The 113,845-nt window shown below is 62.3% G+C and carries 110 protein-coding genes, 1 tRNA gene and 4 pseudogenes (1 of these 115 cut by a window edge); 66 read left to right on the top strand and 49 right to left on the bottom strand.

Annotation, left to right across the window (positions count from 1 at the left end; all coding sequences use genetic code 11):
• Positions 1-508, bottom strand: partial view of a LysR substrate-binding domain-containing protein gene (locus FQV27_RS15430; RefSeq protein ID WP_147100229.1) — the 5' portion only. 416 nt of this gene lie to the left of the window's left edge; 508 of the gene's 924 nt are visible here — the first part of the coding sequence; it begins with the start codon at positions 506-508; its stop codon lies beyond the left edge, outside the window.
• Positions 509-598: 90 nt separating this feature from the next.
• Between FQV27_RS15430 and FQV27_RS15425 the strand changes: the two genes are divergently transcribed.
• The 3 genes and pseudogenes from FQV27_RS15425 to FQV27_RS15415 form a co-directional block, all read left to right on the top strand.
• Positions 599-2,332, top strand: a complete 1,734-nt coding sequence (locus FQV27_RS15425) for an FAD-dependent oxidoreductase (RefSeq protein WP_147100227.1) — start codon at positions 599-601, stop codon at positions 2,330-2,332.
• Positions 2,322-3,128: a sugar phosphate isomerase/epimerase family protein gene (locus FQV27_RS15420; protein WP_147100224.1), complete on the top strand. Its 807-nt coding sequence runs from the start codon at positions 2,322-2,324 to the stop codon at positions 3,126-3,128. Before FQV27_RS15425 ends, FQV27_RS15420 begins: the two co-directional genes overlap by 11 nt.
• A gap of 532 nt (positions 3,129-3,660) precedes the next feature.
• Positions 3,661-3,849: pseudogene (locus tag FQV27_RS15415) on the top strand (integrase core domain-containing protein); the annotation flags it as partial.
• Between the two features lie 584 nt (positions 3,850-4,433).
• Here FQV27_RS15415 and FQV27_RS15410 read toward each other — a convergent pair.
• Together FQV27_RS15410 and FQV27_RS15405 are read right to left on the bottom strand one after the other, a co-directional pair.
• Positions 4,434-4,937: a DUF3237 family protein gene (locus tag FQV27_RS15410; protein WP_147100219.1), complete on the bottom strand. Its 504-nt coding sequence runs from the start codon at positions 4,935-4,937 to the stop codon at positions 4,434-4,436.
• Between the two features lie 3 nt (positions 4,938-4,940).
• Positions 4,941-5,897 carry a LysR family transcriptional regulator gene (locus tag FQV27_RS15405; protein ID WP_147100217.1) on the bottom strand — a complete coding sequence of 319 codons (957 nt, stop codon included), beginning with the start codon at positions 5,895-5,897 and terminating at the stop codon, positions 4,941-4,943.
• 98 nt (positions 5,898-5,995) lie between these two features.
• Here FQV27_RS15405 and FQV27_RS15400 point away from each other — a divergent pair, with 98 nt between their 5' ends.
• The 12 genes and pseudogenes from FQV27_RS15400 to FQV27_RS19040 all read left to right on the top strand — a co-directional run.
• Positions 5,996-7,003 (top strand): Bug family tripartite tricarboxylate transporter substrate binding protein, encoded by a 1,008-nt coding sequence (locus FQV27_RS15400; protein WP_147100215.1) that lies wholly within the window; start codon positions 5,996-5,998, stop codon positions 7,001-7,003.
• Between the two features lie 86 nt (positions 7,004-7,089).
• Positions 7,090-7,929, top strand: coding sequence for an MBL fold metallo-hydrolase (locus tag FQV27_RS15395; protein WP_147100213.1), 840 nt, complete (start codon positions 7,090-7,092; stop codon positions 7,927-7,929).
• Positions 7,926-8,834: an alpha/beta hydrolase gene (locus FQV27_RS15390; RefSeq protein WP_147100211.1), complete on the top strand. Its 909-nt coding sequence runs from the start codon at positions 7,926-7,928 to the stop codon at positions 8,832-8,834. Before FQV27_RS15395 ends, FQV27_RS15390 begins: the two co-directional genes overlap by 4 nt.
• A gap of 20 nt (positions 8,835-8,854) precedes the next feature.
• Positions 8,855-9,808 (top strand): Bug family tripartite tricarboxylate transporter substrate binding protein, encoded by a 954-nt coding sequence (locus FQV27_RS15385; RefSeq protein ID WP_147100209.1) that lies wholly within the window; start codon positions 8,855-8,857, stop codon positions 9,806-9,808.
• A 34-nt stretch (positions 9,809-9,842) separates the two neighbouring features.
• A complete protein-coding gene (locus FQV27_RS15380) occupies positions 9,843-10,289 on the top strand; it encodes a tripartite tricarboxylate transporter TctB family protein (RefSeq protein ID WP_186827324.1) in 447 nt (148 codons plus the stop codon).
• Positions 10,290-10,299: 10 nt separating this feature from the next.
• Positions 10,300-11,790, top strand: a complete 1,491-nt coding sequence (locus FQV27_RS15375; RefSeq protein WP_147100205.1) for a tripartite tricarboxylate transporter permease — start codon at positions 10,300-10,302, stop codon at positions 11,788-11,790.
• 573 nt (positions 11,791-12,363) lie between these two features.
• The gene (locus FQV27_RS15370) at positions 12,364-15,114 is read left to right on the top strand and encodes a hypothetical protein (protein ID WP_147100203.1); all 2,751 of its coding nucleotides are present in this window, start codon (positions 12,364-12,366) and stop codon (positions 15,112-15,114) included.
• 633 nt (positions 15,115-15,747) lie between these two features.
• The gene (locus FQV27_RS15365) at positions 15,748-16,029 is read left to right on the top strand and encodes a hypothetical protein (protein WP_147100201.1); all 282 of its coding nucleotides are present in this window, start codon (positions 15,748-15,750) and stop codon (positions 16,027-16,029) included.
• A gap of 128 nt (positions 16,030-16,157) precedes the next feature.
• Entirely contained in the window at positions 16,158-16,373 is a 216-nt protein-coding gene (locus FQV27_RS15360; RefSeq protein ID WP_147100198.1) for a helix-turn-helix domain-containing protein, read from the top strand.
• Positions 16,374-16,548: 175 nt separating this feature from the next.
• On the top strand, positions 16,549-18,099 hold the full coding sequence (gene istA / locus FQV27_RS15355; RefSeq protein ID WP_186827323.1) for an IS21 family transposase: 1,551 nt from the start codon (positions 16,549-16,551) through the stop codon (positions 18,097-18,099).
• A pseudogene (locus tag FQV27_RS19350) lies at positions 18,096-18,422 on the top strand (ATP-binding protein); the annotation flags it as partial. The gene istA and the pseudogene FQV27_RS19350, both read left to right, overlap by 4 nt.
• Positions 18,423-18,448: 26 nt before the next feature.
• Positions 18,449-18,826 (top strand): annotated as a pseudogene (locus tag FQV27_RS19040) (ATP-binding protein); the annotation flags it as partial.
• 878 nt (positions 18,827-19,704) lie between these two features.
• Here the strand turns inward: FQV27_RS19040 and FQV27_RS15335 are convergent.
• The 7 genes from FQV27_RS15335 to FQV27_RS15305 form a co-directional block, all read right to left on the bottom strand.
• The gene (locus FQV27_RS15335; RefSeq protein ID WP_147100191.1) at positions 19,705-21,462 is read right to left on the bottom strand and encodes a hypothetical protein; all 1,758 of its coding nucleotides are present in this window, start codon (positions 21,460-21,462) and stop codon (positions 19,705-19,707) included.
• 87 nt (positions 21,463-21,549) lie between these two features.
• Positions 21,550-22,023 (bottom strand): hypothetical protein, encoded by a 474-nt coding sequence (locus tag FQV27_RS15330; RefSeq protein WP_147100188.1) that lies wholly within the window; start codon positions 22,021-22,023, stop codon positions 21,550-21,552.
• A 73-nt stretch (positions 22,024-22,096) separates the two neighbouring features.
• Entirely contained in the window at positions 22,097-23,221 is a 1,125-nt protein-coding gene (locus tag FQV27_RS15325) for a WD40 repeat domain-containing protein (protein ID WP_147100186.1), read from the bottom strand.
• Positions 23,222-23,418: 197 nt separating this feature from the next.
• Positions 23,419-24,498, bottom strand: a complete 1,080-nt coding sequence (locus tag FQV27_RS15320) for a WD40 repeat domain-containing protein (protein ID WP_147100184.1) — start codon at positions 24,496-24,498, stop codon at positions 23,419-23,421.
• Between the two features lie 294 nt (positions 24,499-24,792).
• On the bottom strand, positions 24,793-25,284 hold the full coding sequence (locus tag FQV27_RS15315) for a hypothetical protein (protein ID WP_147100182.1): 492 nt from the start codon (positions 25,282-25,284) through the stop codon (positions 24,793-24,795).
• 81 nt (positions 25,285-25,365) lie between these two features.
• Entirely contained in the window at positions 25,366-25,845 is a 480-nt protein-coding gene (locus FQV27_RS15310; protein WP_147100180.1) for a hypothetical protein, read from the bottom strand.
• 510 nt (positions 25,846-26,355) lie between these two features.
• A complete protein-coding gene (locus FQV27_RS15305; protein WP_186827322.1) occupies positions 26,356-27,258 on the bottom strand; it encodes an NAD(P)-dependent oxidoreductase in 903 nt (300 codons plus the stop codon).
• A 103-nt stretch (positions 27,259-27,361) separates the two neighbouring features.
• On the opposite strand from FQV27_RS15305, the gene FQV27_RS15300 reads away from it, so the two are divergent.
• Positions 27,362-27,967, top strand: a complete 606-nt coding sequence (locus tag FQV27_RS15300; protein WP_147100176.1) for a TetR/AcrR family transcriptional regulator — start codon at positions 27,362-27,364, stop codon at positions 27,965-27,967.
• Between the two features lie 243 nt (positions 27,968-28,210).
• Here the strand turns inward: FQV27_RS15300 and FQV27_RS15295 are convergent, their stop codons facing one another.
• On the bottom strand, positions 28,211-29,596 hold the full coding sequence (locus tag FQV27_RS15295) for a transposase (RefSeq protein WP_147100173.1): 1,386 nt from the start codon (positions 29,594-29,596) through the stop codon (positions 28,211-28,213).
• A 228-nt stretch (positions 29,597-29,824) separates the two neighbouring features.
• Between FQV27_RS15295 and FQV27_RS15290 the strand changes: the two genes are divergently transcribed.
• Positions 29,825-31,087 (top strand): tyrosine-type recombinase/integrase, encoded by a 1,263-nt coding sequence (locus FQV27_RS15290; RefSeq protein ID WP_147100171.1) that lies wholly within the window; start codon positions 29,825-29,827, stop codon positions 31,085-31,087.
• Between the two features lie 42 nt (positions 31,088-31,129).
• On the opposite strand, the gene FQV27_RS18910 is transcribed toward FQV27_RS15290, so the two are convergent.
• The gene (locus tag FQV27_RS18910; RefSeq protein WP_186827321.1) at positions 31,130-31,726 is read right to left on the bottom strand and encodes a hypothetical protein; all 597 of its coding nucleotides are present in this window, start codon (positions 31,724-31,726) and stop codon (positions 31,130-31,132) included.
• Between the two features lie 467 nt (positions 31,727-32,193).
• Here FQV27_RS18910 and FQV27_RS15275 point away from each other — a divergent pair, with 467 nt between their 5' ends.
• The 4 genes from FQV27_RS15275 to FQV27_RS15260 are packed head-to-tail and all read left to right on the top strand — an operon-like array spanning position 32,194 to position 34,112.
• Entirely contained in the window at positions 32,194-32,454 is a 261-nt protein-coding gene (locus FQV27_RS15275; RefSeq protein WP_147100165.1) for a transcriptional regulator, read from the top strand.
• On the top strand, positions 32,451-32,720 hold the full coding sequence (locus tag FQV27_RS15270) for a hypothetical protein (protein ID WP_246133128.1): 270 nt from the start codon (positions 32,451-32,453) through the stop codon (positions 32,718-32,720). The genes FQV27_RS15275 and FQV27_RS15270 overlap by 4 nt, the downstream gene beginning before the upstream one ends.
• Entirely contained in the window at positions 32,717-33,115 is a 399-nt protein-coding gene (locus FQV27_RS15265; RefSeq protein WP_147100163.1) for a VRR-NUC domain-containing protein, read from the top strand. Before FQV27_RS15270 ends, FQV27_RS15265 begins: the two co-directional genes overlap by 4 nt.
• Before the next feature lie 58 nt (positions 33,116-33,173).
• Complete coding sequence (locus FQV27_RS15260; RefSeq protein WP_342779893.1) at positions 33,174-34,112, top strand: helix-turn-helix domain-containing protein; 939 nt, start codon at positions 33,174-33,176, stop codon at positions 34,110-34,112.
• Here FQV27_RS15260 and FQV27_RS15255 read toward each other — a convergent pair.
• The 4 genes from FQV27_RS15255 to FQV27_RS15240 form a co-directional block, all read right to left on the bottom strand.
• A complete protein-coding gene (locus FQV27_RS15255; RefSeq protein WP_147100161.1) occupies positions 34,022-34,873 on the bottom strand; it encodes a transposase in 852 nt (283 codons plus the stop codon). The two genes, FQV27_RS15260 and FQV27_RS15255, sit on opposite strands and share 91 nt — an antisense overlap.
• A 99-nt stretch (positions 34,874-34,972) precedes the next feature.
• Positions 34,973-36,418 (bottom strand): aldehyde dehydrogenase, encoded by a 1,446-nt coding sequence (locus tag FQV27_RS15250; protein WP_147100159.1) that lies wholly within the window; start codon positions 36,416-36,418, stop codon positions 34,973-34,975.
• Positions 36,419-36,466: 48 nt separating this feature from the next.
• Positions 36,467-38,461: a thiamine pyrophosphate-binding protein gene (locus tag FQV27_RS15245; protein WP_147100157.1), complete on the bottom strand. Its 1,995-nt coding sequence runs from the start codon at positions 38,459-38,461 to the stop codon at positions 36,467-36,469.
• A gap of 58 nt (positions 38,462-38,519) precedes the next feature.
• Positions 38,520-39,200 (bottom strand): TetR/AcrR family transcriptional regulator, encoded by a 681-nt coding sequence (locus tag FQV27_RS15240; RefSeq protein ID WP_147100155.1) that lies wholly within the window; start codon positions 39,198-39,200, stop codon positions 38,520-38,522.
• Positions 39,201-39,351: 151 nt separating this feature from the next.
• On the opposite strand from FQV27_RS15240, the gene FQV27_RS15235 reads away from it, so the two are divergent.
• The 4 genes from FQV27_RS15235 (at position 39,352) to FQV27_RS15220 (ending at position 42,798) form a co-directional block, all read left to right on the top strand.
• Positions 39,352-39,867, top strand: a complete 516-nt coding sequence (locus tag FQV27_RS15235; RefSeq protein ID WP_147100153.1) for a TRAP transporter small permease subunit — start codon at positions 39,352-39,354, stop codon at positions 39,865-39,867.
• Positions 39,864-41,165, top strand: a complete 1,302-nt coding sequence (locus FQV27_RS15230) for a TRAP transporter large permease (RefSeq protein ID WP_147100151.1) — start codon at positions 39,864-39,866, stop codon at positions 41,163-41,165. The genes FQV27_RS15235 and FQV27_RS15230 overlap by 4 nt, the downstream gene beginning before the upstream one ends.
• Before the next feature lie 32 nt (positions 41,166-41,197).
• Positions 41,198-42,229 (top strand): TRAP transporter substrate-binding protein DctP, encoded by a 1,032-nt coding sequence (dctP, locus tag FQV27_RS15225; RefSeq protein WP_147100149.1) that lies wholly within the window; start codon positions 41,198-41,200, stop codon positions 42,227-42,229.
• Positions 42,230-42,342: 113 nt separating this feature from the next.
• Positions 42,343-42,798 (top strand): GlcG/HbpS family heme-binding protein, encoded by a 456-nt coding sequence (locus FQV27_RS15220; RefSeq protein WP_147100146.1) that lies wholly within the window; start codon positions 42,343-42,345, stop codon positions 42,796-42,798.
• Positions 42,799-42,849: 51 nt separating this feature from the next.
• On the opposite strand, the gene FQV27_RS15215 is transcribed toward FQV27_RS15220, so the two are convergent.
• From FQV27_RS15215 to FQV27_RS15125, 19 genes are all read right to left on the bottom strand, one after another.
• Positions 42,850-43,809 carry an amidohydrolase family protein gene (locus tag FQV27_RS15215; protein ID WP_147100144.1) on the bottom strand — a complete coding sequence of 320 codons (960 nt, stop codon included), beginning with the start codon at positions 43,807-43,809 and terminating at the stop codon, positions 42,850-42,852.
• Positions 43,810-43,820: 11 nt separating this feature from the next.
• Positions 43,821-44,990, bottom strand: coding sequence for a M24 family metallopeptidase (locus FQV27_RS15210; protein WP_147100142.1), 1,170 nt, complete (start codon positions 44,988-44,990; stop codon positions 43,821-43,823).
• Positions 44,987-45,937: a D-2-hydroxyacid dehydrogenase gene (locus FQV27_RS15205; RefSeq protein ID WP_147100140.1), complete on the bottom strand. Its 951-nt coding sequence runs from the start codon at positions 45,935-45,937 to the stop codon at positions 44,987-44,989. The genes FQV27_RS15210 and FQV27_RS15205 overlap by 4 nt, the downstream gene beginning before the upstream one ends.
• Before the next feature lie 8 nt (positions 45,938-45,945).
• Complete coding sequence (locus FQV27_RS15200) at positions 45,946-47,244, bottom strand: TRAP transporter large permease (RefSeq protein WP_222611710.1); 1,299 nt, start codon at positions 47,242-47,244, stop codon at positions 45,946-45,948.
• On the bottom strand, positions 47,241-47,765 hold the full coding sequence (locus tag FQV27_RS15195) for a TRAP transporter small permease (protein WP_147100138.1): 525 nt from the start codon (positions 47,763-47,765) through the stop codon (positions 47,241-47,243). The genes FQV27_RS15200 and FQV27_RS15195 overlap by 4 nt, the downstream gene beginning before the upstream one ends.
• Positions 47,766-47,816: 51 nt before the next feature.
• Positions 47,817-48,809 carry a TRAP transporter substrate-binding protein gene (locus FQV27_RS15190; protein ID WP_147100136.1) on the bottom strand — a complete coding sequence of 331 codons (993 nt, stop codon included), beginning with the start codon at positions 48,807-48,809 and terminating at the stop codon, positions 47,817-47,819.
• Positions 48,810-48,856: 47 nt separating this feature from the next.
• Positions 48,857-49,789: a 3,5-dioxohexanoate:acetyl-CoA acetone transferase gene (gene kce, locus FQV27_RS15185; protein ID WP_147100134.1), complete on the bottom strand. Its 933-nt coding sequence runs from the start codon at positions 49,787-49,789 to the stop codon at positions 48,857-48,859.
• Between the two features lie 2 nt (positions 49,790-49,791).
• A complete protein-coding gene (locus tag FQV27_RS15180) occupies positions 49,792-50,811 on the bottom strand; it encodes a branched-chain amino acid ABC transporter permease (RefSeq protein ID WP_147100132.1) in 1,020 nt (339 codons plus the stop codon).
• Complete coding sequence (locus FQV27_RS15175; RefSeq protein ID WP_147100130.1) at positions 50,808-51,671, bottom strand: branched-chain amino acid ABC transporter permease; 864 nt, start codon at positions 51,669-51,671, stop codon at positions 50,808-50,810. The genes FQV27_RS15180 and FQV27_RS15175 overlap by 4 nt, the downstream gene beginning before the upstream one ends.
• A 2-nt stretch (positions 51,672-51,673) precedes the next feature.
• Positions 51,674-52,378 (bottom strand): ABC transporter ATP-binding protein, encoded by a 705-nt coding sequence (locus FQV27_RS15170; protein ID WP_147100128.1) that lies wholly within the window; start codon positions 52,376-52,378, stop codon positions 51,674-51,676.
• A complete protein-coding gene (locus FQV27_RS15165) occupies positions 52,371-53,099 on the bottom strand; it encodes an ABC transporter ATP-binding protein (RefSeq protein WP_147100126.1) in 729 nt (242 codons plus the stop codon). Before FQV27_RS15165 ends, FQV27_RS15170 begins: the two co-directional genes overlap by 8 nt.
• Positions 53,100-53,103: 4 nt before the next feature.
• Positions 53,104-54,375 (bottom strand): ABC transporter substrate-binding protein, encoded by a 1,272-nt coding sequence (locus tag FQV27_RS15160; protein WP_147100124.1) that lies wholly within the window; start codon positions 54,373-54,375, stop codon positions 53,104-53,106.
• Positions 54,376-54,432: 57 nt separating this feature from the next.
• On the bottom strand, positions 54,433-55,359 hold the full coding sequence (locus tag FQV27_RS15155) for a 3-hydroxyacyl-CoA dehydrogenase family protein (protein ID WP_147100122.1): 927 nt from the start codon (positions 55,357-55,359) through the stop codon (positions 54,433-54,435).
• Between the two features lie 4 nt (positions 55,360-55,363).
• The gene (locus FQV27_RS15150) at positions 55,364-56,158 is read right to left on the bottom strand and encodes an SDR family NAD(P)-dependent oxidoreductase (protein WP_147100119.1); all 795 of its coding nucleotides are present in this window, start codon (positions 56,156-56,158) and stop codon (positions 55,364-55,366) included.
• Positions 56,158-56,505: a cupin domain-containing protein gene (locus tag FQV27_RS15145; RefSeq protein WP_147100117.1), complete on the bottom strand. Its 348-nt coding sequence runs from the start codon at positions 56,503-56,505 to the stop codon at positions 56,158-56,160. The genes FQV27_RS15150 and FQV27_RS15145 overlap by 1 nt, the downstream gene beginning before the upstream one ends.
• A 24-nt stretch (positions 56,506-56,529) precedes the next feature.
• On the bottom strand, positions 56,530-57,516 hold the full coding sequence (locus tag FQV27_RS15140; protein ID WP_147100115.1) for an MBL fold metallo-hydrolase: 987 nt from the start codon (positions 57,514-57,516) through the stop codon (positions 56,530-56,532).
• A 112-nt stretch (positions 57,517-57,628) separates the two neighbouring features.
• Positions 57,629-58,078 (bottom strand): MBL fold metallo-hydrolase, encoded by a 450-nt coding sequence (locus tag FQV27_RS15135; RefSeq protein ID WP_222611709.1) that lies wholly within the window; start codon positions 58,076-58,078, stop codon positions 57,629-57,631.
• Between the two features lie 27 nt (positions 58,079-58,105).
• Complete coding sequence (locus FQV27_RS15130; protein WP_186827320.1) at positions 58,106-59,056, bottom strand: alpha/beta hydrolase; 951 nt, start codon at positions 59,054-59,056, stop codon at positions 58,106-58,108.
• A gap of 74 nt (positions 59,057-59,130) precedes the next feature.
• On the bottom strand, positions 59,131-59,967 hold the full coding sequence (locus tag FQV27_RS15125) for a cyclase family protein (protein ID WP_147100111.1): 837 nt from the start codon (positions 59,965-59,967) through the stop codon (positions 59,131-59,133).
• Positions 59,968-60,196: 229 nt separating this feature from the next.
• Between FQV27_RS15125 and FQV27_RS15120 the strand changes: the two genes are divergently transcribed.
• From FQV27_RS15120 to FQV27_RS15095, 6 genes are all read left to right on the top strand, one after another.
• A complete protein-coding gene (locus tag FQV27_RS15120; protein WP_147100109.1) occupies positions 60,197-60,970 on the top strand; it encodes an IclR family transcriptional regulator in 774 nt (257 codons plus the stop codon).
• A 42-nt stretch (positions 60,971-61,012) separates the two neighbouring features.
• A complete protein-coding gene (locus FQV27_RS15115) occupies positions 61,013-61,921 on the top strand; it encodes a LysR family transcriptional regulator (RefSeq protein WP_147100108.1) in 909 nt (302 codons plus the stop codon).
• Between the two features lie 136 nt (positions 61,922-62,057).
• Positions 62,058-63,095 carry a cupin domain-containing protein gene (locus FQV27_RS15110; protein ID WP_186827319.1) on the top strand — a complete coding sequence of 346 codons (1,038 nt, stop codon included), beginning with the start codon at positions 62,058-62,060 and terminating at the stop codon, positions 63,093-63,095.
• Positions 63,092-64,039: an alpha/beta hydrolase gene (locus tag FQV27_RS15105; protein WP_147100104.1), complete on the top strand. Its 948-nt coding sequence runs from the start codon at positions 63,092-63,094 to the stop codon at positions 64,037-64,039. Before FQV27_RS15110 ends, FQV27_RS15105 begins: the two co-directional genes overlap by 4 nt.
• A 114-nt stretch (positions 64,040-64,153) precedes the next feature.
• Positions 64,154-65,305, top strand: a complete 1,152-nt coding sequence (locus tag FQV27_RS15100; protein WP_147100102.1) for an MFS transporter — start codon at positions 64,154-64,156, stop codon at positions 65,303-65,305.
• A 114-nt stretch (positions 65,306-65,419) separates the two neighbouring features.
• Positions 65,420-66,565: a sulfatase-like hydrolase/transferase gene (locus tag FQV27_RS15095; protein ID WP_147100100.1), complete on the top strand. Its 1,146-nt coding sequence runs from the start codon at positions 65,420-65,422 to the stop codon at positions 66,563-66,565.
• A 567-nt stretch (positions 66,566-67,132) separates the two neighbouring features.
• On the opposite strand, the gene FQV27_RS15090 is transcribed toward FQV27_RS15095, so the two are convergent.
• Genes FQV27_RS15090 through FQV27_RS15080 form a run of 3 tightly spaced genes read right to left on the bottom strand, consistent with a single transcriptional unit; the run spans position 67,133 to position 72,790 of the window.
• Positions 67,133-70,216 (bottom strand): efflux RND transporter permease subunit, encoded by a 3,084-nt coding sequence (locus FQV27_RS15090; RefSeq protein ID WP_147100099.1) that lies wholly within the window; start codon positions 70,214-70,216, stop codon positions 67,133-67,135.
• Positions 70,213-71,403 carry an efflux RND transporter periplasmic adaptor subunit gene (locus tag FQV27_RS15085; protein ID WP_147100096.1) on the bottom strand — a complete coding sequence of 397 codons (1,191 nt, stop codon included), beginning with the start codon at positions 71,401-71,403 and terminating at the stop codon, positions 70,213-70,215. Before FQV27_RS15085 ends, FQV27_RS15090 begins: the two co-directional genes overlap by 4 nt.
• Before the next feature lies 1 nt (position 71,404).
• Entirely contained in the window at positions 71,405-72,790 is a 1,386-nt protein-coding gene (locus FQV27_RS15080) for an efflux transporter outer membrane subunit (RefSeq protein ID WP_147100094.1), read from the bottom strand.
• A 136-nt stretch (positions 72,791-72,926) separates the two neighbouring features.
• Between FQV27_RS15080 and FQV27_RS15075 the strand changes: the two genes are divergently transcribed.
• The 4 genes from FQV27_RS15075 to FQV27_RS15060 all read left to right on the top strand — a co-directional run bounded on the left by FQV27_RS15075 (position 72,927) and on the right by FQV27_RS15060 (position 76,992).
• Positions 72,927-73,613 carry a response regulator transcription factor gene (locus FQV27_RS15075; RefSeq protein WP_222611708.1) on the top strand — a complete coding sequence of 229 codons (687 nt, stop codon included), beginning with the start codon at positions 72,927-72,929 and terminating at the stop codon, positions 73,611-73,613.
• 4 nt (positions 73,614-73,617) lie between these two features.
• Complete coding sequence (locus FQV27_RS15070) at positions 73,618-74,844, top strand: sensor histidine kinase (protein WP_186827318.1); 1,227 nt, start codon at positions 73,618-73,620, stop codon at positions 74,842-74,844.
• 67 nt (positions 74,845-74,911) lie between these two features.
• A complete protein-coding gene (locus tag FQV27_RS15065) occupies positions 74,912-75,535 on the top strand; it encodes a TetR/AcrR family transcriptional regulator (protein WP_342779892.1) in 624 nt (207 codons plus the stop codon).
• Between the two features lie 185 nt (positions 75,536-75,720).
• Positions 75,721-76,992: a tyrosine-type recombinase/integrase gene (locus FQV27_RS15060; RefSeq protein ID WP_147100088.1), complete on the top strand. Its 1,272-nt coding sequence runs from the start codon at positions 75,721-75,723 to the stop codon at positions 76,990-76,992.
• Between the two features lie 27 nt (positions 76,993-77,019).
• Here the strand turns inward: FQV27_RS15060 and FQV27_RS15055 are convergent, their stop codons facing one another.
• On the bottom strand, positions 77,020-77,616 hold the full coding sequence (locus FQV27_RS15055; protein WP_101459780.1) for a hypothetical protein: 597 nt from the start codon (positions 77,614-77,616) through the stop codon (positions 77,020-77,022).
• Positions 77,617-78,087: 471 nt separating this feature from the next.
• Between FQV27_RS15055 and FQV27_RS15050 the strand changes: the two genes are divergently transcribed.
• From FQV27_RS15050 to FQV27_RS19180, 8 genes and pseudogenes are all read left to right on the top strand, one after another.
• Complete coding sequence (locus FQV27_RS15050; protein WP_101461915.1) at positions 78,088-78,348, top strand: helix-turn-helix transcriptional regulator; 261 nt, start codon at positions 78,088-78,090, stop codon at positions 78,346-78,348.
• The gene (locus FQV27_RS15045) at positions 78,345-78,614 is read left to right on the top strand and encodes a hypothetical protein (protein ID WP_246133126.1); all 270 of its coding nucleotides are present in this window, start codon (positions 78,345-78,347) and stop codon (positions 78,612-78,614) included. The genes FQV27_RS15050 and FQV27_RS15045 overlap by 4 nt, the downstream gene beginning before the upstream one ends.
• The gene (locus tag FQV27_RS15040; RefSeq protein WP_147100086.1) at positions 78,611-79,009 is read left to right on the top strand and encodes a VRR-NUC domain-containing protein; all 399 of its coding nucleotides are present in this window, start codon (positions 78,611-78,613) and stop codon (positions 79,007-79,009) included. Before FQV27_RS15045 ends, FQV27_RS15040 begins: the two co-directional genes overlap by 4 nt.
• On the top strand, positions 79,006-80,016 hold the full coding sequence (locus tag FQV27_RS15035) for a helix-turn-helix domain-containing protein (protein ID WP_147100084.1): 1,011 nt from the start codon (positions 79,006-79,008) through the stop codon (positions 80,014-80,016). The genes FQV27_RS15040 and FQV27_RS15035 overlap by 4 nt, the downstream gene beginning before the upstream one ends.
• Positions 80,013-80,708, top strand: coding sequence for a hypothetical protein (locus tag FQV27_RS15030; RefSeq protein WP_147100082.1), 696 nt, complete (start codon positions 80,013-80,015; stop codon positions 80,706-80,708). The genes FQV27_RS15035 and FQV27_RS15030 overlap by 4 nt, the downstream gene beginning before the upstream one ends.
• A gap of 382 nt (positions 80,709-81,090) precedes the next feature.
• Positions 81,091-82,344, top strand: a complete 1,254-nt coding sequence (locus FQV27_RS15025) for a site-specific DNA-methyltransferase (RefSeq protein WP_147100348.1) — start codon at positions 81,091-81,093, stop codon at positions 82,342-82,344.
• Positions 82,345-82,348: 4 nt separating this feature from the next.
• Positions 82,349-82,858 (top strand): annotated as a pseudogene (locus FQV27_RS19185) (DNA cytosine methyltransferase); the annotation flags it as partial.
• Between the two features lie 202 nt (positions 82,859-83,060).
• Positions 83,061-83,543: a hypothetical protein gene (locus FQV27_RS19180; protein ID WP_246133132.1), complete on the top strand. Its 483-nt coding sequence runs from the start codon at positions 83,061-83,063 to the stop codon at positions 83,541-83,543.
• Between the two features lie 70 nt (positions 83,544-83,613).
• Here the strand turns inward: FQV27_RS19180 and FQV27_RS15015 are convergent, their stop codons facing one another.
• From FQV27_RS15015 to FQV27_RS15000, 4 genes are all read right to left on the bottom strand, one after another.
• The gene (locus FQV27_RS15015) at positions 83,614-84,648 is read right to left on the bottom strand and encodes a PIN domain-containing protein (protein WP_147100078.1); all 1,035 of its coding nucleotides are present in this window, start codon (positions 84,646-84,648) and stop codon (positions 83,614-83,616) included.
• Positions 84,649-84,732: 84 nt separating this feature from the next.
• On the bottom strand, positions 84,733-85,281 hold the full coding sequence (locus FQV27_RS15010; protein ID WP_147100076.1) for a DUF3489 domain-containing protein: 549 nt from the start codon (positions 85,279-85,281) through the stop codon (positions 84,733-84,735).
• A gap of 97 nt (positions 85,282-85,378) precedes the next feature.
• Positions 85,379-85,606 (bottom strand): hypothetical protein, encoded by a 228-nt coding sequence (locus FQV27_RS15005; RefSeq protein ID WP_186827317.1) that lies wholly within the window; start codon positions 85,604-85,606, stop codon positions 85,379-85,381.
• 14 nt (positions 85,607-85,620) lie between these two features.
• Positions 85,621-85,809, bottom strand: coding sequence for a DUF6900 domain-containing protein (locus FQV27_RS15000; RefSeq protein ID WP_147100072.1), 189 nt, complete (start codon positions 85,807-85,809; stop codon positions 85,621-85,623).
• 120 nt (positions 85,810-85,929) lie between these two features.
• Between FQV27_RS15000 and FQV27_RS14995 the strand changes: the two genes are divergently transcribed.
• The 9 genes from FQV27_RS14995 (at position 85,930) to FQV27_RS14955 (ending at position 94,196) form a co-directional block, all read left to right on the top strand.
• Positions 85,930-86,523, top strand: coding sequence for a hypothetical protein (locus FQV27_RS14995; protein ID WP_147100070.1), 594 nt, complete (start codon positions 85,930-85,932; stop codon positions 86,521-86,523).
• A complete protein-coding gene (locus FQV27_RS14990; RefSeq protein ID WP_147100068.1) occupies positions 86,471-88,534 on the top strand; it encodes a phage terminase large subunit family protein in 2,064 nt (687 codons plus the stop codon). The genes FQV27_RS14995 and FQV27_RS14990 overlap by 53 nt, the downstream gene beginning before the upstream one ends.
• A gap of 3 nt (positions 88,535-88,537) precedes the next feature.
• A complete protein-coding gene (locus tag FQV27_RS14985) occupies positions 88,538-88,750 on the top strand; it encodes a phage head-tail joining protein (protein WP_147100066.1) in 213 nt (70 codons plus the stop codon).
• 3 nt (positions 88,751-88,753) lie between these two features.
• Entirely contained in the window at positions 88,754-90,265 is a 1,512-nt protein-coding gene (locus FQV27_RS14980) for a phage portal protein (protein WP_147100064.1), read from the top strand.
• Positions 90,265-91,650, top strand: coding sequence for a S49 family peptidase (locus tag FQV27_RS14975; protein ID WP_147100062.1), 1,386 nt, complete (start codon positions 90,265-90,267; stop codon positions 91,648-91,650). Before FQV27_RS14980 ends, FQV27_RS14975 begins: the two co-directional genes overlap by 1 nt.
• Before the next feature lie 26 nt (positions 91,651-91,676).
• The gene (locus FQV27_RS14970) at positions 91,677-92,057 is read left to right on the top strand and encodes a head decoration protein (protein ID WP_147100060.1); all 381 of its coding nucleotides are present in this window, start codon (positions 91,677-91,679) and stop codon (positions 92,055-92,057) included.
• A gap of 173 nt (positions 92,058-92,230) precedes the next feature.
• Positions 92,231-93,253, top strand: coding sequence for a major capsid protein (locus FQV27_RS14965; RefSeq protein WP_147100058.1), 1,023 nt, complete (start codon positions 92,231-92,233; stop codon positions 93,251-93,253).
• Entirely contained in the window at positions 93,253-93,567 is a 315-nt protein-coding gene (locus tag FQV27_RS14960) for a head-tail joining protein (protein WP_147100055.1), read from the top strand. Before FQV27_RS14965 ends, FQV27_RS14960 begins: the two co-directional genes overlap by 1 nt.
• A complete protein-coding gene (locus tag FQV27_RS14955) occupies positions 93,564-94,196 on the top strand; it encodes a DUF6441 family protein (protein WP_147100052.1) in 633 nt (210 codons plus the stop codon). Before FQV27_RS14960 ends, FQV27_RS14955 begins: the two co-directional genes overlap by 4 nt.
• 27 nt (positions 94,197-94,223) lie before the next feature.
• Here the strand turns inward: FQV27_RS14955 and FQV27_RS14950 are convergent, their stop codons facing one another.
• Positions 94,224-94,919, bottom strand: a complete 696-nt coding sequence (locus tag FQV27_RS14950) for a hypothetical protein (protein WP_147100050.1) — start codon at positions 94,917-94,919, stop codon at positions 94,224-94,226.
• Positions 94,920-95,005: 86 nt separating this feature from the next.
• Between FQV27_RS14950 and FQV27_RS14945 the strand changes: the two genes are divergently transcribed.
• From FQV27_RS14945 to FQV27_RS19305, 14 genes are all read left to right on the top strand, one after another.
• Positions 95,006-95,425: an acyl-CoA transferase gene (locus FQV27_RS14945; RefSeq protein ID WP_147100047.1), complete on the top strand. Its 420-nt coding sequence runs from the start codon at positions 95,006-95,008 to the stop codon at positions 95,423-95,425.
• 27 nt (positions 95,426-95,452) lie between these two features.
• Positions 95,453-96,391 carry a phage tail tube protein gene (locus FQV27_RS14940; RefSeq protein ID WP_147100045.1) on the top strand — a complete coding sequence of 313 codons (939 nt, stop codon included), beginning with the start codon at positions 95,453-95,455 and terminating at the stop codon, positions 96,389-96,391.
• The gene (locus tag FQV27_RS14935; RefSeq protein WP_147100043.1) at positions 96,391-96,840 is read left to right on the top strand and encodes a hypothetical protein; all 450 of its coding nucleotides are present in this window, start codon (positions 96,391-96,393) and stop codon (positions 96,838-96,840) included. Before FQV27_RS14940 ends, FQV27_RS14935 begins: the two co-directional genes overlap by 1 nt.
• Positions 96,841-96,911: 71 nt before the next feature.
• Positions 96,912-97,046: a DUF7697 family protein gene (locus tag FQV27_RS19290; protein WP_281290030.1), complete on the top strand. Its 135-nt coding sequence runs from the start codon at positions 96,912-96,914 to the stop codon at positions 97,044-97,046.
• Between the two features lies 1 nt (position 97,047).
• Positions 97,048-99,228 (top strand): phage tail tape measure C-terminal domain-containing protein, encoded by a 2,181-nt coding sequence (locus tag FQV27_RS14925; RefSeq protein WP_147100038.1) that lies wholly within the window; start codon positions 97,048-97,050, stop codon positions 99,226-99,228.
• A gap of 15 nt (positions 99,229-99,243) precedes the next feature.
• The gene (locus FQV27_RS14920; RefSeq protein WP_147100034.1) at positions 99,244-99,870 is read left to right on the top strand and encodes a DUF2460 domain-containing protein; all 627 of its coding nucleotides are present in this window, start codon (positions 99,244-99,246) and stop codon (positions 99,868-99,870) included.
• Positions 99,867-100,751, top strand: coding sequence for a DUF2163 domain-containing protein (locus FQV27_RS14915; protein ID WP_147100030.1), 885 nt, complete (start codon positions 99,867-99,869; stop codon positions 100,749-100,751). Before FQV27_RS14920 ends, FQV27_RS14915 begins: the two co-directional genes overlap by 4 nt.
• Entirely contained in the window at positions 100,748-101,194 is a 447-nt protein-coding gene (locus FQV27_RS14910) for a C40 family peptidase (RefSeq protein WP_147100026.1), read from the top strand. Before FQV27_RS14915 ends, FQV27_RS14910 begins: the two co-directional genes overlap by 4 nt.
• Before the next feature lie 9 nt (positions 101,195-101,203).
• On the top strand, positions 101,204-105,169 hold the full coding sequence (locus FQV27_RS14905; protein WP_147100024.1) for a baseplate multidomain protein megatron: 3,966 nt from the start codon (positions 101,204-101,206) through the stop codon (positions 105,167-105,169).
• A gap of 19 nt (positions 105,170-105,188) precedes the next feature.
• Entirely contained in the window at positions 105,189-106,265 is a 1,077-nt protein-coding gene (locus FQV27_RS14900) for a DUF2793 domain-containing protein (protein WP_147100022.1), read from the top strand.
• Complete coding sequence (locus tag FQV27_RS14895) at positions 106,262-106,549, top strand: DUF6127 family protein (protein ID WP_147100020.1); 288 nt, start codon at positions 106,262-106,264, stop codon at positions 106,547-106,549. The genes FQV27_RS14900 and FQV27_RS14895 overlap by 4 nt, the downstream gene beginning before the upstream one ends.
• 94 nt (positions 106,550-106,643) lie before the next feature.
• Positions 106,644-107,318 carry a YcbK family protein gene (locus FQV27_RS14890; protein ID WP_147100018.1) on the top strand — a complete coding sequence of 225 codons (675 nt, stop codon included), beginning with the start codon at positions 106,644-106,646 and terminating at the stop codon, positions 107,316-107,318.
• The gene (locus FQV27_RS14885) at positions 107,318-107,569 is read left to right on the top strand and encodes a hypothetical protein (protein ID WP_147100346.1); all 252 of its coding nucleotides are present in this window, start codon (positions 107,318-107,320) and stop codon (positions 107,567-107,569) included. The genes FQV27_RS14890 and FQV27_RS14885 overlap by 1 nt, the downstream gene beginning before the upstream one ends.
• Positions 107,570-107,594: 25 nt before the next feature.
• Positions 107,595-107,729, top strand: coding sequence for a hypothetical protein (locus tag FQV27_RS19305; RefSeq protein WP_342779891.1), 135 nt, complete (start codon positions 107,595-107,597; stop codon positions 107,727-107,729).
• 9 nt (positions 107,730-107,738) lie between these two features.
• Here the strand turns inward: FQV27_RS19305 and FQV27_RS19175 are convergent, their stop codons facing one another.
• From FQV27_RS19175 to FQV27_RS14855, 5 genes are all read right to left on the bottom strand, one after another.
• Positions 107,739-108,884 carry an SOS response-associated peptidase gene (locus FQV27_RS19175; protein WP_246133125.1) on the bottom strand — a complete coding sequence of 382 codons (1,146 nt, stop codon included), beginning with the start codon at positions 108,882-108,884 and terminating at the stop codon, positions 107,739-107,741.
• Between the two features lie 32 nt (positions 108,885-108,916).
• Positions 108,917-110,593 (bottom strand): hypothetical protein, encoded by a 1,677-nt coding sequence (locus FQV27_RS14870; RefSeq protein WP_147100014.1) that lies wholly within the window; start codon positions 110,591-110,593, stop codon positions 108,917-108,919.
• 22 nt (positions 110,594-110,615) lie between these two features.
• Positions 110,616-111,680, bottom strand: a complete 1,065-nt coding sequence (locus FQV27_RS14865) for a UvrD-helicase domain-containing protein (RefSeq protein ID WP_246133124.1) — start codon at positions 111,678-111,680, stop codon at positions 110,616-110,618.
• Positions 111,681-111,687: 7 nt separating this feature from the next.
• The gene (locus FQV27_RS14860; protein ID WP_147100010.1) at positions 111,688-113,286 is read right to left on the bottom strand and encodes an AAA family ATPase; all 1,599 of its coding nucleotides are present in this window, start codon (positions 113,284-113,286) and stop codon (positions 111,688-111,690) included.
• 392 nt (positions 113,287-113,678) lie between these two features.
• Positions 113,679-113,755, bottom strand: a tRNA-Met gene (locus FQV27_RS14855).
• Between the last annotated feature and the right edge of the window lie 90 nt (positions 113,756-113,845).

The raw sequence follows: 113,845 nt of genomic DNA, 5'->3' as shown, positions 1-113,845 counted from the left end.
CGACAAGCCGCCCCTCGGCAATCTGTTCGTTCTCGATCGCCTCGTTCTGCACCGCAGAGCTCATGACGACAAATTCGCCACGCTCCAGCAACAAATAGTCAACGGTTTCCTCGATCTTGAGGATGTTGAGGTCGATGAACAGGTCCGCATAGCGGGTGCGAACGCGACGCAGCGCTCGCGCCGCAACGAATTGCGCGACCGAAGGCGCGGCCGCGAAGGCAAGCCGCACGTCCTCGCCCTTTTGCAGCGCGTCCATGGCGGTCTGAAGGTTCTCCACGCCGCGATAAACCTCGCGGATCTGTTCGAAGACGCGCGCGGCCTCGACCGAGGGGACGAACAGGCCTGCCTTCCGCTCGAACAGCCTGATGCCAAGCGATTCTTCGGTATGCTTCACAAGACGGCTGATGCCGGGGGCCGAGACATGCAGCATCTCGGCCGCACCGCTGATCGTGCCTGTCATCATCACCGCGCGAATGACCTCGACTTGCCTCAGGGTGATTTCCGGCATCTGCGCGCTCCTCATCGCGTTAACCTGATGTTACGCGATCATACACAGAAGCATTTGACGTTATAGCACCTGTGTCGGGATCATGTGCGCATGACGACGGATCAACAGCCAGCGACCGAAGCCGATAGCGGCGAATGGGCAGACACCTGCGACCTTCTGGTCGCGGGTTCCGGCGCTGCTGGGCTTGCGGCGGCCGTCACCGCCGCGCATCGCGGTCTGTCGGTCATTCTGTGTGACAAGGCGACGACGCTTGGCGGCACGACCTCGTGGTCCGGCGGCTGGATCTGGGCGCCCGGCAATCCGGTCGCCCGGCGCCACGGCATCAACGTCGAAGACGGCGGGCCGCGACGCTATCTGCAAAGCGTCCTTGGCAACAGTTTCAACCCCGAACTTGCAGATGCCTTCCTGCGCGCCGCGCCCGAGATGGTGGGCTTCTTCGACAGCGAAACTGCTTTGCAATTCGATGCCGGGCTGAAAATCCCCGATACCTATTCGGATCTTCCGGGGGCCGGGACGGGCGGGCGCTCGGTCATTGCCAGGCCCTATGACGGGCGCGCGCTTGGTCCGCATATCGCGCTGCTTCGTAACCCGATGCCCGAGACGACATTCCGTGGCCTGACCATTCAGGCCGGTCCCGATCTTCGTGCCTTCATGACCGCAACCCGGTCGCCGCGTGCGGCGCTTCATGTTGCCAGAAGGCTTGGCCGCCATGTCTGGGATCTGGCGCGGCACGGACGCGCCATGCAGCTTCGCAATGGCAGCGCGCTGATTGCGCGCCTTCTCAGATCCGCGCTGGATTGCGGGGTCGATTTGCGCCCCCGCCACAGCCTCGAATCCCTGATTTCCAGCGCAGGTCGGGTGGTCGGCGCGGTCGTGACCGCGGATGGAAAAAGCCAGCGCATTCGCGCACGACACGGGGTCGTGCTGGCCTGTGGCGGCTATCCGCATGACCTGACGCGGCGCGACGCAACTTTCCCCCGACCCGGCAACCACCATACGCTTGCCGTGCCAGAAGCCACCGGCGACGGCCTTCGGCTGGGCGAGGCGGTGGGTGGGACGCAGGCGCTTGACCTTGCCTCGCCCGCGGCACTGTGCCCGGTTTCGCGCGTGACATGGCCGGACGGAAAGGCCGGTGTGTTCCCGCACATCATCGACCGCGGCAAGCCGGGGGTGATCGGCGTTCTGGCCAGCGGCCACCGCTTCTGCAACGAAGGGCTGGGCTATTACGACTATGTCCGCGCCATGCTGCAGGCAGTGCCGCCACAGGACGAGGTCGCCTCGTGGCTGATCTGCGATCATCGCTTCCTGCGCCGATACGGGCTTGGCATCGTGCGCCCAGCACCCCTTCCGATCCGGCCCTGGCTGCGCTCTGGCTACCTGAAAACGGGCCGCGATCTCCCGGCCCTTGCCCGCAAATGCGGCATCGCGCCAGACCAGCTTGAAAAGACAGTCGCCCGTTACAATGACGGCGCGAGGCGGGGGGAGGACCCCGATTTCGGGCGCGGAACAACGGCCTATATGCGCCTTCAGGGCGACCCGGACCAGCGACCGAACCCATGCCTCGCGCCCATCCGGACCGCGCCATTTTACGCGGTCAAGGTTGTGCCGGGCAGCTTTGGAACCTTTGCGGGCCTTCGCACTGATGGGCGCGCGCGCGTGCTGGACAGTGACGGCAAGGCGATTGCGGGGCTTTATGCCGCAGGTGCCGACATGGCCAGCGTGATGGGCGGTTTCTACCCGGCAGGTGGCATCAATATCGGCCCGGCCCTTACCTTCGGGTTCATCGCCGGGCGCGACGCAGCGGAGCGCCGCGATGAAACGTAAACTGGGCGTGGCCCATCTGACCGCGATCAACCTTGCGCCGCCTGACTTTATCGAAGCTGCCGCAGCCGCAGGTTTCGATCACGTCGGTCTGCGCCTGCTGCGCGTGACGCAGACGAGCCCCGGCTATCCGCTGATGAAGAATGCCGCGATGATGGCCGAGACAAAACGCGCTCTGGCCGAGACAGGGATGCGCGTCGGCGATATCGAGTTCGTCAAGATCGAACCCGCCACCGATCCCGCCCGCCTTTGCGCATTTCTTGATGCGGGCGCTGAACTGGGCGCGCGCCACGTGATCTGCGCGCCCTACGATCCCGATCTTTCGCGACTGGCAGACAATCTCGGCGCGATGGATGCACTTGCCGCCGGCCGCGGGCTGAGCATCGTGCTGGAATTCTTTCCCTGGACCGTCGTCCGCGACCTTGCCGCCGCATTTCGCGTGGTTCAGGCGGCGGGCGAGCGCGTTGGCATCCTTGCCGACAGCCTGCATTTCGACCGCTCGGGGTCATCGCTGGAAATGCTGCATGACATCCCGCCCGCACGCCTTCCCTTCGCGCATCTGGCCGACGCCCCGGTCAGATCAGCCTATACCGAAACCGAGTTGCTTCACACCGCCCGCGACGAACGCCTTCCACCGGGCGAGGGTGAGATCGCACTGACAGCGTTTATTGACAGCCTTCCACCCGACATCCCGCTGAGCGCCGAAGTTCCCATGACGGCTCTCTCTGCCTCCGAAGGCGATGCCCCGGTCCTTGGCCGCGTCGCTCGGGCATGCCGGAAACTGCTGGCGAAAGCCTAGCGACAAACAGGCGAGCCGTCGGCAACGTGCTCAGGAAGCAGACCGGCAAGTGGTGCGGATGCATCCTGATCCATTTCGCCGCAGCGAAGCAGCCGCGATCCTTTGGCGCAGGCAATCCTGCGAAAGGGCGAATTGCTGATCTATGGTCAGAAATACCTCGGCAATGCCAGGAAATGTCACGGTCCGCAGAGGAGCCGGCTTAACGTGGCTTGCAATCGCTCCAAGTGTAATGGCCGGCGCTATCGCCTAGGAACCTGTTCGTTTCAGCAATTGAAGAATCGGGTATGGAGATAACCGAACGTTGGTAGCGTCGCAGCAGAAACGGTCCAGCGAAGCCGTCATGCGCCAATGACCGATAATCGGATTCGGTTATCTCGCCACATATCCACGATCGGCTACCATCGCCCGGAGTGAACTGGCCGCGAACGGCCAACTCTTTTCCGGATCGAAAGTAACCCTCAGGAGTGCTGACGGCAGATCACTTCTTACCGAAGTTCGCACCCAGACGCATCTGGATATAATCATGCGCGGTCAGGCCGTCCGGAACTGGATAGCGGCGGTCGGGGCAAAGACGGCCTATATCGAACCCGGCTCACCCTGGGAGAACGGCTACTGCGAAAGCTTCAACGCCCGGTTCCGCGACGAGTGGCTGGATCGCGAGGTATTCTACAGTCTCCGCGAGGCGCAGATCTTGATCGAAGGATGGAGGAAACACAACAATGCAAATTGACACAGAAATCATCACTCGCTGGCAGTGACAACCGACACCTCTGGGCGGCGAAATTCGACAGTGCCGAGCATAGCTAGTGACATCATCCCCTCGAACAGTGCGGCGGGATCGTGATGAGGAAAGGTGAAGCAAAGGCGGGCAGCGCGGAGACCGCAACTATCGCAGCGCTGCCCGCCCCTGCTGGGCATATGTTTAAAAATTTGTGGCACCGTGCTCGAGCGCTTTGCGGATAGCAGAACCATGCAGAATTTTGCCCAGCCTAAATCTGACGATGCCGTCAGTCTGCGGAGTGTTCACTTCGCACCTCCGGCCCTCTCCGGACATTCGCCGGGCTGGGCCTCGCTGCGGTGCAGCTTCCCTAAACCGGCCATCGGCGGCATTGTGCAGCTTGACCTGGCAGGCCAAGGTCAGCAATGCGGGACAAAGCGGACATCTGCGACGACCGCCCGAATGGCCGCAGCCTGCACTTCGCGACATTTGACCTCTGTCAGTAAGAGGCGAGGCGGTCGTTCGCGGCAAACGCGAAATGGCCTCAAGACGCAAGCAGGAGCTGACAATGGCCTCGTCGGATCGCGCTACGAGCCACTCCCCCGAAGGTGGAACTCACGATCATCGACTTCCCAGCATCGCACAATTACCGCATTTCGGGTCGGACGCGCCGACTGCAGTGTTCCAAGGAAAAGGCGGCTGTTCAGGTATCCCCAAGGTACTGACGGTGCCGATAGCGACACGCGAGACAGCGCATAACGCTGGCCTGCCCGCGATTCATCAATCAGGACGCGGTTCCGTACCGTCAGTTCGTCGCCGTCTTCGGTTCGCAGCTCGTAGAGCGCGTCCAATTCCTTTATCCCATCGGGGCGGACAAGCTGGCGATCAGCGCCACCCGGCAGGACCATGCCCTTGAGCGTCTCGAACCCCGGCCCTCCTCTGAAGACGCCCCCGGTTATCGGGACAATGAATCTCTGTCCAAGCGGCCCCCACCCGAGGTCGCGCTTGTCTGAAACATCGACGAGCAATTCGAGAGCGAGGCGAAAGTGAAGACCAGGGTGGGGCGTATTCTCGAAAAGATCGTTGCTCATCGTTCATATCTCCTTGGCCTGTGGGAAATTGCCTGACTCGGTCAATCTTTTGGCCAGCGTCCGGGTTGCTTGACCGGCATTCTCTGGCCGCCAGTAATAGCCCAACGGCTCAAGTGGCAGCGTCATGGGACTGTCCAAACGGACCATTTCGCCCGAGGCAAGCCATGGCTCGACCGCGCTTTCGGGCAGAAGCGAGACGGTGCGGCTGGAACCCAGCATGACCCGGACCAGAAGGGGGATGCGGCTGATGACCTGAACCGAGCGGATCGACTGCCATCCCGCTTTGCGCGCCAGGTCGTCGAAATGGTGCCGGGCCAGGCTGGAGACATGGTTGAGCAGCCAGTGTTGATCCGCGAGTTGATCCATATCTGCCCTCCCGGCAGCTGCCATCGGATGCGATGCGCCACAGATAACGGCGAGAACGTCATCGCGGCAGACTTGCCACACCCATTCGTCCGGAACCACCGTCTGCTTGCGGCAACAAACGAGATCGAAGACATCGCCACTGAAAGATGCATCCAGCGTCTGTCCGATTACGTCTTCGATCTGCAACTGGATGTCTGGATGGTCCTCGACGAAGGCCGGCAAAATGGGCGGCAGCATCGAACCCTGCGCGGCGACAGTTGCAGCGATGCGGACCAGTCCGCCATCACGCCGATTGTGCGAGGCGATAACCTCGGCCCCATGCTCTGAGGCAGATATGATCCGGCGTGCGACGGGCAACAATGCCTGCGCGGCAACCGTCGGCGCGACACCGCGGGCATGGCGCAGGAACAGCACCGTATCCAATAGTTGCTCCAACTCGTTAACCAGTTGGGTCATGCCGGGTTGGGTCATGCCCATCGCTTCGGCCGCACGGCTCATGCTGCGCTTGTCGTCCAGAACGATAAGGGCCTGCATATGGCGGATGCGCCCTCGTGTCGTCAGCCGTTTCAAAAGGGTCAGCGCGTCGGTTGCCAAGGTAAAAGCTCTGCTTATGTGAACCGGGCATTTCTTATTTGTTCATTATGCCACACCGAGCCTAACCTGCAATCAATGAAGTTCTGGGAGGAAATTTCATGGCTCTTGTAAACTGCTCTGCATTCACCCGCCGCCGCATGATCGGTGCGTTCCTTGTGTCAGCGGCGATGCTGGTGGCGCCAGTTGTTGCCACACCGGCGCAGGCCGCCGAGGATTGGCCGAATGGCCCCGTCCAGTTTTACGTTCCGGCCAGCCCGGGCGGCGGGACCGACGCTGTGGCGCGGATCCTGGCTGACGCTTTGCAGAAAGCGCAGGGCGCGCCTTTCGTCGTCGTCAACGCGCCGGGTGGCGGTGGTGCGGTCGCGGCCGAACAGGTTCGAAATGCCGATCCAAATGGCCAGGCCCTGCTGTTCTTCCATACGGGGCTTATGACGTCCTATCACACCGGCGCCTATCCCAACGATCCTCTGCAGGAATTCACGCCCGTGGCAGTCATGTCGGTAGGCGGCACCTACGCGCTCGCCGTGCCTGCGGATGCGCCTTATAGCAGCGTTCAGGACCTCGTCGATGCCGCGAAGGCAGAACCCGAAAAGATCAGCCTCGGCGTTCAGCTTCGCGGCTCTACCCATTTCATGGGTGGGCTGCTGGAAAAGGACAGTGGCGCAAAGTTCCGCTTTGTCGAGGCCGGCAGCGATTCTGACAAGCTGGTTCAGCTTCAGGGCAAGCAGATCGACGCGGCCCTCGTCAACGCCTCGGGCACCAAGCAATATGTCGATACCGGCGCGCTGAAGGTGCTGGGCACAATCGGCGGGAATGCCGAACGGGATCCGATTATGCCCGATGTTGCATCTGTGGCCGAACAGGGCTTCTCGAGCGCGATCTTCGGCTTTGACTTCCTGGTTCTTGGCCCGAAGGGTATGGACCCGGCACTTGTCACCGCCATCCATGACGCGGTTACGGCGGCCGCGGGTGAGGCCCCGGTGACCGAGCAGCTGAACACGATGGGAATGCCGGTCATGCCCCTGGCCGAGGCCGATATGTCCAAGCAGCTTACGGATACCGATACGCGCATCAGCGAAACTGCGGTGATGCTCGGACTGAAATAGGCCCAATCGTTCCGCATTTTGACGACTTCCGGCACCGGTCGCGGTTCCGGCCTGCCCCTTGCATCCATTCAGAAGGTGATCTCGCCATGCAACGCGAACTGCCCCCGCTGCCAACCGATCCGTATGAATGCCTGTGCCAAGGCTGCGAGCGTCCTTGGGAAGTAGCGACCGAACCTTTCCAGGTTGCCCGAGACACGTATTACGTCGGCAACAACTGGGTCGGCGCCTATCTGCTGGCGTCGGATGACGGGCTTGCGCTGATCGACACGACCATGCAGCCGCAGGTCTATCTGGTGCTGGAAAACATCCGCAAGCTGGGCTTCGATCCGCTGGATGTGAAAAAGATCCTGATCTCTCACATGCATTACGACCATATCGGCGGGGTGCGGGTGCTGATCGAACATACCGGCGCGCAAGTTCTGATGAGCCGCGAGGACTGGCAATTCATGAACGATCGGCCCGATCAGATCTTCACCGAAGGCTACCCCTTCGGCAGCTTCACACCAGATGCTTTCTATGACGATGACAAGCCGGTCGAGATCGGGCAGCGCCGTATTCGCACTGTGCTGTCGCCCGGACACACGCCCGGCACGACCTCGTTCTTCTTTGAAACCGAGGGCGAGAATGGCGAGATGCTGCTATGCGGGATGCATGGCGGTGTGGGGCTGAACACACTGTCTGATGAGGCGCTGGCAAGCTCTGGCCAGCCGGTGTCGATCCGGGATGATTTCCTGAACTCGCTGCTGAAGATGCGAAAATTCCCGGTCGATATTGCCTTGGGATCGCATCCGAAACAGGTCGAGATGATGGGCAAGGTCGATCAGATCAGCCCCGGTCACAATCCGTTCCACGATCCCGCCATGTGGACGCAATTGATCGATGGCCGGATCGCACAGGTTCGCAAATTGATGGAGGCCGCGGCATGAAGGACGAATTTGACTGGAATGCAGATGAACGCGCGGCGGCGGCCGTCCGGCTGCGCACCGGATCGCTGGTGGAAACACGACTGACCCCCGAGATGGAGGCTGACCTTGATCTGGTCGAGGTCGAGGAACTGGCTGTTCCAACCCGTGTCGGTGATGCGCGCGTCCTGAAGGTAACGCCGAAAGGAGCGGCGGGCGGGTTGCGACCGATGGTCATCAATATACACGGTGGCGGCTTCGTGCGCGGCTATCAGCGCCGCGACACGGTGTTCTGCGCGCATTTAGCCAGTCAATTGGGCGCCGTGGTGCTGGATGTCGACTATCGCCTCGCGCCGGAATTTCCGTTTCCAACCGCGCTGCACGAATGTCACGACATCACGGTCTGGGCGTTTCGACAGGCGGGCGCGCTTGGCGTCGATCCCGCGCGGATCGTGCTGGGCGGGCACAGCGCGGGCGGGAATTTAACCGCCGCCGTTTGCCTGATGGCAAGCCGTTCGGGGCAATTCGCGCTGCGCGGTCAGTTCATGGACTATCCGTTTCTGGACGGCGTCACACCAGCAGAGGAAAAGCTGGAGCCGCATAGCATTTTCCCGGCGGAACGGTTGCGTGCGTTCAATGCGCTTTACGCCTCGGACCCGGCGAACCTGACCGATCCACTGCTATCGCCGGTTCTGGCCGATGCATCCGAACTGGCCGGCCAGCCGCCCGCCTTCATTCTGACGGCAGGTCTGGACCCGCTGCGGTTCGAGGCGCAGCGCTATGCCGGGCAGTTGGTCCTGGCGGGCGTCGATGTGACCGTCCGGCAGTTCCACGATTGCGACCACGGATTCCTGATCGCGGGACAGGCCCGCCATCTGGAGGCGCGGCGCGTGCTTGTTGATTGGCTTCGCGACCGCGTTGCCGCCTGAAACTCCGGGGAGGAGAAATCATGAACATCCGTAAATGCAGCATGGCAGCACTTGCAGTTTGCATATTGCCTTTGTCGGCCATGGCGCAGGACTGGCCGAATGGCACCATCGAACTGGTGATCCCGTCACGTCCCGGCGGCGGCACCGATATCATGGGCCGCATCGTCGCCGATTATCTGCAGCAGAAGCTGGACACGCCCGTCGCCGTCATCAACCAGCCGGGCGGCAGCGGCACCGTCGCGTTCGAGCAGGTTCGCAATGCTGATCCCGACGGTCAGACGCTGCTGTTCTATCACTCGGGCCTCATGGTGAACGCGCATACGGGCAAATATGATCATCAGGTTGGCGAGTTCACCAATGTTGCCGTTGCACAAAGCTATCCGCCGCAGGTTTTTGCGGTTGGTGCCAATGCACCTTGGCAGACCCTGCGCGACTTCGTCGAGGATGCCCGCGCCAATCCCGGCCAACGCACGGTCGGCGTGTCTCTTGGTGGGACCACCCATTTCATTGCTGGCGCACTTATGGAGGCCGAGGGAATCGACCTGCGACTGGTCGAGGCCTCGGCCGAAGTCGACAAGGTTGCCGGCGTTCAGGGTGGTCACATCGACATCGGCAATCTCGGCGCGGGTTCGGCCCAGCAGTTTGAAGAATCCGGTCAGATGCGCGTTCTTTGCATGATCGACCCTCAGCCCGATCCCGACTATCCCGAATACGAAACCTGCCAGAGCCAGGGCGTCGACATCACCTGGCTGGCTCCACTGGTGATCTGGGGGCCGGCAGGCATCCCCGAGCCGACAGTGCAGGCCATCAACGAGGCCGTGGCCGGCATGGCGGACGATCCGACCGTTCAGGAACGTCTGGCCGCTGCCGACAGCGCCTTTACCGCCTATGATGTCGCGGCCACTCAGGCCTTCGTGGCCGAGGAGGACGCGAAGATCGCCAAACTGGCCGAAGCGCTCGGCCTTTCGCAATAGGCAGAGCGCATTTTCGCAGAAGGGAGGAGACAGGATGAATACCGACAAGCCATTGGGCGCCGCCTTGCTGGTGCTCGGTGCGGGCGGGGTGATCAGCGCCGCGCAGATCAGCGTACGCACATTCAACAACGATCCCGGCCCGAAGCTGTTTCCGATGATGGCTTGCGCCATTCTGATTATCTGCGGGCTTGGTCTTTTGCTGCGGAAAAGCAACCGGGTGACACCAGCCATTCCCGCCACAGAATGGCGGCGTGGCCTGACAATGGCCGGCTTGCTGGTCGGCTATGCGCTCGGCCTGTGGCTGGTGGGGTTCCATGCGGCGACTTTCATCGGCGGTTTCGCGCTTTACTGGGCTATTGCGGGGCCCGAGAAACGCAGCCTGATGCGCGGCGCGATTTATGCCCTGCTGCTGACGCTAGGCGTGCACCTTGTCTTCAAGACGATGCTGGGGACGTTCCTGCCCCAGGGCTTCCTGTTCTGAGGGTCGTGAGATGCTGGATACATTCCTGACACTTCTGCAACCGCTTACTTTCCTGATCATTCTGGTGTCGACGACGATCGGGATCATCCTTGGTGCTATCCCGGGCCTGTCTGGCGGCCTTGGGGTGGCGTTGCTTCTGCCCGTGACATTCGGCATGCCATCGGAAGTCGGGCTGGCCATGCTGGTCTCGATCTGGATCGGCGGCGTATCTGGTGGGCTGATCGGTTCGATCCTGCTGGGGATACCGGGATCGCCCTCATCCATTGCCACCTGTTTTGACGGCTATCCGATGACGCGCAACGGACAGGCGGTAAAGGCACTTGGCGCGGGGATTACCGCCTCGTTCCTCGGCACCGTTCTGTCGATCACTGTTGCCATGTTCCTCAGCCCCATGCTTGCCAAGCTCGCCCTGAAGCTGGGACCATGGGAGTATTTCTCGCTTGGCTTCTGCGCAATCTCGCTGGTTGCGGCGCTGTCGAAGGGCAGCGTGTTCCTGGGCATGGCCTCGGCCGCACTTGGCCTGCTGCTCAGCACCGTCGGCTTCGCGCCGATCGACGGTTACGCACGCTTTACCTTCGGCAGTATCTATCTTGGCAGCGGTCTGGATCTTGTTGCGCTGATGCTGGGCCTGTTCGCGCTGAAGCAGGTCGTCGCGGACTATGCGCGGGGACAACAGCAGGTGCCCGAGGTCGACATGACGGATATCCGGGGCTTTGGCGTCAGCCTGCGCGAATATCGGGACAATGCCTGGAACATCATCCGGTCGTTCTTCATTGGTCTTTGGATTGGCTTCCTGCCCGGCATGGGATCCGGCCTGTCGAATATGGTCGCCTATGCGCAGGCGAAATCCGCCTCTCGCACGCCCGAGAAATTCGGCGAAGGGATCATTGATGGGGTATTTGCCTCGGAAACGTCGAACAATGCCTCTGTCGGCGGCTCGTTGATCCCTATGGTGGCGCTTGGTATTCCGGGGGACGGCACAACGGCGATCCTGCTGGGTGGGTTGATGATCCACGGTATCCAGGCCGGACCGCTTCTGTTTACCAACAATCCCGGTATCGTCTATGCCCTGTTCCTGACTGCACTGATTTCGGCAGTGCTGGTGCTGCTGCTGCAATATTTCGGGATGCGGCTGTTCCCGGCGATTCTGAAGATCCCCTATCACTATCTTTATCCGGCAGTTGTCGTTCTGGGCTTCGTCGGCGTCTTCGTCGGTTCCAGCACGGCCTTCAACTATCTGCTTTTGCTCGGCTTTGCGGCGCTTGGCCTGATCATGGACCACTGCCGGCTTCCGGTCGGCCCCTTTATCCTGGCCTTCATCCTCGGCCCGATGCTGGAGTTGAACCTGAGGAGAGGCATCACCTATGCCGATAACGGGCTGGAACTGTTCCTGATCCGGCCTGTTTCGGGGGTGTTGCTTGCCTTGGCCCTGCTCAGTATCTTGTGGCCCTACCTGTCGCCATTTCTCCGCCGCTCAAGAGCAAAGGATATTGCGAACTGATACGTTGGTTGGTTTAATTTGTGAGTCGACGCCGTCCGATCATCGGGCGGCGTTGCGGTTTTACGATCAACAATCACAGCTTCAGGAGCGCTATGCTTCCGTTCGAGCCTTACGCATCATTCGGTAGATTGGGCTCTGACCGGACATGCGGCGCTGTGGCACCATTGCGCCGCGCAGCTCGTGGTTGTCAGGCAAGGTCGGCCCAAAGCGGACACACAGACGTTCATTTTTCGACGGCAGCAAAGCACCTCAATCGCGGTCCTTCAGCTAGACTTTGTCATCATCAGGAAGCGGACGTTTCGGCTCGTACTTGGCGACCCTAACGGCGTGGCATCACTATTCGGGTTCAGGCTTCGACAAGATCCACCGCGCGCGATGATGTGGTCGGTCATGAATTGCCCTCCAAGCACGATTCTCGGTGACAGCGTGGCATTCACGGGTTCTGGCATTTTGGTGGCTGCTGGCGGAGGCTCAATCACCACAGCGCCGCTCACCGCGATCAAACCTGCGACACTTGTGTCCACGAAATATTCACGTCATGATTGAGACGGGCAAACATAGGGCGCGTATATTATGGCTGTACAGTCAGCGGCCTTCGCATTCGACGAGAATGCAAGTCTCGACGACAATCTATCCGCGTTCGGAAACTATATCGACCTGATGGACGCCGCGCTGGGAGTGGAAATGCGCAAGCAATTTCCAGCGCTTCTCGAGGGAAAATACCAGGCGGACGAAGTCTGGGATCGGTTGTTCGAGATTTGCGCGGCGCTGCAGGCCGAGGACAAGGATGCAGGCGAGGCGGCGGTAGCGCCCGCAAACGCGGCTACCGCCCAACCATTGGCCGCGCCCCTCCCGCCAGTGACCGGCTGGTTACTTGAGGGGGTTTCGATCGAGGGATTCAGGGGCGTGAACAATGAGGGGCATCCCCTCGAGCTTAAGGTGCAACCCGCCAAGGTCAGCAGCATCTCTGCAGTCAACGGCGTGGGCAAGACATCGGTCTACGATGCCGTGCGTTACGCGATAACCGGAAAGCTACCTTGGCTGGATGAACTCCCCGCCGCCGAGCGGGACATAGATTACTATCAGAATCGATTTCACTCGACCGGTCAATCGACCATAAAGCTCCGGCTCGTCGCCGAGCCCTGCGGAGAAAAATGCGAGATCACCGTCAGCCGGAACACGCTCGGCCTTCGCTCGGTCGCCGCCACGGCGCCGTGGGACGCCAGCGCGATACTGACCGCGCTCAACCGCGAGTTCGTGTTCCTCGATGGACCGACATTTCAGAAGTTCATCGCCGCGGCCCCACTCGTTCGGGGGCGCACCTTTTCCGGCCTGCTGGGGCTATCCGCATATAGCGACCTTCGTCAGGCCCTCGCAGGTCTGGCGAACACGCGCGCGTTCAACAATCACTTCGACACCGCCGCCCATTCGCAGAACAAGGCACGTGAAGAACGGACCGCCGGTGAACTGTCAGCGGCGATCGCCAAGGACTACGAGATTCTAGTCGGCACGGCCATCGGCGAGTTGGATGCGCCGGCGGCGAAAGAGAAGTGCCGGGACGCGCTGGCCCAGATACCGCCCCTGAAACCCGTCTGTGAAGGAAGGGCATTCGCCACCATCGACATCGACGCTTGCATAGAGGCGATCAAGGATGCCGAGGCCGGCCCGAAACGCGAGCGCCTCAGCGCCCGTATTCGAGAACGCGGCGACCTCGAGAAAGTCAATCACGAGGCTCCAGTCACGGAGCGGGCCGCGCAATTGACCACGCGGGCCGCCGAGCGGGAGAACGCACTGGAGAAGACCGCCGGCGATCTGATGCTCCAGCTTTATCAGGCGGGCACGAAGGTCGTGGAAGCCGGAGAGTGGCAGGATCCGCATCTTTGCCCGCTTTGCGATGGGACGGGAGCTCACAGCCTGCGGGACCACATTGCCTCCAAGCTGTCCGAGTTCGAAGCTTTGGATAAGGCGACCACGGCGCTGGCGACGGAATGGAACGAGGCTGGGTGGACAGAGCTTCTTCAGCTCGAATCCACTTTAGAGCCCACCGCCGAAAAACGGCTGCTCGCCGTGCGGCAGGCCCGAGCCGCCCAAGGCTCGATCACCAAGGCGGAAGCCGAAGCGTTGGTGGAACATCTTGCGGCGCTGCGTACCAAGGCCGGCGAGAACGATATGAAGCTGGCAGCCGAGCAGGCCCAACTCGAGAAAGAACTGCCGCCGTCCTCGGTCGAGGTCACTAAGAAAGTGGAGACCGCGCGACGCTTGCAGGATAGCTGGCATGAACTCGAGCAATCCCGGGAAGTGATAGGGGAAGAAACCGCGAGAGACGCCTGTGTCGATCGAGTTCGCAACTTTCTTGTTGATGCATCAAAGACATTCGCGACCGCAGAGGCGGGCATGAGCAAGGCGCGCCTCGCTGCCGTCGAGCCGGTCTTCAAAGACTATTTCAAGAAGATGTCGTTCCACGGGGTCGAGCCGGCCGTTTCTAAGAAGGCGAACAGTGAGGAACTGCGCATCGGCCTTGCCCACTTCTACGGGCTGACGAACGTCTCACCCCAAGCGCTTCTCTCAGAGAGTTTCCGCAACGCCTTCGCGATTTCACTCTATCTGGCGGCTGCGTCCCTCTATGGCGGACTGCCGAAATTCGTAGTTCTCGATGACGTAACGTCCAGCTTCGACGCCGGGCACCAGCACTTCCTCGTTGAGCTCATCAGAACCACCTTCGCGAGGCCCGGAAACGCGACAGGTCCGCAGGTGATCCTGTTGAGCCACGACACGATGCTTGAGAAGCTGTTCAACAAGCACAGCGGTTCGGGAACGTGGTGGCACCAGCGCCTCGAGGGATCGCCGCAGGTCGCCGTCCTGCCGCAGGCCGGAGCGGTCAACAGGGTGCGGGACCGCACTATCTCGATGCTTCAGGCTGGTCAGGTTGATTCAGCGAAGGAAGGCGTAAGGCAGTATCTTGAATACCGATTGAGCGGTCTCATCAGCAAGCTCCGGATCCCGGTGCCTGTGGACATAGCCTTCAATGACGACAAGCAATTGTCGAGCGAATTCCTCAAAGCCATTGAGGCGGCCGTCAAGCTGCACAGGGCCGCAAACAGTCTCGCACTCGACGCGGCCCAGCAAGCCGGTCTGAACACCAACATGGTGACAATCGTCGGAAATTTCCTAAGCCACTGGGGCACCGGCCAGACAGCGGCATTCTCCGGCCCGTCCCTGCTCGGCGTAATGCAGGCGATCGATGACTATTGCGATTGCTTCACCTTCGAGCCCACGCCCGGCGCGGCTAGGATTTACTACAAGTCACTATCGCAACGACAGTAGCGACGCTTCTGCCACCGCCAATCGCCGATGCCTATTTCGTTCCTGAGTCCACACAGTGCGGTGTTTCTGCGCACCCGACAAGTTTTGCCGGCTCATACCGATCCGGTCTCATGCGCCCACCGCCTAAACTGCAGGTGAAACTCTACAGTGGGCCATCGAACGGCTCGGATTAGGTCGCGAACTGACGAGGCAAACTTTGCTCGATGATGCGCCGCATGAACGGCCGCCTACTGGCCAGTGCTTTCCAGAACCCGCCTGTCCGCTCACGGCTCCTTTTCCGTCGTTCGATTGAAGTGCAGCGAAAGCCAGCCTTCCGCCCGCGCTTGCTGACACCAACGCCAGCTGTCTGGCGCGCTTGCCGTATTGTAGGTGGAAGCCTATCTCCGTAAGGCGATGGAAGCTAGAAGGGGCTGTGAAGCTACTGGAACCATGGATGCCGTGACCGCGAGATCAATAGCGACTCAATCAGACTGGTACTTGCATCCGGTCCCTGCGGTTCCGAAGCTGCGAGCTTTCCAGCCTCAGTATAGAGAGCGCATGCTTGGGCGGATCGCCACAGCTTTTGGTCTGGCCTCACTGGGCGAGTTACCACCGTATTTCCGGAGCGAACTGGTTTATCCTGCTGAAATCTGATTGGCTAAGCAGCTGGCTGCCCGACTCGGCGCGGCAGGCGATCAAAAGGATTATTCGCGCCGCCGGACGGCATCACGAAGCTTCTTTGGAAGCTTTCAGTACCATCAGGCCGTTATTCAATGCGAAAATCGTATGAACCTCGATCTTGTACCCTCAGGTCAAATCTTGCCGGAGGAGCGCGCGCGTTCCATGAGGGTTCTGATTCACTTCAAGCAACGGACATCAAAGAATAAAAAGGTCGTGGACGACGTGGACGGTCCGTTCAGGCAGAGCCTTCCCTGAACCTAGGGTCCCAGCTGCAATATTCTAATACCATCCCCAATCTTACAATATTGTATTAAAATCAGTAACTTGACTTAGTCCTCTCGCTCCAATTGACTGCGAAACACGTCTATTGGACCCGAGGCGGCATGGACCCGTCCTACGAGAAATTGAAGCATGCTCTGAAGCGATCCGGCACCAGTTTCCGGGCGATCGCTCGTGAACTCGGAGTGTCCCACACTGCGGTGGTCGATGTTGCCAAAAAAGAGCGCCGCTCGGCCCGCATATCCAAGGCACTGGCTGAGAAGCTCGGCGTCCCGGTCGACAAAATATGGAACACTGAATCATCAGAGGACGGGAAATGACTTGGCCCTAAAAATTGCAGAGGGCGCACACATGCCCGTGTACGCCCTCTGAAAATGCCTTCGGTAGGACACCGATAAGGCAACCCTCTTACATCACCGCAATCACGTCAAGGCTGACACCGGACGATTTTTCAATCGCGCCGATCAGCACCGGCGTAACTGGAGGATGCCAGACATGGATTTCAAGAAAGCACTGCGTCTGATCGTCATGGAAGATCTGAGCAATGTCGCCATCGGTCGGGTGTGTGACATACACCGCACGACAGTTGGCAAATATCGGAGTAAGCTTCGTAATCGCCCTTTAAGTTTGGCCGAAATCGACGAGCTGACCGTGGACGCGTTGCGCGATCTTCTCGACCTCAAGCGTGAGTTATTGCCCACGACCTGGACCGAACCTGATTGGGACCTGATGGCGCGGCGCATGTCGTCAGAGAAGGGTATGGTCATGACCGTACTGCATAATGAATACGCGCGGCAGTCCGAAGTTCCCATGAGTTACACGCGATTTTGCCGCAAACTCAAGGCGCATCTCAAAAAGCGCGGTCCGATCATGCGGCAGGTGCGAATTGCCGGAGAGGAAGCCTTCGTCGATTTTTCAGGCAAGCGCCCGGAACTCACGGACCCGGAAACTGGCAAAAAGCGCCATGTCGAGCTCTTCATTGGCGCTTTGGGGCATAGCCGCCTTATCTTCGCGACCGCAGTGCCTGACCAGAGCGCACAAAGTTGGATAAAGGCCCATGTCGCCATGTTCGACTACTTTGGAGGGACGCCGAAGTATATTGTCCCGGACAATCTGAAGGCGGCTGTGATCCACCCGAGATCCCATGCACGTGGCCAAGTGCTCAATGCTGCCTTTGATCGGGCGATGCAGCATTATGGCGTAACGCCACTTCCAGCTCGCGTTGGTAACCCACAGGACAAAGGCCTCGTCGAGCAGTCCGTGCTGCATGTCAAACGCTGGATCACGCTACCATTATCTCGCCAGACATTTCATTCCATCCCCGAAATCAACCGCGCCATTGGGATCGAACTGGACCGGATCAACGATAAGCCTATGCGTCGCCTTGGCGGACGGTCTCGAAGACAGATATTCGAAGAAGAAGAAAGAAGCCGTTTGAGAGCGCTGCCGCATCGACCGTTTCGGAACCTTCAGCACATCAGGTCGGTTCGCGTTCCCGAAGACTATCACGTCGAATATCGCGGCAATTTCTATTCCGTACCACATGAGTTGATTGGCAAGACCGTCGACCTCTTCGAGGATCAGGAGGTCGTCAGCCTCTTTCATGTTCGTCGACGCGTGGCCATTCATCCGCAGTTGCAGGGCGTAGGTAAAGTTTCGACGCTCAGACACCATCAGCCGGACAACCATCGTTTCCATGGTGATCACCGACATCGATATTTCAATACCTGGGGCAGGTATCAGGCGAAGCCAATCGACCGCTATCTCAGACTTCATCTGGCGGTTTGGAAGAACCCGAATGCGACGGATAAATGCGCGCGCAAACTTGCCGAACTTGTCGACCATCACGGCGAGGAGATCGTCGTTCAGGCTGCGGATTGGGTTCTGACGCATTGCCCCGACGCACCGCATATCAGGCGGATTGAACGATTGATTGCGCAGCCGGCTCGGATAGAGACCCCGGTTAAGGCAGACGGAACCGAGGATCCGAGCGCCAATCACAAGAACATCCGCGGAGCCAGCTATTACGGGAGGACCGATACATGAGCGTTGAAGCGACACTACGAAAACTCGACGATCTTAAACTGAAAGGGATGCAGAAGGCATTGCGCCAACAGGTCGAAACTCCTCAGCAAGCGGACTTGGGGTTCGAAGACCGGCTGGCCATGCTGGTCGATGCCGAAGAACTGTACCGCCTGAACGCTCGAAAAGAACGCCTTCTACGCGCCGCAAAATTGCGTGTTCACGCCCAGCCCGAAGAACTGACTTATGGCAGTCAGCGAAATCTGGACAAATCGCTAACGACACGCTTGTTAAGTTGCGACTGGATTAATCGTAACCAGAATGTGCTGATCACCGGCAAGAGCGGTACAGAAAAAAAACTTGGCTCGGCTGCTGCCTGGGGATGCAGGCCATCCGCAACGGCATCAGCGTCTCCTATAGGATGGTTTCCCGCCTCCTGGAGGAATTTGAGCTTGCGCATCTGGAAGGCACCACCCCGCGGTTGCGTGCGTATTATAAGCGGGCAGACTTGCTCATCCTTGACGACTTCGGCGTCAGCAAGCTCAAGGCGACAGGCAAACATGATCTTCTGGAGCTTCTGGATGACCGAATTGGCGAACGCGCGACCATCGTTTGTGGTCAGTTGCCGGTCGAGAACTGGCATGCCTTCATCGATAATCCGACGATCGCAGATGCAATACTCGATCGCCTCACCAGTGCTGCGCATCGCATCGAGCTTTCTGGACCGTCCTTGCGACGAAAAACGATCTGACGTCGCTGCACATCAATGTCGAGGCGGGTGCTCAAGACTGTCGGTTCTGATTGCCCGCCCATGATGAAATGTCATGATCATGCATGTCGATTTAGCTGATCACCAGCACACAACAACACAAAACGCCCACACAGCGCCTTGGGCTACCGCCCACCGGCACCGGAAACCATCGTCGCAATGGACCGTAGGCCGATCATGCGCTAACAATCAAGTTGGACCACCTAGGTGGGGCTGATCAGTCAGCCCGGACGCTTACGCAGTTTTTGGTGTCTGGTGTTGATGTGGCGTTGATGTAAGTGGGCGATTGGGCGTGAGTATAATAATACCTCCCACATATCTACTTGATTTATTTAAATTTTTTTGGTTGCGGGGGTAGGATTTGAACCTACGACCTTCAGGTTATGAGCCGATCAAAGCGGAAATTGCAAAATCTAGTATTATCAGCGACTTATGAGATAACTGTTTGTTTTCTTGCGACTTCCATGCCGACATTCGACCGCATCACCCGGCTTTGGACGGCCCAACCCACGCGAAAACTGCAGCCAAGGGTTGAGGTGGCGTTGAGGTGAACCTTATTCGACACCATCGCAGCATCGTGGCAGGTTAAGTACCCTTTCCAACTTCGTAGCGACTCGCTTCTGCGTTACGCTGGTGGCGCAGGGAAAGCGCAGGTCGTGGAACATCACTTCGTAACCGTCCGAATTGGACAGGTCCGGGACATCTGGATCCGGCAAATCACCGAACTCCAAGTCCGTGTCACCGTCCCCAATGGCTACACCGCGCTCGGCATCCCTGTTACTGAAGCCGTCCGACAGACCCGTTCCGGGAAAAAGAAACCCCGACCAGCAGCTGATTTGTACGACAGAGCCGCACCATTATCAGTAATCATAAAATTCTACCATATTCCTGTCCATAGTAGACAAAAATTCGCTATTGCAGCTTAGCTGACCAAAGAACTCAGCCCATGGAAGACGAAATGCGTTCATGCCCGTTCCAGTGTCAAAATTATCTAGTTCAACTGTTATTCGATAAAAATCTGGATTGAAAAAATACTGACGGCTCTCTTCACCAACTATCCGCCCGTCTTCTGTCGTTGTCGTCACGACAGTCAGGGCTCTGCCATCCCCGGGACAAGCACCCAACACAGATGCACGCCAAATCGCGTAGTCCTTTACCAGGGGCTTCCACCGCATCGCAGAATATCCTGAATGGATCATCCTTCGAACTGGATCCATGAATATACTGTCAACCGATGGCGTGTACTCGGCCCGCTGAGGCACATAATTGGCAGCGGCCGCATACTCACCCCTATAGACAAGCTCCAAAATGCTTCGCTCGGCTTCCTCGAACATGACAAATTCCCGGGGCCGTGCCGCTTCGATTTCCTGGGCCTTTCTCTCTGACGCCAGCTTCCAGTTGCGCTCCGCCTCACGACGATCTCGCCCAGGGTTCACCGCGGAAAACTCTCTATCGGCATCTAAGGCCACGACGCCACCATCGAAAACAATTGCGCCAGGATTCACCGTAATCTTTCGATGTTGTGGCTTTTCGCCAATGGCGCCAGAGTAAAATCCGATGATTCCAATAAAATAAGACTCATTCAGAGCATCATAAACTCCGTCAATGATATAATCAGCCCCCTGAAGCCGGCGCTGGTCGTTTCGCCTTTCCCAGTTCTTTGGCTCATGTTGAGACAGAATTTTCTGACCCTCTGTCAGCCCGACCTGATCGGCCGGACCTTGCCCCCTCACCTTGTGGACCTTTGCATATCCTCCGCCGTCACCATCAACTATGACTAATCCCAGCTTTGCCCAGAGTATTTGGTTCATGTATTTACGCAGCAAATCCTGGCGCTTATCGGTGCGAACCTCGATCCAGGGTGGACTGTCTGGCGCCTCGGCCTGCAATATCAGATCTGCCCCTATTCGAATTGCCTCTCCGAATTCATTTCGGGAAGCGACCTCATGAATACAGTGCATATCCCCGCATGCTTCTGCATCTTGTCCGGGCGTATCGAAGATCACCTGCTCAAGGGCATCGCCGGTCCCGAAGCCCTTGCCCTGCAAAAATGCAGGCCCGCCGACGGACACCCTGCCGATTGTGAACCCGCCCCCGTCCCGCGCCATAAGCTCAATGCCATACCGATCACGAACTGCTTCCGCACCCGCCAGTGGCGCCTCGCTCGTCACGAACGGGTCAAGGATCGCATCGGCGGCAAGGGTCCTGACATCCCGGCCTTCCAGCGAAATCCCCATCAGCGGGACCGAGCCATCGCCATCCGACGCGTAAGCGCCCAGCATCAGGCGCACGTCATCTATCCGCTGCCCGCCTCCGGTTCCTTTTGGGCGCCCGTTCGCTTCCCTCAGACACTGCAGCCCACGGTCAAAAGACGGCGAGCCACCTTCGGGCGGTTCCATACATCCCAGCCGCTCAAGCACGCGAGTCAGGCACTCGATATAGATCATTCCAGCCGTTATGCTTGTATATTGCTTGGCAGAATCGCGTGGGCAACCGGACCCTCGCAGCAGATCGTCGATCTCCGTCCGGTCGATTTCGATCACTTCGCCTCTGGCGTGAAGAGAGTTCGGGGCGACGAACAGCATCAGCATCAGCGCCCTCAGCATCTTGCGGTTCATTTGTCCTCCGTAAGGCATGAATGCCGAAGCACGTCGTATAAATGGCGGCAGGAAGAGGTTTCGAACAGTTCAGACGCTTCCCTCAACCTATCGCCCTGCCGCCGCCGGGCAGGTCTGCAATAGCTTTTTTATGGCAGACGAGGATCCCTTAAGATCCACGGTCAGGAAAGTCTCATCGTTTCGGCCGGTCGCATCAATAACCGTCATGGAGTTACCTCCTGCAAATACGGCCGCATGCCGACCGAACGGAAATGTTCCGGAGATCCAGCTTTCTTCTTGACCGGTCAGGTAGTCCGACAGACCCGATGCGAAGCGCACCCCGTCAATTACGAAAGCGATAGTCCGCGGTTGCTCTTTTCCGGTCAGGAACGGCCTTCCACTTTTGATTGTGAACTGGATTTCTGCGCTACCCGGATAACACCCGATCAAGATCGTCACATCGCCGGAACCGGCCTCATAGAAGGCACTGTTCATGGTGCTGTTAACTCTGTCCCAAGCGTGGACCGGGTTCGCAAGAAGGTAAGAAAAGGCAATCAGGAACGCAGATTTAGTTTTACGCATCGGGTGACCTCGATATAACGGCCAAGGACGGACAGATGATGCCTCCTTTGTGGCGGCACCGTTGACGTTACGGCTACGGGCGAGGCACGCGCTCGACACTGATATTCCGTCGCTCGGCCTCGCTCATTTCGCTCCACACCCGCTCGTACAGCGTCAAACCCTGAGGCGCGCCAGCCCCCGCGTAGGTCGTCTGCAGCAGACCGGTCGACATGGTTATACGATTGCCGCCAGGCGAGAAAACGTCATGCATGAAAGGGATTGCGTCATTCCCTCTGATAGCAAGTTCGTTACCATCCAGATCAAGGACGGTGAAGGCGTCCGGCTGGACCAGCGAACGGGGCCGAAGCACGACCGCATGAGCGTCGCGCGCAAGGGCCGCGAACGGCCCGATCATCGGATGACTGAAGCGTAGCTGGCCGGTCGACATGTCTACGGCCTCCAGCCCCTGTTCACCTGCAAGGAATAGAAGGCCGGTTTCTGGATAGGCAAAGGCGGTGACATCCATGTCGTATTTTCGACCTTCCCGCGAGACGAGCGCCGATTTCGTCCCATCCGTTTTCCATCTCTCGATGATGATTTTATCAGGAATTTTCCTGTCCGGATCGCTTCGCGTCGTCTGAACGATCAATCCGTCTTCATGGTCCCATCCCAAAGGCACCTGCCGCGTGGTCTTATCCGAGACGGTCTGAAAGTTATGAATTAGATCGCGTGATCGCACATCCCATATGTCGATACCCGTCGTTCGGAGAACGCTATAGGCGCGCGCATAAAGGCGCCCGTCCTGATTGAAGCCGGCCTCGTAGCCGATGGATTTTCCTCCACTCGCCTCGGGACTGGGTTTCATTTCACCAATATATGCGCCATCCTCGGCGGCGTAGAGATGAACGATCGATGTCTCGTTCGACGGCAAGGCCAGAATGCTGCCATCAGGCGAAAACGAGGCCGATATGCCCGGCGTTGTGACCCCGTGAACCCTTATCTGTGGATCCAGCTCTGCGATCAGGCGACCGTCGCGCGGGTCGATGATGGCTTGGGGAAAACTGTCCTGATCAGGATGTGTCGGATCCTCCCACCGGCTGACGAACGCCCGCGTTCCGTCGCTGTTGACACTGTAACGTGCGTCCCTGTCCTGATCGATGCGCGGGACGCGCGCGCCATAGGCCAGTTCCAGCGCAAAGACCGCTTCGGGATAGCGCACCAGATCGTCTTCAGTGGGCTGATCCGGCAGACCTCTCAGGGCAAGGCTCAGCGCTGCCGGCCTGTCCCCCTTTCGAAGCGCCGTGATCGCCTGATTGGCAAAGTCCCGTGACATCAGATCCGCGAGACGTTCGGTATCCGTCTGAGCGAGGGCGGATTGGGCCAGTATCAGCCCGGCAAATGCAGCCTGCTTGATCATCATGGCCGGACGACCCGATCCTGGTTGATGGCCTGTTGGGTCGCCGCGTCGAGTCCGTCCCAGACAGCGTTATAGAGTGCTGCACCTTTCGGCAGATCCTGCCCAAGATATGTATGCCGCGTGGCGTTTTTCGGAACCGCCGCAATCATGCCGGACCGTGATACAGCCGCCTGCGCCAGCGGAATGAGATCGCGTCCCAATATCTGCAGCCGATTTCCCGCCAGATCGAAGACCTGAAAATCGTCAAGCGATTCGATGTCGAAGGGCCTTATCGAAAATGCCGTGCCGTTACGCACAAGCGCGATTTCGGGAAACTCAACCTCGGTCTTGAAGCGGACTGCGCCGGTCTCAAGATCAATCGCCGCCAGGCGCATCTCGTCCGACATGAAGACAACAGGCACGCCCGGAAAGGTGATGGATTTCAGCGATACGGTGTCTATCACGCCTGCGAGATCGGAAAGCATGGCCTTTCCTCCGTCCTGGCTCCACCGCTCCAAACTAGCATTCGTTACCATTCCGGTCGCTGTATCATTGATGATCTTCTGAACGGCGAAGCCGCCCTCATGATCCCAACCGAGTGGCACCCATGTTTCGGCGCCCTCACCCTCCGCCGCCAGATGGCTCACCAAGCTGCCGTCGGCAACGTTCCAGACCAGGATGCCTCCGCGGTCGTGACGATACCCATATGCGTATTGCGTTCCGTCAGCCGAGAAGCCCAAGGGCACTGGCACCAGCCAATCGAACGGCGCCGACACATCAGTCGTCAGTTCACGCACCAGACTTCCATCTTCAGAGCTGAAAAGCTGGACCTTCGCTCTGGGAAAGGTCGGATAGGCAAGAAGCTTGCCGTCAGGCGAGAACTCGGGAGAAAACTCGGGGGAAGACGACGCCGCGACCTCATCCAGCGCGCCGATCAGGGCCCCGTCACGGGGATCGTAGATTGCCGGGGTGACATATTGCGTGTTCACTTCCGGACGAGGATCGTAGAACCCTGCGAACGCCCTCGTACCGGTGCTGTCAACACTGTAGAGCCCCGTCCCTTCGTCGTCGATATGCGCGATACGCGCGCCCATCGCCAACTCCAGAGCGAACATGGCCTCAGGAAGCGCCATTGCTTCTTGCTCGGTCGGGTCGGGCGGGAACGCGCGAAGCGCAAAGTTCCGCGCGCTCTCAAGATCGCCCAGCATTATCGATTGAAGGGACTGCATGGCGTAGTTCTTGGACATCATTTGCGCCAGCCGCTCGGCCTGGCTTTGCGCATGGACGGGAAGAGCGCTCATGACGCAGAGGCCGAAAAGCGCGTGTTTAATCTGGATCATAACGCATTATCTCCCTTTCCCGGTTGGACTGAGTATATGCTCTTGAATGATCGTTCAGATTCCGCAGCGTTCGCTGAAGGCAAGGCGTGCCGCGCCTGTCCCCTTCATCCCAGACCGAAACAGCGCTCTTGCCGTGCCGACATCCTCAAGAATCAGACTCTGCCCATTCGCGAAGGCCTCAAGATCGAACGAACCCGCAGGAATCTCGGCCGCGACAGAGCCTTGCTCATTGAAACTGGCAATCGGCTTACGGCTGGTGCGGCCGTCGGGCAGCTGGATAGTCAGCATCAGAGATTCCGACGCCTCGATCGAGGCGAGTGGAGCTGACAGGTCCGCACCCTTGGAAAGATCCGTAAGCATCATGGACAGCCGACCAGTGCCGCGGCTGCAACTGAACCGAAGTCTTATGCCGTCGCTGCTTTCTGCCGTCCAAGCGCTATCTGCAGCTTTGCCAAGTTCCCATGCGTGGGCTTTCGGCGTGACGAGCGACGATGCCGGAAGCGCGATGCACATCACCCATATCGAAATCCGCCCGAGCTTTTTCATCCGAAACTCCCATGCAAAACCTAGCCAAAGAAGCGTAAAGAGAATTGGGCCCCACCCGTGGAAGCGTCATCCTGGTCAGCCTCATATCCCGCATCGTTCTTTGAACAGCTTTCGCCCCTGCGATGTGCCATGCATGGGACTGGAGAAAATTATCCGCCCGGTCGCGTTATCGATAATATCAAGCTTGCTGCCAGAAGCCAGACTTTTGAGGCCAGCCATTGCGAAATCCACAAAGCCGGTAAGCATTATGTCCCGATCAGTTGTAAGCGCCACCGCAATTTCCTGCGCGAATTCCAAAGACGTTCCGGTATAAATATGAAGCGTGACAGACTTTATACGCTCTATCTCGTCAATCGGCGCATAGACTCGGCGGATTTCAAGGCGCAGCTTACTGCCGTTGGTCTTGGCACAGCTAATCTCTACGTTGTAGTCGGTGCCTGATTGCATCAGCGTAACAGATTCCCCTACAGGGAAAGCGTCCCAAGCTAGGCTTGGGTTCGCATTCACGAACAAAAGCAATGCGATCAACCAAGAAGATTTCAGCGAGCGAATGAAGGACATCGACGTAAGACACCCCATAAATTTAGTCTCTGCAGCACTTTTGCATTCTTGCAGCTTTGGCAGCGCCCAAGGATAGACAAGATTGCAGTATTGCTCAAACGAGATAGAAGTGCGGTAGGCAGAAGCAGTTCAGCCAAGCCAACTATGCCGAAGCTGGCATGATTTGGGAAGCAATTTTCTACCTACCTTATGAGATTAGTGACTCAGACAGCTGCCAACCACCCAGCTGATGCCAAACTAAACGGGCGGCATCAGCTAGTAATTGTGCGGTGGCGCTCAACCACCTGCGTAGCGTGTCACCTTGTTGCCCTCGTCATTCAACTAATTCGGGAGCGATGGAGCTGTTGCTGGGCCGAAGCCGATGAAAAAGAGAACTACACCGACGCCATAGCCCTATGAAATGACTAACTCAAATTGGTCGGCAGCCTAATTTAGTCGCCGACCAACGCGAGGAGTGTTCAAAAATAGCGTACCATAGGAAGGCCACGAAGACCATTTTGGAACGCGCCGTTAGACAGTGGAGTCAGCCTCGCTGCCCGGGAATGCTGTAAACACGCTCCAGTCGTTATTGGCGCGGCCATGCTCAATGGCTTGCTCCATCTTGCGGATGATGATGGGTGCATATTCGAAGGATTTAGATGTCCGCTCAGAGGCTGCGGCCATGAGCTTTACGTCTTTCAATCCACCTGACAACTCAAAACCGACCCCGGTCTCAAATGCGCGGTCGCGAATCTTAACGGCGTAGAGTTTCAGGATCGGATTGGAGAAGCTGCTGTCGAACAGCCGACCGTAGAAGGCACGGTCAATGCCAACCGCATCACCATAGGCGTAAATCTGGCCCATCAATTCCATGCTGGAAACCGCGAAATAGTTGATGGAAAGTTTGGCATAGTTGGCCAGCCCGGGGCGACTCCCGAGGGCGACGACCTTGGCGGAATAGCTTTCGCAGACAGGTTTGCACCGTGCCATGGCCGCATCGTCACCAGACAAAAGCGTGATCAACTCGCCCGCAGCCGCCACATCCGGCCGTCCGACCACGGTTCCCGATACGAAGTGGCTGCCATGCTGGCGATGCAGCTCTGTCAGTTCCGCCGCCAGTTCGGGTGAGACCGTCGTCGCGCAAAGGTGGATTCCACCGCGCTTCAGGCTCGCCAGAATGCCGTCGGATGCTGTTACGATCTCACGCACCGAGACATCATCCATAAGGCTGGTGAGCACGATGGACGCGCTCGCCGCCGCGTCGCGCGGGGTTTCGGCCAGCCGTGCGCCATGCTGAACAAACGGCTGCGCTTTTGCCGTGGTGCGGTTGAACACGACGAGTTCAGCTCCAGCGGCCTGAATGTTCTGCGCCATTCCGGCTCCCATCTTGCCAAGGCCGATGACTGCGATGGTTTCAGTGATTGCAGGTTTCATTTCCGTATTTCCTTGCTTCGGTTGTTGTGTGGCAAAGAAATATGAGTAATGCTCACATTTATAAACTCGCATTGCGAAAATCCGGGAATGAGCGCGGCCAGAGATGAAAGATATTGTTTCATATAGGAAAATTCCAACGCAGGCTCGGGCGAAGGCCAGTGTTGATGCGATCTTGGAGGCGACGGCTCAGATTTTGCAGCAGGATGGCGTGGGCGCCCTGACTACCAATGCCATCGCGGAAAAGGCCGGGGTCAGCATCGGGACGCTCTATCAATACTTCCCGGACAAGAACGCCATCCTGATCGCTCTGGCACGTCAGGAACTGGCTGAAACCAGTCAAGCGGTGGCAGCGGGCGTTTCCGGCGCGGAGCAGGTCGACGAAGCAGTTGATCCCCTTCGTCGTGGAATCCAGGCCTTGCTGCAGGGCTTTCATGGCAGACCGAGAAGCCGGAAGGCCCTGATTGAGGCATTGATTGCCAACGGGTTGTCGGACGAACTGGCCAGACCTGTCGACCGGGTCATGCCGGATATTCTCAGCGCGCAGGCGAAAACAGGGGAATTGAAACCCATCACCGCCTATGTCCTGACCCGCGCGATTATCGGCGCAGCAAGGGCAGCGCTCATGGAGGAGTCAGCCTACTTCGGAACGAAGGAGTTCGAGGATGAACTCGTGCGGATGACTCAGGTTCTTCTGACGGCCCCGAGGTGATGGGGAGCGACTTCCGCCAGAAACCGCCATTTCCGCGTGCGGCAATCGGCGGCACATGGGCTATTTTCGGCGGCAATCGGCGGTGTTTGGCGGAGCGGACGGGATTCGAACTTCCCGTTAGTTGAACGACTATAAAGCGTTTGCCCCCACAGCGAACTTTCGCTTCCCGCCGATTCTGTTGAAAAACCCGGCGTTTTGAGCGGTTTGTTTAGGCGGTGATTTTGGCCTCAAGCCATTCTGGTGTCAGGCTTTTCGTGGATGCTGCGGTGCAGGAAAGATCTTGGCGAGTTTGCGGAGGTTCTGGGCTGCGGCGGCGAGGAGGAATTCGTCGCTTGCGCCGTATGGTCCTCGTAGTCGGAGCCGCCCGAGGCCGAGGATGCGCTTGAGGTGGGCAAACAGCATCTCGACCTTCTTTCGCAGCTTCATCGAGATCTCGTATTGGCGGGTCAGGGCGATGTCCCGGGCGATCTGGCGCGCATCTTCGTGTTCCTCACGGGTGATCGATCTGGCATCGGCGTTCGGGCAGCACTTCTGTTTCGATGGGCAGGCCTGGCAGGTCAGTTTCAGCGCGCGGTATTCGGCGGTTCCCTTGCCGGTCGGGCCGCGGTTCGGGTCCGAATAGTTGCGGCGGAACTGCTTCAGCGCATGTCCTTCCGGGCAGATATACTGGTCGTTCCCGGCATCCCATTCAAAGTCGGCCCGGGTCCATGTTCCATCGGGGCGGCCGGATTTGTCGAAGACAGGGATGTGCGGTGCGATGCCCTGGTCAACCAGCCAGCCCAGCATCGGGCCGGTGCCATAGGCGGTGTCGGCGATCAGGCGTTCAGGATGGAGATCGAACCTGTCCCTCACACGCTTCAGCATGGTTTTGGTTGATCCGAGCTCGGCCTGCCGGATTGATCGTGTTGCCTCGACATCGACGATCACACCATGATCCGTGTCGATCAGGTAATTGTCGGAACAGCTGAAGAATGCCGGTCCCTTACGCGCCGCCGTCCACTGGCTGGCCGGATCGGAATGCGAGGTGAATTTGGGCTGGACCTCGCTGGCGGCGCCAAATGCGGCCTTGTCCAAGGTGTCGAGATATTCGCGCACGGCGCGGGGCGCATCCGACGGGTCTATCTGCGTTGCATCCCAATCTTCCTTCGGGGTCGAGTTCTGCTTATTGGCATCCGCCTCGATCAGGCTGGCATCCACCGCCAGCCGCTGTCCGCTGACCAGTCCTTCGGCAATGCAGCGCGCTACCGTGGTCTCGAACAGGCGACGCAGCAACTCGCTCTCGCGAAACCGACCATGCCGGTTCTTGGAAAACGTCGAGTGATCCGGCACCCGGTCGGTCAGGTCCAAACGGCAGAACCAGCGATAGGCGAGGTTCAGATGCACCTCTTCGCATAGCCGCCGCTCGGACCGGATACCGAAGCAATAGCCGACCAGAAGCATGCGGATCAGAAGTTCGGGATCGACCGAGGGGCGGCCCGTGTGGCTGTAGAAATCCGCCAAGTGAGCCCGAATACTGTCCAGATCGACAAAGCGATCAATCGACCGCAGCAGATGGTCCTGCGGGACATGATCCTCAAGCGAAAACGCGTAGAACAGTGCTGCTTGTGCTTCCTGCCGTGGACCCATCATCGCCGATCCTCCCGCCTGACAACGGAATTGAATCAGCGACCAGCCCACCAATCAAGAAGAGTTTTTCAACAAAATACGCCCGTTTCCCCCTTGGATAAGCACCCCACCGGCACGCCTCCACCGTAGTTCCGCCACCTTCCGCCTCCCCGCCGGTGTGGGTGCCGATGTATGACTTGCCATGCGCGCGAGGCTGAGCCTCATGTGGGATGCAAGAAGGAGGCGCTGGGCATGGTCAAGAGACTGAGGCTGAACGAGAAATCGGTGCGCGAGGCGGCGCCGGAGCCGGGCCGGGATTATCAGATTTTCGACAGCGAGGTGCGGGGATTTGCGATCTGCATCTACCGCTCTGGCAATCGGGCCTTCACGCTGGATTACCGCCATGCCGGACGGCAGCGGCGGATGACGCTGGGGCGCTGGCCGGAATGGTCGACGGCGGCGGCGCGGGAACGGGCGAAGGAATTGCGGCGGGATATCGATGCCGGGGGCGATCCGCTGGGCACGAAGGAGGATGGTCGGGACGCACCGCGCTTCAGCGATCTGGTTGAGCGCCATGCCGAGGTTCATCTGCCGAATCTGGCGAAGACCAATGCCTCCGATCAGCGCTCCATGCTGACCAAGCTGGTCGGGCCGGACTGGAACAACCGTCTTGTGACCGAGATCACGCCTTACGACGTGGAAAAGCTCCTGAACCAGATCGCCAAGGGTCGTGCCCGACCACACAAGGAAAAGCCCAACAACCGGGCAAGGAAGCTGCAAGGTGCAAAGCCCACCCCCGTGCGTGCCAACCGCGTCGGCGAAGTGCTTCGAAAAATGTTCACCTATGCGCAGGGCTGGGGTTGGCGGGAGGATAATCCGGCATCTGGCTTTCGGCGCCGGATCGAGAACCCGCGCGAGCGATTTCTGTCGCAGGAGGAAATCCGCAAACTCGCCGCCGCGCTGGACGCGGCCGAGGATCGGCGGGCAGCCGATATCATCCGGCTCTGCATGCTGACCGGAGCACGGGTCGGCGAAGTCCGGCAGGCGCGGTTCGAGCATTTCAACCTCGAACATCTGAGCTGGTCCAAGCCCGCCAGCATGACCAAGCAGCGGAAGATTCACCGCTTGCCGATCTCGGATGAAGCGGCTGCCATCGTCCGCCAGCGGCAATTGCTGGTGCCGCGCGGTTGCGCCTTCCTTTTTCCGGGCGATGTGCCCGGCCAGCCGGTGAAGGAAATCCGCCGCTTCTGGGCGCAGATCCAGAAGCAGGTCGGGATCGAGGATGTCCGGATCCACGATCTGCGCCACACCTTTGCTTCGCTCTTGGTCAGCGGCGGCGCCTCGCTGGAAATGATCGGCAAGCTGCTGGGTCACAGCCAGACCCAGACGACGGCGCGCTATGCCCATCTGATGGATTCGCCGCTCCGCGCCGGGGTCGATGCGGTGGCCAGCGCGTTTCGGCCACGGCCGCAGTTGGTGCATGATGCCGGAGAGCAGGCGCGGAAGAGCGCCTGACCCATCGTATTCTCACGGCGCTGGGCGCAGCAGCGTCCTGCCCTATGCCGCCGCCTGCAGCGACTTCCAGATCGGCCCCAAGCGCCGCCGGATCGTGCTCTCGTCGGGAATCTCGCCGCCCTCAGAATTCTGCGCGAACCAGTCCTGTGCGACGGCGATCCATTCGCCCTGCGTCGCAGGTACGCCCTCGACATGGACCCGCTGGATCAGGAACGCCAGCAGACCCTCCCAGTTATGGCGCGACGGGGCACCGCTATTGGCGGCGAGCCTGCGCATCAGCCCATGCTCGCTCTCGAAACGCTGCATCTCCTCGACGGTGATCTTGAGATCGGCAAGCCGCAGATGGACGCATTTGTCGGGCGTTTCGATCAGCGTCCAGTCGTCCCCATCGGCCGCTCGGAAACGACAGAGCTTCAGGCTGCCGGTTTCGGCAGCGCCGCCGTCGAACAGGCCCATGATATCCGCGGCCGGCACGGCGACAAAGCCCGCATGGACCTGACCCTGCTGAACCACCGGTCGGAGCGCCGCCACGATTTCCAGCTTCCCCACCGCCGCCCAACCGGCGAGATCGCTGAGTGAGCATTCCCATCGGAGCGCGGCCTCCTGGACCGTGTAAAACGCGCGTTGCGGCAACGGCATTGGTGTCTTCTCCCCGTCTTCCTGCGCCGGACCGCCAATCCTCCCGACCATCGGCGCTTCAGTTCGATCATCTCCCGAAGAACACGATTGCCGGTCGCGGACCGCATGGCGGATCTGCGCCAGACCTCCGCTTCGGGCGTGATAGGTGAGTTTCTTTAACGGTGGAGCGCGACTTGGCAAGGACATTTGACCCGGACAGCGGCGACAACGTCCGCGATTCATTCTGCGCCGCCGCAATCGCAGATGTTTACCGAACATGCGGCATGATGTCCCACCGGCATGCCCGCCGCTTCGCCGGGGCACCTGCCGGTCGAACGGATGCGAATCGCGCAAACCCCAGCAAAACATGGGGCGGCATAAGTCCGGGCCAATTACGCCACCTTCCGCCTCCCTGCCGGGGCTTTCGATGTGATTGTTCTTCTCCCCGTCAGCCGCCCGACCCGGACGGCCAAGATGGAGGCAAGAGCATGACACAACCCATGAGTGTGGAACGCGCAATTGAACCGCGCCTGCTGCGCGGCTGGATCAGCCGTTACGATCTGGCGCAGGAGCTGGATCTGACGGTCGATACGCTGGGGCGCTGGGAACGTCGGCGAAAGGGTCCCGCCTGCGTCCGTGCCGGTCGCAAGATTTTCTATCGTATGAGCGTGGTGCAGGACTGGCTGCAGTCGCAGGAGCTGCCGCGGGTCGCTGATGCGAAGCCGAGCAAAGCACGGGGGCGGAAATGAACGCAATGACCCCGATCCCATATACCGACACCAACTGCAACAGCACGCCCGGCGCGCACTGCCCCGCAGATTGGCCAGCCCAGCGCCTCACAGAAGCACGCGGCATTGTCGCCGATTTCGTCCATCACCCGGACAGCCTGATCGTCCTCGCCTGCCGCGCAATCGCCGCGCACAGCCCTGACCCGCAGGAATGTCGTGAGGCGTTGGCACTCGCCGGACTGTTGATCTGCCTGTCGCGCCGGAAGCGGAAAGGCGGTGGCGCATGACCCGCCGCACCCCTGAGGCCGATATTCAACGCGCCATCGTCCATACCCTGCGTATCGTGTTGCCGCGCGAGGCCATCATTCATCATTCCGCCAATGAGGTCGGCAGCGGCGGCAAACCCGCACGGCAGCGCCAGGCGATCCTGACCGGCATGGGCGTGTTTCCGGGCTTCGCCGATCTGATCGTCCTGACCGGCGGTCAGGTGCTGTTTCTGGAAGTGAAAAGCCCCTCGGGCCGTCTCAGCCCGGCGCAGAAGGCGTTTCGCGACATGGCGAAGGCTCAGGGCTTTGGCTGGGCGCTGATCCGTTCGGTCGAGGACGCGCTGGGCGCCCTGGCCGATCACGGCATCACCTCCCGGGTGCAGGCCAAGAACCCGCGCCGGAGGGCCTGCGCATGAGCCATTTCGCGACCAACTGGGCGATTCTGCAACGCGGGCTGAAGCCGCGACCAAGATCGTGCTCTGGCACCTCTGCGACCGCCACAATCCCGATTTCGGCTGCTTCCCGACGCAGGCGCGGCTGGCCGCCGATTGCGAGATCAGCCGCTCGGCCCTGAATGACCATCTCCGCAAGCTGGAACTGGCCGGTCTGATCCGGCGCTGCGCAAGCGTCGATCCGGTGACGAAACGCCAGCAGCCGACCCGCTACATTCTCGGCTTCGAGGACGGATTCGACGACCCGAATTCGGACCCGTCTCCGGATTTCGGACATGGCGATTTTCCCAGGTTTTCAGGCGATGATCCTGATGGCGAAACACGCCCAGTGTCGCCCAATGTCGTGAACCCGTGTCCGGAAACTGCACACGGAGCCGTGTCCGGATTTCGGGCAGAGCCGTGTCCAGAAAATGGCGATTTCCGTGTCCGGAATCCGGACACTAACCCTGTAAGAGAACCATTAAGGGAACCGGTAAAGGAGGAGGTGGGCGCGCGAGCGCGCGATGATCGATTTGAAGAGTTTTTTGGCGAGCTGCTCGACGCCCTCGGCCTGGACACCGATGCCGGGCTTCCCGGCTGGTGGCAGGGCTGGCCACCCCGCGAACACGTTCGGCGCTGGATCACCGATCTCGGCCTGACCGAGGACAGGATCATTGCCGTCGCCCGGGACAGCCGCGAAAGGCATCCGGCCCCGCCGGACGGGCCCAGAGCACTGGACCGGGCGATGGAACGTGCGGCACGATCAGCCGGCGCAACAAAAGCCGCAGATGGCGACAAGCGCCGGAAGCGCGGCGGCAAGCCTGCAGACGCACCACGTGCCAGCATGGACGAGATCGCGGGCTTTTACGCCGGGCTAGTGAATGGGGACGGCTACCTGCCCTCCAACGCCATCTCGAACACCGTCCGCAATGCCATGCTGGAGCGCGGGCTGGTGACGGCGGAACGCCATCGTCTGCGATAGGCGACAAGCGCGTAATGTGCGTCCTTGCTGGCGGCGGCGATCAGCAATTCGCCGCCCCTGATGCGTTTGGCGGCGAAGCCGAGCACCAAGGGCGCATTGCCGTCATCGCCGGGCAGAGCGGCCTGGAAACTGCGCGCGCCGCGGGTCGTTTTCAGCAGGGTGCCGAGCGGGACGCGTTGACCGGTTTCGGTGATGACGGTCATGTTTTCCCGCAGGCGGATGGTGAAGGGAATGTTGTTTTCATGGAGATATCTCAACCATTCGCCACCGATGAACGCGCGGTCGTCCAGAAGCATCCTGACCGATCCGGCGCCGAACAGCGCCAGATAGCGCTCCATCAGCGCGATCCGCGTGGCGGTCGGAGAGTTGCCCGGACCGTCCAGCATGCGCCACATCAGCGGCACCCGGTGGCGGCGTGTCACCAGCGCCAGGACGAGGACATTCACGTGCTTCGCGCCGATCTGCCAGTTGGTACGGTCGAGGCAGAGCAGCCACGGCCCGCGCACCCCCAGCAGTGTCACGATCAGCCTGGCCGCCCAGTCATCGTCAGGGGCAACATGCTGGAAAAAGCGCTGCAGACGCCTGTAGGTCGAGGCGGGTTTCACCGGCGATCCCCGCTCGCTGGCAACATGGCTCAGATTGACCGTCCGCGCCCCGATCATGCCCGTGATCAGCAGCGCCAGCGTCTCCAGCCGGCTCTTGCTCAGATCGATATGCAGCGATAGTTTTTCGGTGAGGGCGGCGCTGAGTTTCGTGACCATCCGGCGATCCTGTTTGCAAGGCAGAATCCGTCAGAAAATCACCTCTCGCCGCCCTCAACCACCCCTGTGTCGTGTAGTGTGATCAGCAGCATGACAGCCTCAAAATGGATAGTGCTGATGTGGATCCTCGATGGTGATCCAGCGCAGTTCGGTGAATTCGTCGATCACGGCGCTGCCGCCGAAGCGGCCGTGGCCCGATCCCTTGACGCCGCCGAAGGGCATCTGGGCCTCATCCGCAACCGTGGGACCGTTGATGTGGCATATGCCGGTTTCGAGGCAGTTGGCGACGGTCATGGCACGGTTGATATTGCCGCTGAACACCGCCGATGACAGGCCGTATTCCGTGTCATTGGCGATCCGGACGGCCTCGTCATCGCCCTTGACGCGGATAATGCCCTTGACCGGACCGAAGCTTTCCTCGGCATAGATCTTCATCGCGGGCGTCACCTTGTCGATCAGCGTTGCGCTGTGCACCGCGCCGTTTCGCGTGCCGCCGGCCCGCAGCACCGCGCCCTTGTCCAGAGCATCGGCGATGATCGCGTCCATCCTTTCGCCAGCGCCCGCCATGGCGAGGCCGCCCAGCACGACCTGTTCGCGCGGATTGCCCGCAGGCAGAGCCGCCGCCCGCGCCGCGAGCTTTTCCGCAAATTCATCGGCCACCGCCTCATCGACGATGACGCGTTCGGTCGACATGCAGATCTGGCCCATATTCATGTAGCAGCCAAAGATCGCCGCATTCACCGCCGCGTCGATATCGGCATCGTCGAGCACGATCAGCGGTGCCTTGCCACCCAGCTCCAGAAGCGCGGGCTTCAGGTTCTCGCCCGCGAGCCGCCCGATGATGCGTCCGACCGAGGTCGAGCCCGTGAAGTTCACATGGCGGACCTCCGGCGCTTTGATCAGGGCCTCGACCAGTTTCGCGGCATCCTCTGGCGCGTTCGAGATCACGTTGATCGCGCCGGGCGGGACGCCGCCTTCCTCCAGACATTCGCCGATCATGCGATGCAGGCGTGGGCAGAGTTCCGAGGATTTCAGGACCACAGTATTGCCCATGGCCAGCGGCATGGCGACGGCACGAGTGCCAAGGATCACCGGCGCGTTCCAGGGCGCGATACCAAGACAGACGCCGCGCGGCCGGCGCACCGACATGGCCAGCGTTCCCGGCTTGTCCGAAGGGATGGTCTCACCGACCATGCGGGTGACCATACTGGCCGCCTCGCGCAGGATATTGGTTGCCAGATGGACATTGAAGCCGATCCACGGCCCGGTGGCGCCGGTCTCGGCAATGCCCACCTCGACGAATTCATCGGCACGCCGCGCCATGGCATCGGCGGCGGCATTCAGGATGCGCCGGCGTTCGGTCGGCGCGGTCGCGGCCCAGCCAGGAAAGGCGGCCTCTGCCGCCGCGACGGCTGCCAGCGCATCCTCGATCGAGGCAGCAGCGGTTTCGGTCGCCACCGCGCCGGTCACCGGGTCATGGCGCTTGAAGCTGGCATTGCCGCCGGCACTCCTGTCCTCGCCACCAATTCGCAATTGCAGAACCATCTTTCGATCCTCCCCTTCCCTATGCGCCCGATCATACAGGCGCGGCTGTCAATGCCGTTCTTCCCATCTGTCGCGAAGCTGCGGCCAGTGACCGGCCCCGCCAGCCCTCATCGCTGCTGCCGCCTCGGCCGGGATGAAATCGGCGATGGCCGGACCGTGACTGTCGCGCGCGCGAATACCGTCCAGCCATGCCGCGATCCTGGGACGATCCTGCCACAGACCGGCAAAGCCCAGCCGGTCGATCCGGTCGAAATAGGCCGCCAAGGCAATATCGGCGATGCCGAAACCCGCGCCCGAAAGCCAGGTGTCGCGCGACAATTGCGCATCCATGTCCCGCATGGCGCGGTCGAGCACCCGCAGCGCCTGATCGACATGGGCCGAGGCCAGCCCGCGATCCAGCAGATCCTGCCGCTTCAGCCCTGCAATCGGGTCGGGCATCTTCGCGATATCCGCGCCGATCTCCTCGGCGCTCTTGCTGGCGAGAATCTTGTCGCGCATCACGGTCGAGAATGTCAGCGTATTGATGGCGGCGTGGATTCCAAGACAGCGCAGCAGCCAGTGGCGTGCGGTCATTTCCGCCGCCGGATCCGACGGCATCAGCCGGCCGCCATTATGCCGGCGGTCGAGATATTCGAGGATCAGGCTCGATTCGACGACGACCAGCCCGTCATCGACCAGCGTTGGCACCACAGCATCGGGGTTGAGCCGCAGATAGTCAGGCGCGAACTGCTCGCCCTTCTGCAGGTCGATCAGATGGCTTTCGTAATCCAGCCCGATCTCGGCCAGGCCCAGCCTGACCTTCTGCGAACAGACGCTGGTGGTGCCGTGGTAAAGCTGCAGCGCGGGCATGGTCGTCCTTCCTTTCAGGCCGGCAAGGCGGCGTCCTCTGCGGGCGGTTTTGCCATGGCCCCGAAATGGGGCATGGCGGGATGCGGCACGAAGCCCACGCGGCAGTCCAGCACGGCCGGCAGGCCCGAGGCCGTGTTCCGCCGCGAGTCCGCTTAGCCAGCCGGGATCCGTGTGGCGGCCGCGCACTCGATCAAGCAAGACCTCGGCCACGGCACGCGCATCGGCATTGATTCCGCAGGAAATGCTGACGATCCGCCCGATCTGCTCGGGATCGGTATCGACCTGAACGATTCTGGCTTCTGGGCTGAACAGCGGCCCTTCCGGCCCCCAGAACCATGACGATACCCGGCAGCCAAGCAGCAGCACCGCATCGGCTTGCGTTACGGCCCGCATCAGCGCCGGACCGCCGATCACGCCCCCATGGCCGATAAAAGCCGGATGATCCGAGGCCATCGCCCCGATCCCCATCTGCGTCGGCACAAGCGCCGCGCCCAATTCCTCCGCCAGCCGGCATGCCGCGACGCTGGCACCCGCCGCGATCGCACCGCCGCCAGCAACGATCAGGGGCCGTCGGGCTTCCGAAAGGATCTCTGTGGCCAGTTCGAGCTGGGCCTCGTTCGGCAGTTGCGGCGAGAGCGGACGATAGGTGTCCGGCGCCGCAAACGCGGTCTCGCGATAGGGAAAGCTCGCGGCGAGGATATCCGCCGGGATGTTCAGATGGACCGGGCCGGGCCGACCCGACAGCGCGGTGCGGAAGGCGGCATGCATCATTTCCGGGATACGGCGGCCATCCAGCACCACCTCGCTTCGCTTGGTGATCGGCGCGAAGAGCGAGACGAGATCAAGCTCCATTAGCATCCCGCGCGCCGGTCGGCTGGCATGGCCAGGATTGCCCGAGGTCAGCACCAGCATCGGCAGGTTGTTGGAAAACGCGCTTGCCACGCCAGAGACGAGGTTGCCGCCACCGGGCCCCAATTCGCCCAGGGCAACGGCGATCCGCCCGGTTCCCGCCGCATGTCCCGCCGCCATCAGCGCCGCCGCGCCTTCATGGCGGACGCCGATGAAACGGAGATCATTGGCCCCGGCAAGCGCCTTCATCAGCGGCATCAGCTTGCCGCTGGCAATGCCATAGGCTCGGTTCACGCCCTCAGCGTGAAGACAGCGGATAATCGCCTCGGCGGCACCTGTCAGCATGTTGGCCACTCCTCATCCCGGAGCAGATATTAAACATGCGTTTGAAATTTGCAACCCGTCAGATTGCGCGCGCCTGATCTTCACCGCCCGCTTGCGGCATCGGCGCCTGAAAGGCGGCAATGCTGGCGGGCAGAAGCTGGGCCAGCACCTCAACCGAATTCGACGAATCACAGCGCCCGGCCGAGATGGACAGCAGGCCGGGCGGCGCCGGCCGGATCTGGAAGAACAGCAGCGATCCGATCATCGCGTAGAAGCGCCAGATGATCACCTCTCGGGTCAGATGCGGTAGCAGCGCGCCCAGTTCGTCGATGAAGGCGACATTCACCGTATTGAAGGCGCGGGCGACGATATCCTCGGCCAGGTCGGGACGTTCGGTGACCAGATAGCCGTGAAGACGGACCAGCGTTCCGCCCTGTTCCGCCCAACTTTCCTGCATCAGCAGGGGCTCCAGATAGATGCGCAACAAGCCCGTCAGATCGAAGGCCACGCCGCGCCGCTTGGCCTGCGACAGATGATGCATCCGCTCGGCCACATGACCGGCGGCGCTGGCACGGATCACCTCCTCGATCAGGCTGTCCTTGGAGCCGTAATGATAATTGACCAGGGCGGAATTGACCCCCGCCGCGGCCGCGATCTGACGCACCGACACCGCTCGGAATCCATGTTCGGAAAACAGCCGGACCGCCGCCTCCAACAACTTGCGGCGGGTTTCGGATGGACCTGATCTGGGCTGCTTCATCACCTGTTCCCTGACCTGAATTTACGCGCCCCCATGATTCAGGGCTTGACGCATTAAACGCAAGACTTAAACATGTGTTTAACTCGGTGGTGGATTCTTGGGAGGAGATCATGACCAGAGCAGAGGCCAGCCAGCCAGCCCGGTCAGGCGCATGAGACGCCTCGCGCGATGTGCTGCCGAGGCCTATGCGCGCGCCATCACTGCCGGCGCCTGCCTGGCCCTCGTCCTCGCGACATTGCATATCTTCGCCGATGCAGTGGCGACGAAACTGTTCCTGTCGCCAATCAACGGCACCCATCAGATCGTGACCTTCTATTACATGGTCGCGCTGTTCTTCCTGCCGCTCGGCTATGCCGAATCGCAAGGCGCGCATATCAGCGCCGATCTCGGCTTCAGCCTGCTGTCACGGCGCCTGCAGCGCATCGCCACCACCGCAAACCACCTGTTGCTGACGGGCTATGTGGGCCTGCTGTGCTGGTATGCGACCGTCAAGGCAATCCAGCAGACCGAGGTCGGCGCCTACGAGACCATCGCAGGCGGCCAGATCCCTCTCTGGCCCTCGCGCTGGATCGCGGTGATGGGGCTGCTGGCCATGCTCGCCATCGCCGCCCTCAAGGCGCTGGATAGCATCCTCGGCGCCGAATCCGATACGGAGACCCCGGCATGAGCGATTTTGCCATCGGCGTCGCCGGGCTGGGCGTGATGGTGCTGATGATCGCGCTGCGCTTCCATATCGGTCTGGCCATGGGCGCGGTCGCGACCATCGGCATCTGGCTGATCGCCGGTCCCCGCGCGACCTCCAGCGTGTTGCAGAACATCCCCTACAGCTTCGCGGCGAACTGGGAATTCTCGGCCGTGCCGCTGTTCATCCTGATGGGAAGCATCGCGCATACTTCGGGCATGACGACGTCGCTGTTCAGGGCCGCCCGACTGTGGCTGGCATGGCTGCCCGGCGGGCTGGCCATCGCGACAAACCTGGGCTGTGCGGGATTTTCCGCCGCCGCCGGATCAAGCCTTGTTACCTCGATCTCGATGGGGCGCATCGCCGTGCCGGAGATGCTGCGCTACAATTACGACAAGGGGCTGGCGACTGGCGTGGTCGCGGCGGCGGGCACGCTTGGGGTGATGATCCCGCCTTCGATCCCGATGATCATCTATGCCTATTTCGCTGAGGTCTCGGTCGGCGACATGTTCATGGCCGGCATCCTGCCCGGCCTGCTGACGGCCTTCCTGTTCAGCCTGATGATTCTTATCCGATGCACCCTGCGCCCGGAACTGGCCCCGAAGATCATTGAGGAAAGCGACCCGGCCGAAAAGTGGCGCGCCCTGCTGGAGGTCTGGCCGCTGCCGGTGATCATCTTCGTCGTGGTCGGCACGATCTATGCCGGCATCGCCTCAGCCACTCAGTCGGCTGCCTTCGGCGCCGTCGCGGCCTTGGTGATCGCGGCATTCCAGCGCCGGCTGAGTTGGCCGGTCCTGCGCGATGCGCTGCTCGACACGATCCGCAATTCCGCGAGCCTGTTTTTCATTATCATCGGTGCGGTGCTGCTGACCCGCTTCATGGCCTATTCCGACCTGCCCGAAACCGTCGCAGATATGGTCATTGCCATCGGCGTGTCGGAACTGACGCTGGTGCTGGTCACCGCCGCCGTGTTCCTGGTCCTTGGCTGTTTTCTCGACCCCATAGGGCTGATGCTGCTGGTGCTGCCGGTCTTTCTGCCGATCTATATCGCGGCAGATATCAACCTGGTCTGGTTCGGCATCCTGTTCATCAAATATACCGAAATCGGCCTGATCACCCCGCCTGTAGGCATGAATGTCTATGTGATGCGGACGATCCTGCCCGATATTCCGCTGCAGGTGATCTTTCGCGGCACAGCCTGGTTCTTCGTGACCGAACTGGTCGTGCTCGCCCTGCTGATCGCCTTTCCCCAAATCTCGCTGTTCCTGCCCTCGCTGCGCTGAGCCGGGACAATTCACTTCAGGAGGAGGAAGACATGAAACTGACGACATTCGGGCTGACCCTTGCCGGCAGCGCTGCCCTGTTTGGCACCGCATCGGCGCAGGAGTTGCAATACTCCACTCATCTGCCGCCCTCGGTGCTGGTCAATTCGGCTGGCGTCGAAAAAGTCTTCGACCTCGTCTCCAAGGCGACCGGCGGCGAGGTGACGGCGAAATATTTCTGGGCCGGGCAGCTTTACGACTCTGCCGGCAATTTCGATGCCATCCGCGGGGGCGTGATCGACACTGCCTTCACCCAGCCTGCCAGCAATCAGGCCGAGATGCCGGTAAACATGATGTTCTCGGATCTCTATCATTTCGGCGGCGATCCCTATGTGACGGCGGCGGCGGTGAATGCGACCATTCTTCTGGACTGCCAAAGCTGCCGCGACGAATATGCGCAGGCGAACGCACTGTTTCTCGGGGCTCATGCAGCCACGCCGGCGATGACGGTTTGCGCGCGCGAAATCAGATCCATAGACGATCTGCGCGGGCTTCGGATCATCGGCCAGCAGGCGGTGGCGGACTGGATCGGCCATCTTGGCAGCACGCAGCTTGACGTGCCGCCGCCCGGCCAGTTGGAGGCGCTGGAGCGCGGCACCGCCGATTGCACCAATATCTCGCCCGAATGGCTGACCGCCTTTTCCATCGGCGAAGCCGCCGAGACGATCATCACCGCGCCCATCGGTTCGCAATTCGCAACCAGTTTCATGACCATGAACAGCGATACCTGGGCGGGACTTTCGGACGAGGCGAAGACGGCCTTCCTGCAGGCGATGCCGCAGGCAATCGCGGCCATTGTCGACGGCTATGTGGCCGCCGATGAAGAAGCCCTTGCCGCCGCCGAAGAACAGGGCCTGACCTTCACCGATCTGGGCGGCGCCTATCGTCAGGAACTGGACGGTTTCCTGTCCGATTACGCCAGCCGCGCCGCCGCCAAGGGCGAGGCACGCGGTGTCGCCGATGCCGCCGCCATCGTCGCCGCATTTCAGGACAATATCGCCAAATGGCAAGGTATCGTCGACTAACAGGGCACCGACAACTATGCCGGCCTGCTTTGGGACGAGATTTACAGCAAGGTCGAATATTAAGCGCGACCGGGGCGTCCGCAGGGACGCTCCGCCCAGCGGAGGGAGGCAAGATGGTGACACCACTACTCACGCCGCTCGGCCTCGATCAGGCCGAACGGATCGTTTCCGGCGCCCTGGCCGAGCGTGAGGCGCAGGGCTTCATGGCCCTGACGGTCGCGGTCCTTGATCTGGGCGGCAACCTGATCCTGCTGAAACGGCAGGATGGCAGCGGCATCCTGCGCGCCGATATCGCGATCGCGAAGGCTTGGGCGGCGCTTGGCATGGGCGTGCCATCGGGGGTGATGGGCAAGCGTCTGGCCAACAATCCGGGCTTTCTGAACGGGTTGATCGCCGCCTCCGGCGGGCGCTTCGCGCCCAATCCGGGCGGGATCCTGATCCTGAACCGGCAAGGCGAGGGGATCGGCGCGATCGGGATCAGCGGCGATACCGGACCCAATGACGAAATCTGTGCGATTGCCGGCGCGCGGGCGGCGGGGCTGGACTGCCTGCCTTCGGGTCGGGACTGAGCGGATCTGGTAGCCCATGCCGCGGACTGCGGCATGGGACGGACACGGGTCTTACAACCCCAGCAGGCTGACCGCATTCTCGCGGCAGACTGCACTGCGCTGTGCATCAGTGATATCCGCCGCCTCGATCCACTCGCCGGCCTCATGCGGGCGCTCATAGGGATAATCGACCGAGAACAGCACCCGGTCGTCGCCCAATGCCGCAAGCGCGCAGCGCAGGGGTTCGTCAGAATAGACGCCGGCCGTGGTGCACCAGAAATTGCGGCGGAAATATGCGGAGGGCGCCATCTCCAGCGTCTTTTCCTTGCGGTTCGAGATCGCCCAACGGCTGTCGAAACGCCAGAGCTGATAGGGCAGCGTCTCGCCCATATGACCGAGCAGCAGCTTCGCCTTCGGGAAACGGTCAAAGACGCCGCCGAAGATCAGGCGCAGCGCGTGGTTGCCGGTTTCCACCGTCCATGACCAGACCGGACCCCAGAGTTCCGAATGTCCGTGATACATATAAGGCACGTCGGGCGGGTTGTTGGGATGGATATAGATCGGCACGCCAAGCGCCTCGGCCCGTTCCCAAAGGGGAGAGACGCGGTCGTCGTCCAGATAGGTCCCATTGGTCTGGCCATTGATCATCGCGCCCTGCATGCCAAGGTCGCGCACGCAGCGTTCCAGTTCATCCGCCGCCGCCTTCGCATCCTGCACGGCCAGATGGGCGAAGCCGCCATAGCGGTCGGGGCGGGCCTGAATTTCCTTTGCCAGAAAATCATTGACCTCCTGCGCCTTGCGCACGGCGGTTCTGGTGTCCGGTTCGGCCTGCACGCCGGGACCGGACAGCGACAGAATCGCCTTTTCGACACCGATTTCGTCCATCCCGGCCAGACGCTGCTCGCCGAAATCGGCCAGCGTGTCGCGGGCCTTACCGAACAGATCGGGAGAAATGTTTTCCTTGGTCAGCGCCCAGTAATCCTCGAATCCGGGGGCGACGAAATGTTCTTCCAATGCGATCTTGGGGGTCATGTGGGCTCCTCTCAAAGCTCGAATATCTTCTTTTCCGTCTGATGCAGGCAGTCGCCGGGGCCATCCGGGCCGATCAGGTAATTGTCGCAGATCACCGCGAAGACGCGGCCATCGTCATAGCCGGGATGGACGGCCAGCAGCATGTCCTCGGCCAGCGGCAGGGTCTCGTCGCGGCGGATCAGCGGGCGCTCGACCATCTCGCAGCCCTGCCCATGCGCATAAAGCCGAATCTCGGGCGGCAGGCCGCGCCCCTGCATCCATGCGTCATGGGCCGCGGCGATGGCGGCCGGTGCTGCGCCCGGCACCATCAGTGACAGCGTGTGATCCTGTGCCTCGCGGACATTCTCAAAGGCCTGCAGCAAATGATCATCGGCGCGGCCCAGCACCATCGTCCGGGCGATTTCCAGATAGGCGCCGCCCGGCCCGTTCACCTCGATCAGCATCGACAGATGATCGCCCGGCGCCAGTTCGCGGGTCTGGAAGGGGCGGTTGCGGAAACGCGAGGCCTGCCCCAGCGGCGCCGAGACGCCCAGATGAATGCCCTGATCGCTGCCGAGCCTGCGGCCCGCCGCCTCGGCATGGGCGGCGATATCGCGGTCGGTCACGCCGGGGCGGATGAAATCGCAGATCTCGGCGAAGACCCTGTCCTGCAGGCGCGCAGTCGCGCGGATCAGCGCCTGCTCCTCGGCGCTTTTCGGGGCTTTCGCCCGGTCGAGCGCGTCCGTCGCGTCGGCCGTCTCGAACCCCGCGGCCTGAAGCCCCGCGACCAGGGAATAGGGCAGCGCGCCGGGGGCGATCAGGCCGATGCGCCTTGCCCCCGCCTCGCGCAGAAGCTTCACCAGTAGTTCGGTGTCGTAGTCGATGGTGTAGTTCACCGAGACGAAGCTGGGCGTGCCGAGAACGCGCCCTACCCCGGCGGTCTCGCGCGCCTCGGGATCGGTGGCCATGTCGGTGCCGAAGGCCCCCATTTCGACCACTTCCATCGGACGGTCAGGGAACACCACCACCGTGCGCGGATAGCCGTTATTGGCCGGGACATCGGTCAGCCAGCGGACATAGCCGCCGCACCAATCCTCGCGCGCCTGCATCACCATCGCATCGAGGCCGAGATCGGCCATGACCTCGCGAGCAAGGCCCCAGCGGCGTTCCATCTCAGCGCGGGAAATCGGGGAATTGGTCATGGCTTCGTTCCTCGGTCAATCAGGGGAAGGGCGTCGATCCCGCCCTTCGCGTAGGCATCCAGATTGGCGGCGACGATGGGCAGCGCCTGCTGGCGATAGACATCGGCATAGCCGCCGATATGCGGGGTCACGATGACATTGGGCAGGCTACGGAAGGGACAGTCGGCGGGCAGCGGTTCGGTCGCGAAGACATCGAGGCCGGCCCCAGCGATCCGGCCCGCGCGCAGGCTATCCAGCAGCGCATCCTCGTCCACGCAACCGCCGCGGGCAATGTTGACAAGGATGGCCGAGGGCTTCATAGCCGCCAGCACGGCCGCATCGACGATATGATGGGTGCGCGGCGAATAGGGCACCAGAACGACGAGGAAGTCGGCCTCGGCAACCGCAGTCTCGATCTCGGCGCGGGGATGGATGCGGTCGATACCGGGCGCTTCGCGACGACCGTCCGAGACACCCGTCACCCGCATCCCGAACGCACCGCACAGCCCGGCCAGGTATTCGGCGATGCTGCCAAGGCCGATTATGCAGACCGTCTTGTCTCGCAGCAGCGGCTGTTCCCATCGGGTCCAGTTGCCGGCCTGCTGGTCGGCGATCATCTGCGGCAGGCGGCGCGCGCTGGCCAGCATCAGCATCACCGCCAGTTCCGACATTTGCGGACCATGAAAGCCGCCGCAACTGGTCAGCGCGACATCATCGGGCAGTTCCTTCATCGCCAGCAGATTGTCGACCCCGGTGGTCAGCGCCTGCACCCAGGCCAGCCGCTCCATCGCGGCGACCAGTTCGGCGGGGATGCGGGGGGCAAGGGCGATCAGCACCTCGGCCCCGGCTGCAATCGGCATCGCCTCTTCCGGGCTGCGGGCGGCATGGTAGCTGAAACCGGGCTGCCGGGCGGACAGCTGTTCTGCATACCAGTCGGCATGTTCGTCGAGGATCAGGACATTCGCCATCGCGGACCTCAATACAGGACTTGCGGCAGCCACAGCGCGAGGCCGGGCAGCAGGAAGAGCAGGATCACCAGCACGATGGGCGCCAGAAGGAAGGGTCCGATCCCGCGATAGAGCCTTGCCATGGACAGGTCAGGGACCTGCGCGCGGATGATGAACAGGTTCATGCCGACCGGGGGCGTGATCAGCCCCAGCTCGACCAGCACCGCCACCAGCACGCCGAACCAGATCGGATCGAAACCATAGCCCGCAACCACCGGCAGGAAGACCGGCACCGTGATCAGCACCATGCCGATCCCTTCCAGAAAGCAGCCCATGACGATGTAAAGGACGACGATCAGGGTCATCACGACCCATGCCGACAGCCCGGCATCCTGCGCCATGCCCAGCAGCGTGTCCGGCAGCCGGGTCTGGACGATGAAATTGGCGAAGATGGTGGCCGAGATGATGATCATGAACAAGGCGCAGGACACCAGGACCGAGGCCTGAATGGCGTGAACCAGGCCGTGCAGGCTGAGCGAGCGTTTCAGAAAGCCCAGCAGGATCGCCCCGAAGGCACCAATGGATGCCGCCTCGTTCGGGCTGAAGATGCCCGCATAGATGCCACCGATTGTCATCACGAAAAGCAGCAGGAATTGCCACGGCCCGCGCAGGGCCAGGATCCGCTGCGCCAGGGTGACGCGCGCCTCGCTCGGCACCGCGCCCGACCGGCCGGCGACCCAAAGTGCCACCACGACGTAAAGCAGCAGCAGGACGATGCCCGGCACCATCGAGGCCGCGAACAGCCGGGCCACGGATTGTTCCGCAATGGAGCCGTAGATGACCAGAATGATCGAGGGCGGAATCAGGATGCCCAGCGATCCGCCGGCCGCGACCGAGGCCGCCGAATAGCCCTGCTCATAGCCTGCCCGCTTCATCTCGGGCATGGCGATGCGGGTCATGCTGGCAGCGGTGGCGACCGACGATCCGCAGATTGCCCCGAAGGCGCCCGAGGCGGCGATCGAGGCGACCGCAAGCCCGCCCCGCAGTCCCGACATGATGGTGCGGGCGGCGTTGAACAGCTCTGCCGACATGCGGGACCCGCTGGCGACCTCGCCCATCAGGATGAACAGTGGCACCACCGACAGGTTATAGGAGGACGCCGTGTCGAAAAACGCCGTGCCAGAAACCAGCTTGGCCACGGCAAAGTTGTTCAGGGCGATATTGCCGGCTATGCCCACCGCGCCGAGCGCCAGCCAGACCGGCTGGCGGATGAACAGCAACGCGAACATCACGACGATGCAGGTCAGTCCAAGCGCAAAAGGGGTCACAGTGCGCCCTCCTCGGTCGGGTGGGGACCATCATCGCCTTCACCGCGAAGCGTGCGGATCAGCCTCACGACCACCGTCCACAGGATGCCCGCCATGCCGATGAAAGCCACGGCCCAGAGCGTCCAGACCGGCAGGCCGAGTTCCAGCGAATAGCCACCCCATTTCCATGCGTCGATGGCGGGGCCGATCATCGCCCAACCAAGGAAGACGAACAGCGCCAGCGTTCCGAAAATGGTGATCAGGCCCAACCCATGCAGCATCCGGCGCGTCAGCAGCGGGTCGATCAGGTCGATCAGGATCTCTCCCTTGCGGGCGATGACCGGGGCGATGCCGAAGACGACCATCACTAGCAGTCCGATGCTGACCATGTCATATGAACCGCGCACCGGCTTGTTGATTGTGAAGCGCAGCAGGACATCCGCCACCACGACCAGCATCATCGCCGCCAGCGCGACCGAGGCGATCCACAGCATCGCGCGCGGTACGCCCTTCAATTCCGTTTCATCGGGGCCTTCGGCCATTTGAACCTCCGTGAATGGCCGGCCCGCGGCTTTCGCGGGCCGGCATGGGTCTTATTGGGTATAGGCGTCGACGAATTCCTGCGCGGGCTTGCCGCCGCCGGCGACCGCCGCGATGGCGCCTTCGACGATGGGCGCATATTCCGCCCGCAATTCATCGACCTGCGCAGGGTCCAGTGTCACGATGGTGACGCCGCCATCGACCATGTATTGTCGGCCAGCGGCCTCGCCCTCGTCCCATTTCGCGCCATACCAGTCGGCGCGCTCGGGTCCGGTGGTCTCGTCAATGATCGCCTGCAATTCCGGCGACAGCCCGTCGAAGAAGGATTGCGACATGACCAGCGCGAATGTGGCCGAGGCAATCCCCGGCTCCATCGAGAATTTCGTCACCGGGGCGAGGTCGAAGCTTTGCGTGGCCTCATAGGGGAAGGTCGCGCCATCGACGACGCCCTTGCTCATGGCATCCGCCGCCTCGGCCGGCGGAACCGGGACCGGGCTTGCGCCCATCGCCTCGATGATCTGCTGCCAGACGGTGCCGGCATAGCGGATCCGCTTGCCCTCCAGCGCCGCGGGATCGGTGGGATCGGTATCGGCCAAGTGGAACTTCAGGGGCGGCGTCACCGCCATCCACAGAATCTTGGTGCCGGGATGTTCCTCGGCCAGAAAGTCGGGCGCGATTTCCGTCAGGCGCCGCGACATAATCTGGCTGGTATTGCCCGCCGATGGCGTGACCAGCGGCAGGCCGGCCAGTTCGGTCATCGCGAAGCGCCCCGGCGTGGCGCCATGCAGGATCACCGCCATTTCGGCCGCACCCGAAGTCACCAGATCGAACTGGCGCGGCGGCGGGCCGAGCTGGCCTGCGGGATAGATCTCGACCCGCAGCTCTCCGCCGCTTTTCTCGGTCAGCTCCTGGCCCCATTCTTCGATGGCGTGGTTCCAGGTGTGGTTCGGTGGCAGGAAAGTCGAGGCGCGAAGCACGGTTTCCGCCCCCGCCGTTCCCGCCATCAATGCCAGTGCCGAGGCGGCTGCGATCATTTTGATGTTCATGTAGTCCTCCCTTGATTTGCCCGATTGCCGGGCTGGTTATGCGATTGTCAGAATTGCACCTTGTCGCCGCCCTTGAGGCCGAGGATCTCGCGCGCCTCGTCGGGGCTGGCGACCTCATGGCCCAGATCCTCGACCAACTGGCGGATCTTCCTGACCTGCTGGGCATTGGAATCGGCCAGCACGCCGCGACTGATGAACAGGCTGTCCTCCAGTCCCACGCGGACATTGCCGCCCATCTGGCTGGCGGTCACCGCCAACGGGATCTGGGCGGCGCCGGCCGCCAGGATTGACCAGCGGTAATCGTCGCCGAACAGCTTGTCGGCGGTCTTCTTCATGAAGACGAGATTGTCGATATCGGCGCCGATCCCGCCCAGGATGCCCATCACGAACTGGATGAAGATCGGCGCCTTGAACAGCCCGATATCCATGCAGAATTTCAGGTTATACAGGTGGCCCACATCATAGCATTCATGCTCGAACTTGACCTGATGCGGAGCCAGCGTGGTCGCGGCCTCTTCGATGTCGCGAAAAGTGTTGCGGAAGATGTTGCCGTCGGAATTGGCGACATAGTCGCGTTCCCAGTCGAATTTCCAGTCATCATAGCGTTTCGCAAGCGGATGGAAGGAGAAATTCATCGACCCCATGTTCATCGAACACATCTCCGGGCTGAACAGCATGGTCGGCCTGATCCGGTCCTGAATGGACAGGGTCAGCGAGCCACCGGTCGAGATGTTAACCACCGCATCCGTCGCCTGCTTGATGCGGCCCAGAAAGGGCGTGAAATCCTCGGGATCGACCGAAGGGGCGCCGTTTTCGGGATTGCGGGCGTGAAGGTGCAGGATCGAGGCGCCGGCCTCGGCGGCCTCGACAGCCTGCGCCGCGATATCGTCATAGGTCCAGGGCAGCGCATCCGACATGGTGGGCGTATGGATCGCGCCGGTAATGGCGCAGGTGATGATCGTTCTCGGCTTCTTCGCCATGGCTATTGCCCCTTTTCGGTAAGGCCGCGCACGCGGCGGCTGAGTGGGAAAAGCTCGGTCCCGCGATGGCCGCGGATCAGGCCCCAGAGCCCTTTCGGGGCAAACAGCATGATCGCGATGGCCACCACGCCGAGCGCGATGAGGTAGATGGTGCCGTAATCGGCCAGCGTCTCGCGCAGGGCGAAATAGACCAGCGTGCCTAGGATCGGGCCTTCCAGCGTGCCGATCCCGCCGATCACCACGATGAAGATGACGAAGGCGGTCGAGTCATTGACCGAGAAGGCGGCATCCGGCGAAATCCGCAGCTTCTGCAGGAAGATCAGCCCGCCGACCAGCGTGGTCAGCCCGGCGGTAACGACATAGACGGTGAACTTGGTCCACCAGATGTCGATGCCCAGCGATTTCGCCGCCAGTTCATTGTCGCGGATCGCCATCAGCGCCACGCCCCGGCGCGAACGCAGGAAGGCGAAGACGGCGCCTATGACGACCACGGCGATGCCAAGCGCCAGCCAATAGGTCAGCGCCTCGCGTGCGTCGCGCCCATCGGCCAGCGATTGCGCGACCGAGACCGGCAATGAGGTGCCCGAGCCACCGCCAAGCGCGCTGATCTGCGCGAAGGTCAGCCGGAAGACCTCGGCCACGACCCAGGTGCCGATGGCGAAATAGGCACCGCGCAGCCGGAAGATCAGCGCCGCGACCGGGGCCGAGATCGCCGCCCCGATCAGGGCAGCTATCGGCAGCGCCACCAGTGGGCTGAGGCCCCAGAAGATCGTAGCGGCAAAGAACATATAGCCGCCGAGGCCTACATAGGCCTGCTGCCCGACTGAGACGAGCCCCGCATAGCCGGCAAGGAAATTCCACAATGTCGCCAGCGACATATAAAGGAAGATCTCGCCCAGCAGTCGCAGTTCAGATCGGCCGGCCCACCAGGGCGCGGCGAACAGGATGATGATGGCCGTGCCAAGGGCGACCATCGCGATGGTCGAGGCAGGCGTGCTGCGCGATACGGTCAGGTTTGTCATCCGTCCATCCTCGGGAAAAGGCCGCGCGGGCGAACGGCGAGGATCAGCAGGAAGACGATATGCCCGGCAAGGATCTGGTAGCCGGGATTGATCTTGGCCCCCAGCGTCTGCGCCACGCCAAGGATGATCCCGCCCCAGAGCGTCCCCCAGAGATTTCCGAGCCCGCCGATGATCACCGCCTCAAACCCGAAGATCAGCCGCGAGGCGCCCGCCGCCGGATCGAAGGAGGTGCGGATGCCCAGAAACACCCCCGCAATCGCCGTCACCGCCAGCGACAGCGCCATGGCAAGGCCGAAGACATGCGCCCGGTTCAACCCCATCAGCTGCGCGATGTCCTGCCGGTCCGAAGTCGCCCGAAAGGCGCGGCCAAGCGCGGTGCGGTAGAACATCCATTGCAGCCCGGCGATCACCGCGACGGCGATGGCGAAGACCATGACCGGCATGACGCCAAGCGTGATCGGACCGAGATTGACCGATGCCGTCTCGATCGGGCCGGCCTGCAGTTTCTGCGGATCGGCGCTGTAGCCCATCAACAGCGCGTTCTGGATGATGATCGACAGTCCGAACGTCACCAGCAAGGGCGGCAGCAGGTCGTCGCCCATGGTCCGGTTAAGCACCAGCCTTTGCAGCGCATAGCCAAAGCCGGCCATGACCGGCACCACGATGACAAGCGCGAGAAGCGGGTTTAGCCCCAGCCCGACCGAGGTGGTCAGCGCCACATAGGCCGACAGCACGATCAGATCGCCATGGGCGATATTGACCAGTCGCATGACCCCGAAGATCAGGCTGAGGCCGGCCGCGAACATGGCATAAAGCCCGCCCAGCAAGGCCCCCTGAATGATCGCATTGATCCAGTCCATGGCTATACTCCGAAATAGGCTTTGCTGATCTCGTCGCGGGACAGCTCGCCCGAGCCGCCGGTCAGCGACACGCGCCCCTCCTGCAGGCAGACGACATGCGAGGATACCGACAGCGCCTTGGCGATGTCCTGCTCGACCACGATGGCCGAGAGACCCTCGCCCACGATGTCCGGCAATGCCTCGTAGATCGACTTGATGACGACGGGGGCGAGGCCGAGGCTGATCTCGTCCATCATCAACAGCTCCGGGTTCGACATCAGCGCCCGGCCGATGGCGACCATCTGCTGCTGCCCGCCCGACAGCGCCGTCGCGGGCACGTTGCGGCGTTCCTGAAGGATCGGGAAAAGCTGGTAGATGCGGGCCAGGTTCCAAGGCCCCTTGCGGCCAAGCTGGCCACCGATGATCAGGTTTTCCTCGACGCTGAGCGAGGGGAACAGCAGCCGCCCTTCCGGTACGAGCGCGATGCCGAGCGCCGCGATCTGGTCGGCGCGCAGGGCGCCAATGGGGCGGCCCTGCCAGCGGATCGCATCCGCCTTGTTCTTCAGAAGGCCCGAGATGGATCGCATCAGCGTCGTCTTGCCGGCGCCATTCGCGCCGATGACGGCGACGACCTGGCCCGGTTCGACCGCCAGATCGACGCCGTAAAGCGCCTGGAAATCGCCGTAATGGGCGTCCAGCCCCTGAATCGAGATGATCGGATCAGGCATCGGCTTCAATCCCCAGATAGATTTTGCGGACCTCGCGGCTGTCCATAATCGCGCGCGGCTCGCCCTCGGCGATCTTGCGGCCGAAATCGATGACAATCAGCCGGTCGACCACGGCCAGCAGGGCATGGACGACATGTTCGATCCAGACGATGGAAATCCCGGTCGAGCGGAGCCCGTTGATGGTCTCGATCAGCGATTTGCATTCGTGATCGGTCAGCCCGCCGGCGATCTCGTCCAGCAGCAGCACGCGCGGCTTGGCGCACATGGCACGGGCCAGTTCCAGCCGCTTGCGCTCCAGCAGGGTCAACCCGCCAGCCATGGTATTTGCCTTGCGCAGAAGGCCCGTGCGGTCCAGCACGTCGAGGCAAAGATCTTCGGCCTCTGCAGGCGCAAGGCCCGCGCCCTGCGTCGCTGCGACAAAGGCGTTTTCGAAGATCGTCATCGCCCCGAATGGCTGCGGCACCTGAAAGCTGCGTGCGAGTCCTGCGCGGCAGCGGCGCGCGGCGGGCCAGTCGGTGATATCCTCGCCCGCCAGCCGGATCGCGCCGCCATCGACCGGCAGCGTCCCGGTGACAAGGTTGAACATCGTCGTCTTGCCCGCACCGTTCGGGCCGATGACGCCAAGCGCCTCGCCCGTCCCCAACGACCAGCTCTGGTCGTCGGCGACGGTGATCGCGCCGAAGGCCTTCAGAACGCCCGCAAGCTCCAGGATTGCTGCCATCACCCTAACCCAGCAATTGCAGTTCGCCCGTCACCGGGATGTCCGGCGCGGTAGCATTTGTCACGATCTTCAGGTCGATGCCGTCGCCCTCGCGCTGCCATTGTCCGGCGACCAGCGGGGTCTTGGTGACGTTTCGGACCGGCCCAGTGGACCAGTTTACCGGGCCGACAATGGTCTCCAGATCGGTGCCGGCAATGGCCGCGAGGATCGCCGCCGAATCCTCCAGATCCTCGGTGCGGGCAATGACATCGGCCACGACCTCGAAAAGCGCATGCTTGAAGCCGATGGGCTGGGTCCAGGGACGCCCCGAGGCCTGTGTATAGCCGGCGGCCAGATCGGCCGAGCTGATCCCGGTCAGCGAGGAAGAGAAGGGATGCGAGGGCGACCACCAGAGCTCGGACGAAAGCCCGATGCCACGATCGCCCAGCCCCTCGACCACGCTGGGAAACAGCAGCGCCTTGCCGATGGTCACGATCTTCGGATTGAACCCCTGCTGCGCCGCCTGCGACCAGAAGGTTGCGAAATCCGGCGGGATCATGTTGCCGGTGACGATCTCGCAGCCAGCCGCCTTGAAGGCGCTGATCTGGTTCGAAAAATCGTCACTCATCGGCTGATAGCGGCCGGGATCGGTCAGCGCATAGCCGGCCTCGGCCAGCGGCTTCGGCAGGCCCAGTTCGGCATCGCCCCAGGCATTGCCATCGGCATCGTTGGGAAACAGTCCGCCGACCGTCTTCGCCGCGCCGGCGCCGTCCCACATGGCCAGAAAGGCCACGATCACATCCTCCAGCCCCCAGAAGAAATGATATGTATAGTCAAATCCACCCGCCGGATCGCCGCCGCGCTCGAAGAAATAGGGCTGCCAGGGGCAATCGGTGGTGATACAGGGGATTTCGTTCAGTTCCGCCTGATCCGAGACCGGGTTGACCGTGTCCGGCGTCGAGGCGGCGACGATGATGTCGACCTCGTCATCAAGGATCAGTTCGGAGGCGACCTCGGCCGCGCGGTTCGGGTTCGACTGGCTGTCCTTCGAGACAATCTCGACCTGCCAGGCCTTGCCGTTGTTTTCGATCCCCTGCCCGAAGCGTTCCGAAATCGCTTGCAGGATATAGTTGTCGGCCTCGGCGAAGCCGGCCAGCGGGCCGGTCACCGGGCTGACATGGCCCACGCGCAGCACCGGCACCTGCGCATAGGCGCGGGTCGCGCGCAGGATCGCGGGCGCGGCCAGCAAGGCGGCGCCTCCGGTCAGAAAATGGCGTCTTTCCAGGTTCTTCAGCATCTCGTCCTCCCCAGTTCGAGTTTTCGCGGCGCAGGCATTGGCGCCGGTTGCTTGCCTTCACTCCTTCAGAATTCCCTCAAGCTTGCGCAGATGGGTGGTGACGCGGTTTTTCGTCGCCGTCGCGTCTTCCGGGGTCCATTTGCGAAAGCCCTCGCCGCTCTTCATGCCGAGCTTGCCCTCCGCCACCAGCCTCTCCAGATAGGGCGAGGGTCCGGCGCGATCTTCCAGATCGGCAAGCACCGTGTTATGGATATCCAGCGTCAGATCGGTGCCGACCAGGTCGGCGTTTTCCAACGGCCCCAGCACCGAGAGCCGCCGGCCAAAGCAGGATTTCACCACCGTATCGACGGACTCCGCGTCGCAGATGCCGCGTTCGACAAGGCTGATCGCCTCGCGCCAAAGCGCGTGTTGCAGCCGGTTGCCGATAAAGCCTGGCACGTCCTTTTCGACCCGCACCGGCATCTTTCCGGCATCGGCCAGCAGCTCCATCATGACCTGCATTACGGCCTCATCCGTCCATTCGGTTCGGATCACCTCGACCAGCGGGATCATATGCGGTGGGTTCCACCAATGGGTGCCAAGCGCGCGATCCTTCAGGCGCAGGCCAGACATGATCTCGGTGATCGGCATGACCGAGGTGTTCGAGGCCAGAATGCAGGTCTCGGGCGCGTGCGCCTCGATCTCGGCAAAGATCGACTGTTTCAGCGCCATTTTCTCGGGCGCGGCCTCGAAGACGGCGAAGGCATCCTTCACGGCGGCCTCGATGGTATCGACGATCTCGATCTTCTTGAGGATTCTGGCGATCCGTTCCGGGTTTTCGCCCATCAGGGTCAGGCTTTCCGCGACGCGCTGCGGCAATGCCGCGCGGGCCTCGGGCATGGGGTCGGTGACGGCCACAGATTGCCCGGCGCGGGCCAGCGTCAGGGCAATGCCGTGGCCCATCAGCCCGGCCCCGATCACAGCGATCTGAAGGTTCTTCTGCATCGCCTCAGCCCGCCGTATAGCCGCCATCGGCATATAGGATATGCCCGGTGTAGAAATCGCTGGCCCTAGAGGACAGGAACAGAAGCGGCCCGGCCAGATCTTCGGGTTCGCCCAGCCGGCCCTTGGGCACGCGGGTCAGGAAACCGTCACGCACTGCCTTGGCCTGGTCGGTATCCTCGAACATCCAGGCGGTGAGGGGCGAGCGAAAGACCGTCGGTGCAATGGCATTCACGGTGATCCCGCTAGGCCCCAACTCGCATCCGAGCGCCTTGGTGATCCCATCGACCGCCGCCTTCGAGGCGCAATAGGCCGTATAGCCCGCCGGATGTCCCAGCAGCCCGCGGGCCGAACTGACCAGCACGATCTTGCCGCCGGCGGCCTGCGCCTTCATCTGCTTCGTCGCCGCGCGGGCCAGCAGCCAGCTTTGGGTCACATTGGCATCCATCACCGACAGGAAGGTCTCGGGCGCCATCTCGTCGATCTTGGCGACCTTGTTCATGCCAGAAGCGACGACCAGAATGTCCAGCGAACCGTAGGCATCGACCGCGCCCTGAACCAGCGCAGCACAGGCGTCCTCGCTGTCGGGGCGGCTGTTGATTTCGGTCACATCGGCTCCGCCATCGCGGCATTCCGTGGCGATTTCGGACAGGGCATCGGCGCTTCCCGCTGCCAGCACCAGCTTGCAGCCGGCCCCGGCCAGCACCCGCGCGGCCACGGCACCAAAGGCACCCGAAGCGCCGGTGATCAGCGCCACCTTGCCCTTCACATCGAACATTTTCAGCGGATCGGTCACGGACATCACTTGGCCTCCGGCGGATAGGGGATGACGACGAGCATCTTGCAGACATGGTTGGATTTGTTCTCGATCCGTCGGGTCTGTCCGGCGGGAATGGTGCAGCTGTCCATGGCGCGCAGCACCTCGGTTCTGCCGTCCCATTCGAGGGTCATTTCGCCCTCCAGCACAACATAGAGCTTTTCCACCGGCGTCGCGTCCGGCCCAGCCCCGCCGCCCGGCAGGAACTGGCTGTAGCCGATCCACTGTTTGGTGGGGCCGCCCTCTTCGAACCCTTGCAGACGCAGGCCGCTGACACCCCAGTGATTGGGCGCCTCATAGGGTTCTGCATCTTCGAAACGCTTGATCAGCATGCCTTTTCCTCCTCGAGTCAGCTGCTATTCCTCGAATTTCACGACATTCACGCCGGCATCGCCGATCTCGAACCGCATCAGATCCTCGGCCACGACCAGCGGGCCGTCATAGGTGGCGCGCGTCGCCTCGATCAGTTCCGCATCCGACAAGGGCGCTATGCCGGGTCGGCCCAGAAGGACGAGATGCGTATAGGCAGCGAGCCTGGGCGCTGCGGCCGCAAAGACCTCACCCGCCTCCTCGGGCAGCGTATGATGCGCGAGGATCTTCTGGATCGGCGGGCGTTCGGCCAGTTCCGGCCGAGCGGCGCCGACCTCATGCAGCAACAGATCGGCACCCGTCGCCATTTCGATAATGCGGTCGTCTTTCTGGGTGTCGCCGCTGATGACGACGGAATGGCCGTCATATTCGATCTTGTAGGCGAAGTTCGGCGTGATCAGCTCGCCATGATTGACCGCGAAGGCGGTGACGGTCACGCCGCCCTGATCGAAGACCACGCCGTCCTCGGTGAATTCGGTGACCTCGATTTCCGTGCCCGATTGCGGCAGATCCTGATCGGCGATGCGGATCGCGATATCGTCGGCATAGGCAGATTGCAGCCCCGCGACCAGATCCGCCGCACCGGTCGGGCCGATGACTTGCAGCGCTTCGCTACGCGCACCGCCGGCCGGAAGCCAGGAACTCAGCCAGAAATCGTCGAAACCGATCGTGTGGTCGAAATGATAGTGGGTAAAGAAGACATGCTCGACGCTGGAGGGTTGAATGCCGGCCTGTGCCAGCCTGACAACCGCGCCACGCCCGGCATCGAACAGCAGCCTATGCGCGCCGGCCTCGACCAGCGTGCTCTGGCTGAACCGCAGCGGGCTGAGAACCGGCGCCCCGGTGCCGAGCGTGGTGACCACGATAGCCGCCTCCTTCACCGGCTGGTCGGCTTGCTGCGCCCCGGCGGAAACCGCTGTCGACAGCGCGAATGCGGCGGCCAATGCCGATTTCGTCAACAGATTGCCAGTCATCAGCTTTCCTCCTGATCCGGTGCAGCGCCCATCTATTCGCCTTCCCGGCGCGGCTTCGTCGGGTCGCCAGCAAAGCCCTGGGTGACCCCATCGCCGCTGATCACGAAATTCATCAGATCCTGGCCAACCAACAGCGGGCCGTCGTTGGCCCGGTCATCGGAAACGGTGTCTGCCGGTTGCCATGCGGCGGCAGTCGCGAGGTCAGCCAGAGATCGGCCAAACCGTTGATATGGTCGGAGTGATAATGCGTCACGAAAAGCTGGTCGATCGCGCCGGGCGATACACCGATCTGTTCCAGCCGGATCACAGCACCGCGGCCCGCGTCGAAAAGCAGGTTCTGACCCGCAGCATTGACCAAAATGCTTGCCCCAAAGCGGTCGATGCGCGGGTCCGGGGTTCCGGTGCCAAGCAGCGTGACGACAATGTCGTCCTCGGCTGCCTCGGGCGCGATGATCTGCTGCGATGGCTCGCTTTCCTGTGCCGCAGCACCCGTCGAAAGCAACGCGAAAGCCGCTATTGTCGCGAGCATTACCGGGTTTGGCGCTGTTCCATGATCGGTCATGATGTCTTCTCCCCTTCTGTCCACCGGCTATTGCGTCGGAAACAGCGCGGCGTAGCGGATGAATTCCAGCATGTCGGTGCCAAGCGAAGTGTCCTCGGTTCCGATATGCGCAATGATCGAGATGTGGTTGTGGCCGGGCACGACCGATGTCGTCGGCAGGTGGCCGTCTCGGGCGTATAGCGCATCAATCAACTGGCCGGCCTGATCCTGCGCGAGCGGAATATCCAGCTCTCCGACCGCGACCATGACCGGCAGCGCCCGCCCGTCCAGCTGGCGGATATAGGACATATCCTCCAGCGAGCCGGCGGCGGTGTCGTAATATTGCGCGTCGCGTTCGGGATCGATCTCGTGATCGGTCAGGTTGGCCGTCGGCGGCGAGATCAGGATCGCGCCGATCACCCCGTCATCCTCGACCTGCATATCCTCGCGGAAAGCGTAGTCCGCCGCATGGGCCGAACCGGCGGAATTGCCCGCGACGATGATCTTTTGCGGATCGCCGCCATGGAGCTCCGCGTTGTCGCGCACCCAACGGATCGCCGCCGCCATGTCCTCCGGGCCAGAGGGCCATTTGGCCTCCGGCGCGAGGCGGTAGTTCATCGCCAGAAAGACCACGCCATTCCGGGCGAACCAGGGGCCGAGATTGGCAACCTCAGCCTTGTCACCGCGCACGAAACCGCCGCCATGGGCGAAGATGACAATGGGCGCGGTCCCACCCGCATCGGCAGGCTTGTAGATGTCGAGAAGGTTGCGGTCGGCCTCGCCATAGGCCTGATCGGCGACCAGTTCCACGCCTGCGATGGGCATGGCAGGATAGAGCGGTGCGTAGATCTCATGAGTGCCACCGACAACCTCGCGGCTGAGCGTCGTGCCCATGTCGCGGATTTTCTGGGCGATCTCGGGCGTATCGGCGACCTGCGCGATGGCCGGCGACGACACGACCATCAGGCCAGTCAGTGTCAAATAGATCGCAGATTTCATGTCGCCTGCCCCTCCCAAAAGCATCGGACCCGTGATGCGGGCGGCGGTCATGCCGCCCGCGTCGTTCGGCTGGATCAGAACTTCTCGCCCGGCTCGATCCGGTATTTCTGGTCCGGGTTGGTCATCGCGACGAGGCGCACGATACAGCCGTCACCGCGATCCCAGTTCCACGGGAAGAAGGCAAAGGTGCAGCGTTTGCCGGTGACGGCATCCAGATCGCCGCCGACATTCTCAATGCCCATGATACCGTTCTTGAACAGGATGTTGTGGACCGGCTCCCATTCAGGGAAATCGTCTTTCCAATCATTGCCGCCCGACCATTCCTTGTATTCCTCGGCCAGGTGCGGCAGCAGCGGGCCGTTGCGCTGCGGGCCGATGGCGGTGGCCAGCGGATGGTCATTGGCCTGGGTGTCGTGACCGACGACCTTGATGCCCTTCTCGACCATCCACTCGCCGGCCGATTTCACGAAACCGGGGCAATAGGCGAAGTAATCGCCATCCTCATATTGTTTGTGCCAGCCAGTATTGATGATCAGCACATCGCCCTTACGGATGACCTTGCCGCAGGCCTTTTCCAGGTCGTCGCCAGTGATGAATTCCCATTTCTTCTTGGGCAGCGAGACGACGATGCCGGTGCCGAAGAAATGCGGCAGCGGCACCTCGTCGATGAAGGGCGTGCCCTGGACGACATGGGCCGGTGCGTCGATATGAGTGGTGGCATGCATCGTCGTGGTGATGCGTTGCGACAGCACGCCCGACTTGGCCATGTAATGAATGCGCTCGATCTTGGTGTCTTCGAAATAGGGCCAGTTGGGGTTCTGAAATCCGAAACGGTGGCTGAGGTTGTAAAACTCAACTCCCATGGAATTGTCGGTGTTTCCCTCGAAATCAATGCCGCGAACCTTGACCATAAGCAGTCCTCCTCTGATCGCTGAAGGCGCCGAAACCGCCCCAGCGTGATGTAAACCGATTGAACTGGATGTCCTCCCATCCGTCCCGTATAGCGGGCCACATGGCCTGCATTGCGGTCAAAGGAATTTTTACGAAAAAGGGTTAAGTGTATCGCATCGTGGGCATAGTGACGTGGATATCCACATCGCGAGATGTACTAATGGCCCATAGCACAGCAGGCGAGGACGCATGACAAGTGATGAAGGCGCGAATCAGTCGCCGCGAAACGGGATACAGGTAATCGGTCGCGCGGCCGCTATACTGCGGGCGTTGCGTGACGATCCCGAGGGCCTTTCGCTTGGACAGATATCAACACGCGTTGGGCTGGCGCGCTCGACGGTGCAGCGAATCGTCTCGGCCCTGCAGGAAGAGCGGCTGGTCACGACCATTGGCAATGCCGGAATCCGCCTTGGTCCTGAAATCGCATCGCTTGCGGCAGCGGCGAAGTTCGATGCGGTGCCGCTCTGCCGTCCTTATCTGACCCACATCGTGGACAAGACCGGTGAAACCGCCGATCTCTCTGTGCTGCGTGACGGGGTGATGGTCTTTCTCGATCAGGTGCCCGGCACGCATCGGCTGCGCGCGGTGTCGTCAGTTGGGGAACGCTTTCCGCTGACGACCACCGCAAACGGTCGTGCCACGCTGGCGCTGTTTCCCGACGACGAGGCAAGGCAGATGGCCGAGGCCGAATGGTCCGCCAGCAGCGAAAAGCCCGATTGGGACGGTTTGCGCCGCATATTGGCCGAGATTCGCAAGACCGGCTTCGCAAGCGACCGCGACGAACATACCGAAGGAATCTCGGCAGTCGGCATCGCCATGCGCAGCCATCTGGACGAGATCTACGCGGTCTCGATCCCCGTCCCCAGCCATCGCTTCGACCTGGTCAGGGCGCTGGTGACCAAGGAAATCCTGCGCAGCGCGCGCGAGATACGGCGCCATCTGGGCGCGCTCGGGGCGAATTGATCCGCATATGGCAGAACCGGCAAAGCCTGCTAACGTGATTTCATGCGGTTTCGTGGTCTGGATCTGAACCTTCTCGTTGCGCTCGACGTGATGATGCGAGAGCGCAATGTCACGCGCGCATCCGAGAAGCTGAACCTTTCGCAGGCGGCGTCCAGCAATGCGCTGTCGCGGCTGCGCGAATATTTCGACGATGAACTGCTGGTCCGCGTCGGCCGGCGCATGGTGCTGACCGATCGCGCGCGGGCGCTGCAGGCAGAGTTGGAAGAAGTTCTGCGCCGGATCGAGACAGGCGTGATCACCGCGCCCGATGCCCCGCCCCATCGGCTCAAGCGCCGGATCATCGTTGGCACGGCAGACGCAATTGCAACCGATCTTCTGGCCCGCCTGACGGTGAGGCTGGCCTCCGAAGCGCCCGGCATTAAGCTTTTCATTCGCCCGCTTGGCAGCAGCCCGGATCAGGTTCTGGAGCGCGGTGGCGTCGATATGCTGCTGATCCCGCGCCAGTTCGCCTCGGCCAATCACCCGATGGAGGTTCTTTATCAGGAAAGCTTCCGGGTGCTGGCCTGTCGCGAGGGCGCATGGGGCAAGACGGCGATCACGGCCAAGGGCTATCTCGCCGCAAGCCATGTCATCGTCGAGATCGGGCCGGAACAGAAAGTGCCAGTCGACCGCGCAATCATTGAACAGGCCCATGGCCGTCTGAATGCGGCCGTTTCGGTCCCCAGCCAGATGACGGTGCCATGGCATCTGGTCGGAACGGATCGGCTGGGCGCGGTACCCGAAACCGTCGCGGTCAAATTCTCCAAATTGCTGCCCCTGACCTCTTACCCCCTGCCCTTCGACGTGCCACCAAACGTGATCGTCATGCAGTGGAACGCGCAGCGCGCCGATGACACGGGGCTTGCATGGCTGCGTCGCCTGATCGTCGAACTGGCGGATTACCAATCATAGATTTGGTGAATGTAATTCCCCTTGAACAATCAATTTCTGCCGAAGTCGCTCCCTTCCTATAATCCACCCGAGGAGACGCGAATTCTTCCTGCCCACCGCTTCCGGGCCGGGGCTTCGCTGGATGGGAGGTTACTTCATGGAATTCAACGCCTTACCGAGCACACACACGCCCTATGGGATCCGCAACGGCAAGGGGCCGCGGCATCTGATCGGCGGCATGGTCGCCTCGACCTATGCGACTGGCGCGGAAACAGACGGCGCGTTCTGCCTGCACATGCTGACCGGTGGCAAGGGTGCGGGCCTGCCCGTCATCCGTCATGGCGAGGCATTCACCAGCCTGTATGTGATGGAAGGCGCTGTCGAATTGACGATTGGCAGCGACAGCTTCGCGCTGATCGCGGGCGACACCGCCTCGATCCCGCCGGGCACGGATTACGGGTTCCGCATGACGCGGCACCGCACCGTCACCATGATCTTCCAGACCGGCGGCACGGCAGGTAGGCTATTTGCGGCAACGGGTGCGCCCTATGAAGGCTTCATTCAGCCAGCGACCGATCCCGGTAAGGCCAGTGACCTGGCCGGCCATGCCGCCCCGCCCGGCACCGATACCGAGATCGTCGGACCGCTGCCCGACGCGCCCGAATTGCTTCTTCCCGGCAAGGTGCTGCCTGACAGCGCCGCGCCCTATGTCATCGAAAGCGGCGAGGGCGAACGGCTCGTGGTCGCCGACCAGATCTTTACCTTTGCCGGGCGCAACCCGCAGACCGATGGCCGCTTCCTGACCCTGTTCAACGAAGGCCCGCAGGGGGACATGATCCCCCCGCACAAGCATCTGCGCCATGACGAGATGTTTCTCTGCCTCGATGGCACGATCCGCATGAAGGCGGGCGACGAGATCCTGGAGTTAAACCCCGGCGACTGGCTGTTCGTGCCGCGCGGCACACCCCATGCCTTCCAGTTCACCACGCCCTATTGTCGCACGCTCGGCTGGCTGATCCCCGGCATTTTCGAGGACTTCTTCTTCACCCTCGGCGATCCCTATGAAGGCCATGTCTATCCGCAGGAGCCCGGCCCCTTCCGCTTCGACCGGGTGATCGCCAAGCTGGATGAGCTGGACATCGTGCCTCTTGGTGGGCCGCCCGGCGCGCCGCCCAAGGACGGGACCGCGACATGAGCGCCGCTGCCGACACCGGAACCGGCACCCGGCTGGTCGCCGATCGGGTCTATTCGCGGGCCGGCGGCCGGGACAGGCTGGCCGATCTCTATATCCCCGAAGGCGACGGGCCGTTTCCGGCGATCATCTTCCTGCATGGTGGCGGCTGGCGCTTCGGCGACCGCAAGCTGGCCCCGGACCTGAGGCGCTTCTTCGCGGATGACGGCTTCGTCATGGTTTCCATCGACTACCGGCTGAGCGGCGAGGCAATCTTTCCCGCAGCGGTGATCGACACCAGGACCGCGATCCGCTGGCTGCGGAGCCATGCTGCGGAATACAATATCGATCCTGACTGGATCGGCCTGTGGGGGTCTTCGGCGGGCGGTCATCTTGCGGCCATGGCGGCGCTGTCGAATGCAGATGAGTTTGCTTCGGGCGAGTGGACAGATGCGTCGTCCAAGGTTGCCGCCGTGATGGAAGGCTATGGTCCCACGGATTTCCTGCAGATCGACGCGCAAAAAGGCGGCGCTACCCTGCCCGGCGAGGATCCGGAATCGGCCAAGTTGCCGCCGCCCGGTCCCTCTGCCGCCCCGGACTCGCTGGAATCGCTTTTTGTCGGCGGCGCCATCAGCGAGCAGCCGGAAAGGGTTGGTCAGGCCAGTCCGGTCAACTATGCCGACGGCGCGTCCTGCCCCTTCCTGATCATGCACGGCACCTATGACGCCCATGTACGTGCCGGGCAAAGCCGGTTGCTATTCGACGCGCTCAGCGCCGCCGGCGCGCAGGCCGAGTTGATCGAGATCGAGGGCCTCGGCCACGGTTTCCTGAACCGCAATGATCTGGACGATGCAGGCCCGCACAAGGCGCTGACCTACAGATCCGCCACTCCTGACCAAGCAGAGCGCGGCGAGATCCGAATCTTCGACACGATCCTGCAATTCTTCAGGCGTGAAATGACCGGCTGACAAGGCGCGGGCATTGGGGAGCGCCCGCGAGAACCACAAAAAACCAGTCGCAGCGACCCTGCATGTCGCAACCACCAGAAACAGGGCGCGCACGCCGCGCCATGGGAGGATGAGATGACGAAACTGAACGCGCGCAGCGCGGGCTTCGCCCTGATCGCTGGCCATGTCGCAGGAATGATCGACCTGGCGGCCTTGCCGATCTGGGTCGACACGCTGATCGGCGGCTATGGCTATCGTCCGGCCATGGGCGGGGCGCTGCCGACAGGTTTTCTGCTGGGCGCCGTGATCGCCTCGCTTTTCCTGTCGCGCCGCTTTGACAAGGTGCAACCACGGATGCTGGCGCCTGCGGGCTACTGGATTGCAGGAGCTTGCTTTCTGGCCATGACGTTCATGAACGGCTTTGCCATCCACCTGCTGCTGCATCTGATCGGCGGCATGGCCGCAGGCACGGCGCTTTCCGTTGTCCACGGCACGATGGGGCGGGCCGAAAACCCACACCGGATGTTTGCCTATGCTGGGATCGGCTTCGGCCTGTTCTCTCTGCTGTTTCTCGGCGGCGTGCCGCAGCTTATCGGTGTCCTCGGCCCGCAGGCCTTTTTCTATGCCGCGGGCGGCACCATGCTGGCCGCCGCGATCATCACCACGCTGTGGATGCCAGAAGGTTCGGTCCCCGAGACGGTCGATCTGTCCACGCGCTTCCCCAGGCCCGTCCGTTTCGCCATCGAAGGCATCATGGGCATGGCGCTGATCCAGGGGCTGGTCTTCAGCTATCTGATCCAGGTCGGCAATGCGCGCGGCTTTGGCGAGGGCAATGTCGAGATCGTGCTGATCCTTCTGGGCATCGTGAACCTGTTCCCGCCCGCCCTCGCGGCATTGCTTGAAAACTGCCTGCCCGCAATCGGCGTCAGCCGTGTCGGCCCAATTGTGCAGGGCGTCTTCGCATTGCTGATCATGCTGTCGGGCAGTTTCATGGGCTATGCCGTTCCGGCGATCTTCTTCGCCGCCGTGATGATCTTCACCCATACCTTCGTCTTCGGCTTCATCGCCCGCCACGACCCAACCGGCAGCGCCGTTTCGGCCACGCCCGCCATGCTGATGACCGGCTCGGCCGTGGCGCCCTTCCTGGGCGGGGCATTGGTCGAAATCTTCGGCTTCGGCGCCATTGGCAGCTTCGCCGCAATTGTCGCCATCGCCTGCTCCTGGCTGTTCGCGCGAGCCGGTCAGGCAGCGGGGGAAACGGGCGGGACTGCACCTGCGACGAACTGACCGACATACACCTCGCCTTGCCGCCGACGGGGGCTGCAACACGACACTGCAAGTCCAGCGACGAGCGATTTTTTGTGTGCTCACAATATTAATGGAAAAGGGAGGAGGAACCCTATGAACATCCACTGCAATAAGCCCATGATAGCAAGCGCCTTAGCTGTCGCGACTTGCCTCGCGACCGGCGCGGCCGCTGCGCAGGAAAGACCGAATATCATGGTCATCCTCGCCGACGATCTGGGATACACCGATCTGGGCGTGACAGGCGGCGAAATTGACACGCCCAATCTGGACAGTCTTGCCGGCTCCGGCATGCTCTTCACGAATGTGGCGGTCGCCCCTTCATGTTCGCCGACACGATCCATGCTGATGTCGGGTACCGACGCCCATCTGGCCGGTCTCGGGCTGATGTATGAGATGCCAAAGGCACCGAACCAGCTTGGGCAGCCGGGTTATATCGGGCACCTCAATGACTCGGTTGTCGCCTTTCCCGCAGTCCTTCAAGCTGCTGACTACAGCACATTCATGGTCGGCAAGTGGCATCTTGGGATGGACGAAGGCTACCTGCCCAATGATCGCGGCTTCGATCAGTCCTTCGTCATGGGCGTCGGGGGCAGCGACCATTTCGCACTGCAAAAAGGGGTTGGTCCCGACCGGCCGATCAGCCCCTATTTCGATAACGGAGTCCCGGTCGAAAAGCTGCCCGAAGGCTTCTATTCGACGGATTTCTACACCGACCGGATGATCGAATATCTTGGCGACGGCAGCGAAGAGCCCTTCTTCGCCTATGTCGCCTATACCTCGCCGCATTGGCCGTTGCAGGCGCCGGAGGACTGGATCGACCGCTATGCCGGGCGCTATGACGAAGGCTACGAAGTGCTGCTTGAACAGCGGATCGAATCAATGACCGATCTTGGGCTGTTCCCCGAGAACGCGCCGATCAACGAATTCGTCGTGGGCGGCAACCAGCGGCCATGGGACTCGTTGTCGGACGAGGAGAAGGCCCGCTCGTCTCGCAGCAAGGAAATCTACGCCGCCATGGTTGCCAATCTGGACTGGAACATCGGTCGCCTGATCGACCACCTGAAAGAGACCGGCGAATATGATAACACCCTCATTCTCTTCCTCTCGGATAACGGCCCGGACGAGAAGGACCCGCGCTTCATCTGGGGCATGTTTCCCGAGGATGTGCATTCGCGCACGCAGAACGATCCTGACAGCTCGACCGGGAACTGCGGCTTTCGAGTTGCGTATTCTGTGTAGGCGAACTGACGCCGGAATTGCAGGAGGCGCGACGGCTTCCCGCTACCGGCCTCATCAAACGTTGACGTGGCGTTGATGTGTTTGCGCGCTTGTGGTGCCCGACTATTTCAGTCTGCACCCAAGCGTTTGATATATTTGGATTTTTTGGTTGCGGGGGTAGGATTTGAACCTACGACCTTCAGGTTATGAGCCGATCAAGGGGGAAAATCGGAAAGTGAGTGATTTCAGCACTTTACGAGACAACCGTTTGATTTCTTGCGATTTCCATTCCGACATTCAACCTCATCACGCGGCTTTCGGACGCACAACCCGCGCCAAAACTGCAGCCAAGGGTTGAGGTGGCGTTGAGGTGGATTTTTTGTAGCAATCAGAACATCGCGAAACGTCGGCCGCAGAGAGCTCATTTTCGGTAGTTCTCTGACCAATTTCAGTTCTCTCCTTGCCAAGAACATACCATTATCGAACCGCAGTCACTGCGGGCATTTAAATGAAAGCGATCTCCCTTCGTCGAACACTGATGACACGGGAGAGGGGCCGCTAATTAATGACAAACACGGCCCAACTTTGTCATTGCAGTTCAACCTCCCCGTCAGGGTTTGCTTTGCGCCCGACCATACGCTTCACCAGCCCCTCGACGTCGTCGATGAAGGTATAGACGACCGGAATGACCAGCAGGCTGAGGAAGGTCGAGGTAAACAGTCCCCCGATCACGACCGTGGCCATCGGCTGGCGGAAGCTGGGGTCGCCTTCGACCAGGCTGAAGGCAGCAGGCGCCATGCCTGCGGCCATTGCGATGGTGGTCATGATGATCGGGCGGGCGCGCTTGTGGCAGGCATCGACCAATGCGTCGAAGCGGGACATGCCGCCACGCCGCGCCTCGATGGCGTATTCGACCAGCAGGATCGAGTTCTTTGACACGATCCCCATCAGCAGCAGAAGCCCGATCACCGCCGGCATCGAGAAGCTGGTACCAGTGATCACCAGCGGGAACAGCGCACCGCCAAGCGCCAGCGGCAGCGCCATCAGGATGGTGAGGGGTTGCAGGAAATCGTGGAACAGCAACACCAGCACCGCATAGACGCACAGGATCCCGATCGCCATCGCGGTGGCAAAGCTGGTGAACAGTTCGGACTGGCGCTTCAGATCGCCCTGTTCGACGAATTGCACGCCGGAGGGCAGGTTCCGATAGGCGTCCAGCTGCTGCACCTCGCGGTTGACATCGGAGAGGTTACGCCCGTTCAGCTCAATCGTGACGCTGACATTGCGCGAACGGTCAAGGCGCTTGATCTCGGACGGGGACGACCCGATGGTGACATCCGCAATCGCGCCAAGCGTGACATTGCCGTCATTGCCCGCAACCGGGATCAGCTTGATGCGGTCAAGCGACGCACGGGCGCTTTCGTCCAGTGTGACCCGGATCGGCACCTGTCGTTCGGGCAGGTTCAGTTGCGACAGCGCGGCATCGTAAGCGCCCGAAGTCGCGACCCGTATCGCATCCGACAAGGCCTGCGAGGTGACGCCGTAAGACGCCGCCACAGCCAGATCCGGCGTGATGACCACCTCAGGCGATTGCAGCGCGGCCGATGAGGTCACATTGCCAATGCCCTGAACATTTTCGCGGATCGCGGCCTCCAGATCGGTTGCGGCCTGTTCCAGCGTATCGGAGTTGTCGCCGGCGAGCGTGATCTGCAACTCGGTCCCGTTTCCGCCGGACCCCACCTCGACCCGCGCGCCTGCGATGCCATCGACGGCCTCGCGGATATCAGCCTCAATCTGGGTCTGCGAAACGTCGCGGTCGTCGATATTGGTCAGATTAACCACCAGCGTGGCCGATGTGACCGAACTGGAACCGGACGAGCTTGTATCGCCTGTCGAGGCCGATCCCGTCACCTGAAACACCCCGGTCACATGCTCGACCCCGGCAAGTGCGGTCGCGGATTGCACGGCAATGGCATCGGTTTCCCCGATGGTCGAGCCGGGCTGGGTGGTGATGCTGACCTGCGTCTGGCTGTCGTCGGATGCCGGGAAGAAGCCGGTCGACAGATGGCCTAGCATCATGAAGGTCAGCCCGAAGAAGCCCAACACGCCCAGCACCGGGATCCAGCGACGGCGCAAGGCGCCGCGGATAACGCGCAGGTAGTTGCGCATGATCCAGCCGTCGCCCTTTTCGGCCTTGGGCTTGGTTTTCATCAGATAGGCGGCCATCATCGGCGTCACGAACCGCGCCACCATCAGCGAACAGAAAACCGCGACCGAGGCCGTGATGCCGAACTGCTTGAAGATGATGCCGGTGATGCCGGACATGAAGGCGGTGGGCAGAAAGACGGCGATCAGGGTGAAGGTGGTGGCGATGACCGCCAGCCCGATCTCGTCGGCTGCCTCCATCGAGGCCTCATAGGCGGGCTTGCCCATATGCATGTGCCGCTCGATATTCTCGACTTCGACGATGGCGTCATCGACGAGGACGCCGACCACCAGCGACAGTGCAAGAAGCGTCACCGTGTTCAGCGTATAGCCCATATATTCCATGACCAGGAATGTCGGGATCACCGAAAGCGGCAGCGCAATGGCGGCCAAGAAGGTCGCGCGCCAGTCCAGCAGGAACAGGAAGACCACGATCACCGCGATGATGGCACCTTCGTAAAGCATGGTCATCGAGGCTTCATAATTCTGTTCGGTCGGAAGGACGGTGTTATAGGCTTCCTCGATATCGACCTGCGGGTTCGCGGCGGCAAATTCATGCATCGCCTCGCGCACGGCCTCGGTCACGGCAAGATCGGAATAGCCCGTCAGGCGCTTGATCTGCGCGGCGATCACCGGCTTGCCGTTCAGATAGGCCAACGAGGTCAGGTCGGAATGCGTGTCGGTGACCTTGCCCAATTCATCCAGCCGGACCCAACTGCCATTCGACAAGGGGATCGGCGTCGCGCGCACTTCATCGACATCATCGGCGGCGGCCAGAACGCGCAGCGACTGGCTTTGACCGCCGATATCTGCCTTGCCGCCCGACAGATCGCCCTGCACGGCTTCCAGCTGGGTGTTCACATCTTCGGCCGTCAGTCCAAGACCGTTCAGCAGGTCCGGGTTCAATTCGACCAGAATCTCGCGATCGACGCCGCCAAGCCTGCCGACCTCACCGACGCCATCGACGTTCATCAACGCGCGTTCCATGTCATTGTCGATGAACCAGCTCAGCTCGGCATCGCTCAGCCGGTCGGAACTGACGGTAAGGGTGATCAGCGGCGAAGACCCGATACTGTCCTTTGATACCGTCGGCGCATTCATTTCCGATGGCAGATCACCTTGCGCCTGATCGACGGCGTTCTGTACCTCGTCCTGTGCGACCTGCACATCCTTGCCGACCTGATAGGCCACGGCGATGCTGACGCTGCCATCGGTGATGGTGGTGGTGACGGAATCAAGCTGCGACAGACCGGTCAGCTGATCCTCGATCTTGCGCGCCACCTCGGTTTCAAGCTGGGCCGCGGCAGCACCGTCAAGCGTGGCCGAGATATTGATGGTCGGCAGAGTCATGTCGGGGAAGTTCTGCACCTCCAGCTTGTTGAACGACATCAGCCCAACGATGGTCAGCAGAATGAAGGCAAGGATTGGCGGAACAGGGTTGCGGATCGCCCATGCGGAAATGTTCATTGGCCGGCCTCCTCGCCCGATGCGTTGTTCGGGGCACTGGCCTGTTCGGCGGCATCTTCTGCAACATCGGTGACGGTCACGGTCGATCCATCGGACAGGAAAGACCCGCCCGCCTGAACCACCTGCGCATTGGCATCGAAATCGCCCAGCAATTCGATCCGGTCATCACGGCGGCGCCCGGTCTCGACCCGCTCGCGGCGCACTTTCGTCTGATCCTCGGGGTCAAGGACGAAGACATAGGAAAAACCGTCCAGCAACACGATCGCGGATGACGGCACATGCAATGCATCGCTTTCGCCGGTGACCAGCGACCCGCTGATCATGATGCCGGTCTTGGGATCCGGCCCATCTTCCGGCTCGTTCAGCGAAACATAGACCTTGACCCGGCCATTCTCCTCGGACGCGGCGGGCGCGATCCGGCGGACCTCTCCGGTCACCTCGCCCAAGGGTGACGGGATGCTGACCGGCGTGCCGACCTTGATCGGCAGAAGCTGACGCAGCGGCACCTCTGCCTGCCATTCGATGCGGTTGTCGCGGATCAGGCGGTAAAGCTCCTCGCCCTCGCTGACGACATCGCCCATCACGGCCTCGCGCGAGGAGATCACCCCGCCATAGGCCGCGTTGATCCGGGCATGTTCCAGGTCCAGCTGAGAGGACGCAAGCTGCGCCTGAGCCGAGGCCAGTTCGGCCCTGGATTTGCGTTCGGTCGCGTAATATTCGGCGGCCTCCTGCTTTGACAGAGCGCCGGAACCTGCGCCGTCAAGCTGGCGCGCACGATCGGCATCGGCGGTCGCTAGATCCAGTTCTGCCTGGGCAGATTCAACAGACGCCTCAAGCTCTGCAATGTCGTTTTCCAGCGAGGCGTGCGACAGTTCGACCAGCAGGTCGCCCTGCTTGACGGTATCCCCGACATCAGCGGTCAGCGTCTCGATCCTCTGATTGCCCAGTTCGGAAGAAATCACCACCTCTTGCCAGGCAGCAGTCCAGCCGCTGGCCTCGACCTCCTCGGGCCAGATATCGGTTTGCGGCGCGGCGACCGTGACCGTCAGCGCCGACGGGGCAGAGGACTGTTCGGCGGTGCTGGCCTGTGCTTCCTCGGCCGGCGCTGCGGCCTGCGATCTGGTGTAGAAAAGATAAGCTGCCGCTGCGGCCGCAATCAGCAGAATGAACAGGAGAAATTTCTTCATCTCAGCCCTCCGAGGCGCTGGCTGTCTGTGTCTGGGGCTGTGTCTTTGGCGCCGGACGCGACCACCCTCCGCCAACCGCCTTGTAAAGCGCGATCCATTGGCGCAGGACGGTTTCGCGCTGCGAAATCTGGGTCAGTTGCGCCGTCTGCACCTGACGCCGCGCTTCCTCGCGATCCAGCAGGGTTGACCAGCCGACGCGCCACTCCTCGTCCGCCGTGTTGAAATATTCCTGATACTGTCCAACCATCGCGCCTGCGGTCTGGACGTTGCTGGATGCGGCGCTGATGCGCGTCAACGCATTCTCGACCTCCTCGACCGCTGTCAGAACGGTCGAACGATAGGTCTCAGCGGCCAGAATGGCATCGGCATTCGCACCCCGCACAGCCTCTCGTCGCTGGCCGCCATCGAAGATTGGCAGATCCAGCGCCGGCCCAAAGCTCCAGCTAGAGGGGTCGGTGACCGTGACGGATCCATCCAGCGTAAGCGAGGGATAAAGATCGGCCTTCGCCACCTTCATATCCAGCAGTTCAGCCGCGAAATTCGCCTCTGCCGCGGCGACATCGGACCGCTGGCGCAGCATATCCGACGGCACCGAGGTCACGCGGAACCCCTTGACGATAGGTAGCGCCGATCCGGTGCCGAGAATCGAACGGACCTGGTTTTGCGGCGCGCCCACCAGCGTTGCCAGGGATTGGGCGACGACCTCGCAATCGGCGGCCTGATCGGCCAGCGAAATCTCGGCGCTCGAAACGTTCGCACGGGCAAGCGCCAGTTCGGAATCCGCGCTCAGCCCCGAGCCGGCAAGCTCTTGCGTCGAACTCAGGGTCTGCTTTTGCGATGCGACGGCGTCGCGGTAAACGGCTTCGGATGCGCGGCAGGCGCGGTACTCGATATAGGCGTCGCCCACTTCGGCGGCCAGCGTAACATAGGCGCCGGCGAAATCATATTCTTCGGCCCGGGCGCGCAGCCGGTCGGCGCGGGTGCTGTTGCTCAGCTTGCCGAACATGTCCACTTCCCAACTGGCATCGACCAGCCCGCTATGGCTATTGCCGGTCGCTTGGTCGTCACCGCCGCTGCGCGTGCCGCTCGCCTGCCCCGTCACGGATGGGTAAAGATCGGCCGCAGTCTGTCCCGCCTGCGCGCGCGCGGACAGGACATTGGCGGCGGCGGTGCGCAAATCAGGGCTGGACTGGGCGGCCAGCCGCAGAAGCTGGGTCAGGCTGGCATCGCCGAATTTTGTCATCCAGTTCATATCCAGCGCCGGCCCGCTGCGCGGCACCGCGCTGGTAAATTGCGCTGCAACCGCCTGCTGGGGACGCGGTTCGACCGTCGGAACATCACAACCCGCGACAGATAGCGCCGCGACAAAGGCATATTGAAATCTCATCGGCGACTCCGAAGCTTGCTGGAACCTATATGAGAGAGCTGCATGTTAAGTTGTGTTAAGATTCCGTCAAGAAAGGTAAAACTTCTCGCAATAGGCATTCTCTGCGATAGGATCCCGGCCAGAATGACAGGGGATAATGCCGATGCCATCGGTGCTGCTGATCGACGATGACGTGGAACTGGTCGCGCTGCTGAACGACTATCTGCAGCAAGTGGGCTTTACCGTCGCGACCGCCCATGATGGTGAGCGCGCCTTGGGCGCAATTGTGGATGCTCGCGCTGAAATCGTCGTCCTAGATATCATGATGCCGCGCCTGAACGGGCTGGAGGTTCTGCGCCGCATCCGTCGGGAAAGCAATATTCCGGTGCTGATGCTGACGGCGCGCGGCGACGAAATCGACCGTATCGCTGGACTTGATCTGGGCGCTGACGATTATCTTGCAAAACCCTGCTCGCCCGGCGAACTGGCCGCGCGCATCCGCGCCATCCTGCGCCGGACAAATACTGCCGCTGGCCCGCAAGGCATGGTGGCTGAGGGCCCCCTGACGATAGACCAGCAGCGTCGGCTGGCCAGTTGGAATGGTCAGCGGCTGTTACTAACCGGAATCGAATTCAGTATCCTGGAAGTGCTCGTCGGTCGGATGGGCAGACCCGTATCGCGTCAGGATCTGTCACTTCAGGCTCTTGACCGACCGCTTGCACCCTACGATCGTTCTCTGGACGTCCATGTTTCTGCCATCCGCCAAAAGATCGGCACGTTTGACGACGGCCGTTCGCCCATTATCAGCGTGCGGGGCGTCGGCTATCAGTTCGTGTTGGAATAGGGCAATGCTGCTGCGCATATTTCTTCTGATTTGGGGCACGATCTTTCTGACACTGGTGTCGTTTGCGCTGTTTATTCACCTCGCCAACTGGCAAACGCCACCACTTGTCCGAAACGATGTAACGCAGGAACTGGCACTGGCAGCGCTTGCCCGCCTGACCCAAGAATATGGTGCGGACCAGGCGCTTGTCGAATGGCAGTCGATGGCTTCCGTTTTTGTTCCATTTGTAGCTACAGCGGATGCCGACTGTAATGCGGAACTCAGCATTGCAGATAGCGCAGGCCATTGCTTGACACTCACAGGACCAGAGGCGCCATCAACCATTATGGATGAGATTCGGACGCTGACATTGCCGCTGTCGTTCGGCGCGCTCATCAGTGCCATTGCCGCCTATCTTGTGTCACGACGGATGACCCGAGAATTTTCAATCTTAAGTCAAGGGCTGCGAGATCTCGCGGATGGTCGGTTGAAGACCCGTATCACACCGGTTCTGCGGCCACGCGATCCCTATATGACCGACCTTGCTAATGCGTTCGACCACGCAGCTTCGCAGTTGCAATCTTTGTCGGAAGGTCGTCAGCGGTTGTTCCACGATATCTCTCACGAGATCCGTTCTCCGCTCGCGCGACTGCAGGCAGCAATAGCCCTTCTGGAAAAGCAACCGCAAAGGTACCAGACCATGCTGCGCCAGATGGGTACGGACATCGGCAGGCTTGATCACCTTGTTGACGAAATCCTGACGCTTGCCCGGCTGGAACAGGACGAACCCGTTCTGACCCGAGAGCCTCTGGACATTGTGGATCTGCTTGAACCGATCATTGACGACGCTAATTTCGAAGGCGAACGGCGCCAGATAAGCGTCCGTTATGAGGGACCGAACCATCTGCCCCTGACCGGCAATGCTGAGATGTTGCACCGCAGCTTTGAAAACGTGATCCGCAATGCGCTGACATATTCGCCGGACAAGGGACAGGTGAGCATCAATGCGCGCGCCGAGCCGAACCAAATCAGCGTCAAAATCGCCGATACGGGGCCAGGCGTGCCGGAAGAAGAACTTGCCAACCTGTTCGAACCGTTCGTGCGCATCGGCGACACCATGCGTGCAAAAGGCGCTGGTCTTGGCCTCGCGATTGCCTCACGTGGCATCGAATTGCATGGGGGCACCATCACCGGCCAAAATCGAAATGGCGCCGGTCTTGTCATAGCACTACACATCCCGCGGGACGCCTAGAGCTTACCAAAACTTGCGAGCCATATTGCGCGCGGCAAGATATCCGCCTTCAGAGCAAAGGAGAAGCATGCCATGCTCGTCATTGCCAGCACGGCAAATGGCATTTATCCGAAGTAGTCCGCAAGAGCGCCGGGCTGCGCGCCGAAGACATGTGCTGCAATCCGCAAGGCTTGGCTTTCAGGAGAATGGTTTCCACGCAACCAGCATGGATGACATCATCCGCGCATCCGGCCTTTCGGCAGGGGCCGTCTACGGCTATTTCAAAGGCAAGGATGAGCTCATACTGGCTGCCGCCGATGCATCGATGATGGAACTGCGAGAGGAAATTGCACCGCTGCTTCGCAATCCTGTGCAATCACCCGGCGACTTCCTAAAACGCGTCAAGAAAGCAATCGACTCGGTTTCCGATCGCGGCCCCATCGACTTGCGGCGCATGGCGGTTCTTGGTTGGGCGGAAGCCCAATGCAATGAGGCGCTACGCCAGCGATTGAGCTCACATTATGGCGATTTACTGGCGCGTATGACCGACATCGTCGAGGCTTGCCAGGAGCGTAGAATCGAAACAAACGCCGATGCCATAGAAACAGGAAAGCTAATGCTGTCAGTGCTGTTCGGAACGTTCGCCCAAGCATCGATTTGGGCAGATGAGGCTGACACGAGCATATTCAGCGCACTTGAAGATAACATTTGATCTTTTTTAGAACAGAATCTTATCAAAGAAGCTGCTTTCCTAGCGCCAGTCGCAATTAAGATACCGGCACGTTTCGCCCGAGGATCCGCCACCTTCCGCCTCCCTGCCGGTCTGTCTGGTGATGTATGACTTGCCATGCGCGCGAGGCTGAGCCTCATGTGGGATGCAAGAAGGAGGCGCTGGGCATGGTGAAGCGATTGAGACTGAACGAGAAATCGGTACGGGAGGCGGCGCCGGAACCGGGTCGGGACTATCAGATCTTTGATAGTGAGGTGCGGGGATTTGCCATCTGCATCTATCGCTCCGGCAACCGGGCCTTCACGCTGGACTACCGCCATGCCGGGCGGCAGCGGCGGATGACGCTTGGGCGCTGGCCGGAATGGTCGACGGCAGCGGCGCGGGAACGGGCGAAGGAGCTGCGTCGTGACATCGATGCCGGGGGCGATCCGCTGGGCGCGAAGGAAGACGGGCGGGATGCACCCCGGTTCAGGGATCTGGTTGACCGCTATACCGAGGTGCATCTGCCCAATCTGGCGAAGACCAATGCGTCCGATCAGCGCTCCATGCTGACCAAGCTGGTCGGGCCGGACTGGAACAACAGGCTCGTCACGGAAATCACGCCCTATGATGTCGAAAAGCTGCTGAACCGGATCGCCGAGGGCCGGTGTCGTCCCCATAAGGCAAAGCCGAACAACCGGGCACGGAAACTGCAGGGATCGAAACCGACGCCGGTGCGCGCAAACCGGGTCGGCGAGGTGCTGCGCAAGATGTTCACCTATGCGCAAAGCTGGGGCTGGCGCGAAGACAATCCGGCCTCGGGGTTTCGTCGTAGGATCGAGAACCCGCGCGAACGGTTTCTGTCGCAGGAAGAGATCCGGAAACTGGCAAGAGCGCTGGACGCGGCCGAAGACCGGCGGGCTGCAGATATCATCCGGCTCTGCATGCTGACGGGGGCGCGAGTGGGCGAGGTCCGGCAGGCGCGGTTCGAGCATTTCAATCTCGAACATCTCAGCTGGTCGAAGCCTGCCAGCATGACCAAGCAGCGGAAGATCCATCGGCTGCCGATCTCGGACGAAGCGGCTGCCATCGTCCTTCAGCGCCAACTGCTGGTGCCGCGCGGCTGCGTATTCCTGTTTCCGGGCGATGTGCCCGGCCAGCCTGTGAAGGAAATCCGCCGCTTCTGGCATCAGATCCAGAAGCAGGTGAACATTCCCGATGTCCGCATTCACGACTTGCGCCACACCTTCGCCTCGCTACTGGTCAGTGGCGGTGCGTCACTGGAAATGATCGGAAAGCTCTTGGGTCACAGCCAGACGCAGACCACTGCGCGCTATGCCCATCTGATGGACTCGCCGCTGCGCGCCGGGGTCGATGCCGTGGCCAGCGCCTTCCGGGCAAAGCCGGTGCTGGTGCATGATGCCGGGGCGCAAGATGATCAGGCGCGCAAAAGCGCCTGACCAAACGTCGGCCTCTCGCAACGGGCGCTATGGGGTTTCCCGCAGCGCCCGCCAGATCGGGGTCAGTCGCCTTCGGATCGTACTCTCATCAGGTATCTCGCGACCCGGAGAGGTCTTTGCGAACCAGTCCTGAACTTCCGCAACCCATTCACCCTGCGTTGCAGGCAGGCCATCCTCGTGCAGACGGACCATCTGCGAGATATAAAGACCTTCCCAGTCATAGCGGGATGGCGCACCGCCCGGATCTGCCGCACGCTTGGCGAGACCGTGGGCAATCTCGAACTCGTAAACCTCACTCGCGAGGATCAGCAGGTCGGAGGGTTCGACGGTGATGTGATTTTCGGGATCCGCGATCATCACCCAGTCCTTCTGGCCAATTGGTCGAACCCGCCGGATCACGCGGCGTTGCGGCCCGCTGGCCCAGCGCCGGAACATGCTGAGGATATCGACCACGGGCACCACGACCAGCCCTGACAGAATCGTCCCGTTCTGCTGGATCGGCTCGATCGCCATGACGACCTCGGGCTTTCCGTTGATGGCCCAACCCGCCAGATCGTCGAGGCTGCAATCCCATCTGATCGCAACTTCCTGAACCGTGAAAAACGTGCGTTGCGGCAATCCCATCTTCTTTCGTCTCCCTGCTCGTAGGCGCTGGGCTGCCCTTCTTCCGATCCCAAAGCGCCTTGCCTCAATCCTCTCGCGCGCAGACACAGCTTTCCCGATCACGGGCCTTGCAAAGGCTCGCGTCGCTCGACCGCATCCGGCGTGATTGGCCGACTTCTTCACCACCAGAACGAGACTTGTCCAGACGATTTCACTGGGGACAACCGACTCTTTGTTCTTGACATGTTCCAGCCCCAACAAAGGCTGAATCTGACACCGGCGACCGGCAGAACCGGTTCTGCCGGTCGCCGGATTTTGCCTCTTGACAGCCTGTCTCGCAATGCATGCGCATCGCCAAACCCAGCAAAACATGGGGTGGCATAACCTCCGGGAGGTTACGCCACCTTCCGCCTCCCTGCCGGGCCTTTTTATGTGATTGTTCTTCTCCCCGTCAGCGGCCCGGTCCGGGCGATGCAAGATGGAGGCAAGAGCATGACACAACCCATGAGTGCGGAACCGACGGTTGAACCGCGCCTGCTGCGCGGCTGGATCAGCCGCTACGATCTGGCGCAGGAGCTTGGCCTCACGGTCGATACGCTGGGGCGCTGGGAGCGGCGGCGGAAGGGTCCGGCCTGTGTCCGCGCCGGTCGCAAGATTTTCTATCGGATGAGCGTGGTGCAGGACTGGTTGCAGTCGCAGGAAATGCCGCGGGTCACCGACGCGAAACCCGGCAAGGCGCGGGGGCGGAAATGAACGCTATGTCCCAGATTCCCGATGCCGCTATCGATCATAGCTCTACGACCGATACTGCCTGCCCGCCGGACTGGCCCGCCCAGCGCCTCTCTGAGGCCCGGGGCATTGTCGCCGATTTCGTCCATCACCCGGACAGCCTGATCATCCTGGCCTGCCGCGCCATCGCCGCGCACAGCCCCGAAGATCAGGAACGCCGGGAAGCGCGGGCCCTCGCAGGGCTGCTGATCTGTGTCTCCAAGCGTAAGGCGAAAGGCGGTGACGCATGACCCGTCGAACACCCGAGGCCGATATCCAGCGCGCCATTGTCCACACATTGCGGATCGTCCTGCCCCGCGATGCCATCATCCACCACTCGGCCAACGAAGTGGGCTCTGGCGGCAAACCCGCACGCCAGCGCCAGGCGATCCTGACCGGCATGGGCGTGTTTCCGGGCTTTGCCGATCTGGTCGTCCTGACTGGCGGGCAGGTGTTGTTTCTGGAGGTCAAAAGCCCGTCCGGCCGCCTCAGTCCGGCCCAGAGAGCGTTCCGGGACATGGTGAAGGCCCAAGGGTTCGGCTGGGCGCTGGTCCGCTCCGTCGAGGACGCGCTGGGCGCGCTCGCCGATCACGGCATCACGACGCGCGCCCAAGCGCTAAACCCGCGACGGAGGGCCTGCGCATGAGCCATTTCGCGACCAACTGGGCCATTCTGCAGCGCGGGCTGAAGCCGGCGACCAAGATCGTGCTCTGGCATCTCTGCGACCGACATAATCCCGATTTCGGCTGCTTCCCGACGCAGGCGCGACTGGCCGCCGATTGCGAGATCAGCCGGTCCGCCCTGAACGACCATCTCCGCAAGCTGGAACTGGCTGGTCTGATCCGGCGCGTGGCCAGTGTCGATCCGGTGACGAAACGCCAGCAGCCGACCCGCTACATTCTGGGTTTTGAAGACGGGTTCGAAGATCCCGAATCCGACCCGTCTCCGGATTTCGGACATGGCGAATTTCCCGGGTTTTCGGGTGATGATCCTGACGGTGAAACACGCCCGATGTCGGCCAATGCCGTGAACCCGTGTCCGGAAACTGGACACGGAGCCGTGTCCGGATTTCGGGCGAAGCCGTGTCCGGAAAATGGCGATTTCCGTGTCCGGAATCCGGACACTAACCCTGTAAGAGAACCATTAAGGGAACCAGTAAAGGAGGAGGAGGGCGCGCAAGCGCGCGATGATCGATTTGAAGAGTTTTTTGGGGAGCTGCTCGACGCGCTGGGTTTGGACACCGATGCGGGGCTTCCCGGCTGGTGGCAGGGATGGCCACCCCGCGAACATGTCCGTCGCTGGATTACCGATCTCGGCCTGACCGAGGACCGGATCATCGCCTTGGCCCGGGACAGCCGCAGCACGCACCCCAATCCGCCGGACGGTCCTCGGGCGCTGGACAGGGCGATGGAACGGGCGGCAAGAAACGCCGGAGCCACGAAGCCCGCTGAGTGCGACAAGCACCGCAAGCGTGGCGGCAAGCCAGCCGACGCGCCGCGCGCCAGCATGGACGAGATCGCGGAGTTTTACGCCGGGCTGGTGAACGGCGACGGCTACCTGCCCTCCAACGCCATCTCGAACACGGTGCGCAATGCCATGTTGGAGCGCGGCCTGGTCACGGCCGAGCGGCTGCGAGAACGGGGTGTTGCATGAGCATCCATTCCCGCTTCTCAAACCGCTGCAGCACCCGCACCCGACGCGCGCTGGGCGTCCAACAGGTGCTGGAATGGGCCCTTCGCACCGAGAAGGCCCGTCTGGAACTTCCCGAGCCACCCGATCCCGAGCGCAGCGAATGTTTGGGCTTCGGCCTCGAATACGTCCTGATGCAGCGCGCCGCGCTGGGCTGCCGGATCGATGGCGGGCGCTACAAGCCGGGCAGTTCCACCCACGAGGATGCCGAGGTTGTTGCAGCCTGCGTCGCGGGATTACCCACATCCCTCGGCGGCATCCGCATGGCAATCCGCATCGCCGAACTGGCCCGCGCCGGGATGACACCGGATTGGATGCCCGGCGCCGTGCCGCGCTGCGTGCCCGTCGAGATGAAGCGCAACCAGCATGGCGAGCGCTCGATCACCGTTGCGGTCGGAACGACCCGGGTCCTGTCGCGCGGCAAGTGGCGGACGGTCGAACTCCGCGCCTGCCCGGTCACCTGGTCACCGCACCCGGACCAGATTGCCGCCGCGCGCCGCCACTACGCGCAATGGTGGCTGGCGCTGGACTGGGTACGGGACGGGCTCATTGCGGGCGGCATGCTGCGAAGCATCGACGTGACTGACGCGATGCCGAAACGGCAACCGTGGGCGCCCCGCCCGAGACGCGAACAATTTGGCAACAAACCCGGTTGACAGAGCTGCCCCTCTTGACTCATACATCAAACATCGAAGACGAGCGCCCGGAGAACAGACCCTCTCAGGCGCTTTTCGCAAAACCCCTCCAGCCCTCCCCCCTGCCTCGGTTCCTCCCCGGCGCTGTTCGTATTCGGGGGGGCGCAGCGCGGAAGTTTGCCAGCGTCAGGCGATTTCACCGGGGAAGCCAGGCGGAATCCACCTGAGCCACCAGCGCGTTGTTTAGACAGATAAAACAAGGTCTTAAGCGCCTTCACAGGGTGGATTCCTTCTGGATTCCGGGTGGATTCCAAGGATCCACTTGGCGGAAGCCACCGCCACCGGAAGCCAGCAGGAAGCCACCCGCTGGAAGCCACCCAAAACCACAGGACGACCCTGCCCCATGGACCTCGCCTTTGCGCCGCGCCAGATCGAGTTCTGGCCAATTGAGCGCCTGCGCCCCTATGCCCGGAACGCCAAGATGCACGGGTCCGATCAGGTGGCGCGTATCGCCGCCAGCATGGCGCGTTTCGGCTGGACCGTCCCCTGCATGGTCGGGGACGATGGCGAGTTGATCGCCGGTCACGGACGGGTGCTGGCCGCGACGGAGCTGGGGCTTCATGAGGTGCCAGTCATCCGGCTGGGCCATCTCGACGAGGCGGAGCGTCGGGCCTATCGGATCGCGGACAACAAGCTGACGGAGTTGGGCGACTGGGACGAGGGGCTGCTGCGGGACGAGGTGGCCGGGCTGCTGGCCGATGATTTCGACCTCTCGCTGCTGGGCTTTGCAGAGGACGAGCTGGAGGCCCTGCTTCAGGATCCGGATCTCAGCGATGACGGAGCTACGGCGGGCGAGGACGAGGTTCCCGAACCGCCCGCGGATCCGGTCTCGGTGCCGGGCGATCTGTGGCGGCTCGGGTCGCACCGGCTGATCTGTGGCGACAGCACCAGCGCCGATGTGGTCGCCAAGCTGCTCGGCGATGTCCGCCCTCTGCTGATGGTCACCGACCCGCCCTATGGCGTCGAATACGACCCGTCATGGCGGAACCAGTCCGGCGCCTCGGCCACCAAGCGGACCGGCAAGGTGCTGAACGACGACCGAGCCGACTGGCGCGAGGCTTGGGCGCTGTTTCCGGGCGATGTGACTTATGTCTGGCACGGCGCGCTGCATGCCACCACCGTCGCGGACAGCCTGATCGCGGCGGGCTTCGATATCCGCTCGCAGATCATCTGGGCCAAGGACCGGCTGGTCCTCAGCCGGGGCGATTACCACTGGCAACACGAGCCCTGCTGGTATGCCGTGCGGAGGACCGGGAAGGGCCACTGGGCCGGGGATCGGAAACAGACGACCCTCTGGCAGATCGCGAACCGGGATCAGGATGCGGAAACGGTCCACGGCACTCAGAAGCCGGTCGAATGCATGCGCCGCCCGATCCTGAACAATTCCAGTCCCGGGCAGGCGATCTATGAGCCCTTCATGGGCTCCGGCACCACGCTGGTCGCCGCCGAGACCACCGGCCGGGTCTGTTACGGCATCGAGCTGAACCCGGCCTATGTCGATGTGGCCATCGCTCGCTGGCAGAACCTTACCGGGAAATCCGCCGTCCTTGATGGCACCGACAAGACATTCGCCGATCTGACAACCTCCCGACGCTGAGACCATGAATGACCTGGCTTTACCTGCCCCCGGATGCGTTTCCGGGACCGATGACACCTGCCTGTTCGGGCTTTCTCTCTGCTCCGGCGCTGGCGGGATCGATCTCGGCCTCACCCTCGCTTTGCCCGGATATCGAGCTGTGGGCCATGTCGAGCGGGAAACCTATGCTGCGGCCACTCTCGTGGCACGGATGGCGGACAAGGCCTTGGATCAGGCTGTTATCTGGGACGACATTGCCACCTTCGACGGCAAGCCTTGGCGCGGCGCGGTGGATATCGTCTCTGCGGGCTATCCGTGCCAGCCGTTCAGCGTGGCGGGCAAGCGCCGGGGCGCAGACGACCCGCGCCACCTTTGGCCGCATGTCGCCCGGATCATCGGCGAGGTTGAGCCGCCCTTCGTCTTTCTCGAAAATGTCGCCCATCATCTCCGCCTCGGCTTCCCCGAAGTCGCCAGCGGACTGGTCGCGCTGGGCTACCGGCTTGCGGCAGGATTGTTTACGGCGGCGGAAGTCGGCGCGCCCCATCGCCGCGAACGGCTGTTCATCCTCGCCATCCGGGAAGGCCACGAACTGGCCGACCCCGCGCGCCTGCTCCGGCACCCGGTCGAGCGGCGGGAACCGGACGGAACTGTTGCGCCTCTGGCCGACGCCCCGGGCCAGCGCCAAGGAGAACCGGCAGACGAAACCGACGCCATCGCAGGCGGCGGGCAAGCACGGGATGAATCTCGCGACGACGGCGGCGATGTGGCCAACTCCGCAGACCGACAGCTTTCGCAGTCGGGGCGGTGCGCGGAAACACGAGAAGGGGCTGGACGGGATGGCCCGGGACTGGCCAACGCCGCGGGCGACGGATGGCAGCAAACCGAGCGCGGGCAACCGCAAATCAGCCGATCTGACCCATGCCAGCCAGATGTGGATGACGCCTACGGCGCGCGATCACAAAGACGGGGCGACGACCTTGGCGAACACGCCGGTGAACGGCCTCCTTGGCCGCCAGGTCCTCACGACGCCGATGGCTGGCAGCGATACCTCCGATCAGCGCCGGACGCTGAACCCGCTATTCGTCGAGGCGCTGATGGGCTGGCCCAGCGGGTGGACAGGCTCCGCCTCTGTGGGAACGGCGTGGTCCCCCTGGTTGCCGCGCATGCGATCCGAACTCTGGCGTATCAGTTGCTGCAAGATGGATGAGCTTGTAGGATAAAAAGTTCAAAGGCAGCCTCGAGCCCGAAGAGGACGTCCGCTTCTGCCCCGGTTGCTTCTGGCCCAGCCTTTCAGGTGTCCAGCATGTCCCATTCATCTCCGAGCATCCAGCGAATTGCAGACAGCTTGCCGCTGAGCATGCCCCATTCGAAATCAGTCCACGGGCCCAGTTCTTCTGGGTAACGTTCTTCTGCGGATTTCATGGCGGCAATCATCCCGTCCCATATTTCGTCGACGATCATTCCGCGCCGCTGCTCGATTGTAGCAGCCTCCCAAACTTCCCTCGGGACCCGCTTCTCCCTGCCGCTTTCGACAGCGTCGATGATGCCCCACTTGCGACCGTACCAAATCTGCGTTGTCAGCTTATCCTCGGCTTCAATCAGCTCAGAGAGTGGCCGGAACTCTTGTCTGAACTCACGCTCGAATGTGATTTCTTCGATCAGGTCGCTAGCGTGCTCGTTCAGGAGCGCGCCGAGATTAGTCGAATAGCGCGAGTGTGCGTCACCAAAGAGAGCAGCGAGGTCCGGATGTGGTAGACGCGTGTCAGCACCCTTCTGGCTGAAATCGTGGATGTTGTGCGTGATGAACGCGAGTACGTCCTCAACCTTCCGGTGCGCAAGAGCGTCGATATACGTCTCAATGATAATCGCGTCTCCAATGCCATTGATCTGCCTATGGAAAGGCGCAACCTTAGCAATGGCTCGGTCGGCGGCGCGGGCTTTTATGTTGTCGCTGGCTAGGATCAATTCAGTTGTGGCAAAAAGTCTCTCAATCAGGCTCACCACTTCGTTCACCGCCTCTCCGCCAATTGAAATGCGGTGATCTATCTCGTTTAGGCGACGAAGAACCTCGTCTCGTCCCTCCTCGGGTCCAAACTGCGAGACGGCATCCTTTACCCGCTTGAAATGGCCCGACAGGCTTGCACGGCTCGATGCCATCACTCGGTCGCGGTTTCGGGCAAATTCCTCCGGGATGATCTGCGGCAGGATCAATTCAACCTGACCGGCCTCTATCAGCGCGGAAAGAGCGTCGAGCAAAGGCATATGGCGTGGATCCTTCGTGAGATCCAGCCATACGGATGTATCGATTAAAAGTCTGAGTTTCATCCTTGCTCCATATGAAGGTGAAAACACAGCCTTAGCACTGAACGGCCGCTCCGTCCCGCTTTGCCGCCATTCAACGGGCTGATCCTATCGGATCGCTCGTTCGACATGCCCGGCAAGTCGATAGACCCGACCGCGCCCATCGACTTTTCCGGAGGTCACCTCCAGCCTCAGCTTCTTCTTCAGCAACCCGGAAATGGCACCCCTGATGCTATGGTGCTGCCACGATGTCGCCTCGGCGATCTCTGCAATGGTCGCGCCCTCCGGCGCCTGAAGCATGGCGATCAGCTGGGCCTGTTTGGTGCCGGGGCGCTGGGCGGCTGCGATGGCCTCGGGCTTGGCATCGCGCAGTCCCGCCATGGTCCCGATCACCACCGGGTCGATGCCAATGGCGTCCAGCCCGGCATCGGTGGCGATCAGCGTGGTGCCGTGCCCGTCGCCGGTCTCACGCCAGAGAGGTTCGTTGCGCCGGAGGTTGGCCTCTACCTCTTCGAGCCAGCCGAGCTTGATCATCCGGCCGATGGCCATCTTCGCCGCCGCGCCATGCAGCCCCTCGGGCAGCGGCAAAGCGAGATTGCCCGGCCGGGCGCTGGCCCGGGTCAGGATCAGGGTCCGCGTGTCGGTCAGTTTCGTCATCATTTGCTCCGTGCATCGCCGCCGCGCGCTGCGGTCGGCTTCTACGGAGCCGGGCCCCGCATCGCGCGGGGCGCAGCAAGTGGCACAGGCCATCCGGTCAGGCCGCGTGTTCGCCCTCGCGGAAGACGAAGTCGCTGATCTGCTTCAGAAGATGGGCCTGATATTCGAGGCTGCCAACGTCGGCCCAGTTCAATCGCTCGGGATCGGCACCGAAGTGATCCTCGCTGAAGGCCTGCAGCCGGGCGAGCATCGCGTCGGTTTCCGCTTTCTTCGCAATGAATGCGGCAAGGGCGGCGTCATTGGTGCGGGCGGGCTTGCGGGTCATGTCTATGCTCCGGTTCATTTCGTGGCGGCGGCGAGGCCAGCGGCATAGGCCTCTTCCAGCGCGCTGCGGATCGCCCAAACCGCGACAGCGTGGAAATCCAGCGCGTCGCGGTTGCGGGTCTCCAGCGTTTCCAGCCCGTGGAAATGGCGCTGGGCGATGTCGGTCAGCAGCGTGTCGGTGGCGCGTAGGTTCGGCTGGTTCATGATCCGGCTTCCGGAGGTGAGTTGCATCGCATTCGCACCATCAGATTCGCTCTGATCTGCGACCACATCAAGTAAATCACGAGCAATTTCATTGCTTTATAATCACGAAGGGCAGCGCCGATGCAGGGCATGAGCGAACGGGCCTATGCGGCCCATGCGGGACTGTCGCGTGGGGCGATCCAGAAGGCGCGCAAGAGCGGTCGGCTGGTGCTTTTCGCCGATGGCTCCATCGACGCGGCTGCGTCGGACGCCCGCCGCGCGGCAACCACCGATCCCGATCAGCAGAGCCGGTCAAACGGTGGTGCCGCGCGGCAGGCAGCAATACCGGAACGAACTTCACGGCCTGATACCAACCTCGCCGCCCCGTCGATCTCCGGTCCGGGTGACAGTTCCTCCTATCTGAAAGCCCGGACCGCGTTGACGGTCTATCAGGCGCAGGAGCGTCAGATCGCCATTCAGAAGAAGAAGGGCGTGCTGGTCGACCGGGCACGGGCTGAAACACTGGTCTTTCGCCTCGCCCGGCAGGAGCGCGATGCCTGGGTGACCTGGCCCGCGCGCGTCGCCGCGATCATGGCGGCGGAACTCTCGGCCGAGATGGAAAAGACCACCGGGGAAGCAGTGAGCATCGGCACCGGGGTGCTGCAGAGGGTGCTGGAAACCCATGTCCGAGACCAGCTCACCGCCCTCGCCGACCTCAAGGTTTCTCTTGAATGATGAGGATGGGGACGGCGATACCGCACCCGACCTGAGCTTCGACGGCGCCGAAGATATGTTGCGCGCCTGGTCGCGCGGGATCCGCCCCGATCCCGATCTGACCGTGTCGGAATGGGCCGACAAGCATCGCTGGCTGTCGTCGCGCGCGGCGGCCGAGCCCGGTCGCTATCGCACCGCCCGAACGCCCTATCTGCGCGAGATCATGGAGGCGCTCTCGCCCGGACACCCGGCGCAGCGGATTTCCTTCATGAAAGCCGCGCAGGTCGGCGCCACCGAGGCCGGGAACAACTGGATCGGCTTTGTCATCCACCATGCGCCGGGGCCGATGCTGGCGGTGCTGCCGACCGTCGAGATGGCCAAGCGCGCCTCGCGCGGTCGGCTCGACCCACTGATTTCGGATTCGCCTGCGCTGCGGGATCGGGTCAGCCCGGCCCGGTCACGCGATGCCGGGAATTCGATGCTGTCGAAGGAATTTCCGGGCGGCATTCTGGTGCTGACCGGCGCAAACAGCGCGACGGGTCTGCGGTCCATGCCCGCGCGCTACCTGTTTCTGGACGAGATCGACGCCTATCCGCCCTCGGCCGACGAGGAAGGCGACCCGGTGACGCTGGCCGAAGCGCGCAGCACCACCTTCGCGCATCGCCGAAAGGTGTTTCTGGTCTCGACGCCGACGATCCGGGGGCTGAGCCGGATCGAGCAGGAATTCGAGGCGTCAGATCAGCGGCGCTTCTTTGTCCCCTGCCCGCATTGCGGCACGATGCAATGGCTGGAATTCGAACGGCTGCGCTGGGAAAAGGGCAAGCCCGAGACCGCCGCTTATGCCTGCAACGCCTGCGATCAGCTGATCGCCGAGCATCACAAGACGGCGATGCTGGAGGCGGGCGAATGGCGCGCGACGGCGTTTTCGGCCGATCCGCACCATGTCGGTTATCACCTCTCCGCCCTTTATTCTCCCATCGGCTGGAAAAGCTGGGAGCAGATCGCCCGGGAATGGCTGGCGGCGCAGGGCAATGACGAGATGCTGCGCGCGGCGCGCAACACGCTTCTGGGCGAGACCTGGGTCGAGCGCGGCGAGGCACCGGAATGGCAGCGGCTGGCGGATCGCCGCGAGGCGTTTGATGCCCAGATCCCCGAGGGCGGTCTGTTCCTGACCGCAGGGGCCGATATCCAGAAGGACCGGATCGAGGTCGACATCTGGGCCTGGGGGCGCGGGCTGCAGAGCTGGCTCGTCGATCACATCGTCATTCCCGGCGGTCCGGACAGCCCGGCGGCATGGGCGGAGCTGAGGAAGATTCTCACCCGCACATGGCAGCACGCGCATGGTGCGGTGATGCCCATCGCAAAACTGGCCATCGACACCGGCTATGAAGCTGCGGCGGTCTATGCCTGGGCGCGGGCGCAGGGGTTCGAACAGGTCGTGCCAGTCAAGGGCCTGGAAGGCTTCAACCGGGCGACACCGGTGTCTGGGCCGACCTTTGTCGATGCCACGGTCTGCGGCAGGCGCCTCCGGCGCGGTGCCCGGCTCTGGTCGGTGGCCACCGCCACCTTCAAGATCGAGACCTATCGCTTTCTGCGGCTGGAACGACTGAGCGATGAAGAGCGAGCGGCAGGCCAGCCCGATCCGCCGGGGATGATCCATCTGCCGGACTGGGCCGACAGCGAATGGCTGAAGCAGCTGGTGGCCGAGCAGCTGGTCACGGTCCGCAACAAGCGCGGTTACGCCCGTCAGGAATGGCAGAAGCTGCGCGAACGCAACGAGGCGCTGGACACCCGTGTCTATGCCCGCGCCGCCGCCTGGATCATGGGCGCGGATCGCTGGGACGAGCGGATGTGGCGGCAGTTGGAAGACCAGGCGGGTGTCGCGCCGCCGGTACCGGATGCGGGCGGCACCGGCATCAATGCCAACCCCGCCAGTGCCGACGCCACCGACCCGCCTGCCCGTCAGGCGGGTGCGCCACCAACCACACCGCGCCGCAAGCGGCAAACATATACACCGCGTTTCATGAGGTGAGAGATGGACATCGACCGGATGCAGGCGCTCTTGACCGCGCTGCAGGAAGCCCGGTTCAGCGGCCTGCGTTCTGTCAGTTATGACGGCAAGACCCTGACCTATGGGTCCGATGCCGAACTGGCCAGTGCCATTGCCGATCTGGAAGCCCGGATTGCCCGCGCCGCTGGCACCAACCGTCGCAGGCGCTGGGGCACCGTCGCGACCAAGGGGCTCTGAGCCATGGCGTTCGACGGCATCCGCGCGCGCCTCGGCGCGATCATCGGCGGGTTCGATGCGGCACAATCACACCGACGCCTGCGCGGGTTTCGGGCCTCCCGCGCCCATGTGAACACGCTGATCGCAGGCGCGGGCGAGACCATCACGGCGCGGGCCCGCTGGCTGGCACGGAACAATGGCTATGCCTCGGGCGCCGTGGAAGCTTTCGCCAGCAATGTCGTGGGTGATGGGATCAAACCGTCATCGTCGATTGCGAATGCGGCACAGAAGGAGGCGCTGCAGAAGCTCTGGCTGGCCTGGACGGACGAGGCCGATGCCGAGGGGCTGACGGACTTTTATGGTCTCCAACGCCGTGCCGCGCGCGAGCTGTTTCTGGCGGGCGAGGTGTTTCTGCGGCTGCGCCCGCGCAGACCGGACGATGGACTGTCGGTGCCGCTGCACCTGCAGATGCTGCCCTCCGAGATGCTGCCGATGGATCTGAACCGGGAACTGCCCGGCAGCGGGTCCATCCGTCAGGGCATCGAATTCGACGGCATCGGGCGGCGGGTGGCCTATCACCTCCTGCGCCGCCATCCCGGCGACATGACCGATCCGGGGCTGGTGGGGGAAACGGTCCGCGTCCCGGCCTCGGAGATTGTCCATGTGCTGGACCCCGTGGAGGCCGGTCAGCTGCGCGGCGTGTCCCGCTTCGCCCCGGCGATTGTGAAGCTGTTCACGCTGGATCTTTATGACGATGCCGAGCTGGAGCGGAAGAAGACGGCGGCGATGTTCGCGATGTTCATCACCTCGCCCGCCCCGGAAACGCCGCTGGAACCGGCGGAGGAGGATCTGGAGGTGGAACCGGGCCAGGTCGTCCGCCTCGATCCGGGCGAGGATGTCTCGACCCCCGCCACCCCGGATTCGGGCTCGACCTATGAGCCCTTCCAATACCGGACCCTGCTGCAGATCGCGGCGGCGCTGGGCATTCCCTATCCCTACCTGACCGGCGATGCGGCGCGCGGCAACTTTTCCAATACCCGCGTGGCGCTGCTTGACTTCAGGCGCCGGGTCTCGGCGATCCAGCACAGCGTCATCGTGCATCAGCTCTGCCGCCCGGTCTGGCAGCGCTGGCTGGATCTGGCCGTGCTGTCGGGTGTCGTCGATCTGCCGGGCTATGACCGCGACCGCCAGACATACCAATCCGTCAGTTGGCTGCCGACGCGCTGGGACTGGGTCGATCCGATGAAGGACGCCTCGGCCGAGATCCTGCAGATCGAAGCCGGTCTCAAATCCCGCAGCCAGGCGATTTCCGAACGCGGCTATGACGCCGAACAGGTCGACCGCGAGATCGCGGCCGAACGGAAACGCGAGGCCGCGCTGGGCCTCGACTTCCGTCGCCCCGGATCGCCCGCACAGGGGCCGAAGGATAAGGCGGCTGTTGGTGGTGCCGATGCCAACGACGGCAAGAACGATAACGAGGATCGCGTCGCCGACCCTGATGACGACACCGAAGACGATGCCAGGGAGGACCTCTGATGCATCACGCCCAGATCGCCCAGCGCGCCTTCGACACGTCGCTGATGATCGCCCCGGCCAAGGCGCTGGCCTTTCTCTCCGGCCTCGGACCCCGGATCGCCGGACAGGAAATTCGCTTTGACAGCTTGACCGTCGCCGAGCCCGAACTGACGACCACTCGGCAAACCGCCTTCGCCTCGCTGATCGGCGGAGATCTGGTCGGACGTCATGGTGACGAAGCCGACGCGCCCTTCCCAGTCGTCGACGGTGTGGCGGTGATCGCCATCGCAGGCACGCTGGTCCATCGCGGCGCCTGGATCGGCCAGAGTTCCGGCCTCACCTCCTATGAGGGCCTCGCTGCCCAGATCGACGCGGCGGTGTCTGACAATGCCGTTCGCGGCATCGCGCTGGAAATCGACAGCTTTGGCGGCGAAGTCGCCGGGGCGTTTGACCTCGCCGACCGCATCCGCACGGCGCGGGATACAAAGCCCGTCCATGCCTTTCTGGCCGAACATGCGCTCTCGGCGGGCTATGCGCTGGCCTCGCAGGCGAACCGCATCACCCTGCCCCGCACCGGCGCGGCGGGCAGCATCGGCGTCATCACCATGCATACCGACATGTCGGGCATGCTGGCCCAGAAGGGCATGGCGGTGACGCTGATCCATGCCGGGGCGCGCAAGGCTGACGGCAATCCCTATGCCGCGCTGCCCGAAAGCATCCGCGACCGGCTGCAGGCCGAGCTGGAGGATCTGCGCGTCCTGTTCGCCGAGACGGTTGCGGCAGGGCGCGGGGCGAAGCTCGGCAAAGAGGCGGCGCTGGCCACCGAAGCGGCGATCTTCCGGGGCGCGGCGGCTGTCGAAGCCGGTCTCGCCGATGCCGTGGCCGATCCCCGCAACGCCTTCCGCGCCTTTGCTGAAAGCGTGAATCGCCCGGCTGGGCAGATCGGGCGGACACCAGCCACCCAGACCCTTTCGAACCCTCACCCCAAGCAGGAGATGATCATGACCGATCAGACGGAAGCCGATGCCCAGACGCCGGACCAACAAGAGCCGAACGCCACCACGCCGTATCAAGCGAGCGCGCCGACGGCACAGGAACCGGCGGCAGCGCCGCCCGCGCCCGGCACCGCATCGGCTGGGGCCCCGACCGATGCCTATGCCATCCGTGCCGAAGCCGCCGAAGTGGCCTCGATCTGCGCACAGGCCGCAAAGCTGGGCGTCACCCTGGACGCTGCCGATGCGGTCCGGCGCGGCCTGAAACCCGATGCCCTGCGCGGCCAGATCCTCGACAGCCTCGCGGCCAAAAGCGACGCCAGCGGCATTCTGGCCAGCGCGCCAGCGCCCACAAATAAGCCGAGCCCGCTCGTCGCTGCCGTCCGCAAATCCGCCGACAGCGCCGCGCGCTGATCACCTGACAAAATCCGGAGACCAAGATGCCCGTCCTGATCCAGCCGCCCTCCATGGGCGATGCGCTCAAATATGAGCTGAACCCCAATTATACCCGCGAGACCGTTACCTTGGCCGAGGGCACCGAATATCCGGCCGGCGCAGTTCTCGGCCGCGTGACCCTCAGCGGCCGCTACACGTTAGCCAGCCATGGCGGCAGCGATGGCGCGGAAACGGCCGCGGGCATCCTGCTGAATCCGGTCGATACGCGGCTCTCCGAGGCCACCGGCATTCTTCTGGCACGCGGCCCGGCGATCCTGTCCCGCGACGCGCTCTTCTACGATGGCAGCGTCGATGACGCCGCCAAGATCGCTGCCAAACATGCCGAGCTGACCGCGCTGGGCATCGTCATCCGCGACAGCGCCTGACGGATTACGAATCCGCCCGGCGGTTACGAACCGGCCCGGGGGTCTCGGACCCGCCCGGCGTTTTCGGACCGGCACGGGGGTCTCGGACCCGCTCGGCGGTTTCGGACCGGCACGGGGGTCACGGACCCTCCCGACCAAGATCCTATCTTCCCCTTCCCCGACAAGGCTTCCCCATGACCATCATCCGCAATCCCTTCGATGCCGGCGGCTATTCGCTAGCCGAGATGACGCAGGCCATCAATATCCTGCCGAACCTCTACACCCGCCTCGGCGAAATCGGCCTCTTCCGCTTCGAAGGCGTGTCCCAGCGCAGCGTCATCATCGAACAGATCGAGGGCGTGCTGAACCTGCTGCCTTCGGTGCCGCTGGGCGGTCCCGCGACCGTCGGCAGCCGCGAAGGCCGCGCCATGCGCAGCTTTGCGCTGCCCTGGATCCCGCATGACGATGTCATCCTGCCCGCCGATATTCAGGGGGTTCCGGCCATCGGCGCAATTGACGAGGCCGATCCCCTGGTCGCGGTGATGACCCGCAAGCTGACCCTGATGCGCCGCAAGCACGCGCAGACCCGCGAATATATGGAGATGAACGCGCTGCGCGGCATCGTGAAGGATGGCGCGGGCACCACGCTCTATAATTACTTCACGGAGTTCGGGCTCAGTCAGATCAGCGTCGACTTCGTACTCGGCACCGCAGGCACCAACATTCAGGGCAAGGTCCGCGAGGTCCTACGCGCCATCGAGGACAATCTCTTGGGCGAAAGCATGTCCGGCGTCCATGCCCTGGTCAGCCGCGAATTCTTCGACAAGCTGATCTCGCATCCGAAGACCGAGGAAGCCTACAAGTTCTACGCCGCGACCGGCGCCCAGCCGCTGCGGCAGGATGTGCGCCGCAACTTCCCCTTCGCGGGCATCCTCTTCGAGGAATATGCAGGCGCGGTGACGCTCTCGACCAAGGCATCGGAACGGCTTGTCCCGGCCAATGAGGGCATCGCCTTCCCGACCGGCACCATGGACACGTTTACGACCTATGGCGGTCCGGCGAACCTGCTGGAAACCGCCAATACCATCGGCCTGCCGCTCTATGCCCGCCAGCATCTTGACCCGAAGGGCCGCTGGATCGATCTGATGACCGAGGCTTCGATCCTGCCGGTGAACAAACGTCCTCGGCTGGCGATCCGGCTGCACAGCTCGAACTGATGAACGCTTTTGCTGCCGCCATGGATCGCATCTTCGGCCATCCGGACATGGGCATCTCCGCCGTCTGGATCGCGGGCGGCACGTCGGAGGAACGCCCGATCCGCCTCATCCGACGCGCGCCGGACCGGATCACCGAATTCGGATCGGCGCGGATCCTGTCGGAAACCCTCACCGCCGATATCCGGGTCAGCGATCTCCCCGACCCCCGGCCCGGCGATCTGATCGTCATCGGCGCCGACAGTTTTTCCGTCCAGGGCGAGCCGATCCGCGACCGCGACCGGCTGATCTGGACCGTGGAACTGGTGCCCGCATGAGATTGAAGCTCGATATCGATCCCGATCTCGTTGCCATGATGCAGGCCGAAATCAAGGCCGGCGAAAAGGCCGTCACCGGTGCCATGCGCGAAGCAGGCGCGGGCCTCAAGACCGCATGGCGCGGCCAGATCACCGGGGCCGGGCTGGGACGCCGGCTCGCCAATTCGATCAGGAATGCAACCTATCCCAAGGCAGGCGAGAGCCTGAACGCCACGGCGCTGGTCTGGTCGAAGGCCCCGGTCATCGTCGGCGCCCATAATGCCGGACCGCTGATCCGTTCCCGCGATGGGTTCTGGCTGGCCATCCCCACGGAAGCCGCCGGGAAATCCCTGCGCGGCGGGCGCATCACCCCCGGCGAATGGGAACGTCGCACCGGGATACGCCTGCGCTTCGTCTATCGCAGGCGCGGGCCGAGCCTGCTGGTCGCCGAGGGGCGGCTGAACACCAAGGGCCGAGCGGTGGCATCGCGCTCCAAAACCGGGCGCGGACGCACCACGGTGCCGATCTTCCTGCTGGTGCCGCAGGTCAGGCTGGCAAAACGGCTGGATCTGGCACGGGATGCGGAACGGGCGGCGGATGCGGTGCCGGGGAGGATCGTGGGGAAGTGGGTGGAGAGGAAAGCTGGGTAACGCCTGCTTTTCTCAGGAAACCGCCGATTATTCGCGGCCCAGACCCCAGTTTCGCTCTGGGTCGTTTCGACGATTCGGGTGCGTTTCAGGTTTGTCCTGTCCCCGCCTGTTGCCATCCTCGTCGATCCACCAGCAATAGACCTCGCCTGAATAGCGTGTGTTGCCGCTATTCGATAAATAGGCTCCCGTAGATTGCTTGTGGCACTCCAGCCCTCCAATGCGCATAGAGCCGAATTTACCGTAGCCAAGCCGCCGAAGAAAAATCTGATCGATCAGGCCAGCGGTGATTTCGTCCGGTCGAGCCAGATCCGGGTTCGCGGCGATTTCATCCAACCGGGCTTCGCTGGCCTCCCAGTCGGCAAGTTTCCTTGCGACCTTGCTCCTAAACGCCGTTTCAGTGGCCGAATATGTCTCAAGCCCAAGTATATCTCGCGAGCGTGGAGGATTCTGCTTTATCTTGCCGTCCCGAAACAGAGCCACCAGTACGCGTGCCCCGACCGGTGATGTTTTCTGCACCCAGCCGTCACGCCATGCAAGGCTACGATCGCGACCATCGAAGGAGCCCGCTCCGTGGGTTCCGTTCTCGATAGCCTGGCGCAACGCCTGCATGGCCAGCCGGGGCTTAACGTCTGGAATCATTGCAACGATTTCACTCAGGCGGTCCATTTCCGCACCCTCGATCGCATATCGCTCTGCGGCTCGCTGCTGTTCCGAAATCGACATTCTTTCTCCTGTAGACCTGTTTGGGCGACATAAGCCGTCAGATCCTGAAGGATCAACCTCTCCTGCCAACGCAAAACAAAGTGCTCATGCCCACCATCCGCGAAACCATCCTCACCGCACTTCACGCGCGGCTATCAGAATTGCCTGCGACCGCACTGCGCGGCGACGTCCTGCCTGAACGCGTGCCTCCCGATGGCCTCCTGATCCTGCGTGACGGCGAGCCGGGCGAGCCTGAGGTGACGCTGTCGCCGGTTGCCTATCACTATCAGCACCGTGCCGAGATTGAGGCAGTCGTTCAGGGCGCCGACCGTGATGCGACCTTCGACACCGTCTGCGCCAGCGTCGGTGCGGTGCTCGCCGCCGACCGGACGCTGGACGGTCTCTGCGACTGGGTCGAAGCTGAAGCGCCGCGCCCGGTCGATCTGCCCGTCGAGGGCGCCGCGAGCCTGAAGGCGGCGGTGATCCCCGTCATCCTGCACTACACCACCGCCGACCCACTCGGCTGAATCACCCTAAAATCCGAGGAGAACAAGATGGCACGAGCCCAGGGGGCGCGGGCGCAGATGGCGCTTGCGTTCGAGACCGTCTATGGCACGCCGCCCGCGGGCGGCTTCAACAAGATGCCCTTCGCCAGCACTACGCTCGGCGCGGAGCAGCCGCTGTTGAACTCCGAACTCTTGGGCTATGGCCGCGATCCGCTGGCGCCTATCAAGGATGCGGTGACGGCCGACGGCGATATCGTCGTGCCGATTGATGCCGAGGCGTTCGGCTTCTGGCTAAAGGCGGCCTTCGGAGACCCGGTCACAACTGGCACCGGCCCGTGGACGCATGAGTTCCGGTCGGGTGCCTGGTCTCTGCCCAGCCTCTCCATCGAGACCGGCATGCCCGAGGTGCCGCGCTATGCGATCTATTCGGGCTGCGTGCTGGACCAGCTCAGCTGGCAGATGCAGCGCTCCGGGCTGCTGACCGCAACCGCCCGGCTGGTCGCGCAGGGCGAGACGGTCGGCACCGTCAGCAATGCGGGCACGCCCGCGCCCATTGATCTGAAGCGCTTCGGGCATTTCAACGGAACCATCACCCGCAACGGCGCGGTGCTGGGCAATGTCGTCTCGGCCCAGATCACCTATGCCAACAATCTCGACCGGATCGAGACCATCCGCGCCGATGGCCGCATCGATGGCGCCGATCCGTCCATTGCGGCGCTGACCGGCTCCATCGAGGTCCGGTTCGCCGACAGCACGCTGGTGACGCAGGCCCTTGATGGCGATCCCTGCGCGCTGGAATTCTCCTATGCCCTGCCGTCGGGCGAGAGCTTCAGCTTCACCGTGCATGCCGTCTATCTGCCCCGCCCCCGGATCGAGATTTCCGGACCGCAGGGCGTACAAGCCACCTTCGACTGGCAGGCCGCGCGCGACAGCGCGCTGGGCCGCATGTGCACCGCCACCCTGATCAACGACCGCGAGGAATACTGATGCTGACCTTGGACCTGAGCAATGAACCGCGCTGGCACGATCTGGCCCCCGGAGTCCGGGTGCGGCTGCGCCCGCTGACCACCGCGCTGATGGTCGCCACGCGCAGCGATCCGGATGTGGAAGCTGTCCCCGACGAGACCAGCGATGAGACCCGCGCGTTGATCTTCGCCAAGGCGCTGGCCCGTCGCGCGGTGCTGGCCTGGGAAGGCGTCGGCGATGCCGAGGGCAATGCCATCAACCCCAGCCCGCAGGCCATCGACGCTCTGCTGGACATCTGGCCGATCTTCGAAGCCTTCCAGCTGGTCTATGTCTCGAGGGGCCTGCTGCTGGAACAGGAAAAAAACGTCTCCGCGCCCTCGCCGACTGGGCATTCGGTGGGGGCGACAGCTACTGCGCGGCCTGTACGCAATGCTGCGAAGACTGCCCGACGCGGCAAAACCAGCCGCTGACATTCGAGGGCTGGCAGGTCTGGGATCTGGTCGGGCGGCTTGGCGGTCAGCTGCGGGCGCTGCCGGGCGCGGTGATCGGCTGGGATCTGAACGCAGCGCTGGGACTGGCGGCGGCGCTGGGCATCCCGGCCCCGGCCGCAGCCGAACTTCTGCCCATCGTCGAGGCGGTGATGGTCCGGAAGATGAACGAACAGATGGAACGGTGACATGGCAGAAAAACGCGTCAGCGTCCGCCTCGCGGCGGTGGGCGGACGGCAGGTGCGTGCGGAGTTGGAGGGCGTCGGCGAGGCCGGATCGCGCGGCTTCGGGCGGCTCTCGCGAGAGATGGAGGCGGCGAATGCCCGCATGGCCGGGTTTACGCGCAAGGTCGGCGTGGCGGCTGCCGCTGCCGTCGCCGCAGCCACGGCAGCGGGCATCGCCATGGTCCGGTCCGGGCTGCAGACGGTAGATGCGCAGGCAAAACTGGCGCAATCGCTCGGCACGACGGTTGCCTCGATCCAGACGCTGGAGCGCGCGGGTGAACTGGCCGGCGTGTCGATGTCCGGCATCGAACAGGCGACCAAGGATCTGACCCGGCGGCTCAGCCAGGCGGCGGCGGGCGGTGGCCCGGCGGCGGATGCGCTGGAACGGCTGGGCCTGACCGCCGCTGATCTGTTGGCCCTGCCACTGGACCAACGCGTCGGTGCGATCAATGCCGCCATCGAGGCTTTCGTCCCCGTCGCCCAGCGCGCGGCGGTGGCCGGGCAACTCTTCGGCGAGGAAGGTTCGATCGCCATGTCACGCATCGACACCGCGACCTTGCGCCAGGCGACCGAGGATGTCCGCGCCTTCGGGGTCGTGGTCTCGGAACAGGATGCCGACCGGATCGAGCGCACGAATGACGCGATCTCCCGGCTGGGGCTGGTCTGGCGCGGGCTCTCGAACCAGCTGGCGGTGGCTGCAGCCCCCGCGTTGGAAGCTGTCGCCGATGCCATGGCGGCGCTGGCCAGCCGCACCGGGCCGCTGGGGATGGCAATCAGCGGGCTTTTCGACCAGATCGGCAGGCTCTCCACCTATGCGGCCAGCTTTGCCGGTTTCATGGCCGGGCGCTGGGTGGCGGGGCTGGCGGCGGCGGCACTCTCCGTCCGGGGTCTCGCCACCGCACTGGTGGTGCTGCGCGGCGCGCTGATCCGCACCGGCATCGGAGCCCTGATCGTCGGCGCCGGGGAACTGGTCTATCAGTTCACGAAGCTGGTCAAAGGCGCAGGCGGCTTCGGCAATGCCATGGCCCTGATGGGCGATGTCGCCAAGGCGGTCTGGGAGGGGATCAAGATCACCGCCCTCTCCTTCGCCGACGATTTCCGGGCCATGCAATCAGAGATCGAGGCGATCTGGACCCGACTGATGGCCTTCCTCGCCGGCAAATGGGCGGATTTTCTGGGGATGATCGCGCCGACTTTCAACAAGGTGGCGGAAGAGATCGGATCGGATACCCGTATCGATGTGTTCGAGGCGCTGGGCCGGGCGTCCATGCTGGAACATGCCGCCAGCAATTCGGCCCATATGGCGGGCCGCTATCGCGACCGGGCCAGTTCCAGCCGGGCTTCCGCCTTCGATGGCGTCGGACCGGCCATGGAGGCGCTGCGCACGGCAATGTCGGGCGGGGATGATGTCGGCGGCGAGGCGCTGGACATCGCAGCGGAAGCTGCCGGGCGTTACGAGGATGCGCTGGGCGATGTGGAAACGGCCGCGACCGGTGCAGGTGTTGCCGCGAAAGAGGCCGGGGCCGCAGGCAAGGCTGCAGCCGAAGAGGCAAAACCCGCCACCGAGGCGACAGCCACCGGCTGGAAGGCCGTGACAGAGGCGCTGTCGGATTATGCCGGGAAAGCAAAGGACATTGGTGCCGATATCGGTCAGGCGCTGGTCAGCGCATTCCAGAGTGCCGAGAACGCGGTCGGCGAATTCGTAAAGACCGGCAAGCTCGATTTCCGCGATCTGGTCACCTCGCTGCTGGCCGATCTCTCAAAGCTGGCCGCCCGGCGGTTCCTGCTCGGGCCCATCGCCAACGCGCTTTCGGGCGCGCTGGGCGGCGCGGGCGGAATCTTTGCCAGCATCATGCACACGGGCGGGATGGTTGGTGCCACAGGTCCTGGCCGAATGATCCCGGCGCTGACCTTTGCCGGGGCACCGCGCATGCATGCTGGCGGCATGGTCGGACTGCGTCATGACGAGGTACCGGCCATCCTACAACGTGGCGAACGGGTGCTGTCTCGCCGCGAGGCGCAGGAATACGGCAATGGCGTCACGGTCAACATCAACGCCCGCGACGCCGAAAGCTTCCGGCAATCCCGCACCCAGATCGCCGCCGATATCGCCCGCGCCGTCTCGCTCGGCCGACGCGGGTTATAAAGGAGAAATCAGGCCATGGCATTCCACGAGGTCCGGTTTCCGGACACTATCAGCCGCGGCGCACGCGGTGGGCCGGAACGACGCACCCAGATCGTCGAACTGGCAAGCGGCGACGAAGAGCGCAACGCGAGTTGGGCCAATTCGCGCCGCCGCTATGACGTCAGCTACGGCATCCGCCGTGCCGACGATCTGGCGGCGGTCGTGGCCTTCTTCGAGGCACGGAACGGGCGGCTCTATGGCTTTCGGTTCAAGGACTGGGCCGATCATCGGTCCTGCCTGCCTTCGCGGGCGCCAGCAGCAATGGATCAGCAGATCGGGATCGGAGATGGGGTAACGACCAGCTTCCAACTGATCAAACGCTATGCCTCTGGCGGCCAAGCATGGACCCGGGCGATCACCAAGCCAGTCGCTGGGACAGTCCGGATCGCCCTGAGCGGCGTGTCTCAGGGCTCCGGCTGGTCGGTCGATCACAAGACCGGCCTTGTCAGCTTCGACACCGCGCCGTCCGCCGGCATCGCCATCACGGCCGGGTTCGAATTCGACGTGCCGGTCCGTTTCGACAGCGACGTGCTGGACGTGACGCTGGATATCGAGCGGCTGGGCTCCATCACCTCCATTCCACTGCTGGAGATCCGGCGATGAAGACCATTCCGTCCGCATTGCGGGTCCATCTCGACAGCGGCACCACGACGCTCGCCTGGTGCTGGCGCATCACCCGCGCCGATGGCACGGCTTTCGGCTTCACTGACCATGACCGGGTATTATCGTTCGACGGCACGGAGTTCGAGCCGGAAAGCGGGCTGACGGCGAGCGAGATCCGGTCCGGCGCTGATCTCTCAGTCGATGCGCAGGACGCGGCGGGCGCGCTGCGCTCCGACCGGATTTCTGAGTCCGATATTCTCGACGGGCGCTGGGACAATGCCGAAGTCGAGCTCTGGCGCGTCAACTGGCAGGCGACAAATCAGCGGGTGCTGATGCGGCGCGGCGCCATCGGGCAGATAAGGCGCGGACGGCATGCCTTCTTGGCCGAGATCCGATCGATGTCCCATATCCTCGGTCAGACCGTCGGGCGGACATTTCAGGCCAGCTGCGACGCCGCGCTGGGCGATCCTCGCTGTGGCGTCGATCTCGAGGATCCGGCATTTCGCGGCAGCGGCACCGTCATCGACAGCCTTCGCGACCGGGCCTTCATCGCCTCCGGGCTCGGTGGCTTTGCAGCCGGCTGGTTCCGCTTCGGCACGCTGGTCTGGTCCTCTGGTGCCAATGCCGGTCGCCGCGCGGAGGTTCTGGCCCATGATCGCAGCGTTGGCATTACCGTCATCACGCTGCTGGAAGCGCCGATCCGTCCCATTGGCGCGGGTGACCGCTTCACCATCTGCGCTGGCTGCGACAAGCGCATCGCCACCTGCGCCCGGAAGTTCGGGAATGTGGTCAACTTCCGGGGCTTTCCGCATATCCCCGGCCAGGACGCGATCCTGCGCTATGCCTCGCAGGATGGCGGTCATGACGGAGGCGTGCTTTGATCCGGTCGCAAACCGCCGCCGATCCCGACCGCATCATCGCCGCCGCGCGCAGCTGGCTGGGCACGCCCTATCACGATCAGGCCAGCCTCAAAGGGGTCGGCTGCGACTGCCTCGGGATGGCGCGCGGCGTCTGGCGAGAATTGGTCGGCGACGAGCCCTTTCCGATCCCGCCCTATAGCCGCGACTGGGGCGAGACGGGCGCCCGCGAGGTGCTGGCCGAAGGCGCGCGGCGGATGATGATCGAGATTGACCCGCGCGACGTGATCCCTGGCGCGCTGATCCTGTTCCGAATGAGGGCGAGCGCCATCGCCAAACATGTCGGCATTCTGACCGCGCCTGACCGCTTCATCCACGCCTATGAGCGGCTGGGCGTCATCGAAGAACCCCTGACACAAGCCTGGTACCGCCGCATCGGTTTCGCCTTCCTCTTCCCCAGCATCTGAGACTTTTCCATGGCAACTTTAGTTCTCGCCTCGGTCGGCGCCACGATTGGCGGCGGCTTCGGGGGCGCGATCCTCGGATTTTCCGGTGCCGCCATCGGCGGCATGATCGGCTCCACCATCGGCGCGGCCGTGGACAGCTGGATTGTCTCATCCCTCGCCCCGGCCCAGCGCATCGAGGGCGCCCGGCTCGACAATCTGCGCATCACCGCCTCGACCGAGGGCGCGGTCATTCCGCGCGTCTTCGGCCGCATGCGCATAGCCGGCAATATCGTCTGGGCCACGGATTTCCGTGAAGAGACCAAAACCAGCCGACAGGGCGGCGGTAAGGGCGGCGGGCCCAAGGTCGAGACCACGGAATATCTCTATTATGCCTCCTTCGCGGTCGCATTGTGTGAAGGTGACATCACCGGCATCGGCCGCATCTGGGCCGATGGCAAACCGCTCGACATATCGGGGATTACCTGGCGCTGGTATCCCGGCAGCGCGACGCAGCAGCCCGATCCCTTCATTGCCGCCACCATGGGCGTGGAGTCCACCCCCGCCTTTCGCGGCACCGCCTATGTTGTCTTCGAGGATCTGCCGCTGGGTGATTACGGCAATCGCCTGCCCCAGCTCTCCTTCGAAGTATTCCGGCCGCTCGCCGATCCCGACACGGCCGAAGGCCTGACCCGCGCCGTCACGCTGATCCCGGCCTCGGGCGAGTTCACCTATGCCACCGAAGCCGTGCGCAAAGGTGGTGGCGGAGAAAGCACGGCCGAGAACCTGAACGCCGCGCCGGGCAGCCCGGACATGATCGTGGCGCTGGACCGGCTGCAGGCCATGGCGCCGAAAGTGGAAAGTGTCAGTCTGGTTGTGGCGTGGTTCGGCAATGACCTGCGCTGCGGATCCTGCAGCATCCGGCCCGGCGTCGAGGTGGCCGAGAAGGCCAGCAGTCCGAAGACATGGTCCGTGAATGGCATCAGCCGCAATCAGGCGCATCTGGTCAGCCGCGATGTCGAGGACCGTCCGGTCTATGGCGGCACGCCTGCGGATTTCGCGGTGGTGCAGGCGATCCGGGAAATGAAGGCACAAGAGCTGCGCGTCACCTTCTATCCCTTCATTCTGATGGATGTCCCGGCCGGCAACACCCTGCCGGATCCCTATTCGGACAATGCCGCCGGGATAGGCCAGCCCGCATTTCCATGGCGCGGGCGGATCACCTGTTCGCCCGCCGCCGGACAGTCAGGGACCGTCGACAAGACAGAGGCGGCTGCAGATCAGGTCGCGGCTTTCTTCGGAAACGGCAGCGTAGGTGATTTCACCGTCACGGGTGACGAGGTCCGCTGGATCGGCGATCCGGGTGACCATGGCTTGCGGCGCATGGTGCTGCATTACGCCCATCTCTGCGCGGCGGCGGGCGGTGTCGATGCCTTCCTCATCGGATCGGAGATGCGCGGGCTGACCACGATCCGTGCGGGCGCGAATACCTATCCGGCAGTCGCGGCCTTCCGAGCGCTGGCCGCCGATGTGCGCACCATCCTCGGACCGGCCACGAAAATCAGCTATGCGGCCGATTGGTCGGAATATTTCGGGCATCAGCCGGGCGATGGCAGCAGCGATGTCTTCTTCCATCTCGATCCGTTCTGGGCCGACCAGAACATCGATTTCATCGGCATCGACAATTACCTGCCGCTTTCCGACTGGCGCGACGGGTTCGATCATCTGGACGCGCGGGCTGGCTGGCCCGCGATCCATGACCGCGCCTATCTGCAGTCGAATATTTCCGGCGGCGAGGGATTCGACTGGTTCTATGCCTCGGATACCGACCGCGCGGCGCAGATCCGGACCCCGATCAGCGATGGTGCGCTGGGCAAGCCCTGGGTCTTCCGCCCCAAAGATATTTTGGGCTGGTGGTCGAACCGGCATTTCGACCGACCGGGTGGAGTCGAGATTACGACGCCGACGCCATGGGTACCGCAATCAAAGCCGATCCGCTTCACCGAGCTTGGCTGTCCGGCCATCGACCGTGGCACCAATCAGCCCAATGTCTTCTACGACCCCAAATCCTCGGAAAGCTTCGTACCGTATTTTTCGCGCGGCTGGCGCGACGATGCCATCCAGCGCGCCTACCTCGAAGCGTCCTATCTCTTCTGGGGTCAGCCCGCGAACAACCCGGTCTCGGCTGTCACCGGCCAGCGCATGATCGAGATTTCAGAATGCGCCGCCTGGACCTGGGACGCCCGGCCCTATCCGTTCTTTCCCGCTCTGGGCGATGTCTGGACCGATGGCGCGAACTGGCGACTGGGACACTGGCTGACCGGGCGGCTCGGCGCGGTCTCCCTCGCCGCCCTCGTCCGCCATCTCTGCCTGCGCGCCGAGTTGCCGGAAGCCCGCATCGATGTTTCGGGGCTCTGGGGCGCGGCCGAGGGCTACGCGATCACCGCGCTGGAAAGCCCCCGCGCCTCGATCACCATGCTGGCGCGGCATTTCGGCTTCGATGCGGTCGAGAGCGAGGGCCTGATCCGTTTTGTCATGCGCGGGAGGGCACCGGTTGCCACCATCAGCCATGATGATCTGGTCGCGGGCAATGCGGATGGCGAGGCGATCGAGCTGACCCGGGCCCAGGAGACCGAACTGCCGCAGGCCCTCAAATGGCAGGTGGCCCGGGCCGACGAAGACTATGACGCGGCACTGGTCGAAGCCGCGCGCATTACCGTCGACACCAGCCGCATCGCCTCCGAGAGTTTTCCGATGGCCGTGCCGCCGGAAGAGGCCGAGCGCCGCTGCCGCCGGGCATTGCAAGAGGCCTGGGCGGGCCGGGAAAGCGCGGTGTTTCGGATGCCGCCCTCGAAACTGGCGCTCGACCCGGCGGATGTCATCGCGCTGGATCACGACGGGCGGGTCCAACTGTTCCGCCTGACCGCCATTGCCGATGCAGAAGCGCGCGGCGTCGAAGCCGTGCGGCAGGACCGGGAGGCCTATGACCTGCCGCCCGGCGCCGAGCGCCCGGCGACCCTGCCCCGCGCGGTGACCTTCGGGCCGCCGGAGGTCATTCTGCTCGACCTGCCGCAGCTGCGAGATGATATCCCCGCGCGTCAGCCGCTGATCGCGACGACCGCAAAACCTTGGCCTGGCGCGCTGGCGGTGTACCGCAGCCCCGGCACGGACGGGTTCGAATTGCTGACCACGGTGCGGCGCCGCGCGCACATGGGCCGTCTCGCATCGGACCTCTGGCCCGGCCCCACCTCGCGCTTTGACATGGGCAATGTCCTGATCCTCGATCTCGCCAGCGGCCAGCTGGACAGCGTCAGCGATCTGGCGCTTTTCGGTGGGGCGAATCCGCTGGCGGTGGAGACCGCGCCGGGGCGCTGGGAGATCGTCCAGGCGGGCCGTGCCGAGTTGATCGCGCCGGGGCGATACCGCCTGACCCGGCTCCTGCGCGGCCAGCGCGGCACGGAGCATGCCATGGGCAATCCCACCCCGGCCGGGGCGCGGGTGGTGATGCTGAACGAGGCCCTGACCCCGCTGCCAGTGTCCGAGGCCGATGTCGGCATCCCGTTCAACTGGCGCATCGGTCCCGCCCGCCATCCGGTCAGCAGCGACACCTTCACAGCGATGAGCTTCACGCCCGAGGGCGAAGGACTGCGGCCGTTTGCGCCGGTCCATGTCACCCAGCCATGGCGGCGCCCGCATAGCCCTGGCGATCTGACCCTTCGCTGGACGCGCCGGTCCCGCAGCCTCGCCGCCGACAGCTGGCAGGGCATGGAAGTGCCACTGAGCGAAGAACTGGAAAGCTATGAGGTCCGGATCATGGACGGCGCGGACGTGAAGCGGACCCTGACCAGCACTGCGCCCTCGGTCACGTACACCGCCGCGCAACAGACCGCCGATTGGGGCGCAGAACTGACACCAAGCGACAGCCTGACCATCCGCATCTGCCAGCTCTCAGCCCGCATCGGGCGCGGTACCGCCGTCACCACAACCCTCTATCTCTGAACTAACCCGGAAGATCACCATGTCCGACAGTACCACCAACCTGCTGCTGCCCTATCTGATGGCGGCGCAGGCGCAGAAACACGTCACCCATAACGAAGCCCTGCGTCTGCTCGACGGGCTGGTCCAGCTTTCGGTCAAGAGCCGCAGCGAAATCTCGCCACCGGCTGGCCCGTCTGACGGTGATCGCTATATCGTCGCCTCAGGTGCAACCGGCGGCTGGGCGGGCTGGGATCTGAACGTCGCTCTCTGGACCGATGGCGCTTGGCTGCGCCTGCCGCCACGCGAGGGCTGGCGGGCATGGGTCGAGGATGAGGCAGTGCTGCTGGTCCGGAACGGCGCGGGCTGGCAGCCGGTGATCCCGGCCGCGCTCGACGATCTGACCCGGCTCGGCATCGGCATGGTGGCCAGCGCGGGCGCGCCCTTTTCGGCCAAGCTGAACAACGCTCTCTGGACAGCCCTCTACGCAGCCGACGGCGGCAGCGGCGATCTCACCCAGACCCTGAACCGGGAAACGGCGAGCAACGATGCCGGGCTGGTCCTGCAGACCGGGTTTTCCACCCGGGCCCTGATCGGGATGTTCGGATCGGGCCTGTTGCGCATCGCCGTCTCGCCGGATGGGTCGAGTTTTCGCGATGCGCTGGGCGTCGATCCGGCGACGGGCATCGCAGACCAGCCGAACCTGCCGCGCTTCAAGGCCTTCACCAATTACGACAATTACGTCGCGACCGACAGCTGGACGACGCTCGGCATCAACGTGGCCGAATATAACGATCAGGGCTGTTTCGATGCCTCGACCAACCGTTTCGTCGCGCCGGTGGCAGGCACCTATCTCTTCGGCGCGTCCCTTCTCTACAAGATCAATGCCAATACCAGCGCCCGGATGCGCGGGCGGCTGGTCCTGAACGGATCGACGGAAATTCGGGGCTCTTTCGGCGAGATTTCCAGCGCGCATGTGTCCGAGGCCACCGCCGTCTGGCTGCAGACCATGGCCAGCCTCAATGCGGGCGACACCGTCGCGCTGCAGGGCACATTCCGGGCGGCGGATGGATATTTCGCGGCCGACCACACCACATTCTGGGGAGCGAAGATCGGATGACACCCAAACGCCTCGACGACATGCTGCAGATGACCGAGAGCGAGTTTGAAGAACTGCTCGCCCGCGCCGCGCAGGAAGGCGCGCGCCGTGCCCTCGTGGACGCCGGGCTCGATGGCAGGGAAGCGGCCCTCGACATTCGCGATCTGCGGGCGCTCCTGGAAGGCATTCGCCTCATGCGCCGCACCGCCGCCCAGACCGTGATCCGCATGCTGACAGCAGGTCTCATCCTGACCCTGCTGGCCGGGATCGCCCTGAAGCTGAAGCTCTTCGGCGAGGGCGGCTGACGCGCTGGGCGGCGATCACCGCCAAACGCACCACATTCCATTCACCCCACGGCCCGCCAATCCGGTGGGCCTTTTCTTTATCCGGAGGATATCCATGACCACCCGTTTCTACAGCCACTGGCGCGACGTGCCGAAAGACCGCTGGCGCTGGCCCAACTTCTCGCCCGCCGAAATCGCCTGCCGCGGCACCGGCGCGATCCTGATCCACGAGCAAGCCCTCGACCGGCTGCAGGCCCTGCGCATCCGCCTCGGCAAGCCGCTGATCGTGAACTCGGCCTATCGCAGCCCCGAGCACAATGCCCGGGTGCGTGGCGCCAAACGTTCGAAGCACCTGGAAGGCGCGGCCTTCGACATCTCCATGGCCAATCACGATCCGACCACATTCGAAAAGGCAGCGCGAGCTGAGGGCTTTCTGGGTTTCGGCAGCTATCCCCGCTCGGGCTTCATGCATATCGATCTTGGCCCCGCACGGCGCTGGGGCGATCCCTTCCCGGCCCGCGCCATCCCCTTCGCCGAGGATCAGCCACCGGCGCGGGAACATCTGGCCGACAGCCGGACCATGAAGGGCAGCGGCGCGGCCGGGATTGCCACCGTCGGAGCGGCAGGCATCGAAATTGCTCAGGACGCGCTCGGCGATGCGCAATCGGCCATCGAGCCGCTGATCCCCTATCTCGACACTCTGCGCTGGGCCTTCATCGCGATGGCGCTGGCCGGGATCGGCCTGACCGTCTGGGCCAGGCTCGACGACTGGAACCGGGGAAGACGGTGATGGGCGCCCTCGTTGCGCTGCTGGCGTCGCACTGGGCGCGGCGTCTGATCATCGGGGCCGCGCTGATCGGCGCGGTCCTGCTTTTCCTCATCAACCTGCGGCGGGCAGGCGAAACCGCCGGCCGCCACGCCGAACGCCTGAAACAGATGGAGCGACAGAATGACATTCAACGCCGCATGCTGGAGGCAGCCAGCAACCGCCCTCGTGATCGCGACGAGCTTGCTGAGCGCCTGCGCGACGGACGGTTCTGATCGGGGCGGCGCGATCTGCTCGCCGGTGGTCGCTTACGATCAGGCCGCGCGCGACAGGGCGGCGGCGGAGTTGGAGGCGCTGCCCGACGATGCCGTTCTAGTCGGGATGATGGCGGATTACGCTGTCATGCGCGCGCAGGCGCGGGTGTGTGCGGGCTGATCGCCGATGTCAGGACGCCTCGGCCGGGGCATCCACCAGCGCCAATGCGCCATCCGGCAGCGGGCGTTGCAGCTTGCTGGCGATTTCGATCGGCGCCGAAAGCCAGGTCTCCCAATCCCGGGGATCGGTCAGGATGACCGGCATGGCTTTCGGATGCACAGATTTCACCTCGGCACTGGGCGCGCAGGTCAGAAAGGCATAGAGATCGTCGGTGGTTTCGCCATCCTTCACCTTCCGGACCGAAGTCCAGCCACGGACCTCGATCCCGGCGAAGAACATCGGCGTGTCTGCTTCCGAGGGCGCGAACCACTGATTGCCGCCCTTGATCGGCTCGGCGAAAGCCGTGACCGGCACCAGGCAGCGATGCGCGGGGCCGAACCAGCGCCGCCAATGTGGCGAGGTCAGGTTGCGGACATTGGTGACGCCTGGATCCCGCTGGGTCTTCAGGACAGAAGGCGGCGATGGCATCCCCCACCGTGCCTTCACCAATTCCAGCGAATTGCCATCATGGCGGACGATCGGAGCCAGCTGATCCGGATAGACCTTGCCCGGCGCGACATTGCCCGCTCGGTCAGTCATGGTCAGCCCCTTGAAAAGCTGGCGCATCGCCTCCTGCGTGGTGGTCTGATTATAAAGATTGCACACGGTATCGTCGTCCTCGGAACGGCCAAAGGGCAGATAGGGTGAACTGTAGCCCGGCAGGCAGGTTCCGTCAGCCAGTTCCAGATCCGGAAAGGCGGTCAGGCAGGCGCTGGCCGCATCCGGTTCACGGAAATAGAGTGCAATCCGGTCCCGCGTGCCGCCGCGCCCGCCACCATGCCAGGCATAGTTTCCCCTGCCGATCCGAGTCGCCAGCCACTCATGCAGCGCATCGGACCAGCGGCCAAAACCCATCTCCGGTACGCAGATCAACACCCGGACCGGGAAGGCCGAATCGTCGATCTTGGCTTGAGGTGTGCTGCGGCGCGTCATAGGCGAGAACAAATGCAGAACAAGTAGATCAAAGCAAGTAAGAACCCCGCGAATACAGGAATTAGCTCGGGAAGCCGACTGTCGGCATTGCGGCATGGCGCTCACAGCAAAACTGTACAAGCGACTACTCAAACAACGCGCGGCGCAATTGGCCGATGTCGCCCGCTGACGTGATTCGCTCAAACGCTTCTAGACATGACCAACTTCCGCTCTGATCATTGGACAAGCTCAAAGTCGTCTAGAGCGACTCCATACAGCTTCTTAAATGATTCGTTCCCCCACGCCTCCGCTTGCGTCTGATCATAGTTCTCGAACAACCAACGGAAGTCGCAGACAAAGGGGCCGTCTTTAAGGAGCCACTGCCTAGTCAGATCATAGAGAGCCATCGTGCTGTAGAAGCGCTGAAAGGTATCCATGACAGCCTTCTCCGTGCGGTTCGTCCACCTCCTTGGATAAACGCCCTCCTTGTCGCCCCGATCGCTGAACAGCGACAGATGGCGCAGCCATACGTCGCGCACTTCCTTCTTGTTCTTGTCACCTGCCAGGTAGGCGCCGGGCCAACAGAAGAACTCGGGGTGCTCCATCTTATCCTGGCACAGCGCGACGAAGTGGGAGAGGAACACCCTGATCGGAAGATTCATGGGCTCGTACTCGAACGTGCGATACTCCTCCATCAGCTTGGGAAGGCCCGGAGCCTTTTCAAGCCATTTCAAGACAGCGCTCAGCCCCTCCATGGGGTGGTCGTACCCCGCAGCTTTCGTCAGTTCCCCGGATACAACGACGTACTCCTCCCTAGAGTATTCGGTGATGGACCGCTTCAAGTGCGGCAGCTCCTTCACGCAAAAGCAAAGCTTCGTGAAGCGGACACCAACATCCACGTCAAGTATCAGATCCTCGAAACTCGTTACATCCAGAGGCAACCCACGCGTCGGATTGATCGATAGGTCGCACACAAGCAGGAACAACCCGATCAGCGGATCATCCAAATGCTCCGGCCATTCCGCATCGGCAAGCTCGAGGAAGCGCTCGAAGGCTTCGACATAGATTCCCGAAAAATACCCCATATCGCGCAGATCGGTGACTGAGAGTGGCTCCTCCTGCGTGTTGTTCAGGAATTGGAGCTGGATGAATCTTGCTTGCCCCTCATAGATCGCGCGCATGCCAGTAGCAGGCAAGCGAACCGGCGAGCGCCAGTAAAACCCCTCATGCTGAGCGGCATTGAGACGCTGCACCTCGGCATCCCATTCAGACATTTTGGGCAGAATTTTGAACTCCGGGTCAATCGCATCGGCGATCATACCCACGAGCTGGCCGTAGACGATGAAATATCCGTGCCCCACTGACTCGAAGTGATTTTCCTCGATCATCCAATGAATGTTCTCACGAGGCTCATAGGCGTAGTATTTGTAGTACTCGACGTCGAGAGCGTTGTTCACGGCCGCATTAGCCGCTGCAAGCTTTGCCTGTGCCGAGTGCCCCTCTTTCAGAAGCATCTGGTCCGTATAGCCTTTCAGGGGCTTTTTGGCACCGATTGTGGCGAGCACCTCCTTGAGCTCACCCATGCTTGAATGACATTGAGCAAGGTAGCTGAGGCTGAACAGCAGACCCGATGTGGATCCGACATGCTGCCACCAATGAATGGTCTCGTGAATGTAAGTCGAGTAAGCCTGAATTAAATCAGCTGGAGCGGCGCTTGCATCAAATTCGTTCGACTCGATCCTCTCCATAAGTTCATGATTGCGTGGACTTAAGCGCAGCACGAACCGCATTGTTTCATACATTCCATGGGCATTCAGACATGCATTGAAGGTCGGTCCCGCTTCGAAACCGTCGTTCGCCGAAGCGAGGCGTTCGTGATCGAGAGCAAACTGTGTCACAGATTTTTCGGTCATTCTTGCCGTCTAAAAGCTTGGGTCATGCTGGCACCCATTTGGTAGCGGCGACGCTGCAAACCTTTCCGTCGTATACGAAGGCCACGCTGTATCGAGCGCGTGTGACGGCCACGTACATTTTCGTCGCGGATTTTGCTACATGACTGATGTCGCCCGACGCGAGCCATTTGCGAGCTGGCCCGTGCGGGTAGATCAAGACCCGATCGAAGGTGAGGCCCTTTGACTCGCCGAAATTCATAGCTTCGTTAGAATCACACTTGGTCGCAGCGGAATACCGAAGCACCTGTGGCGCGAACCGCGTTATGTAGTCACCCACGTCAGCGCTTGAGACGAGAAACAATCCGTCGTGTCCCGTCAGCTTGTGGTTGCACGAAATTGTCTTCGGCTCGTCCGGGAAAAAGCTGTCGCCCAAGTTCGCAATGGCTTGGTTGCAGCGGTATGTGTGGGCTTCGTGCTCGATCGCAACGAGCCCCTCCTTTTTCCACAGCTCGAACTTCTTGATGATGGCCGGACCAGCAAACGCTTTGTTTTTCGACGCGTTGTTCGTGGCAAATGTGGCCTGTCGGTGGTCACCGACGAAGGTGACTGAAACGCCCGCTCTTAATATCAACTCCAAGAGATCGAGGTCGTACCCGGCCATGTCCTGGATCTCGTCGATGATGATGTGGCTGAAGCGTTGCTTCAGTCGTCGCATGATCGCACCACCTGATCGTCGATCACACTCGCAAACGAACTTCGCAATCTTGTCTGAATATATCCGAGAGCCATCGAGGAAGTAGTGGTCGCTGATCCGTGCCGCCGGAATGTAGGGGACCGACTTTCCTTCAACCCAGTGGATGCCATCAACCCGACTCGCGTGCATGGCTGAACGATAGGGACGGGCAAGCTCCCGCAGCAGAAACGAGTACCACGAGATAACTTCCAAATGGGAGGGAATGGTGCGTACGCGTTCATAGGCCTTGAGCTGAATTTCACGGACATTATTGCGTGTATAGGTGATCAGGGCGGTTGCTCCCTGCCCCTGTTCCCACGCTAGCGCCTGATCGACGACTCGCGTGGTCTTTCCGCCTCCGGCGGCGGATATCACAATGCGATTAGCGCACGGCACGGGCGATATAGTCCGGAGGCGACCACTCCACGTCTGTTTCGAAGAACTTAAGACCGGTCTCAGCTTTGTGTTTGACCATGTGTTCGATAGCGGCTGCCTCATCCGCGAATTTCTTGCCGAGGACAGCGTTGATCGTCGCCAAGCCGTTCTTCTTCACGAGCTGGGGCTCAAGCGTGTGGGCGGTTTCGTCTTTATCGTATTGGATTTTGACGATGTCGGAGTTCAGGTAGTCGGCATATTTTCTTTCCAACGCAGCGACATCAGCATCGTTGTCGGTCACGATATCGGCTGTCTTATTTAGGAGGATTGCGATTTCGAGGAAGCGTTTAAAGGCAAGCGAATTCACAGAAATCACATCAACCCCATCCTCCAGCGGCATCTTGCCGTGCTTCATCTGGTAGGCGCGTTGGACAATCAACTCGTCTGACGGCCCCTCCACGAGGATCGAACGCTTCGCAAGGATGAGCCGCAGCGTGTCGTGCCCCGGCAGCTTCATAAAATAGTCCTGTGTAGTCTTATCCTTCAGGTCGGTCAGGCGCACACCCTCGCCGCGGAGGAACAAAAGTACGGACTCCACGCCAAGCTTGTTGAGAACAAAGCTGCTGTGCGTCGTGATGAATATCTGTCGCGAACCAGCGTTAGCCGCAATGTGGCCGATTAGTTCGTTGAGGCCAGCGTAGGAGAGGTGATTTTCAGCTTCCTCAATCAGGATAATGTGGGATTTTGCCGACGTCTCCATCGCGAGCTTAATCTTGACCGAATTCTGCTCGCCTTTCCCTACGAGTGACAAAGGAATATCGTCCAGGTGAGGCATAATTCCAGCCTCCCAGTTCGCCCGAGCGGACGTGTCGAGGGAAACCGAGATAACCTTGTCGCTGATCTTCCCCTTCTTTTCTGCTAGGGCGTCGTTGATCGTCTTGACCTTCGGCTCTTCAAGAAAGCGATCCTTCATGAGCCGATAAGTCAGCGCGAGATCCACCTTCTCTTTCGAGGTAAGGCTCTCCTTCACGATGTCGATAACGTAGCGGCTAGCTGCCGAGTTGTTCTTGATTGTGCTTGCATCGATCAGGCTTGAGCGAAGTGGAATGCCGCGCGAATTTAGAACGTCGTTCTCGGCGAAGTCCCTCCACTTGATCCAGTAGTACTCCACTGGCACCGTACGAATTTCCGAAGGGTCGGAGACGTACTGAGCAAAGTCCTCTGCGTGCGCCGGGTTGAGTTCAATGAGGAGCGCCACGCCGGGAAGGTCAAGGCCAAGAGTATTGTTGTTGCCTTTGAGCTTCGCAAGGGCCGGATCGTCGGCGAGATACACCTCAATTAGGATCGATGGCGGTGCCTGCGCAAGACCCGCCTTCAGCGCTTCGATGTACTCAAGAACGAGATCGACATTGAACAGATATGGATGGAGTTCAATATGGAGAGGACGGCCGTTGAGTTGACCGGTAAGCGCCAGGTGGATCGCTTCAAGGAGGGTGGATTTGCCACACTCGTTGTTTCCGACAATGACGTTCAATTTGTCATTGAAGGTGACGTTTGCCTGCTTAAGGCAGCGGTAGTTTCTGATTACCGCCCGTTGGATGAACAAACCGCGTCTCCCTTTGCCGCATACGCTGCCATGAGGCACAGCTTAAGCAAAGTCTGCAAGGGCCGGTGCGGCTTAGCCAAGTCTAGCTGCCCAGAAAAAAGCTGGATACGAAATTGGGGTCGGGCGACCTTCTACGAGGTCAGTCCACCCGTAGCTTTACTGGCCCGCCTCGATCCCGCGTGTCGGTTTGGTCAGCATCAGCCCAATGACCGCACGAATCTTTGCTGAGGTGGTAGTATCGAAGGCGAACTATCAGCGGCATTGAGAGCCAAGGCGTCGTACGGTTCTGCCACCCGTCTCTTCAAACGTTGATGTGGCGTTGATGTAAAACGGGGATTGGGATGCCTGACCATTTCGGTCGGCATCCAAGCATTTGATTTGTTTATTATTTTTGGTTGCGGGGGCAGGATTTGAACCTGCGACCTTCAGGTTATGAGCCTGACGAGCTACCGGGCTGCTCTACCCCGCGACAGGTGCGTTATGGCGCACGGTTGCACCGATCTTTGTTTGATGGTGCGGTGTTGTCATCGTTTAGAGAGATATGCGTTTCTTTTCAGAT

This window comes from Paracoccus aurantiacus, assembly GCF_007993065.1.
Taxonomy (GTDB): domain Bacteria; phylum Pseudomonadota; class Alphaproteobacteria; order Rhodobacterales; family Rhodobacteraceae; genus Paracoccus; species Paracoccus aurantiacus.
This window is presented reverse-complemented; position numbering and strand designations above follow the sequence as displayed.

Bases quoted from the DNA above. Each gene is read 5' to 3' on its own strand.
- FQV27_RS14915 (WP_147100030.1), top strand. From the start codon at position 99,867: ATGAAGACCATTCCGTCCGCATTGCGGGTCCATCTCGACAGCGGCACC.
- FQV27_RS15215 (WP_147100144.1), bottom strand. From the start codon at position 43,809: ATGACCCCCAAGATCGCATTGGAAGAACATTTCGTCGCCCCCGGATTC.
- FQV27_RS15360 (WP_147100198.1), top strand. From the start codon at position 16,158: ATGGACCCGTCCTACGAGAAATTGAAGCATGCTCTGAAGCGATCCGGC.
- FQV27_RS14890 (WP_147100018.1), top strand. From the start codon at position 106,644: ATGACCACCCGTTTCTACAGCCACTGGCGCGACGTGCCGAAAGACCGC.
- FQV27_RS15175 (WP_147100130.1), bottom strand. From the start codon at position 51,671: ATGGACTGGATCAATGCGATCATTCAGGGGGCCTTGCTGGGCGGGCTT.
- FQV27_RS15090 (WP_147100099.1), bottom strand. From the start codon at position 70,216: ATGAACATTTCCGCATGGGCGATCCGCAACCCTGTTCCGCCAATCCTT.
- FQV27_RS15155 (WP_147100122.1), bottom strand. From the start codon at position 55,359: ATGCAGAAGAACCTTCAGATCGCTGTGATCGGGGCCGGGCTGATGGGC.
- FQV27_RS15060 (WP_147100088.1), top strand. From the start codon at position 75,721: ATGGTGAAGCGATTGAGACTGAACGAGAAATCGGTACGGGAGGCGGCG.
- FQV27_RS15140 (WP_147100115.1), bottom strand. From the start codon at position 57,516: ATGACTGGCAATCTGTTGACGAAATCGGCATTGGCCGCCGCATTCGCG.
- FQV27_RS15160 (WP_147100124.1), bottom strand. From the start codon at position 54,375: ATGCTGAAGAACCTGGAAAGACGCCATTTTCTGACCGGAGGCGCCGCC.
- FQV27_RS15245 (WP_147100157.1), bottom strand. From the start codon at position 38,461: ATGCTGACAGGTGCCGCCGAGGCGATTATCCGCTGTCTTCACGCTGAG.
- FQV27_RS15065 (WP_342779892.1), top strand. From the start codon at position 74,912: ATGCCATGCTCGTCATTGCCAGCACGGCAAATGGCATTTATCCGAAGT.
- FQV27_RS15420 (WP_147100224.1), top strand. From the start codon at position 2,322: ATGAAACGTAAACTGGGCGTGGCCCATCTGACCGCGATCAACCTTGCG.
- FQV27_RS14870 (WP_147100014.1), bottom strand. From the start codon at position 110,593: ATGACCGAAAAATCTGTGACACAGTTTGCTCTCGATCACGAACGCCTC.
- FQV27_RS14985 (WP_147100066.1), top strand. From the start codon at position 88,538: ATGGACATCGACCGGATGCAGGCGCTCTTGACCGCGCTGCAGGAAGCC.
- FQV27_RS15270 (WP_246133128.1), top strand. From the start codon at position 32,451: ATGAACGCAATGACCCCGATCCCATATACCGACACCAACTGCAACAGC.
- FQV27_RS14895 (WP_147100020.1), top strand. From the start codon at position 106,262: ATGACACCCAAACGCCTCGACGACATGCTGCAGATGACCGAGAGCGAG.
- FQV27_RS15375 (WP_147100205.1), top strand. From the start codon at position 10,300: ATGCTGGATACATTCCTGACACTTCTGCAACCGCTTACTTTCCTGATC.
- FQV27_RS14885 (WP_147100346.1), top strand. From the start codon at position 107,318: ATGGGCGCCCTCGTTGCGCTGCTGGCGTCGCACTGGGCGCGGCGTCTG.
- FQV27_RS15105 (WP_147100104.1), top strand. From the start codon at position 63,092: ATGAGCGCCGCTGCCGACACCGGAACCGGCACCCGGCTGGTCGCCGAT.
- FQV27_RS15180 (WP_147100132.1), bottom strand. From the start codon at position 50,811: ATGACAAACCTGACCGTATCGCGCAGCACGCCTGCCTCGACCATCGCG.
- FQV27_RS15030 (WP_147100082.1), top strand. From the start codon at position 80,013: ATGAGCATCCATTCCCGCTTCTCAAACCGCTGCAGCACCCGCACCCGA.
- FQV27_RS15195 (WP_147100138.1), bottom strand. From the start codon at position 47,765: ATGGCCGAAGGCCCCGATGAAACGGAATTGAAGGGCGTACCGCGCGCG.
- FQV27_RS14955 (WP_147100052.1), top strand. From the start codon at position 93,564: ATGAGATTGAAGCTCGATATCGATCCCGATCTCGTTGCCATGATGCAG.
- FQV27_RS14960 (WP_147100055.1), top strand. From the start codon at position 93,253: ATGAACGCTTTTGCTGCCGCCATGGATCGCATCTTCGGCCATCCGGAC.
- FQV27_RS15305 (WP_186827322.1), bottom strand. From the start codon at position 27,258: ATGAAACCTGCAATCACTGAAACCATCGCAGTCATCGGCCTTGGCAAG.
- FQV27_RS15040 (WP_147100086.1), top strand. From the start codon at position 78,611: ATGACCCGTCGAACACCCGAGGCCGATATCCAGCGCGCCATTGTCCAC.
- FQV27_RS15075 (WP_222611708.1), top strand. From the start codon at position 72,927: ATGCCGATGCCATCGGTGCTGCTGATCGACGATGACGTGGAACTGGTC.
- FQV27_RS15410 (WP_147100219.1), bottom strand. From the start codon at position 4,937: ATGAGCAACGATCTTTTCGAGAATACGCCCCACCCTGGTCTTCACTTT.
- FQV27_RS15080 (WP_147100094.1), bottom strand. From the start codon at position 72,790: ATGAGATTTCAATATGCCTTTGTCGCGGCGCTATCTGTCGCGGGTTGT.
- FQV27_RS15150 (WP_147100119.1), bottom strand. From the start codon at position 56,158: ATGTCCGTGACCGATCCGCTGAAAATGTTCGATGTGAAGGGCAAGGTG.
- kce (WP_147100134.1), bottom strand. From the start codon at position 49,789: ATGGCGAAGAAGCCGAGAACGATCATCACCTGCGCCATTACCGGCGCG.
- FQV27_RS15145 (WP_147100117.1), bottom strand. From the start codon at position 56,505: ATGCTGATCAAGCGTTTCGAAGATGCAGAACCCTATGAGGCGCCCAAT.
- FQV27_RS14970 (WP_147100060.1), top strand. From the start codon at position 91,677: ATGCCCGTCCTGATCCAGCCGCCCTCCATGGGCGATGCGCTCAAATAT.
- FQV27_RS15385 (WP_147100209.1), top strand. From the start codon at position 8,855: ATGAACATCCGTAAATGCAGCATGGCAGCACTTGCAGTTTGCATATTG.
- FQV27_RS15045 (WP_246133126.1), top strand. From the start codon at position 78,345: ATGAACGCTATGTCCCAGATTCCCGATGCCGCTATCGATCATAGCTCT.
- FQV27_RS15250 (WP_147100159.1), bottom strand. From the start codon at position 36,418: ATGGTTCTGCAATTGCGAATTGGTGGCGAGGACAGGAGTGCCGGCGGC.
- FQV27_RS15220 (WP_147100146.1), top strand. From the start codon at position 42,343: ATGGTGACACCACTACTCACGCCGCTCGGCCTCGATCAGGCCGAACGG.
- FQV27_RS18910 (WP_186827321.1), bottom strand. From the start codon at position 31,726: ATGCCGTTGCCGCAACGCGCGTTTTACACGGTCCAGGAGGCCGCGCTC.
- FQV27_RS15335 (WP_147100191.1), bottom strand. From the start codon at position 21,462: ATGAACCGCAAGATGCTGAGGGCGCTGATGCTGATGCTGTTCGTCGCC.
- FQV27_RS14950 (WP_147100050.1), bottom strand. From the start codon at position 94,919: ATGTCGATTTCGGAACAGCAGCGAGCCGCAGAGCGATATGCGATCGAG.
- FQV27_RS15370 (WP_147100203.1), top strand. From the start codon at position 12,364: ATGGCTGTACAGTCAGCGGCCTTCGCATTCGACGAGAATGCAAGTCTC.
- FQV27_RS15130 (WP_186827320.1), bottom strand. From the start codon at position 59,056: ATGAAATCTGCGATCTATTTGACACTGACTGGCCTGATGGTCGTGTCG.
- FQV27_RS15190 (WP_147100136.1), bottom strand. From the start codon at position 48,809: ATGAACATCAAAATGATCGCAGCCGCCTCGGCACTGGCATTGATGGCG.
- FQV27_RS15100 (WP_147100102.1), top strand. From the start codon at position 64,154: ATGACGAAACTGAACGCGCGCAGCGCGGGCTTCGCCCTGATCGCTGGC.
- FQV27_RS15000 (WP_147100072.1), bottom strand. From the start codon at position 85,809: ATGAACCAGCCGAACCTACGCGCCACCGACACGCTGCTGACCGACATC.
- FQV27_RS15425 (WP_147100227.1), top strand. From the start codon at position 599: ATGACGACGGATCAACAGCCAGCGACCGAAGCCGATAGCGGCGAATGG.
- FQV27_RS14975 (WP_147100062.1), top strand. From the start codon at position 90,265: ATGCATCACGCCCAGATCGCCCAGCGCGCCTTCGACACGTCGCTGATG.
- FQV27_RS15085 (WP_147100096.1), bottom strand. From the start codon at position 71,403: ATGAAGAAATTTCTCCTGTTCATTCTGCTGATTGCGGCCGCAGCGGCA.
- FQV27_RS14940 (WP_147100045.1), top strand. From the start codon at position 95,453: ATGGCACGAGCCCAGGGGGCGCGGGCGCAGATGGCGCTTGCGTTCGAG.
- FQV27_RS15290 (WP_147100171.1), top strand. From the start codon at position 29,825: ATGGTCAAGAGACTGAGGCTGAACGAGAAATCGGTGCGCGAGGCGGCG.
- FQV27_RS15230 (WP_147100151.1), top strand. From the start codon at position 39,864: ATGAGCGATTTTGCCATCGGCGTCGCCGGGCTGGGCGTGATGGTGCTG.
- FQV27_RS15395 (WP_147100213.1), top strand. From the start codon at position 7,090: ATGCAACGCGAACTGCCCCCGCTGCCAACCGATCCGTATGAATGCCTG.
- FQV27_RS14920 (WP_147100034.1), top strand. From the start codon at position 99,244: ATGGCATTCCACGAGGTCCGGTTTCCGGACACTATCAGCCGCGGCGCA.
- FQV27_RS15210 (WP_147100142.1), bottom strand. From the start codon at position 44,990: ATGACCAATTCCCCGATTTCCCGCGCTGAGATGGAACGCCGCTGGGGC.
- FQV27_RS15055 (WP_101459780.1), bottom strand. From the start codon at position 77,616: ATGGGATTGCCGCAACGCACGTTTTTCACGGTTCAGGAAGTTGCGATC.
- FQV27_RS15390 (WP_147100211.1), top strand. From the start codon at position 7,926: ATGAAGGACGAATTTGACTGGAATGCAGATGAACGCGCGGCGGCGGCC.
- FQV27_RS14965 (WP_147100058.1), top strand. From the start codon at position 92,231: ATGACCATCATCCGCAATCCCTTCGATGCCGGCGGCTATTCGCTAGCC.
- FQV27_RS15035 (WP_147100084.1), top strand. From the start codon at position 79,006: ATGAGCCATTTCGCGACCAACTGGGCCATTCTGCAGCGCGGGCTGAAG.
- FQV27_RS15330 (WP_147100188.1), bottom strand. From the start codon at position 22,023: ATGCGTAAAACTAAATCTGCGTTCCTGATTGCCTTTTCTTACCTTCTT.
- FQV27_RS14945 (WP_147100047.1), top strand. From the start codon at position 95,006: ATGCCCACCATCCGCGAAACCATCCTCACCGCACTTCACGCGCGGCTA.
- FQV27_RS15125 (WP_147100111.1), bottom strand. From the start codon at position 59,967: ATGGTCAAGGTTCGCGGCATTGATTTCGAGGGAAACACCGACAATTCC.
- FQV27_RS15235 (WP_147100153.1), top strand. From the start codon at position 39,352: ATGAGACGCCTCGCGCGATGTGCTGCCGAGGCCTATGCGCGCGCCATC.
- FQV27_RS15240 (WP_147100155.1), bottom strand. From the start codon at position 39,200: ATGAAGCAGCCCAGATCAGGTCCATCCGAAACCCGCCGCAAGTTGTTG.
- FQV27_RS19180 (WP_246133132.1), top strand. From the start codon at position 83,061: ATGAATCTCGCGACGACGGCGGCGATGTGGCCAACTCCGCAGACCGAC.
- FQV27_RS15380 (WP_186827324.1), top strand. From the start codon at position 9,843: ATGAATACCGACAAGCCATTGGGCGCCGCCTTGCTGGTGCTCGGTGCG.
- FQV27_RS14990 (WP_147100068.1), top strand. From the start codon at position 86,471: ATGTCCGAGACCAGCTCACCGCCCTCGCCGACCTCAAGGTTTCTCTTG.
- FQV27_RS14995 (WP_147100070.1), top strand. From the start codon at position 85,930: ATGCAGGGCATGAGCGAACGGGCCTATGCGGCCCATGCGGGACTGTCG.
- FQV27_RS15265 (WP_147100163.1), top strand. From the start codon at position 32,717: ATGACCCGCCGCACCCCTGAGGCCGATATTCAACGCGCCATCGTCCAT.
- FQV27_RS15275 (WP_147100165.1), top strand. From the start codon at position 32,194: ATGACACAACCCATGAGTGTGGAACGCGCAATTGAACCGCGCCTGCTG.
- FQV27_RS15025 (WP_147100348.1), top strand. From the start codon at position 81,091: ATGGACCTCGCCTTTGCGCCGCGCCAGATCGAGTTCTGGCCAATTGAG.
- FQV27_RS15070 (WP_186827318.1), top strand. From the start codon at position 73,618: ATGCTGCTGCGCATATTTCTTCTGATTTGGGGCACGATCTTTCTGACA.
- FQV27_RS15295 (WP_147100173.1), bottom strand. From the start codon at position 29,596: ATGATGGGTCCACGGCAGGAAGCACAAGCAGCACTGTTCTACGCGTTT.
- FQV27_RS15005 (WP_186827317.1), bottom strand. From the start codon at position 85,606: ATGACCCGCAAGCCCGCCCGCACCAATGACGCCGCCCTTGCCGCATTC.
- FQV27_RS15170 (WP_147100128.1), bottom strand. From the start codon at position 52,378: ATGCCTGATCCGATCATCTCGATTCAGGGGCTGGACGCCCATTACGGC.
- FQV27_RS14905 (WP_147100024.1), top strand. From the start codon at position 101,204: ATGGCAACTTTAGTTCTCGCCTCGGTCGGCGCCACGATTGGCGGCGGC.
- FQV27_RS15310 (WP_147100180.1), bottom strand. From the start codon at position 25,845: ATGTCCTTCATTCGCTCGCTGAAATCTTCTTGGTTGATCGCATTGCTT.
- FQV27_RS15120 (WP_147100109.1), top strand. From the start codon at position 60,197: ATGACAAGTGATGAAGGCGCGAATCAGTCGCCGCGAAACGGGATACAG.
- FQV27_RS15015 (WP_147100078.1), bottom strand. From the start codon at position 84,648: ATGAAACTCAGACTTTTAATCGATACATCCGTATGGCTGGATCTCACG.
- FQV27_RS15255 (WP_147100161.1), bottom strand. From the start codon at position 34,873: ATGGTCACGAAACTCAGCGCCGCCCTCACCGAAAAACTATCGCTGCAT.
- FQV27_RS14980 (WP_147100064.1), top strand. From the start codon at position 88,754: ATGGCGTTCGACGGCATCCGCGCGCGCCTCGGCGCGATCATCGGCGGG.
- FQV27_RS15095 (WP_147100100.1), top strand. From the start codon at position 65,420: ATGAACATCCACTGCAATAAGCCCATGATAGCAAGCGCCTTAGCTGTC.
- istA (WP_186827323.1), top strand. From the start codon at position 16,549: ATGGATTTCAAGAAAGCACTGCGTCTGATCGTCATGGAAGATCTGAGC.
- FQV27_RS15010 (WP_147100076.1), bottom strand. From the start codon at position 85,281: ATGACGAAACTGACCGACACGCGGACCCTGATCCTGACCCGGGCCAGC.
- FQV27_RS15300 (WP_147100176.1), top strand. From the start codon at position 27,362: ATGAAAGATATTGTTTCATATAGGAAAATTCCAACGCAGGCTCGGGCG.
- FQV27_RS14935 (WP_147100043.1), top strand. From the start codon at position 96,391: ATGCTGACCTTGGACCTGAGCAATGAACCGCGCTGGCACGATCTGGCC.
- FQV27_RS15110 (WP_186827319.1), top strand. From the start codon at position 62,058: ATGGAATTCAACGCCTTACCGAGCACACACACGCCCTATGGGATCCGC.
- FQV27_RS14900 (WP_147100022.1), top strand. From the start codon at position 105,189: ATGTCCGACAGTACCACCAACCTGCTGCTGCCCTATCTGATGGCGGCG.
- FQV27_RS15135 (WP_222611709.1), bottom strand. From the start codon at position 58,078: ATGACCGATCATGGAACAGCGCCAAACCCGGTAATGCTCGCGACAATA.
- FQV27_RS15165 (WP_147100126.1), bottom strand. From the start codon at position 53,099: ATGGCAGCAATCCTGGAGCTTGCGGGCGTTCTGAAGGCCTTCGGCGCG.
- dctP (WP_147100149.1), top strand. From the start codon at position 41,198: ATGAAACTGACGACATTCGGGCTGACCCTTGCCGGCAGCGCTGCCCTG.
- FQV27_RS15400 (WP_147100215.1), top strand. From the start codon at position 5,996: ATGGCTCTTGTAAACTGCTCTGCATTCACCCGCCGCCGCATGATCGGT.
- FQV27_RS15315 (WP_147100182.1), bottom strand. From the start codon at position 25,284: ATGAAAAAGCTCGGGCGGATTTCGATATGGGTGATGTGCATCGCGCTT.
- FQV27_RS14925 (WP_147100038.1), top strand. From the start codon at position 97,048: ATGGCAGAAAAACGCGTCAGCGTCCGCCTCGCGGCGGTGGGCGGACGG.
- FQV27_RS15115 (WP_147100108.1), top strand. From the start codon at position 61,013: ATGCGGTTTCGTGGTCTGGATCTGAACCTTCTCGTTGCGCTCGACGTG.
- FQV27_RS15050 (WP_101461915.1), top strand. From the start codon at position 78,088: ATGACACAACCCATGAGTGCGGAACCGACGGTTGAACCGCGCCTGCTG.
- FQV27_RS15205 (WP_147100140.1), bottom strand. From the start codon at position 45,937: ATGGCGAATGTCCTGATCCTCGACGAACATGCCGACTGGTATGCAGAA.